This is a genomic window from Cupriavidus sp. IDO, assembly GCF_000812465.1.
Taxonomy (GTDB): domain Bacteria; phylum Pseudomonadota; class Gammaproteobacteria; order Burkholderiales; family Burkholderiaceae; genus Cupriavidus.
The window spans coordinates 1-81,929 of sequence record NZ_JWMA01000071.1; the positions used below are offsets into that span (position 1 = coordinate 1).

Consider the following 81,929-nt stretch of genomic DNA (forward strand, 5'->3'; position numbering starts at 1 on the left):
ATCAGCGATGCCATAGAGCGTCACGTTGGACGACGATTGGGCAATGGCGGCGCCGGACATGGCGCAAGCTGCGACTGCCACTGCGAAGAGAGCTTTTTCATTACACCATGACTCCAGCACCGAACTTCGCTGGACTACGCCGAGGCCCGATACAGCAGGTTTATCAATAACTTAGGCGAGTTCAACATATGCCGGTGCTTTCCGAAACCTGACCCAGCTTCCTATCTCGTGGCTCCCATGTGACCCCTGGAAACCGGATCTTTCCGATGGGTCATCATGGCGAAAATCAAACTCACCAAGTCCGCTGTCGATGCGGCGCAACCCCAGGCGCAGGCCGTCGAACTGCGCGACACCCTGGTCCCCGGCTTCCTGTGCAAGATTACTCCAGCCGGCCGCAAGGTGTTCATGCTCCAGTACCGCACGAACGCAGGCGAGCGCCGCAAGCCTGCCTTGGGCCTTTACGGGGAACTGACCGTCGAACAGGCCCGATCCCTGGCCCAGGCATGGCTGGCCGAAGTTCGCCGGGGCGGCGACCCTGGCGCTGCCAAAGCCGAAGCGCGCAAAGCCCCCACGGTCGCTGAACTGTGCAAGAAGTTCATGGTGGACTACTCGAAGCAGCGCAACAAGCCCAGCACTCAGAAAAGCTACCAGGCCATCATCGATCGCAACGTCATCCCCCTGTTGGGCTGCAAGAAGGTTCATGATGTAAGGCGCCCCGACATCGCGGGGCTCATGGAAAAGCTCTCGTACAAGAAGACGGAAGCCAACAAGGTCTTCGGCGTTCTGCGCAAGATGTTCAACCTGGCCGAGGTATGGGGCTATTGACCGGACGGCACCAACCCCTGCCGGCACGTTCCGATGTACCCCCACGGGAAGGCGACTCACCTCATCAGCGACGAGGACATGGGCAAGCTGTTTCGGCAGCTCGACCGGATCGAGGCCGAGAGCCAGGAGAACTACGTCATCCCCTTGGCGATCCGCCTGCAGTTCGAGTTCGCCGGGCGCTGCTCTGACGCAGATCGAGGAGGCTCTGGAACAAGCGCGCTTTCACTTGGCAACGGCCATCGGCTTCTGGTTGCTGTTGCTCGCGGCCATCCTCACGCTCATGCTGGCATTCAAGCGCAAGGTGATCCAGCCTGTCGCGGAAATCTCCAAGGCATTCGCGTTCGAGGCGCAAGATATGCCAGGCTTTGCCCGACAGAAGGACGACATCGCGAATCTGCGGCAAGGGCCTCGACTGTTGCAAGCCGTCAATGCGGAAAACCTTCTTCTGCAGGACCAGCGTGAGCAGGCACTGGGCTTCATTTCACATGACATGCGGGCGCCGTTGACCTCGATCATCGCGCTTATTGAATCCCGGCAGAACACATCAGCGCCCCACGACGAGCTGACAATGCGTGAACGTGTCTTGCATCAGACCAAGCGGGCGCTGACGCAGGCTGAGTCCGACGCCTGGGGAACGCAGGAGGTCGACCTGCGCGAAATCACTACCGAAGCCATTGATGATGCCTGGGTTTTCATGAATCAACGCCGAGTCCGGATCGTGTACTGTGAAGATGAGGAGCGCGCCTGGGTGCGTGGCAGCTCCTGGCTGCTGCTTCGGGTCATCAGCAATCTGATCAACAACGCAATCAAATTCAGCCATGAACTCGGCGAAGTGCGTGTGGACGTGTTGCGCGAAGATCTCTGCTGGAAGGGTGTCCGTGACGGACTTTGGTACCGGGATCCCGTCACACGTCCTTCCCAAACTGTTTCAGCCATTTCAGCGTAGCCAGGCCCCTAGCCCACATGCTGGATCCGGTATTGGATTGGGACTGGCGTTCGTACGCACAGTTGTCCTTCGTCATGGTGGCACCGTATCGGTGACAAGCACGCCAATGAAGGGCACGACGTTCGTGGTGCCGGCAGCAGGCTCGGCCGGCATCCTAGCCAGCATGGAGTAGCCGGAAGAACATGCGGGCGCGTTCGGCATTCGGAGGGCCATATTCATGCCACGTCACAGCCCGCATATCCTCACGATGACCGATGCTGGCAACGCAGCGTCAACGACTGCCGCGAGGGAGAAGCCTGACGAAGCAGTACACGGCGTCAAGCACTGTCTCCGATTACAGCATTTACACTGCGACCTCGTGCAGAGGCCGGCCAGCCTCCGAGGCAGGGCGCTACGTCCTTCGAAGTCGCGCAAATCGACGTCGCCCCGACTCGGCACATGGGCTTAGTCGGCCATGGCATCGGGCCAATGACGATAGCAGCGCAACTCCTAGAAGGAATCCGTCTCGGAAAAGGCTGGTGTCTCGGCGATGCGCTGAGAGATGACCCTGCAGGTTTCCAGCAAGGGTTGTACATAGGCATGCAAAGGATCGTCCTTCTGACGGAAACGCAACGTGCTGACGCTGATTGCGGCAATGGGCTGCCCTTTGCGTCCAAAGATGGCTGCACCAAAACAACAAATGCCAGCTTCTTGTTCTTCATCGTCAACTGACCAGCCACGCTTGCGTATATTAACCAGTTGGGCGCGCAGGCCAGCTAGTGTGATGATGGTGTTGGGCGTGTAGCGAGTGAAGGGGCTCGGCAACTCCCGTAGCAACGTATCGCAAGCGGTCTCTTCGAGCGCCGCGAGATAGGCCTTCCCTACCGCCGTCGAGTGGAGAGAGACGTTTGTTCCGATACGCGAAGTCATGCGCACGGCACTCGGACTTTCCAGCTTTTCCACATAAACCATGTGGTGACCATTCGGCACAGCCAAATGGACTGTTTCGCCTGTGATGTCGCGCAACTGTTTGAGATCTTCTACCGACGCCAGCCGCAACTCCGACCGCCCCCAACTCCGGTTAGCCAATTGAATCAGACGCGGCCCGAGTGCCAGACGGCCTGTTTGCGGACTTTCCTCCAATAGTCGCTCCGCGACCAGAGCAGCCACGGTGCGATGGACCGTCGGGCGCGGATACCCGCTCAACTTGCTGAGTTCCGCGATGGTCAATGGCCCAGGCGTATCGGCCACAAGCTGCAACAAGTGCATGAACTTGGAAAATGCGGCTGTTCCGGCAATCTGTGAAGATGCCCGTGGCGCGGGCGACGACGATCGGGTCATGGCGAATCTGAGATGGGACAAACTCTTCGGGGAATCATTATCCGCTCGAAGACTGGGCTGCTGCCGGTTTACACCGACCTACATTTCTTAAGCTGTGTCGAATTGTACCGGTCTAACGCAGCTGAGTGCCAAATTGCGCCGTACCGGGTCGTAGAACCGCTCAAATTGGTATGCAACCGCCCCGGGTGTTGCCCTTCACCCGGGGACCTGGTCTGGTGCCATGAGCCAAACCAAGGCGGCCTAAAGTAGGCCTGCGGTAAGGTAGAACCTACGAACTGGGCGGCCCCTACTACGGAGATCCGCCGGCAGAAGTCTGGAGCCAGCCTGCAAACTCAGACGACCACGCTGATCTGCCAAGGCACAAACTCCTGCTGACCATAACCATGGCATTCGCTGCGGGAGCGCTCGCCCGACGCGAGGCCCAGCAGTCGCTGGAATAACTCGGCACCCAGTTCAGGAATAGTGCGCCGGCCCTCCAGAATCTCGCCGCAGTTCAGGTCCATGTCGTCCGACTGGCGCTCCCACAGGGCGGTGTTGGTCGCCAACTTGAAGGAAGGCGATGGCGCACAGCCGTAGGCCGAGCCGCGGCCGGTGGTGAAGCAGATCAGGTTCGCGCCGCCGGCCACCTGGCCAGTGGCCGAGATCGGGTCGTAGCCGGGCGTGTCCATGAACACCAGCCCGTGAGCCCGCACGGGCTGGGCATACTCGTAGACCTCCACCAGGTTGGTCGACCCACCCTTCGCGATGCCGCCAAGCGACTTCTCCAGCACCGTGGTCAGGCCGCCAGCCTTGTTGCCCGACGAAGGGTTGTTGTTCATCGCGGCGCCGTTGCGGGCGCAGTGGGCCTCCCACCAGCGAATGCGCTCAACCAGCTTGCGTCCGACGTCTGGCGTCTGCGCGCGGCGAGTGAGCAGGTGCTCGGCGCCATAGATCTCGGGCGTCTCCGACAGGATGGCAGTGCCACCGTGCTGCACCAGCAAGTCGACCGCCGCACCGAGCACCGGGTTGGCAGAGATACCGGAATAGCCATCGGAGCCACCACACTGCAGGCCCACGATCAGATGGCTTGCCGGTACCGTCTCGCGCCGCACCGCATTGGCAGCCGGCAGCATCTCGCGGATCAACTCAATGCCGCGCGCGATGGTCTTGGTGGTGCCGCCCGTGTCCTGGATCGTGAAAGCGCGCAAGCGTTCATTCTCCTGCAGGCCCTGGGTTGCCAGCAGCCGTGGGATCTGGTTGGTTTCGCAGCCCAAACCGATCACCAACAGGCTCGCGAAGTTGGGATGGCAAGCGTAGCCCCCAAGCGTGCGCTGCAGGAGCGCCAGGCCCTCGCCTTCGGAGTCCATGGCGCAGCCGGTGCCGTGGGTGAGAGCCACGACGCCGTCCACGTTCGGGAAATCTGCCAGCGCCTCCGGGTGGATGTCGCGACGGAAATGGTCGGCGATGGCGCGTGCCACGGTGGCCGAACAGTTGACCGAGGTCAGGATGCCAATGTAATTGCGCGTTGCCACGCGGCCATCGGCGCGGACGATGCCCTGGAAGGTGGCCGGCGTAGGTGCCGGAATGGTGGGGCGCGCCTCCTCGCCGAAAGCGTAGTCGCGGGCGAAATCGCCCATCGCCAGATTATGCGTATGCACGTGCTGGCCAGGCTGGATCGCCTGGCTCGCGAAGCCGATGATCTGCCCGTAGCGCCGAACGGGCGTTCCCGGTGCAATGGCGCGTGTGGCCATTTTGTGGCCGGGCGGAATCAGCCCGACAACGGTGGTCCCTTCCGAAGGGATGGGCGTGCCGGCCACCAGTTGGTCCAGCGAGATGACGACGTCGTCCTGCGGGTGCAGCCGGATGACGCGCGCAACCCCGAGCGTGGAGGAAGAAGGCGTGGAGGATTTTGCGGCGGGAGTCTGCATGGCGGTAGTCAGGGTGTGTAGTCTCTGCGCGGTTTACTGAAGCAATTCCGGCGGCAGCGGCATGCCGAAGTAGCGTTTGTAGATCTCGTTCAAATTGCCGTTCTTGAGGTTGGTCTTGACCCAGCCGTCGAGCCAGGCTTTTAGCTCGGGCTCGTTCTTGCGCAGGCCGATGCCGTACGGGTAGGACTTCACGGCGAACTTGGGGACGATGTCGCGCGACGGGTTGGCCTTCTTCACGGCCGAGATGACGCTGGGCGGGGTTGCAATGTAATCCTGTTGGCCGGTGGCCACGGCGGTGTTGGTGGTGGCATCGTCCTCGTAGCGCACGATGCCGACACCCGGGACCCCCTTGCTGCCGCGGGTCAGTTCCTGGTCGCTCGTGGTGCCGCGGGTGACTGCGATGGTCTTGCCGGACAGGTCAGCGAAGGACGCGACCTTGGCGGCCGCCGGCCCGCCGACCACAATCGGCACCACGCCGTAGGGCTCGGAGAAGTCGATCACCTTCTTGCGGTCCTCGGTGATGGAGAAGGAGGCCATCACCACGTCGGCCTTGCGGCTGAGCAGGAACGGAACGCGGTTCGGGCCGGTTACCGGAACGATCTGCAGCGCCACGCCGAGATCTTTTGCCAGCAGCTTGGCGGCCTCGACGTCGGAACCCACCTGCCGGACTTGGTCATCGATCATGCCGTAGGGCGGTGCGCCAATGTCTACCGCGACCAGGATCGTCTTGCGCTGCTTGATGGTGTCCAGCGCGTTGGTAGCGTGTGCCGCTGTGGCGCCGGCGGCGAGCGAAAGCGCGGCTAGAGCGAGGAAAAGGTGTCGGGTGAGCTTCATGGAAGCGTGTCTCCTGATTATAGTAAAAGTGTAATGGCTGCCAGGCTCACAGGCCGTTGGCCACGAACTGCTGCAGTTCTGGCGTGGAGGGGTTGCTTAGCAACTCGTCGCTGCCGCGCTCCCAGACGATGCCCTGGTGCATGAACATGATCTGGTCGGCCACCGAGCGGGCAAACGCCATCTCGTGTGTGACCAGCACCATCGTCATGCCGTCCTGTGCCAAGCGCTCGATGACGCGCAGCACTTCGCCGGTGAGCTGCGGGTCGAGGGCGGATGTCACTTCGTCGAATAGCATCAGCTTGGGTTCCATGGCCAGCGAGCGAGCGATGGCCGCGCGCTGCTGCTGGCCGCCGGAGAGTTGTTCCGGGTAGTAGTGGGCGCGCTCTTCCAGACCCACCTTCTGCAGCATCTGCATGCCCAGCTCATCGGCTTGCTTGCGCGGCAGGTGTTTGACCTTGCGCGGCGCCAGAGTCACGTTCTGCAGCACCGTCAGGTGCGGGAAAAGGTTGTAGCTCTGGAACACGATGCCGACTTCCTGCCGCAGCGCCAGCAGATCAACCGTTCCCGAGTGCATGGCCCGGCCGCACACATGCAGCTCGCCGCCCTGGATGGTCTCCAGGCCGTTGATGCAGCGCAGCGCTGTGGTCTTGCCCGAGCCGCTGCGGCCAATCAGCGCGACCACCTGGCCGCGTTCGACCGAGAAGTTCACATTTTTGAGGATCTGCACGTCGCCGAACGACTTGCAGACTTTGTGAAAGCGGACGATGTCATCCATGGGATATTTCCTTATTCAGTGCACTGACCGTGGTCAGCGCCGGGCCAGGCGCTTCTCGAGGCGGTACGCCAGCGAAGAGAGTGGGTAGCAGATCGCGAAGTACAGCAGCGCAGCCAGTGTGAAGACCACGAAGGGCTTGAAGGTGGAGTTGTTCACCACCCGTGCGGAGTAGGTCAGGTCGAAGAAGCCGATGACCACGGCATAGGACGAGTTCTTGACGATCTGCACGAGAAATCCCACTGTCGGCGCGATAGCGACGCGCACCGCCTGCGGCAGGATCACGTGGACCACTCGCTGCAGCGGCCGCAGTGCGAGGCATTCAGCGGCCTCCCACTGCGTGCGCGGGACGGCTTGGATGCAGCCCTTCCAGATCTCGCCGAGGTAGGCACTGGCATAGGCCGTCATGGCGAGCCCTGCCGCCACCAGCGAGGGCAGCTCGAAGCCCGCGATACTGATACCGAAGTAGCACAGGAACATGATCACTGGCAGCGGGATGCCCTGGACCAGCTTCACATAGGCACCGGCCACACCGCGCAGCCACCAGCCGCCGCGGCTAAGCGCCAGCGCGATCGGCAGGCCCGCCAGCAGGCCGCCGACGAAGCCCATGAGCGCCAGCACCAGCGTCCAGCCCGCCCCCTGTAAGATAAAGCCGACCTGATCGAACGAGATTCCGAACAGCATTCTGTATTCCTTGTGTGGGCCGCAGACTCAGAGCGGCGTTTTGAGACGACGACGGCGGGCGAACGCAACGTTGGCCAGGCCGGCCATGGTCAGCCGCAGCAGCCAGGACATGGCGAGATAGACGACGGCGATGACGAGGTAGATCTCGAAGCCGCGGAAGGTCTCGGACTGGATGACGTAACCGACCGCCGTCAGCTCTTCCGCGGAGATCTGCGACATGATGGAAGTGGCCAGCATCATCAGAACGAACTGGCTGATGAGCGCGGGGTACATGCGCTCAACCGCCTGCGGCAGAATGACAAGGCGAAGCATCTTCCAGCGCGACATGCCCAGGCAGGATGCCGCTTCCAACTGGCCGCGCGGAACGGACTCCATGCCGGCCCGCACGATCTCGGCGGTGTAGGCCGACACGTTGATCACCAGCGCGATCACCGCCGCCGCAAGCGCCGGTACCCGAACCTGAATCGCAGCGAGGCCGAAGAACAGCCAGAAGGCCTGGACCACCAGCGGCGTGTTGCGAAGCGCCTCCACATAGAAACCCACCGCCTTGCGCAGCAGGGGGCCGCCCTGTGTGCGGGCCACGGCGAGCGCCACGCCGACGACGAAGCCAAGCACAATGGTAGTGAGAGACATGCGTAGAGTCAGCAGCATGCCGTCGACCAATGCGTGCCAGTGCGTCGTGAGAAAGCTGAAGTCGAATTCGTAGTTCATGCGGTTAATCGGTTTAGATAATCGTCCGATATGACAATTGCAGACAAGCGTCATATAACGACCTTTGCCGGCGGTTTGCGCCGACGTCAGTAGGTGGCGCGCCCGTTGGACAGGTCAAATGCCGCTCCCGTGCTGAACGTGCACGATCTTCCGAGGGTTCCCCCGTCGGGCTCTTCGCGATCATGGCCTGCACATGGGCCGGCGCCATTTGATCGAGCAAACTCGTAGCCCATGCCTTTCCCCCATGGGTTCGTGTAGTACATGACCCCAGGCTTGCGGCACAACGAATTCAGGCCGTGCATCCCGGGGATTGGGGAGTTGATATGGCGTAAGCGGTTCCGCATCAGGCGCATCGAGTGATATGTCTGTCCATATTGTGGATACGATGACTATAATATGGATGGAGTTTAGGGGAAGGCTTGGACCGGGAAAAGAAGGGTTTTCCCTCGCGACCCGCTGCACGCTGCGGGCACAGTCGAACCGCGCCAGCGCGGAAGTCGGGGATCGTTATCTCGCCTCCATCCGACAGGTGCTGGTGCGGCGGACGCAGCAGCAACCATCGCAATACCAATGGCCCCGCTAGTCGACGACAGCGCCTCGCCATGGCGCGCCTGCAACGGCCGCCTCAGGCACGGCTTGCTCGATCAGGGCCATGTCGGCCGCGGCCAGCACAGCGTTGCCGTGCACGGCAACGCGCTGACGGAAGAGGTGGTGCAGGTGCACGCTGGCTTCTGGCAGCCCTGAACGAACCCGGGTCGCCCCGCCACACTTCAGGCCAGCGGCGCCGGGGCGGACATGCCGAACTTCTCCAGCCAGGGCTGGAGCTGCGGCAGGATGGCCGGGTTCAGCGCCACGCCATCGCGCAGCTGGCGCGCCTTGCGTTCCAGTGCGCCCTGCCCCGGCAAGCGCACGCGATCCACGCCCGGCCGTGGCGGGTTGTCGCTGCAGGCCCGTGCGATCCAGCCCATCTGTGCCGCAAAGGCCTCCTCGCCGGCAAAGGCCGACGGGTCCAGTATCTGCAGAAACACGGTATTGCCCCAGACCTTGCCCGGATCGTCACGGCCATGGCCGGACAGGCCGGCCGTCAGCGCCTCCACCATCAGGGACAGTGCATAGCCCTTGTGGCCGGCATCCAGGCCGCCCAACGGCAAGATCGACCCCGCATGCGGCGGGAACAGGACGGCAGGGTCGTCGCTGGCATTGCCGTTCTCATCGATCAGCCACTGGTGCGGCAGTCGCTTGCCCTGCTTGTAGAGCCGGGTGGTCATTCCGACCGTGGTGATGGAGGTCGAGACATCGATCAGCACCGGCCCCTGCGGCGTGGGAAAGCCCACCGCCATCGGGCTGGGCGAGAACACCGGGCGGGTGCCGCCGAACGGCGCCACCGTATTGGTCGCCGGCGCCGAGGAGTACAGCAGCATCACGAAGCCAGCCCGCGCGGCCCGCTCCAGGTAAGCCGCCAGGCAGGCGATATGGTGGGCGCGCCGGATGGTAATCGTGCCGGTGCCATAGTCGCGTGCCCGCGCCATCGCGCTTTCCATCGCGCGCAGCGTCAGCCACGGACCGGGCAGGCGCTTGCCGTCCCAGGTCGCCACGGCCGCGCGGTTGGCGAGCACGTCGTAGCCCTCCTTGACCGCCATGCTGCCGCTTTCGATCTCGGCCAGGTAGGCGGGCAGCAGTTGCAGGCCGTGCGTGTCATGGCCCATCAGGTCGCCTTCGACCAGGATGTCCGCCACGTCGGCGGCCCGGTCGGCGGGCATGCCCACGTGCTCGAACATGGCCTGTGCCATAGCGCGCAGCGCGGCGGCGTCATGGCGTGTGGTGGCGGGGGGTTGGCTTGACATAGGAACTCCTCGAGATAGGGCGCGTCCCGCGCGCCCCGGTTTTTTAGGCGACCAGGTAACCACCGTCGACCGGCAGGATGACCCCGGTAATGAAAGCAGATGCTGGAGCGCAGAGGAAGGCCACCGCATCCGCGATGTCCTCGGGTTGGCCCCAGCGGCCCAGCGGCGTGCGCTGCAGAATGGCGCCGCTGCGCCCCTGGTCTTGCTGTAGTGCCTGCGTGAGCGGCGTGGCGATCCATCCCGGCGCGACGGCGTTCACACGAATGCCGTCGGCGGCATAGGCCAATGCAAGCGACTTTGTCAGTTGCGCAACGCCACCCTTGCTGGCGGCATATCCCGGGACCTGCGCGCCTCCGAAGAAGCTTAGCATCGAAGCCGTATTCACGATGACACCGCGCCGTGCGGCCAACAGGGGACGGGCGGCGACGCAGATGCGCATCGTGCCCGTCAGGTTCACCGCGACTACCTGCTCGAACACCGCCACGTCATGCTCCCAGCCACGGCGAATAATGCCGGCACAGTTCACCAGGATGTCCAGCGTGGACAGTTTCCCGAATAGAGCAGCCACATCGGCTTCGCTGCTCACGTCCGCCAGGCGGACGTCGACGCGAGCGTCGAGCGAGCGGTCACCCCGATCGATACCGACCGCTGTCACGTTGGCACCGAGTGCGGCAAGGGCATTGGCCACTGCGGCACCTATGCCCTGGGTCGCACCGGTGACAAGGGCATGCTTGCCCTTGAAGAGGCCAGGCTGGAAAGTCATGGTGATCCGGAGGAATAAGCGGTGGCGGGAGGCGCTCAATCCAGCGTCCCGCCACTGTTGGAGAATTACTGGCGCAGGCCGACCTTGCCGATCAGGGATTTGAAGTAGGCGTTGTCCTTTGCGATCGCAGCCTTGAATTCATCCTGGTCTGCATAGGAGAAACCCAGGTTCTGCTTGTCCATCATGTCCCTGAGCGCCGGCTCGCGGACAGTCTTGGCGATTGCTTCGCGAAGCACGTTCACCACTTCTGGCGGCGTGTTAAGGGGCACGGCAATTCCGCGCCACGTGCCAATGGACAAGTCCACCTTGCTTTCCTTCAATGTCGGCACGGCCTCGAAGCCCTTCACGCGCGTGTCGGACATGACCGCCAGCGTCTTCAGCTTGCCAGCGGCGACATAGGGATAGACTTCGGCGGGGCTCACCGTCACTGCATCGATATGGCCGCCCAGCAAGGCGAGGACCGCAGGATTCCCGCCCGGGTAAGGAATGTGATTGAAGCTGGTGCCGGTCTTGTTTTCCAGCGCCGCCGCGGCAAGGTGCCAGATCGATCCATTGCCTCCATTCCCGACCCGGATTGCGCCCGGGTTCTTGCGGGCAGCATCGAGGAATGCCTGCACGGTTGTGTAGGGCGAATCGCTGCGCACGGTGATAGCGGAAGGGTCGACATTCAACCGCGCAACCGGCGTGAGGTTTTCGTACGTGAGCTTGGTCAGCCCAAGGTGCGGGACGATCGTGATGTCGGCCGTCACCAGGGACAACTTGTAGCCATCGGGCTTTGCATTGGCCACCTCCGCCCAGCCGATCGCACCGCTTGCGCCGGGCTTGTTCACCACGATCACGTTCTGCGGCAGGTGCTTTCGCGCAGAATCCGCGAACGCCCGCGCCAACGCATCCGTTCCGCCCCCCGCCTGGAAGGGCACCACCAGCTCGATGGCGTGCGTGGGATAGGCTGGGCCCTGCGCGTGAGCCAGGGTGCCAGCGGCACCCAGCATCGCCACGCCCAGGTGAAGTCCACAATAGAATCGGAAGGCGACTTTTCTCACGGGACTTGTCTCCATTTTCTCTTTTTGAATGATGTTGGACTACTGCGATATCAGCTTGTGCCGCAGTTGCGCTGCGAATTCCTCGCTAATAAGTCGCGCGCCCGCCGGATAGGTCAAAGACCGCCCCCGTGCTGAATGTGCATGACCCAGAGCACAGCCAGGTTACGAGCTCTGCGACTTCTTCAGATTCACCCAATCGGCGCATGGGGCTTTTGTCGATCATGGTTTGCACGTGCGCCGGCGACATCTGTTCAAGTAAAGTGGTTCGAATCGCCGCAGGTGCCACGGCATTTACAAGAATGTCGGTGTCGGCCAGCTCTTTACCAAGTGACTTCGTCAGAGCCATCACGCCCGCTTTGGCAGCACTGTAGGCTGACGCATTCGGCGTGCCCTCCTTACCTGCCAGCGACGCAACGTTGACGATGCGCCCGGTACCCTTGCGTTGCATGGCGGGAACAATTGCCCGGCAAGTGTTGAAGGTACCGACAAGGTTGACGTGGACGATGCGTTCCCATACGGCGGGGTCGTACGTTTCCAGCGGTTGGGTTGGGCCGGCGTAGCCAGCGCTGTTGACCAATATGTCGATGCGCCCCAATTCCGAAAGCGTTTGCTGACAGGCCTCAAACACACTGTCGGCATCCGTCACGTCCACGCGCCACTGGTTGTCAGTGTCTTGGGGCGCCAAATCCCAGACAGCCACAGTGGCTCCGTGACCGGTCAACTGGCGGGCAATGGCGGCACCGATGCCCTGGCTACCACCGGTGACCACGGCCACGAGTCCGGAAAAATCGTAATTGGCCACACCTGTGGCTTTAGCGGATGAATTGCTTGACATAGTCTTCGCCCAGGCCGACTTCATTAAAGTGCTTCTTGCACATTTCGATCTTCGTGAATACGTCCTCGTAGCCGTTTCCATTGCCCCACGGGTCGGTGTAATACATGATCCCGTTGACCTGGAAATAGGTAATCATTTCCTCAACGTCTGGCGGCACATAGAGGGTGTGGGTCTCACCGGGCGGCTCAAAGACATAGCTGCCTTCGGTCGCTTCCCAATCGTGCTCCAGATAGCGCCAGCGCCCCTTAAGCACGAAGCCATGCACGGCTTGTGGATGCCGGTGGCGGCTCAGTACGCCTGACTTGCGCACACGCAGCAGGTTCATCCAATAGCCCTGGCTTGCGTTCAGGCACAGGGGCCTGAACCACACGTTCTCCGCCTGAGGCACCCACAGCCTCTCGTCGGTCGGAATTGCGTTAGGGATGACGATCTCAGGCGATGCCTCCGCAGGGTTGGGATACTGATAAGGCATCAGCGGCTGTGTATCTGGTTGCTCGATCGGCATATTTAACGTCCATATAGTGGACTAGTTGTTTATGATATGGACTAAGTTTAGCATTGCGCCAGATTTTTCATGCGGGGGTTTTCCCCAAGGCGATGCATTGTCGTATTCTTGGGGGCCGGCATCACGTCAGCATTTCGTGGTGGGACTACCGCGGTGGCTCGCGCACCAGCGGCCACCGTCTCGGCCTCACCTACCGGGGAAAGACGCCAAGTACCATGCGGTCACCGCGTGCCGTGGCTCATCACCATGGCGGCCAATCGCATCCGGTTTGGCCAGCGCGTTGCCTTCAGGCAGCAGCACAGCCTGTTAGCGCGGATGGTCGCAACTCTCCACAAACGAAGGTGGGCGATGAAGGGCATTTGTCTTGCCGGATCACACTTGCTTCCAAATGTGGGCACAAGCGCAAACCCCACCCGCTCCGCACAAGCTCCCGATTGGCTCAGACCAGTCACGTAAGGACGAACAGCCAGCCCTTGCGTCCGACGACGAAGGGCCTGATGGCGTTTTCGACTGGATTGGAATCCATCGGCCAGGTGCCGCTCTCTAGCGAGTAAGCTTGGGCCACTGGCCGTGCAGATAGTGCAGTGCCTTGCCCAGCAAGCTGCCCGGCGACACCACATGCAATTTGGCAAGCAGCAGTTGCTCGATGTTGCGCAGCACGGCTTTGCTGTAGCGCCCCCGTATTCGCTGGCGACGCGAAGACGCCCAGTCCCGTGCCCGGAACTCCGCACGATAGAGCTTGCCGATCAGGCGGATGAAGCGCGTGGCGATCTGGTCTGGCCCGCGCGCTTCCTTGGGGATGGCGTCTTCTGCCTCGATGAAGGGCCTACGGGCGTGCGCCCAGCCTCCCAAGTGCGTGAGCCCATAGGCTGCAGCGAGGCCGTTATAGACCTCGTAGCCGGCGCTCATCAACGCCGCACTCGGCCGGATGCCGGCGTAGAGCTTGTCGGCGTGGGTACCACCCCGCCCTGGGGCATAGGTGAACAGCCGAACTGGTGGCCCGGAGCCGTTCATTTGGGCCCACATGTAGCTCTTGGTCTGTGCACGCCGGCCAGGCTCCTTCAATACCTGAACCGTGGTTTCGTCGCCGAACACCAGATCGGAATCGAGCAGCACGTCGCGCATGAGATTGATGATCGGCTGTACCGCACGGCCGATGCGAACAATGCTGGCGGCCAGCGTGTTGGGCGACAGGTCGCCGCCAAAGCGGCGCAACATCGTCGCCTGGCGATACAGCGGCATGCCATATTGGTACTTGCCAGTGACGATCCACGCCAGGGCCGACTCGGTCAGCAACCCGCGCACGATGATGCGCGGCTGTGCCGGCGTGACCTTGATGCCCAGATCACAGCACGGGCAGGCATACTTGACGCGCTGGTGCTGGATGACGCGGACTTGCTCGGGGATCACGTCGAGCTGCTCGCTGATCTCCACGCCGATCTCGACGAGGGCATGGCCGTCGTGCCCACAGACCAGCTCTGACTCCGGCAGCTCATAGCGGACCACATCACGCGGCAAGGCAGGGTCGAGCGATTTGCGCCCGCACTTCTTGCGCTTGTGGCCCGCGACGTCGATGTCAGGAACCTCTTCCTTGGCCGGCTGCGTGGCAGCCGTTGGCGCCAGCGCCTCGGCTTCATGAATTGCGTGATGAACTCGCTCGCACGAACGGCGAGTTGCGGGTCAAGACGGTCGAATGTGACCTGCTACGATTGACAGCGTGCGTCAACAGCGAATGCAAGAGCCACCCCAGAACGTGCGCCTGGAACGCCTCCCTGCCTCGCGTGCGCTCCACCGGCCTGAGCTCGTGGCTGAAGAGGCACGCGCCCGCGTGGCGCAGGCGGTTGAGCAGACTGGCTATGTGACCAACTCACTGGCTGGCGGTTTGACCTCGCGGCAGACCCGTCTGATTGCGGCCATCGTGCCTTCGGTGGGGCATTCGCTGTTTTCAGACATGCTGGACGCGTTGGTCAGCTCGCTCGCGGCCGAGCGCTACGAAACGACGCTGGGCATATCCCGCTACGGGCCGGAACGCGAGGAAGCCTGGCTCGCCGCAATGCTGAGCCGGCGGCCAGATGGCGTCGTGCTTACAGGCACCGAGCACACCTCGCGCACGCGCCGGCTGTTGCTCAATGCCGACATACCAGTGGTCGAACTCTGGGACTACACGCCGCATCCGATGGACGTTGTGATTGGCTTTTCTCAGGAAGACGTCGGCAGAGCCGCGTTTCGGCACCTGTCTGCCTGCGGGTATCAGCGGCCAGCATTGCTGCGAGCCGATGACAGCCGGGCGAGCCGGCGAGCACTGGGTTTTCTGCGCGCCGCCGCGGAGGCCGGTTGTCCGAAACCAGAGGAGATCGTGTTTCCCGAAAGCAATCCACAGGCTGGCCGTGGCCGTGGCCGCGAGGCGCTGCAGGCGTTGCTAACTCGCGCACCTGAGGCCGACGCGGTGTTCTGCAGTTCAGACGCCCTCGCTCAAGGAGTTCTGGCCCACGCTCATTTTCTTGGTTTGATGGTACCTGCCCGGCTTGGCGTATTGGGCTTCGGGGACCAGGCGCTGGCTGTTGACACAGTACCGGCCCTTTCAACGCTGAGAGTGGATGGCACACGTATTGGCCGACTTGGGGCCGAGGCGCTGCTGGCACGTTTGCGTGGCGAAACGGTCCCCGCAGCGCAGGACGTCGGATTTGAGATCGTCGTGCGCGACAGTACATGCGGCGCCTCGCGTTGAACACCAGCGGAGCTGGTCTCTCAGGCTTTTGTGTGCGGGGCAGATCAAGGCTCGCCGGCATTCTGGTCGGTGAGCAGGCATCATCCGAGCGATGTCTAGATGCTGCAGCACAATGCCGCTCACGCGGCGAGCGTGACGCTTTCATGCGCTCTTGCTCGTGGCCCTTTCCAATCCGAATGGGCTGCTGCTTTGTCTCTGCCTTTCTACCGCAATTCATAGGTGGACGAGCATCTCACCGTGCGTGGCAACCGCAAGCTGATTGCCACGCACGAAATAGACATATACGGCCTTACCGATAAGGCCAACCGGACGCAAGGCGCGGGCCGGACGGTCAATCATGTCGCTGATGATAGTGCACTGATTGGCTTGATTGCCATCGCCAATGCCCCTCGACCAACGTCAGCCCCATCGAATCTGGTCCGCACGAGGCCCTACGCCGGAAGCACAGGCATGGCGCAGCGCTCAGCACAGCGCAAGCCCCGCGTGAGCTAGCAACCGGCGAAACACCGCCAGGCGCGCATCGCCGGTCTTCGCCAGCCGTTCGCAGACATGGAGGTGCTCCGGCATATCACTGTGTCCGCGCAGCGCATCCTTGCACTCCCGCTCGGAGATCTCGAGGTGGACGCCAGTGAGCACCGCGCGGCCCTTGCCAACGCGTGAACTAACGATGGCGGGCGGCGTGTCATCGATACCCGCATAGACGGCCAGGACCTGAGTGTCCGAGCCTATTGCATCGCCAAAGTCAAAGCGGCAACCGCCATGGTAGTGCGTATAGAGCGACATCGGGACATCGGTCAGCTGATCCGTGGTCCGGAGTACCACGGCGGCCGTGGTTCGCGGAGTGCCGTCATAGAGCATGCCGCCGGTAAGTTCTGGCAGCGAGCCCACTGCCACTGCATCGACAAAGCTCAGCTCCCGCGGACCACAGATTGCGCCCCTGGTGCCGGCATGAAACGCCAGTTCCCGACACGCGTAGTACGCGCCTGCGCAAATCCCGAGGTAGGCGCCGCCCTGTTCTACGTAATGCCGAATGCGCGCGTTCGGCCCGCCATTAAGCAATGCGCAATAGGGAAGGTCAGCTCCGCCCGGCATGACAAACAGCGCGGCCCCATCGAACAACGTGGTGTCGTGCCGGATGTCGTCCGCCATTACCGCGCGCATCTCGTAGGTGCCGGCATGGAGCTGGCGCACGATGGTCCGCATCAGGCATGCGGTCCAGTCGGAAGCGCCGGCGTCGACATATGTCAATATCTGCAGCCTCGGCATGCCTGCATCCCATGTGAAAATAAGACGCTTGAAAAGAGTGGTGGCGTAGGCCAAACAAGCGGCCGCACGCACCGGAATGCACTGGACCCAATCAGCCAGTATTGCGCAGGCCTGCGGCTACACCGTTGATGGAAAGGTGAATACCACGCTGCACTCGCTCGTTTGCAGGGGCGCCATCCAGACTGTTCCGATGACGTCGCATCAGCTCCACCTGCAGATGGTTAAGCGGATCGAGGTAGGGGAAGCGGTGCTCGATCGAGCGAGCCAACGTGGGATCATCGGACAGGCGCCGTTCCATACCTGTGATTTGATACAGTGCCCGACCAGTGCGTTCGTACTCGTCCTGGATCAGCCCGAAGATTGTCCGCCCGAGATTCTTGTCCCCCACCAACTCAGCGTAACGGGATGCGATGCCGAGGTCCGTTTTGGCCAGCACCATGTCCAAATTGGAAAGCATAGTGCGGAAGAACGGCCAATCCTCGCGCATGCGCCGAAGCAACGATAGGCGATCGGCATAGCCATCGCTGTCCAGGTCTCCGAGGTAGCCGGCAACCCCGCTCCCAAAGCCATACCAACCCGGTATTGCAACACGGCATTGGCCCCAACTAAAGCCCCAGGGGATGGCACGCAAATCCTCAATCGTCCGACTTGCCTTGCGGGAGGCTGGCCGTGAGCCAATGTTAAGGTCGGAGATCTCCTGGATTGGGGTCGCAGCGAAAAAGTAGTCAGAGAAACCAGGGGTTTCATAGACCAGTTTTCGGTAAGCCATCATGCTGGCATCTGAGATCGTGCTCGCGGCAGCCAGGAATTCCCTCGGGGCGCTCTCCGACGGCGGTAAAAGCGTGGCCTCCAGCGTGGCTGCTACCAGTGTTTCCAGATTGCGTATTCCGATTGCCGGATTCGTGTACTTGGAAGCGATCACTTCACCCTGCTCCGTCAGCCGAATCTGGCCACTTACAGTGCCTGCCGGCTGGGCCAGGATGGCCTGGTACTGTGGCCCACCGCCACGGCCCACCGTACCGCCACGTCCGTGGAAGAGTCGTAGCGTGATCCCGTGCGCCGAGTGGAGGGCTTCGAAATGCTTCACCAATGCCAGTTCTGCCGTGTATAACTCCCAGTTGCTGGTGAAGAAGCCACCGTCTTTGTTGCTGTCGCTGTAGCCGAGCATAATGTCTTGCTCGGCCCCGGAACGCTTCACTAAGTCTGTGATCCCAGGCAACTCAAAGAAGGCACGCATTATCGAAGCAGCATTGCGCAGGTCGCCAATCGTCTCGAACAGGGGCGTTACAATCAGGTCACAGGTTACTGTCTGATTATCGAGTTCCCCGCGCATGAGCCCCGCCTCCTTTTGTAGCAGCAATACCTCCAGCAAGTCGCTCACGTCTTTGGTGTGCGAGATGATGTAGTGCCGAATCGCGGGGCGGCCGTAAAGCTCCAGAATCTCACGGGCGGATTCGAAAACCGCGAGCTCAGATCGAACCGGATCCGTGTACTGTGCACCCAACACGCGTAGCGGCCGAGCCTCATTCAACAGTCGCAGGAGCAATGTGCGGCGGGAGATCTCATCAAGCGCTAAGTAATCGCTCTCCACCTGGGCCACCTTGAGGAGTTCCGAAAGAACGGCCTCATGTTGCGTGGAACTCTGCCGCAGGTCCACAGTGGCTAAGTGGAAACCGAAGACCTGCACAGCGCGCATCAAAGGTGCCAGGCGGGCAGCGATCAATGCCTCGCCCCGATGACTGCGCAGCGAGGACTCAATGATACGAAGGTCAGCCAGGAAATCCTCTGCATCGGCATAAGGGTTCTGGGGTGGCAGTGCGTGGCGAAGTGCCTCAGTGCCGGTACGCTCTTGCAGCGTCGCGGCCAAACGAGAATACATGCCCACCAAAGCGCGCCGGTAGGGTTCATCGTGGCGGTGAGCGCTTCGGTCCGGAGAGCGCTGGGCAAGCACCGCCATTTCCTCCGTCACCCCCACCAGCATTTCCGACATCGAGAGTTCGGCGCCAAGCAAGTGCACCTCGGTCAGGTAGTGGCGCAGCGCTGTCTCGCATTGCCTGGACAGCGCGTGGCGAAGCGTTTCCGCATTGACAAACGGGTTACCATCCCGGTCGCCCCCGATCCAGTTACCCATGCGGAAAAAGGTTGCAATTTCTTGGCCGGGCAGAGCCTTCTCAAGGCTGCGATAAAGTCGCGGAATCTGCCTCAGGAAAGTGAACTGGTAGTAGCTCAGCGCGTTCTCGATCTCATCTGCAACGGTAAGTTTTGAATAGCGCAACATCCGTGTCTGCCAGAGCTGCGTCACGCGCGCCTTCAGGCGTTCCTCATTGTCGACACGTTGGGCCTCGGTGTACAGTTCGTCCCGCTCCCTGATCAACTCGGCGATGGCGCGCCCGGCGTCCAGAATGCTTTTGCGTTGCACCTCGCTTGGGTGGGCGGTAAGCACCGGTGAAATGTAGGCCCGGCTCAACATGCTCGCAATCTCGGCGGCGCTGAGATTGGCTTGGGCAAGGCGCTTAAAGCTCAGAGCGAGGGAACCAATCTGCAGTTCTCCCCGGTGCTCATGCACTTCGCGACGGCGCAGATAATGCTGGTCCTCAGCAATGTTGGCTAGATGCGAGAAGTAGCTGAACGCGCGTATCACGCTCAGCATCTGCTCGTTGGAGAGGCTCATCAACAGTTGGCTGAGCCCTTTTCCGGCATTCTCCTCACGCTTTATCCGATATGCCACCGAGAGCTGGCGCACCTCCTCCACCAGATCGTAGACCGCCTTGCCTTCCTGCTCGCGGAGCACATCACCCAGGATTCGTCCCAGCAAGCGAATGTCCTCAACGAGGGGGCGGTCCTTATCGCTGGCATCGTTAGCCATGGGGATACGCGGGATGAGAGCATCGAAGAAAGCCGCAGAATCAGGAGGCAAGGTCGGATTGATCATGGTTCGCTTACGCTACAGGCCATCGAGCCGCGCATCGCACAAATCGAAGCCAAAGAAAGTGGGACACGGTCGCGACCGTGACGAAGCCCGAAAAGCTGGCTATTCAAAGATGGGATTAAGCAATAGGTGAAAAAGCGCCTGCCCTATTCCTCTGCTATCGCCAGTACCTGCCATCCTAGCGACCACCTGGAATCAACCCAGAAGCCGGGCTTCATCTCCCCTCGATACTCCCGGATCTACCTCAGTACATCGAAACCGGCCCCCGCTAGTCGCCTTCCGGTGAAGGTGGCTCGATGTCTGGCTGGAGAATCGGCGATGGCCAATTGCGAACGGCTCAGTCCAAGCCGACAGCAAGGGCGTCTACCCCATTTTGCCTTGCGATAGATAGTCTTCTCACTGACCGCCGAAATCTCGGCCTGGCGGCGGGGACAGACTCAGCGGTTCGCGTGGACGACCCGCCGAATCCCGGCCCTGCAGCGATGATTGAAGGAGCTTTCAAGGGATGGGCGTGAACTTCAGTTCGCTCAGCGGGACGACCTTGTCTTCGCGGACCATCTTATATTCGGTGTTTGGGCCCAGCCACTTGTTCCAGAGTTGGTTGATCTCGCCAGCCCTGTCCATGGCCAACAACGCCTCGTTGACCTTGGCCAGCAGCACCGGCTCGCCCTTCTTCATACCCACGCCGATCGGCTGGTAAGTCATCGGCTCGGCGATCATCTTCAGTTCGACGCCACCACTCTTCGATTGCTTTACCAGCTTCGTCACCGTCATCGTATTGGACACGATGCCCACGGCCTTGCCCTGCTGCACAGCCATATAGGCGGAGCCCGTATCCTGGAAGGTCACCGCCTCGGATCCGTTCATCTTGATCGACAGCTCGGACGTCGATCCTTTGGCTGCCGCCAAGCGCTTTCCCTTGTAGTCGGCCTTGCTCGTGCCCGGATCGTTAGCCCTCACAGCTAGCATCTCCTTAGCGAGGTAGTAAGGGTCGCTGAACTGAATCTGCTCCGCGCGTCCGAGCGTGTAGGCCAAATTCGCTACTGTCACGTCGACTCGGCCCATTTTGACTTCAGGTACGCGCGCCTCGACCGACAACGGAGTGATCTTGGCTACCACACCCAAGTGCTTTGCCAGCGCTTGGCACATGTCAACATCAAAGCCCACCATCTCCCGGGTTTTCGGATCCGGCGCAGCGAATGGAGGCACATCGGCGAAGGTGCCACAACGCAACTCCTTATTCTTCTGTATCTCCGTCCATTGGTCCGCAAACGCGGCAAAAGGAGCTGTGCCCAAGCAGGCGACGACAGCCAGGCGCACAGCGATGGAATAGATCGACATATCAGACTCCTAAATATTGTGGAACAGGGATGGATTAATGCGAGCGTAGGTCCGACAAGAATCGCTTTGCGCGGGGGTGCTGCGGGTCACGAAAGAAGGTGTTCGGCTCGGCTACCTCAAGGATGGAGCCGGCGTCCATGAACCACACGCGGTCGGCTACCTCTCGGGCGAAGTTCATTTCGTGGGTAACGCACATCATGGTCATGCCATCGTTTGCCAGACTACGCATCACGGCCAACACCTCACCGACCATCTCCGGGTCAAGCGCGCTGGTTGGTTCGTCGAACAGCATGGCCGGTGGCTCCATTGCCAGGGCTCTCGCAATGGCCACGCGCTGCTGCTGACCACCAGAAAGCTGGGTCGGATAAGCGTCGGCCTTATTTGCCAAGCCAACTCGTTCAAGCAGCAGCATCGCCTTGTCCCGAGCCTCACCGCGACGGACCCCGCGTACTCGCATAGGCGACAACACGATGTTCTCGAGTACCGAAAGATGTGGGAAGAGGTTGAAGCTCTGAAACACAAAGCCAATATGGCTGCGCACCTTGTTGAGCGAATAGCTACTCATTGGCGCATGTACGTCACTGCCGTCGAATAGTATCTGGCCGGATTTGATTTCCTCTAACCGATTGACCGTGCGGATCAGGGTTGACTTGCCGGAACCAGAAGGCCCACAGACCACGACGACCTCCCCCTTCTTGACCTCAGCATTGATATTATTCAAGGCACAGTAATCGCCGTACCATTTGTAGACATTAGAGAACTTGATCATGTCGATGACTCAATTGGTGAGCATTCATGGTTCAACGGGCAACGGCTGGGGAGCAATTGATGTCCGAGTACTGCCCTTCCCTGCCCTTTTTGTCGCGATTCGACGCTCTAGTTCGCGTGCAGCGCGCGTCAAGCTCCAGCACACAACAAAGTAAATCACCGCAAGCAGGAAGAAAACGTGGAATGGCTTGGTCAGCAGCGCATTGTTGATCTGATTGGCCGCGAAGGTCAGCTCGGGCACATTGATCACGTAGCCGAGCGTTGTTTCCTTGATGGTCGAGACGAACTGCGCCAGCATGCTCGGCAGCATGTTGTAAAGCGCTTGCGGCAGGATCACCAGGCGCATGGCCCCAAGGTAGCTATGGCCCAGCGCCCGCGCCGCCTCCATCTGGCCTTTCGGCAGTGCCTCGATACCTGCACGCACTACCTCGCAAAGGTAAGCGCCCTCGTAAATGACCAGCGTGCAGAGCATGGTGGTGAAGCCTGAAACATTGCGCCCGATCAGCAATGGCACGAGGAAGTACACCCACAGGATGATCATTAGCAGAGGCACCCCCCGCACCACATACACAAGCGCCGTGGCCGGCGCACGCAGCAAGCGCCAGGGCGACAGTCGCGCCAGCGCCAGCAGCACGCTCAACGGAAACGCGAGCAGAATGCCGAGTACCGACAGAATCAGCGTGCAAGCAATTCCGCCCAATGGTCCATTGGGGTACTGGCCAATCAGCAGCAGCAACCAGTTTTCGCGCAGGATGTCGATCAGTGTCGTCATGGTTCACCTCGCGGCTACGACGCGAAAGCGGCGGGCCAACCAAGCACCGGCGGCCATGATAAGAAGCGAGAAGGCGAGATACATTGCCGTCGCAAGAAGGTAGGATTCGAAAGCCCGGAAACTGGTGTTCTCGATCTCCTTGACCGCATGGGTCATCTCCGACACGCCAATGGCCATCGCCAGGCTACTGTTCTTGAAGAGCGAAACGCTGTGGTTGATGAGTGCAGGCAGCGCATTGCGCACAGCCTGCGGCATCAGCACATAGCGCATGGCACCAAGGAAGCTGTTGCCGAGCGCCCGTGCCGCCTCCTCCTGCCCCGGGGGGATCGCGCGAAGGCCAGAGCGCAGGTCCTCGCTAAAGTAGGCTGCCTGGCACAAGCCTAGTGCGACAATGGAAAACAAGACCTCGGCGTGATGCTTCCCTGCCCACGCCTGCATCGGGTCAGGCAGCAGGCTGGAGATGCCGAAGTACCAGAGCATCAGTTGGACCAGCGTCGGCACGTTGCAGTGGTACGAGACATAGCCCGCAACAAAGCGCTCCGCCAGGCGGTTAGGGATCAGTCGCAGCGTCAGCAACAGGAAGGCCAGCGCCATCGCCAGCGCCCAAGAGCCGCCTGCGATCAACAGCGTCATCTTTACGCCCTCAACCAGCATACGGCTGAACTCGGGGTTCAGCAGGATCGCCATCAGATCGAAGCCATGCATAGTTCGGCCCCGCTTAGTCTTGCAATGGCTCGGGGCGCATCGTAGAGAGGCCACCGGGCACCTGCAGCGTCGGCGTGATCTCCATGTGCCCGATGTTGACGGCGACCGGCGCGGCAATTGCAAAGGCGATTGCATCGGCGATATCGGCGGCCTGCGGCAGCTCAAAGCCCTTGACGAAGCGCTCATAGGTTTCGGCGCTGTCGCCATGCACATGGGCGAAGATGTCGGTAGCGACGCGCCCCGGGCAGATCTCGGTGACACGCACGCGCTTGCCATAGGCATCGATGCGCAATTGCCGGGACAGCATGCTCACCGCAGCCTTGGTGGCGTGATACGTGGAATTGCCGCCGAAGTTATATGCACCGGCAATCGAGCTGATGTTGACAACGTGGCCGCGATCGCGCGCTACCATGCCCGGGAGCACCAAGCGGCACAGGTGCAAGACCGCGCGCAAATTCACGTCTACCAGTAAATCAATGCCGTCGGCATCGGCGTTGAGCAGCGAGCCAGGGCGATCCACGCCAGCGTTGTTGACCAGGACGTCGAAGGTCACTTCCTTCGTTAGCTCTGTAATGCCGGCCAAGTCTGTCACGTCAATCGCATGCGGGATGCAGCCCGTTCGCTGGGCCAGCGCGGCGAGCGAGTCGGCGCTGCGTGCTACCGCATGCACCTGTAGCCCTTCGCGACACAGTCGCTCGACGACGGCGGCACCAATGCCGGAAGAAGCGCCAGTGACCAAGGCAGTTTTGTAGTCTGAGAAGGGCATATGAATCCTGAACGATGGCTTGATGTCAATTTATCGATCGCGGGCCGTTAGCGCCAAGATGGAATGACTTTGGCGAGATAGGGCACTCTTATGTCGGGGTAACCCTAATACGCGGTCCGAATAATGCTGGCGCCAAATGGTGCAAAAAAGACATTGTGACCGGCTGTACCCCACGAAATAGTGCACCATTGCCGTGCGGCGGTGATCGGGGCGAGCCAAAATGGTGAAGGGTTAATGACCGAACGATCAATCTGTCGCTGACGGCCGGGTCGGCACTGCGTCGTGGCTATGTCACAACAGGGTACGATCCCGATGCGGATTCGCCCCGATTATTAATCTTGTTTGAATTATGTTGCGCCGGGAAGGTGCGCGAGTTGCTGTGAGATCGGCACGATGCGGCCGCCGCGAGACTCGACTTCTTCGCGCAATCGCCGTGTGAGCGCCACTGCCCCCGGCGTGTCCCCATGGACGAGGATTGAGCGCGGTCGCATCGGCAACGTGCCACCAGTGTGTGTCATGACCGTGCCTTCGATGAGCAGGCGCCTCACACGGGCGAGAACCTGTTCCTGGTCGTGAATCACCGAACCGGGAAGTTGCCGGCTTACCAGCAAGCCCTGGTCATCGTAAGCGCGGTCTGCAAGGAAGCTGACTGCCACCGGCAACCCGAGTCGGGCGGCAGCACCTTCGATCGCCTGGCTGCTCGAAGTGCTGACGATGAGCTGTGGATCGAAAGCCGCCACCGCCTCCAGGAGCGGTTCGGCCCACGCTGGATCGGCCGCTGCCTTGTTGCCGAGCGCGCCATGGAAACTCATGTGCGTCATCCGATGGCCCAGCGCGCGGGCAATGCCTGCCAACGCCCCAAGCTGGTACGTGACCATCGCTGCAAGTTCAGGCAAATCGATCTGCATAAGTCGCCGCCCGAAACCCTGCCGGTCAGGGAAGCCTACATGGGCGCCCACATCGACGCCACGCTGGAGCGCCAGGCGCACTGTACGGTCCATGATGAGCGGGTCACCGGCGTGGAAACCACACGCGACGTTGGCCGAAGAAATCAGCGACAGCAGTGTCTCGTCGTCGCCCATGCGCCACGGGCCATAGCCCTCGCCGAGATCGGCATTGAGATCAATTTCCATGTCCCCCCCTAGTCAGGAAGCGCCTCTAGTTCCACGAGCGACGTGCCCCAGCCCACCACCGCGCCGTCAGGCGCCGGTATATCCAGCACCACCGCCTCGCGCGGGGCCGTTACCGGCAGTAGCAGCGGCCCAATCTGCAACAGGCCCAGCGCCTGCGACTCGCGCACCGCAGAGCCCACGGCAGCAAGCGGGGCGCTGCGCTGGGGGTGACGATGACGGAACACCCCTACGGAGCCGGCACGGACAATTTCTGACGACGCGGGACTGCCAACCGCTTCCGGCGTCGGCAACGCGACGCTCTCATGCACGGTTGCACCTTCGCGCCGCAGGCAAAGATGGACGCCCGGGCCTCGGAGATCGAGCTCGGCAATATCGGTTGCCGCGAGCCATGCGCAGAGTTGGCGAATGTGTTCGGTCTCCATCTCAGCGCCCCCCTGTTGCGCTATGCAAGGCTACGAGGCGCCGCACATCAGCTAGCCACCCCTCGACTTCGCCCAAGGCCGCGACGGCCTCATCCCACGTGGTTTCGATAAAGCGCACGTGGCTGCCGATCGGCGCCTGCCCCAGCCGCCACAGGTCCGCTTCGATCACCGTGCCCAGCTTGGGGTAACCGCCCGAGGGCTGGGCGTCGCGCATCTGCACGATGGGCTGCCCGCCAGGCGGTACCTGGATGACGCCGGGCACAATGCCATGTGAGCGCATTTCGATTGGTTGGCGCGCCGCCAACGACGGGCCGGCGAGCCGATACCCGTAGCGGTCGCTCTGCGCAGTAATTTTCCAGGGCTCGGACCAGAAGCTGCGCTGCGCTGCTTCGGTGTAGAGTCCATACTCGGCGGCAGGCAGCACGCGCATCGCCGAAACGCCGTCCACCAGCAGCGGCAAGCAGAAGGCAGGCGGCACCAGACCGATGCCGGCGCTGCCGGCCTCCTTGCCAAGCCCTGGCGATACTGCCTGCAGCACGTCGCCACGCTTCAGTGCACGCCCGTCGAGGCCGCCAAAAGCACCACGCAATTGGGTGCTGCGTGATCCTAGAGCTACTGGCACGTCTACACCGCCAGCCAAACAAAGATAGGCCCGGCAGGCGGGGATGGGACCAAGCTGCGGCACGCCCAGACGCAGGGTCTGTCCGGCTCTGGCCTTATGCACCCACCACGGCAGCAGGGGCTGATCGTCGAGCTGCGCGGCACAATCCGCCCCGGTCAGCGCGAAACGGCAATCGTGTGTGAAGCGCACCAGGAATGGGAAGACCGGCACTTCGATGCCTGCCGCGCCCTCGTCATTGCCCAACAGGAGGTTGCCGGCGGCCAGCGCAAGCGGATCCATTGCCCCCGAAGTGCCAACCCCCCAACGGAGCGCACCCAGACGGCCCAGATCCTGAACGGTGGCCAGCGCGCTGGCGGAGAGGATCTCGATCATCGAATCACCTTCTCGACGCGAAAGCGCAGTACATCCCCCGGCTGCAGCAACGCGGGCGGGTTCTTCTGAGGGTCAAAGAAACACATTTCGGAGCTGCCTATTGTGTTCCAGCCACTAGGCCCATCGGAGGCCGAAACGCCTGTTTGCGCCCCCCCGATGGACACCGCGCCGCCGGGAATATTCAAGACAGGCACCTTGCGTCGCGGCGTGGCAATGCGGGGATCCATGCCGCCGAGGTAGCAGTAGCCAGGATGGCTGCCAAGCGCAAAGACGTGATAGAGCGGCGCGCTGTGGCGCTCGACGATTTCGTCCACGGACAAACCCGTGTGGTTCACCACGTCGGCCATATGCGGCCCCGGTGCGCCGCCATAGATCACTGGCAGCTCGATCAGGCGCCCGTCGCGGGACAGGGGCGTGACGGCAAGCCAGGCCTCGCGCAGACGGGTTTCGATTTCCGCCAGCCTTGACGGCGGGCGCGTGAAGATCAACATCAGGTTATTCATGCCGGGCACGGCTTCGCGTACCTCGGGCCATGCTTCGGCCTCCAGCGCCAGCGCCCACAGGCGTTGCTGGGTGGCCAGGCTCAGCTCACCTGGCGCCTCGAACAGCAATGCTGTGGTACCCAGGAGGCTGATGGTTCCCGTCTCGATGGTCATACACAAAATCCTTCAGTGCGTCCCGGCAGGCCGCGCGGCGCGCGCCTGCAGCCAACGTTCCAGGTGGTGGATGTCGACCCCACCCTTCTCGAAATCCTCGTCCCGAACGATTTCTCGGTGCATTGGCAGGTTGGTGGCGATGCCTCCTACCTGCATCTCGTCCAGCGCCAGGCGCATGCGGGCCAGCGCATCCTCGCGGGTGGCGCCATGCACGATGAGCTTTGCAATCATCGAGTCGTAGTGCGCCGGCACGCGATAGCCAGGACCGGCATGACTGTCAACGCGTACCCCATAGCCGCCAGGCAACTGCCAGTCAATGATTCTCCCGGGCGCGGGAGCGAAGCTGTCCGGGTGCTCCGCATTGATGCGGCACTCCAGCGCATGCCCCCGGCAGGCCACTTGGGCCTGTGGCAGTGTGAGGCGCTCGCCGCGTGCCACGCGGATCTGCTGTTGGACGATGTCGATGCCGGTCGTCATTTCCGTGACCGGGTGCTCGACCTGCAGTCGCGTATTCATCTCGATGAAATAGAATGCCCCGTTCTCGTAGAGAAACTCGAAGGTACCGACGCCGCAGTAGCCAATTTGCCGGCAGGCCGCGGCGCAACGCTCACCCACTGCTGCGATCAGCGAAGGATCGATGCCAGGCGCCGGCGCCTCTTCCAGGACTTTCTGGTGACGGCGCTGCAGCGAGCAGTCTCTGCTGCCAAGCCACAGCGCCTGGTTGTGGCGATCGGCTAGCACCTGGATTTCGACGTGGCGCGGGTGGGTCAGGAACTTCTCGATATAGACCTCCGGATTGCCGAAGGCACGGCGCGCCTCTTCGCGCGTGAGCGCCAGCGCATCCAGCAGTCCCGTCTCTTGATGCACGACCCGCATGCCACGTCCACCGCCACCACCGGCTGCCTTGACAATGACGGGGTAACCAATATCGCGCGCGATCGCCAGCACCTCGGCCGGATCATCGGGAAGGGACGTATCGGGACCCGGTACGCAGGGCACACCAGCTTCGCGCATTGCGCGTTTGGCACTTACCTTGTCACCCATCGTGCGGATACAGGCTGCGCTGGGGCCGATGAAGGTGAGACCCGCGTCAGTCACACGTTCGACGAACCCGGCGTTCTCGGACAGGAATCCATAGCCGGGGTGGATGGCCTGGGCGCCACTGACGCGCGCCGCTGCCAGCAGCGCTGCCTGGTTAAGGTAACTATGGGTGGGCGACGCTGGGCCGATGCACAGGGCCTGGTCGGCCTGACGCACGTAGACGGCTTCACGATCAGCCTCCGAATACACGGCCACCGTGCGCAAGCCCAGCCCGCGACAGGCGCGCTGGATACGCAAGGCAATCTCTCCGCGATTTGCAATCAAGACAGTGTCAAACATGACGAACCTCGGCGCTCAGGCGAATCGAATCAAGGGTTGGCCAGCCTCCACTTCCTTGCCGGACTCCACCAGCACGGACTCGACCGCGCCATCACGTTCGGCGACCACGGCGTTGAAAACCTTCATCGCTTCGATGACGCACACGGTCTGGCCGGCCTCCACGGTCTGGCCCGGTTGCACGAACGCCGGCTCGTCGGGCGCTGGCCGCAGGTGCACGATGCCGAAAAGTGGCGCCAGCAATTCACGCCGTTCTGATTTGGGAGGTACGGGTGCAACAGGCTCGGATGGCGGGGAGGACTGGCCCAGTGTCCGGGGCTGCGTACGGGGAAGGGTCGATGGGGGAGCGGGATCACCGCTAGCTCCCCCGGAAATATGCCGCGTAAGGCGCAACGTCCATCCGTGCTGACTGAAGCTCATCTCGGCCATGTCCGAGGACGCCATGACGTCGATGAGCTGTTTGATGTGCGTGAGGTCCATGTGCGTTCACTTCATAGCTGTAGGTGAACACAGTATCGGCCTCTGCCCTTCAGTACCAAGACGGTTTGTCTGTGCCCCGATAGGAGCGTCTTATGACGCCTCCCGGTTCTCCGCCCGGTCGCAGGGAAGCAGGTTACCCCCCAGCCCGGCCACCAATTCCAGCAGAATCTCCTTGATTGCCTGGGCTGGCTCGGACAATGGCTGGTGGCCCGACTGGCACAACGCCAGTGGCGCGTCGATGACCGGATCGATGATGCGGCATTGCCAGGCGTCACAGGACATCGCCACCTCCCGCGCCATCGAGGATGGCAGGATCGTCGCCCCCAACCCGTCCGCGACGATCGCCTTCAGCGTGCTGGCCGACTCGATTTCAGCCAACACGTGCGGCTCCATGCCAATCGCATGGAATGCTTCATCGACCAGCCTGCGCACCACGTTGTACGGTCGCGCCAGGTACAGATCCATCTCCGCGAGCATCGGCAGAGGCACCTCGCCCGGGGGTGCCGGCATACATTCGGGGCCGACCACATAGAGCGGCTCATTCAGAAGCGGCAGGAACGAGAGCCCATGGACGGGCGTCTTGCCGCCGTAAAGCACCGCCATGTCCATGCGTCCGTTCATGATCAGTTCCGACAGCGTGCTGCCGTAACTCTCATTCAGGTAAAGCAGGATCCCGGGGTGGCGGGCCCGGACTGTGCGCAACAACGGCAAAGCCAGCGCTGCTGCAGCGGTTCCGGGCGCCAGACCTACCGAGACTGCCCCCGAGAGGCCTTGGCCCGCCGTCTTCATCTCCACCTTTGCCTGATCAACCTGGCGCAAGATCGCCTGAGCATGCCGGTACAGCACTTTGCCCGCTTCGGTGGGAACCACGCCCTGCTTGGTGCGCAGCAGCAGCTGCTGCCGTACCTCGCCTTCCAGCGTTGCAATTTGCTGGCTCAAGGAGGGTTGAGCGACATGAAGCAAATCGGCTGCCTGCGTGACACTGCCGATGTCGACAATCTTTACGAAATACCTCAATCGCCTGAAGTTCAAGTTACCTCCTATCCGGGGATCTGCAGCCCATTATCTTGCTGCATCGCAAGATGCTGAATACAGGAGATTAGGGCATTAGCACGCCCGCACCTATAGGTGTTTCCTATCTGGACATACTGGAGTCATCTTGGCCTTCCGCGGCCGCCACGGCTACTGTTGCGCTTACCCTCCTTAATCGCAGCAAGGAACCCTCGTGAATACGTCCCGTATCGCCGCACGTGTCAGGCGCATCAAACCCTCACCCAGCACTTCCGCAGCAGACCGTGCCAACGAGCTACGCCGTCAGGGCAAGTCCATCGTGAACCTGGTGGTCGGTGAACCTGACTTCGACACACCGGAATACATCCGCCAAGCCGCAGTGCGGGCGATCGAACAGGGCTCGACCCGCTACACGCTGATGGCGGGCACCGTGGAATTGCGTCAGGCCATCATCGACAAGCTTGCCCGCGAGAATGACCTGCAGTACGCGATGAACGAGATCATCGCCACCAACGGCGCCAAAAGCGCGATCTACAGTGCTTTGGCGGTCACCCTGGAAGCGGGAGACGAGGTGCTTATCCCCGCCCCGTACTGGGTCTCCTATCCCGATATGGTGCTTGCCTGCGACGGCATCCCGGTCACGCTGTCCTGCTCGGAAAGCCAAGAGTTCAAGCTTACCCCAGCCCAACTGGAAGCTGCCATTACCGAACGCACTCGCTGGCTCATCCTCAATTCGCCGAGCAACCCGACGGGCGCAAGCTACACCGTGGCTGAGTATCGCGCACTGGCCGAAGTACTGGCCCGCCACCCGGACGTGCTGGTGATGACAGATGACATCTACGAGCATATTCGCTTTAACTCGGTTCCCACGCCCCACCTGTTGAATGCAGCGCCTGAATTGCGCGACCGCACGCTAGCCATCAATGGGGTTTCCAAGACCTACGCGATGACGGGCTGGCGCTTGGGCTGGGTGGCAGGTCCACGCGACCTGATCCAGGCGCTCGACACGTTCTTGTCGCAATCGGCTGGAAACTGCTGCTCAATCAGCCAGGCTGCCGCTGCAGCAGCCCTGAACGGCGACCAGCGCTTTGTCGCCGAGAGTGTGGCTGTCTATAAACAGCGTCGTGACCAGACCCTCGTCCGCATCAACGCAATCCCCGGGCTGAGCTGCCGCATGCCCGACGGGGCGTTCTACCTCTACGTCAACTGCGGCGGATTGATTGGCAAGACCACACCGGAAGGCAAGCGGCTGGATGCGGATGCCGACGTCGTCATGTACCTGCTCGAGCGCGAAGGGGTGGCACTCGTCGCCGGGACAGCTTATGGCCTTTCGCCTTACTTCCGCCTGTCAATCGCGACCTCGCTGGAGACGCTTGAAGAAGGCTGTCGCCGCATAGAGCGCGCAGTCCTGGCCCTGTCCTGACATAAAAGAGAATGCTATGAGCACTTATAAAGCCATCCGCAAGAACCCCTCCGCCCCTCAGGCTGACGCCGCCCTGGTCTCCGCCTTGCGCGAACTGCCGGTCGCTGCGCTCAGCGACAGTATGCATCGCAACACCGGCACAGTCGGCCTTCAGCCCTTCCACAGACCGGTAGCGACCACGATGGTCGGCACTGCGGTGACCGCGCGATCGCGCGGTGGCGACAATCTCACCTACCTGCGGGCGCTTGAGTTCTGCCGGCCTGGCGACGTGCTGGTGATCGATGCCGGTGGCGACCTGCAGAACGCCGTCGTCGGCGGCATCCTCTCCCACTATGCGGCCAGCATCGGCGTAGTTGGATTGGTGGTCGATGGCGCGGTACGGGACGTCGCCGAACTGCGAAAGCGCGAGTTCCCGGTCTACGCGCGCGGTGTCACCCATCGCGGCCCTTACAAGGACGGCCCAGGCGAGATCAACGTGCCGGTATCGGTCGGCGGCATGGTTGTCCGCCCCGGGGACGTACTGGTGGGCGATCAGGATGGCCTGCTTGCCATACCGCCCGAGGATGTGCCACTGCTGATTGAAAAAGCGCGCGCCGTACTCGCCGCCGAAGCCGAAACCATACGCGCTATGAAGGAAGGCCGCTGGGACCGATCCTTCATCGATGCGTTGGAAGCCCGGTGCAACAACTGACCGCTGCCTTCTTTCCCGCCCGAACAACCATAGAGCAAGGAGACCCGCATGCGTCCTTCCGTCCTCGTCACCCGAGCGACCTTTCCGGACATCGCTGACCGGCTGCGCGAACATTTCGACGTCACCGACAACCCGGGGGACACGGTCTGGAGCCCGGCCGAATTGATTGATCGGCTACAAGGCAAAGAAGGTGTGATGAGCACGGGGAGCGAGCGCATCGACTCGGCGCTGCTTGACGCCTGCCCTGAACTCAAGGCGGTCTGCAATGTGGGCGTAGGCTATAACAATGTCGACGTGGCCGCCTGCACGGCGCGCGGCGTGCTGGTGACCAATACGCCCGATGTGCTCACGGAAACCACTGCGGACTTTGGCTTTGCGCTGATGCTCGCCACCGCCCGGCGCATCACCGAGTCCGAGCGCCTCGTGCGGCGGGGCGAATGGAACAAGACGGGAATCTACGACCAGATGGTCGGCAACGACGTTCACGGGGCCACTCTGGGCATTCTCGGCATGGGGCGGATTGGCCAGGCCATCGCCAGGCGCGCTGCGTTGGGCTTTGGGATGCAAGTGATCTATCACAACCGCTCGCCGCTTGCTCCCGAGACGGAGGCCAGCGTACATGCCCGCTACGTAGACAAGGCCACCCTGCTGAAGGAAGCCGACCATCTCATCCTGGTGCTTCCCTACTCCCCCGCGGCACACCACGCGATCGGCGCAGCCGAACTTGCTCAGATGAAGCCTACCGCAACGCTGACGAATATCGCCCGCGGCGGTATCGTCGACGACGAAGCCCTGGCACAGGCACTGTGTCGGGGCACTATCGCAGCGGCGGGGCTCGATGTTTTCGAGGGAGAGCCGCAGATTCATCCCGGCCTGCTGGCCGTGCCCAATGTCGTGCTGACCCCGCACATTGGCAGCGCCTCGGTCAGCACGCGACGGGCCATGGCTGCACTGACCGCGGACAACCTGATCGCTGCCCTCGGCTGCGGGCCTCGGGCCGGACAGCCGCCGACACCAGTGAACCCGCAGGTTCTGCAGCAGTAGAGGTCACCATGCCTATCAATAAGCTACTGGTGATGGGGGTCGCAGGCTGTGGCAAGTCCACGCTCGCTGCGCTATTGGCCAAGGCAATGGACGCTGAATGGATCGAAGGCGACGACCACCATTCCGAGCACAACAAGGCGAAGATGCGCCAAGGCACAGCCTTGCAGGATGCAGACCGTGAACCCTGGCTGGACAAGCTGGCAGTCTTGCTGGCCGCAGCGCCCGGCAATGCCATCCTCACCTGCTCCGCCCTTAAGCGCAGCTACCGCGAACGGCTGCGAGAAGCGGTGCCGCACCTTCGCATCGTGCACGTCGACATCACCCTCTCGGAAGCAATTGCGCGGGTGTCCGCTCGCAAAGGGCATATGTTTCAGCCGAGTTCGGTGGTGAGCCAGTTCGCCATTCTGGAAGCGCCGGCAGGCGAACCTGGCACGCTTCAGATTTCGGCCGACCAGCCGGTCGATGTACAGGTCAGCCTGGTCCTGAACTGGATCGCCGAAGAACCCTCAAGGCACGACAAATGATGAACCCAGATCTCAAGATGTTTGACCTGAGCGGTCGCACTGCCCTGGTTACTGGCGCAAGCAGCGGCATTGGCCTGGCGCTGGCCGGGGGCCTGGCTCGCGCCGGCGCACAGGTAGTACTCAATGCTCGCCGGAAAGACAAGCTGGAACAGGCAGCCGAAAGCCTGCGAGCGCAGGGTGCCGACGTCCGCACCGCCTCATTCGACGTCACGCAAAGCACAGCAGTGGCTGAGGGCATCGCGTCGGTAGAAGCCGATGTGGGACCCATCGACATCCTCGTCAACAATGCTGGCATGCAGCGCCGCGCACCGTTGGAGCAGTTTGAAGAAGCCCAATGGCACGAGTTGATGAAGACCAACGTCGACAGCGTTTTTCTCGTCGGACAGGCTGTGGCTCGCCATATGATCCCGCGCGGGCGCGGCAAGATCATCAACATCTGCTCAGTGCAGAGCGAACTGGGGCGCCCCGGGATCGCGCCCTACACCGCCAGCAAGGGCGCTGTGAAAATGCTAACAAAAGGCATGGCGATTGACTGGGGTCCTCACGGGATCCAGGTCAACGGTTTGGGCCCTGGCTACTTTAAGACCGAGCTGACGCAGGCCTTGGTGGATAACGCGGAGTTTACCGCCTGGCTCGTTGGGCGCACGCCGTCGCGCCGGTGGGGCGATGTTGTAGACCTCATTGGCGCGGCCGTATTCCTGGCGAGCAATGCCTCCGATTTTGTCAACGGCCATATTCTCTACGTCGATGGCGGCGTGACCGCCACTCTGTAACTCACTGGAATTCTCCATGGACGCTCTTGTCATCCACGGCGCCAACGATCTGCGCATCGAAGACGTTGACACCCCCGACGTGCAGCCGCACCAGATGCGCGTACATGTCCGCTTTGGCGGCATCTGCGGCTCTGACCTGCACTATTACAACCACGGTGGCTTTGGTACCGTGCGTGTTAGTGAGCCGATGGTGCTCGGCCATGAGGTAGCTGGCCGCATTGAGGAGGTCGGGCAAAATGTGCGCAGCCACGCCAAGGGTGATCGCGTCGCGATCAGCCCAAGCCGCCCCTGCGGCCTGTGCCAATATTGCCAACAAGGCCTGCAGAATCATTGCCTGGATATGCGCTACTACGGCAGTGCCATGCGCACACCGCATGTACAAGGTGCATTCCGCCGCGAGATCGTCATCGAGGAATCCCAGGCCCATCGCCTTGCCGATTCGCTGAGCGACCAGGAAGGTGCAATGGCCGAGCCCCTGTCGGTGGCACTGCACGCCGTTCGCCGCGCCGGTCCGTTGCTGGGCAAGCGCGTGCTTGTGACCGGCTGCGGCCCCATTGGAGCATTGATCGTGGTGGCGGCAAGGCGTGCTGGCGCGGCAGAGATCATCGTCACGGACATGGGTGCCTACCCCCTGCGGGCCGCCCTCGCGGTGGGCGCGGATGTGACGCTCAACGTCGCCGAACAGCCCGAGGCACTCAAGCCATACACGGTCGACAAGGGTCAAATCGACGTACTGTTCGAGGCCAGTGGCAATGAACGGGCGTTACGTGGAGCCATCGACGCCATGCGTCCCCGAGGCATCATCGTGCAAGTGGGCTTGGGCGGCGAGATGACTTTGCCCATCAATGCCATCGTCGCAAAGGAATTGGAGCTGCGAGGCGCCTTCCGATTCCATGAAGAGTTTGCGATGGCCGTCGAACTGCTGAACAAGAGACTGGTCGACGTGAAGCCACTGATCTCCGCCACCGTGCCTTACCGGGATGCGGGTCATGCGTTCGCGTTGGCGGCCGACCGCACGCAGGCAATGAAAGTCCTGCTGGACTTCCAATGACATCACACCAGACGCGCCGGCAGCGGCGCCGATTCTGAGTAGCTTTCCTGGAGACCTGGATGTTAATAGGCATTCCGCTGCAAACCGCGGAGGGCGAGACCCGTGTCGCCCTTACGCCGGAGACAGCAAAGAAACTGAAGGCTCATGGCCACGTGCTGCGTGTGCAGACTGGCGCGGGCTGCAGGTCGTCGATCCCCGATCAGGCCTACGAGTCCGTTGGCTGTGAAATCACCGACGCGGCCGGTGCATTCGGCTCCGACCTGGTGCTCACCGTTCGCTCCCCCGCGCCGGAAGACCTGTCCCTGATGAGGCCAAGCGCCGTACTGGTGGGCATGCTCGATCCCTTCAACAGGGACAACCTTGCTCGCCTGGCGGGGGCTGGCCTCACCGGCTTCGCGCTGGAAGCCGCCCCGCGCACCACCCGGGCACAGAGCATGGACGTGCTCTCGTCGCAGGCCAACATCGCCGGATACAAGGCGGTCATGATGGCTGCCGATCGCTACCAGCGCTTCTTTCCGATGCTGATGACGGCTGCCGGCACTGTGAAGGCAGCCCGGGTGGTGGTTCTTGGCGTCGGCGTGGCCGGCCTGCAGGCCATCGCCACAGCCAAGCGCCTTGGCGCGGTGGTCGAAGCGTCGGATGTCCGGCCCTCGGTCAAGGAACAGGTTGAGTCGCTGGGTGCCAAGTTCATCGAAGTACCCTACGAGACAGCCGAGGAGAGGGAGGCCGCCGAAGGCGCAGGCGGCTATGCCCGTCCCATGCCAGCTTCATGGCTCGAGCGCCAGAGGGTAGAGGTCGCCAAACGGGTGACCCAGGCCGACGTGGTGATCTCCACTGCGCTCATCCCAGGGCGAGCCGCGCCGATACTGATCACCGAGGAGATGGTGCAAGGGATGAAACAGGGCTCGCTGATTGTAGACATTGCCGCCGGCAAAGGTACGGATGGAGTGAGCGGAAACTGCCCACTCACCGAAGCGGGCAAGACGGTGGCCAAACATGGCGTGACCATTGTAGGCGAGACGAACCTGCCCGCACTCGTAGCTGCCGATGCCTCAGCCTTGTACGCCCGCAACGTGCTCGACTTCCTGAAACTGATTCTTCCCAAAGACGGGGTGCTCACGATCGATGAAAGCGACGACATCGTCGCCGCCTGCCTGGTCACCAAGGGCGGAACGGTACTGAGAACCTGAGGAGCAACATTATGGAAGCGGTCTCGCACACCATCATCAATCTCACCACGTTCGTGTTGGCCGTCTATGTTGGCTACCACGTGGTATGGAACGTTACGCCGGCCTTGCACACACCGCTGATGGCTGTGACCAACGCCATTTCGGCCATCGTGATTGTCGGCGCCATGCTGGCAGCAGCACTCACCGAGACGACGCTGGGCAAGGTCGTGGGGGTACTTGCCGTCGCCTTAGCCGCCGTCAATGTCTTCGGTGGCTTCCTGGTAACGCGCCGGATGCTGGAGATGTTCAAAAAGAAGGACAAGAAGCCTGCGGCTTATAGAGAGGGGGCCAAGTGAACTTGGATTTCATCAGTCTGAACGTGGTTACCCTGCTTTACCTGGTGGCCAGCGTCTTCTTTATTCAAGCCTTGAAGGGCTTGAGCCATCCCACCACTTCGATTCGCGGAAACCGCTTCGGCATGACCGGGATGGCCATTGCCGTGCTTACGACTGGCACATTGATCCTCAAGCTTGCCGGGGGGAGTCCGCTAGGCCTCGGCTATGTTCTGCTTGGACTGGTGATCGGGGGCGGCGCCGGCGCCTTCATGGCGCAGCGCGTAGAGATGACCAGGATGCCAGAGCTGGTGGCCTTCATGCATAGCATGATCGGCCTCGCGGCTGTGTTCATCGCGGTGGCGGCCGTTGCGGAACCGTACGCCTTCGGCATCTCGCCCAAAGGTCAAGCGATTCCCACCGGCAACCGGCTGGAACTCTTTCTTGGGGCTGCGATTGGCGCGATCACCTTCTCCGGGTCGGTCATCGCCTTCGGCAAGCTTTCCGGCAAGTACAAGTTCCGCCTGTTCCAGGGCGCCCCGGTGCAGTTCGCTGGGCAGCACATGCTGAACCTGCTGCTGGGCCTGACCACCATCGGCCTGGGGGTCGCATTCATTGCCTCCGAGAGCTGGCCGGCGTTCATCGCAATGCTGGCACTGGCCTTCCTCATGGGCGTGCTGATCATTATTCCCATCGGCGGCGCCGACATGCCGGTAGTGGTATCAATGCTCAACAGCTATTCTGGCTGGGCGGCCGCAGGCATCGGCTTCAGCCTGAACAACAGCATGCTGATTGTCGCCGGTTCGCTAGTGGGCAGTTCCGGCGCGATCCTGAGCTACATCATGTGCAAGGCGATGAATCGCTCCTTCTTCAACGTGATCCTGGGCGGCTTCGGCGGTGAAACAGGCAGCGCACAAGCAGGCGCCATCCAGCAGCGTAGCGTCAAGAGTGGCAGCGCCGACGATGCGGCCTTTATCCTGGGCAATGCCGAGACTGTGGTGATCGTGCCTGGCTATGGACTGGCTGTAGCCCGCGCCCAGCATGCGGTCAAGGAACTGGCCGAGAAGCTCACGCACAAAGGTATCACCGTGAAGTACGCCATCCACCCCGTTGCAGGGCGTATGCCGGGCCACATGAATGTGCTGCTGGCTGAAGCCGAGGTGCCTTACGATCAGGTATTCGAGATGGAGGACATCAACAGCGAATTTGGCCAAGCCGATGTGGCGATCATCCTGGGCGCCAACGACGTGGTGAACCCCGCAGCGCAGCAGAAGGGCAGCTCGATTTATGGCATGCCCATTCTGGAAGCCTACAAGGCGAAGACCATTATCGTGAACAAGCGATCAATGGCCGCTGGCTACGCAGGCCTGGATAACGAACTGTTCTATCTGGATAAAACCATGATGGTTTTCGGCGACGCCAAGAAGGTAGTCGAGGACATGGGCAAAGCCGTGGAGTAAGGACGACTCGCCCTGCCCCGGCGGCCACTGCGGAAACGGCCCGGCGACTTTGCCCAGGCCTTCACAGCTTCTGAGTGGTGAGTGTATCGACCTGCCACAGAATACCCCGCTCTACAGTCTAGTTGCGCGGCTATGTCGGCGCATGTCGGGGTTCGTTTCTCCTACGCTGAGATCGCGCGACGGACCGAGGAGCGGGCTTCGACCAAGCATAAGCTGACACTATTTCCCCATAGACAAGTCGTCTTTGTCGGCAGAGTTAGCACGGCGTTTAATTCAGCCTTAACCACTATTTGATATTTCCAGAAGGAGAACGTTGTGACCTCTTCTACGACTCGAGCCACCTTCGCCTTCGCTGGAATCGTCATTCTGACGAATGCTTCTATCGGCACTGTGTCGCGCGCTTCGAACTGACGAGCTGCGCCGCCAGAGGGAAACGAGGCAAGTCGCCCTGTTTCTCATGTCAGCCGTCACCACCGCAGGAATTATCAAGGAAGCAGCGCTCGCCTCGCTAACACCGTCGCTGCGCTGAAGTAGCGCGAACGCCGACAGCCTCGAGCACGCACTGCGACCGGCAGGCTTCCGACCCAATTGGCCAGACACTCCGTCATTCAACCGCCCTTGCGCGCAAGGCGGCTGAAAGGGGATTCGTGCGTCCGGCAACCGAGCATCACAACAATGGCATGTAGCCCACTGAAAGGGAGGGAAAATGAAGAAATCGCTTATGACGGTTGCTGTTCTCGGGACCATTTCCGGCGCGGTGCACTCGCAAAGCAGCGTGTCGCTATACGGCGTCATCGACGTCGGCATACGCTACAACACGCATCAGAACGCTGCCGGCGACAGCAAGATCGGTATGGGCAATGGCGGTCCGCTGTCGGGCAGCCGATGGGGCATGATCGGCACTGAAGACCTGGGCGGCGGCAATAAGGCACTCTTCCAGCTCGAGTCCGGATTCACCCCCGGCACCGGAGCAACCCAGCAATCGACACCGTCCGGCAATGCGCGCCTGTTCGGCCGAACCGCGCTCGTCGGCCTCTCCTCGCCAACCTACGGCGACATCACGCTGGGCCGTCAATACACGCTGGTCCACGAGATGGCGTTCCTCCATGACGTGTACTCCCTGTCAAACTATGTCGGCACGCTCGGCTTTCAGGGCGCAGGACTTACCGGCGGCGGTCGTCTGGACAACACCGTACGCTATACGTCTCCCACCTTCGGTGGCTTTAGTTTCAAGGGCGCTTACACCTTCGGCGAAGTCGCCGGTGACGCCAAGCGGTTTTCCTCTCCCGCGGTGGCCGCCTCCTACGACAGCGGTCCGTTGAGCGTCGGCGCGGCGTTCCAGATCGTCAACAATATCGGTGGGCTTACGCCAGCTACAACAGCCTATGGCAGCACGTACTTCGGCATCCTGATCCCGGACAGCACCCAGAAGGTGTTCACCGTAGGCGCGACCTACAAGATCGGCGCGGCCAAGCTATACGGGTCCTACATCTATAGCAACGTCTACCCGGCGGGCTACCGGAACGACTCGTTCTCAGCGGCGGTGAGCTACGCACTGTCGCCCGCGCTTGAACTGAAACTGCCCGTCTACGTGGATTTTCTCAAGCACGGTGGGCAGAATGGCACGCGCATCACCGGTGGCCCGCTGCTGGACTACAGTTTGAGCAAGCGCACCGATGTCTACGTAGGCGTCGACTATACAAAATTCACAGGAGCATGGCGAACACTGGCGGGCACACCGGGATTCACCCTGCCCGTCAGCGGACGCGATTCCGTGTTCGAGGCCACGGTCGGCATGCGGCATAAGTTCTGACCAAACGATGCGCTGGGATCGGCGCGGCGTTCTCGCCGGTACCAAGTCCCAGGCGGGAAGCAAGAGGGCCTGCACAGTGCAGGCCCTCTTGCTTGGATGGCGCAGCCGCTAAGAGCCCTCCTGCCTATCCCCCTTGGATTAGCGGCGACACATCAACTCGCGCTGCAGGTTTCGATACTCATTGAAATGCCGAATCGCCCGCATCCCGTTCCCGAGTGTCTCCAAGATGCGGGCCGCGTTGAAGTGTGGTGGTGCACGAAGAACTCCGCCGGCACGATATCCGGGTTCTCGCTGACTTCCTCGCCCACGCGCACCATGTCCCGTCCACAGCCTGGTGCTGAGGGTCTGCCGAGTGCACCCGAGCATAGCCATGCCGTGGTGTACGCTTCAGTCGAACTCGGCGAGCATCGCCTTGGCTTCCTGCAGGTCCAGTGTGTCGAATCCCTCAGTGAACCCCTTGTAGACCTCGCTCAGCATCTCGCGCGCCTCGGCCGACCTGCCCTGCCGCCGCCACAGCCGGCTCAAAGCCATCACCCCGCGCAACTCCATCGACCGGGCGCCCTGGCGGCGGGCGATTGCGATCGCCTGCAGGAAGCAGGCCTCGGCCTCGTCCCGGCGGCTGGCCTCCTCCCCCTCGCGGACATGCAGCAGCGTCAGTTCCCCCTTGAGCCGGTACAGCTCCGCTTCGTACAGGTGCTCCTGCGTCCGCTCCACCAGGCGCAGCGCCTCAGCCAGCGTCTTGAGCCCTGCCTCCGCCTGCCCCGCTCTCGCATAGGCCTCGGCCAGCAGCGCCAGGAAATGAGGTAGCCAAAGCTCCGCCCCAGTGCCCCGGTAACCGCTCAAACCCTGCAGCATCCTTTCGATGCCCTCTGCTGCGCGTCCCTGCGCGGCTAGCGCCCAGCCCGAGAGGATGGTTCCCCAAGTCAACCAGAACGGGAAGCCCTGCTCATTCGCGAGCGCGAGAAGTGCCTCCGCCATCTCGCGGGTCGGCTGCGCCTCGCGGCGGTGCAGATGAAGCTCGGCGGCGAATTGCAAGGCAGCGGCCGAAGCAAGAGGCTGAGACCGGCTCTGGGCCAGGGCGAGCATTTCCTGGGTGCGCGCCAGAGCTTGATCCGGATAGCCGAGAAGCCACAGGTCCAAGGCGACGAAGGCCAGCCCGAGCACGCCGGGCTCCAGGAAAAAGTCAGGCGAGTGGCGCTGCCGAGGGTCATAGAGGGCCAGAGCCTGCTCCAACTGCGCGCGGGCAGGCTCCAGCTCGCCGAGACTCAATAAGCTGGCCCCCAACGCCCGATGGGCTTCTACGAGCAACGCAGGGTCTTGCGCCTTCTCGGCCAGCGCAAGGAGTTGCTCCCCCAGCTCGCGTGCGGTCCGCAGCTCGCCACGGACTATATAAAACAGGCGCAGCCCTAGCACGGAGGGGAAGAGCTGGGTCGTATCCCCGAGCTGTCGACACAGCATTAACGCACGGGTGTAGGTCGCCTCCACTTCCGGGGCACCGTGCCCCTTGGCGGCCATCCAGGCCGGGCCGAGGGTGATCTGCAGCGCGAGCTCCTGCCGCGCGCGCTCGGGCGTGTCGGGCTGGGTCTCGAGCAAGGCCAGGGCCCTGGTGAGGTGGGCGACCGCTTCGGCATCGGCGGAGCGCTGCACTGCCTGGCGCCCGGCGCAATGCAGGTATTCCACCGCCTTGGCCGCGTTGCCGCTGCAGCTGAAATGATGGGCCAGCTCGCTGCAGTGCTCTTCGAGCTGGTCATTGTGCAGGGCCTCGATTGCTTGGCCCGTGCGCTCGTGCAGCGCACGGCGCCGCTTGATCAGCAGCGAGCCGTAGCTGACCTCCTGGGTCAGCCCATGCTTGAAGCTGAACTCCACCTCCGGAAACGCCTGCTGCTCGTAGATGAACTCCCCGGCCTGCAGCCGGCTCAGCAGGCTCTTGAGCGCGTCTTCGGGCTGCTCGACGACGCGCGCAAGCAGGCTCCAGGCAAATGCCTTGCCGATCACCGCCAGGGTCTGCAGCAGCGCCTTCTCGGCCGGCTCCAGGCGGTCGATGCGGGCGGCGAGCACCCCCTGCACGGTGGTCGGGATGTGCAGGGCGGTCGGGATCTGCTCGAGCCGGTAATGCCCGCGCTCGCCGCGCAGCACCTGCTTCTCGATCAGCGTCTGCACCACTTCCTCGATGAAGAAGGGGTTGCCTTCGGTCTGCTCTAGGATCAGGCGTTCGAGCGGCGCGACCCCGGCGCCCTCGCCCAGCAGATCTCGCAGCAGTTCCCGGGCTTCGGCGCCGCCCAGGGGATCGAGCCGCAGCTGGGTGTAGTAGCCCTTGCGGCTCCAGTCGTGCCGGTATTCGGGCCGGTAGTTGACCAGCAGCAGGATGCGGGCGTTGGCCACGTTCTCGCCGAGAAAGCCGAGGAAGGCCTCGGTCTCGCTGTCGAGCCACTGCAGGTCCTCGACGATCAGCTCCAGGGGTTGGGCCAGGCTCTCGCGCACTAAGAGCCCCTTGATGGCCTCGAAAGTGCGCTGCCGGCGGATCTGAGGGTTCATCTGCGCCAGCGCCGAGCTCGGCTCGGTGCCCCCCAGCAGGTGCAACAGATAGGGCAGGCTGTCGTCCAGCGCGCGGTCCAGGGTCAGTAGCTTGCCGGTGAGCTTCTCGCGCCGCCGGCGCTCATCGTCCTGCCCCGTGATCTGGCAGTAGTTCCTCAGCAGCTCGATCAGCGGCAGGTAAGGATAGGCCTTGCCGTGCGAGACCGAGAAGGTCTCCAGCACGAGGCAATCTCGCGGCGCGAGCAGCTTGAACTCGTGGAACAGCCGCGACTTGCCGACCCCCGGCTGGCCAACCACGCCGACGATCTGTCCGTGCCCGGCATGCGCCTGCGCCCGCGCCTCGCGCAGCTGCTCGAGCTCGCGGGCCCGGCCGACAAAGCGCGCCAGCCCGCGGCTGGCCGACATCTGCAGCCGGGTGCGCAGCGGGCCCAGGCCCAGTACTTCGAAGATAGGCAGCGGCTCGCTGAGCCCCTTTATCGGCGTCGCGCCGAGCGCCTTGAATGCGAAATAGCCCTCGGCCAGCTTGTGCGTGTCTTCGCTCGCAATGATCGAGCCGGGCACTGCGATGCCCTCCATGCGCGATGCGATGTGGATAGAGTTGCCTACCGGATCGTAGTCGGTATGCAAGTCCTCGGTGCGGATCGCGCGCACCACGACCTCGCCCGAATTGACGCCCACGCGGATCTGCAGTGCGATACCCTGGGCTTGGCGCACGCGGTCGGCGTAGCGGCGCATGTCCTCCTGCATGCGCAGCGCTGCCAGCAGGGCGCGCTGCGCATGGTCCTCGTGCGCGATCGGCGCGCCGAACAACGCCAGTATGCCGTCGCCCATCGACCTGGCCACATAGCCTTCGTAGTGGTGCACGGCCTCCATCATCAGCGCCAGCACCGGGTCGATCAGGCAGCGCGCGTCTTCGGGGTCGAGATTCTGGATCAGCGCGGTTGAGCCCGCCATATCGGCGAACAGCGCCGTGATGGTCTTGCGCTCGCCCTCGGTCGCGCCCCGCGCGTCCATCGCGGCCTGGGCGGCCCGGATGCGCTCAGCCAGATGGGGAGGGGTGTAGTCTATGGGGGCGCCGGCCGCTGACGCGTTACCGCGACCTGCCCCTCTCAATGGCGCGCCGCATTCGCTGCAGAACTTGGCGCTTGCCGGATTCTCGAACCCACAGCTTCTACAGCGCATCGGGACCACCTTCGCCTTCGGCGGCTTGCGAACTTACGATTTCATCAAGGCCTGCGGTTCCGCGCCCGTGCCAGCGTGGTCGGCACGACCCCGTTCCAGCCGCGGACCGCGGACCCGCCGCGCGATCTGGCGAACGTTGACCGGGAACACGAATGCGTCACTTGGATGATGAACCGGCGGCCCAAGGGATCCCGCGGGCCGGCCATCGACGATAGCCAGTGGTGGTTCCGACTTGACTGCGCACAACTGGTTCTGACCGGGACCCGCGCCGGCATGACATCGGATACGCAGCGCGAACTGCGTGAGAGGCTTGGGCGTCGCGCAACCGCGCCTAGTGTTGCACCATGATAGCCCTAAATCCAGAAATCGCCGTGACCCATATTGGGTGCGCCGGCGCGCTCGGCGCTGGGATCGCCGGCGGAAGCGTTCGCAGCATCGGCGCCGCTCTAGACGCGATCGCGTCTTGGCACAGTTCGTAAAGTGGGTCAGAGACCAATCTTTTGATCTACATCAGCCCTGTTTGGAGATTGGAGACTACTGTTTCAATCAAGGCATCTGTAGTCAAGATGGCTTCAAACCCGATTTGTACTTGAGCCGTTTCCTTGGAGCGCCGCCATGGCCAACCCACTTGCTGTATGGCATGCCGACCACATCAATTTCGCTGGACTTCTCGACATTCTGGAAGAGCAGGTGATTGCTTTTCATCGGGGCGAGCGGCCAAATTACAATTTGATGGGTACGATCCTCTATTACCTGCGGAACTTTGGCGATCGCGTTCACCATCCTCGCGAGGATGGTGCATATGCGCGGCTCGTTGAGCGAGATCCCGGCATGAACATCGTGGTTAGCCGGCTTTTGCAAGAGCATCGTGTGATTGCCACGGTGGGCGAAGAACTCCTAAACCGCCTGAATGAAGCCGAACGAGATGTGATAACTTCGCGCGCGGCTCTAGAAGCAGCCGCAGCCATGTACCTTGTGTACTATCGAAACCATCTCTCCGCTGAGGAAAGACACGTAATACCGCGCGCAGCACAACTGCTGACTCAAGAAGACTGGGCAGCCGTCGCGGCCACTGTTCCGGCTAGCTCCGATCCGCTATTCGGGGATAACGTCCAGGAGCGTTTCGCAACGCTGCGCCAGCAGATCGAGGCTGAGGCGAGAGTCTCCAGACAGGGCTCGATACATTGACACTTGGGGCCTCCGCTGATCTCAGCCAACCGGCGGGCTTTGGCGCTTGTCCCTTGCACGCAAGTTCGAGGGCTTGATAAAAGCGAAGCAGCACTCGTCGAAGCGCAGGTCAATCAGGCAAGGATGCCGACCTGCACAGCCGATCTGCTCGCAGTCGGAGATAGCTTGCGCAGCCCGTTGTCCGGATCACCCGTGGTGCGCTCAACAAACCGTCCTCGGCTTCGGGGTCTGCTATTCAGCTTATTGCGGAGCCACGCGAAGCACGCCCCCGGGCGGCGAAAAATCTGACAGCAAACATGATGGCCGCGTAGACCACATACCGCCAGGAAAACGGCAGGTCGATCTGAAGCCGCCGGAGCGCAAGTCCGTGGAAGCGGCCGTGCATAAAGTCCATGAACGGCTCAGGGAGCGCCAGCCGCACCAAGGTGCAAAGGACATCGAACCGTACAACCACGACGGAAGGCGGGAAGTGCAGCGAAGGAAATGGAGAAACAATGGGATGACGCGGCATTGACCGCCGCCTTGCAGCAGCCGGACGCCTACCCTCGCCCGGCGCCGGCAGTACAGGTCATCGAGACGCATATCTCCCGAGTCTTTCTCGCCGGGGACTTTGCCTACAAAGTGCGCAAGCCGGTGCGGTTCGACTTTGTGGACTTCTCCACCGCGCAGGCACGCCGCGACGACTGTGAGACCGAGCTGCGCCTGAACCGCCGGTTCGCACCCACCCTGTACCTGGACGTGGTGCCGGTCGTGGCAGGCCCCACGCCCGGCTCGGTGCGCGTCGGGGGCAGCGGCATGCCGATCGAGCATGCGGTCAGGATGCGTCGCTTCGACCAGCAGGACCTGCTCAGCGCAAGGCTCGCTGCGGCCCGGCTGCAGCCGGGCCATATCGATGCGCTGGCGCGGAGCATTGCGGCCTTTCACCAGGAGCAGCCACCTGCGGCCGTGGCCGATGGCTTTGGCACGCCGGCCCGCATCGACGCGATCCTTGCGGAGTGCCTGGGCGGCATCGGGCGGCTGGCGCAGGCCTCCCACCTGGCCAGCCGCGTGGCCATGCGGGTGCGCTGCGAGGCCGCCCGGCTCGCGGGCGCTTTCGGGGCACGCCTGCGCAACGGCCATGTGCGCGAGTGCCATGGCGACCTGCACCTGGGCAACATCGTGCTGCTGGACGGCGTGCCGACGCCGTTCGACTGCCTGGAATTCGACGCCGCGCTGCGCTGGACCGACACCATCAGCGACCTGGCTTTCCCGATCATGGACCTGCTGCACCATGGCCGACGGGCGCTGGCCTACCGGCTGCTCAACGGCTACCTGGAGCAATCGGGCGACTACGGCGCGCTGGCCGTGTTGCCCTTCTATCTTTCCATGCGAGCCCTGGTGCGCGCGCGTGTGCTGCTGGAGCACGCCTGGCAACAGCACGCTGCGGGCGCCTCCATGGCGCTGACGCAGGTCGAGGCAGGCAGACTGCTGGCGCTGGCATGGCGGTGCCTCACCCGCCGTCGCGGGCCGATGGTGCTGATGCATGGGCTGTCTGGCAGCGGCAAGTCTACGGTAGCTGCACAGCTGAGCGAGGCCGCAGCCATGATACGGGTACGCTCGGACGTCGAACGCAAGCGCCTGCGCCAGGGCATGCCACCGGCTGACGGCTGGTACAGCGACCGCGAGACGGAGCGGACCTACAATCGGCTCCTTGCCATCTGCCGGCTTGGTTGCATGGCGGGCTTCCCCATGATTGCCGACGCCGCATTCCTGTCGCGCAACCAGCGCGAGCGCTTCGCAGCGCAGGCACGTCGTCTCGGCGCGCCACTTTTTATTGTCTCCTGCGCAGCCCCGCTGGAAATCCTGCGTAGCCGTATCGAGACGCGTGCACGGGAGGGGCACGATCCGTCAGACGCCGATATCGCCGTCCTGGAGCGCCAGTTGCGCGCCCAGCAGCCGCTGACGGCGGCAGAACGCACTCACGTCGTACCAGCGAGCGACTTCATCTCGTGACGAATGGGCGCCCGCTTGATGCACGTCAAGCGCTCCGGCGCCCTGGCATCTAGGCTACAGAATGGGACATTGTCGACGATGGCTGTCCGGCTCTCCGGACCGCAGCAACGGGGCAGCTGCCTCAGTCAGGCATGAGGCGTCATCTGCATCCTGGAATGATGGGTAGGCTACACATGAAGCGTCTGCTTATTGCCATGCCCTGCATGGGCACTCTGCTAGTTGTCTGCGCGGCGGCCATCGCCCGGGAACCGGAGGCTGTGCGTCCGGCATCGGGGTTCGTACTGAGCGCCCAGACAGGCAGTACGCGACCGTGGGATGTCGAGCATGGCGGTCGACCGGCAGGCGCGCGCCAGGGTATTGCCTCGCATCAGCGCAGCATGATCGACCTGGGAGCCTGCGGCGGCATCTGGCAACAGCGCACGGGGCAGTCACTGGTCCCTCACGGCGGCCCCGTGGTGCCCGTCACACCTGTGGTCAAATATGCCAACGGCATCTCTTACCTCAGCGCCGGCACGGATCTGCAGGAAACCGCGACCTTGCGCGATGCGGCGAGGTTCTACAACCTCTGCCTGGCGTTCGCCGGCCGTGAGAGAGCACGGCTTGCGGGGGTAAATGCACGGATCTACCGCCCCAATGGCACTCTGGTTTTCAATACGTACGCCGATGGACCACTTATGCTGGTCAGGCTGACCCCAGGCCGCTATCGAGTCGTCGCTGTCTATGATGGCAAGACCATCATAGAGGGCGTCACTGTTCCTAAACACGGAACGGCCGCGCGAAGGCTTTGGTGGCCAGATGCACCTCGCCTGCTGGTCTGATTGGCTCTGATCGCCTCGGAACCGCTCCGCGCGCTCACCACCTGCCAGCGTCTGCTTGTTCCCGATCAACCAGCATGCAAAGGACGGCCGCGAGCACCGTCCTTTGCTGCACTTCCCATGGCGCGAATCAGCGGCTCATCATGCCGCCTCCCGTCACCTTGCCCATGCCATGCCCCATTCCGCCGCCCATGGCCTGGCTCTCCATCATCGCTTGCATCATTTCCTGCATCAGGGCCATGTGCTGCTCCGTCGCGCGATAGCAATTGCCAGCCTGGGCGGCCGCCACTCTGCCCCCCATACCCGCGCGTCCCGCGCCCTGATACGGCCCGGGCATTCCGGCAGTCTTGTGCATGGTTGCCATGGCCTCCTGCATAACCTTTGCCCGTTCGGCCATGAGCGCCTGACGTTCTTCCGGGCTATTGGCCCGTGAGAGTCGTTCCCGAATTGCACGCAAATGGGCAATCTGTGCGTCCAGCTCCGGGCTTCCTGGGGATACTGCCGGCTCGTCCGGCCGTTCCGGAGCATGGCTGCTCCTGGTGGCAGGGCCATTGGCCGGCTGTGCCGAAAGCGCCAGCGGTGTCCAGACGATGGCGGCGAGCGCCACAAATAGGGATGGGTAGCGATTCTTCAGCATGATGTCATTCCCCTTGCCATTGGGCTGAGTCGCCCGTTATTCACAGGCTAGACGATGCCCTCTAAAGGGAATTGATCTGCCTCAACGAGCCTGAGGCTTTGCCGCGCGTGGATTGTCCGCAGGATAGGCTGCGCATTGGCTTGCCCCGCAGCGAAATTCCGCTCCCGCGTCGTGTCGATTCCCAGGCGAACTGCAGGGAAAACTGGGCCATTGACACCTTCCGCGGCGTGAGCTCAGTGTGCCAGCCCACCATCAGGGTAATCGCAACTGAAATGCTACGCGAGTATGATTTTCGCTAGAGGTCGCAGTGGCTTGCATCAGGCCAGTCCGGACGCGACGGCCACGCTCGCCATTGGCGTATTGTTGCGTGACGTATCACCGGCGTTGGCGAACGGTCTCATTGCTGACCATCGTTCCGGACCACATTCTGCTTCGCAGTGGGCAGCCAGGGCAGAGAGCACTGTGTTGATATCCGCTGCGGCTGTATGATGCGACGGTTGGCTTTGAGAAGTCTGTCCTATCATGCAATGTCCCGTGGAAAACGAAACCTACCTGCAGTTTGACGCCCTGCAAGCTCTCGCCCGCCGCACCGATGCCGTAACTGTCGACTGTGCGTGTAGCGCCCCTGAGCTTGATGGTTGGACTTCTTTGCCCGTCTCCTTCCCAGAGCGACAGCTTAGCGTCATTGGCACCCTGGTTCGCGACGTCTACACCGAGGCGACCTTTGAGGAGTATCACCCTCAGGGCACGAGTCTCTGGTCAGCCGAAGCACCGATTGCCGCCCTCTACTATCCGTACAACCGCTGCACCGTCTCGGAGTGCAACGTATGCAAACGCGCGTATTTGCGCTACGTGGAGGGTGGAGGGTACTTTGTCGACCCGCGCATCCGTCGACTGAGGACCGGTGTTCTTGTGGACGCCCCACTCTCTGAGTAGGCCGGAACCTCCGGTCCTGTCCAAGCTGCGCTACTCGGCGTAGACGCCTGCCGCCTTAATGACCGGGGTCAACGTGCGATTTCTGCCTTGGTGCGCCCCGAGCGTCGGTGCATCTTGCCGCTCGGCGGTCGGAACTGTGACCCCTATCTGGGCAAACCGCCGCAATACGGCCTGGTCAGAAAGCGCGAATCGCAAGGGTTGGTTCAATCTTTCAATGACTGCCGGCGGCGTACCCTTCGGCGCGTAGAGACCGTGCCAAACCTCGAGCTCGAAGTTTGACAACCCGCCTCGGCGAACGTGGGGACATCTGGCAGGCTCGGTAGACGCGAGGCTGCCGCCAGGGCATAGGGCTTCAACATTCCGCTCTTGATGTAGGGGCCGGTCGCCACTGGTTGGTCACATAGCAGGTCGACTTGTCCAGCAAGCAGGTCCTGTAGCGCCGGTCCGGTACCGCGATACGGCACCATGGTCACCTCCCCCTTCTATTTCCAATAGCGTTTGAAGCGCGAAAAAAACCCCAGCGAGGTAGGCCATATGTAGGTCAATTCCGCGCGCAGTGAGGGGACACGACTGCTCGCATTCCATACCGCCTAATGGGGCGTTCCAGAATACCAGTTTGACCGTGCATGGTTGCGATGGCATCTTACTGATATGGCACTGACGATAAAGTTGCCTCCGGAGACGCCTGTCGCGCTTACGCTGTCGACAGGTAGTTTTCTTCCCGACTAGGAACGAATATGAATGCTTTCATCCCCACAACCCTGCGCTCGCTCCTCTTCGTTCCTTCAGATAGCAAAAGGAAGCTCGCGGCCTCATTGCGGTCCGGCGCGGACGCACTCATCTTCGACCTTGAGGATGCTGTCCCGGAAGTAGGCAAGGCTGACGCAAGAAAGCTACTCGTTCAATTCCTGGAAGCTCACCGGGAGGCAATGTCGCCATTAGTCTGTGTCCGTATCAATGGACTCTCTACGACGCACCTATTGGACGACCTTGCGGCCATAGTGCCACACCGACCGGATGCAATTGTCCTGCCAAAGTGCCGTAACGCCGACGACGTGCATCGGCTGAGTGATTTTTTATCCGCTTACGAACACGCCCTGCTTGGTAGTACGCAGCAAACTGGAATTATCGCCATGGCAACAGAGACATCGGAGGGAGTATTCGGCCTCGCGTCCTACCGAAATGCACCGATGCGTTTGCGTGCGCTGATGTGGGGTGTTGATGACCTCGCTGCTGACCTTGGCGCATTCTCCGCGCACGCTGGACGCGAGTTAACCTCCCCCTTCTCGGTGGCGCGCACTATGTGCCTGCTTGCAGCCGCGCAGGCTGGCGTCGACGCGATTGACGCTGTGAGCACGAAGCTTGGCGATGAAGTACAGATTGAAGAAGAGGCAGCGCGAGCGCGGCGCGACGGCTTTGCTGCTAAAGCGGCGGGGCACCCATCGCACATCGCGGCAATCAACCGTGCATTTGTCCCTAGAGAGGAAGAAGTGGCCTGGGCACGTAAAGTGGTGGAGGCATTCTCCCGTGTGGGGGCCTCAGGCGTTGTACGCCTGGGCGACACGATGATTGACCGTCCTCACCTGCGTTTGGCACACAGGATACTTTGCCAGGTCGACGGCGAGGATTGATTCCTCAAACCTGATGAGGAGCACGGCCGACTCGCTCCTCCTAGGTGGCCCCCGCCCATACAGCAGTTCCGCGAGCCCTGTGAGTTCGCCCAACGCCAACGGCCAACCGGCGAAGTTGGCCGTATGGCTTGAGCGATGGGTAAGAACCGCTCATACCATCACTCCGACCAATTCCCGGAAGGTGGCATTCTCCAGACCACACCAGCTTCCCTGCTCGGCGAGGCGTAGGCACGGGGCATTCGAACTCGCCCGTGGTGTAACGACGGGTTTCCGAGGTCGCGTATTGCGAAGAAAAAAGGGGAGGTCTCACGAGCCCCCATAGTCCACCAAACTCCCGAAACGTCTACGCCTGGTGGGGAGACACCAACTCTCTGCGGCTAGACCCTTCTTAGCCCAGTGTTCGCTTCAACCTCTCCTGTCCCATCGAGGTAGCCATACTTCGCGAGGTCCGGCATCAACGCCGAGGCGAGGAATGTGATTGCGGACAGCACCGCAACATAGTAGAAGAAGTACGACTCCATGTGTGCGGCGCGCATTGCGAGGGCAGCGTACTCCGCTGTACCGCCAAACAATGCATTGGCAAGAGCGTAAGGCAGGCCGACACCAAGCGCACGAACAGTGGCCGGGAACAGGTCAGCCTTCACCAGCCCCGCAATCGGCGTGTAGAAGGATGCGATGAGCAAGCCCGACACAACAAATCCGAACGCTGCGTACGGGCTCGTCACTGACTTCAGTGCGAATAGAATCGGCACCACCAGCAATGCGGCCAGCCCAGAGAAAAGCAGCATGTGAGTCTTGATTCCGAGCTTGTCCGCCACCAGACCGAAGATTGGTTGGCACAACATGAAGCAGATGAGCGATGCGGTCATGACTACGCTTACCACCTCAGGGCTCATTCCGACCGACACAACCAGAAACTTCTGCATGTACGTAGTGAACGTATAGAAGTAGAGCGAACCGCCGGCAGTGAAAGCGAGAACGAGAAGGACCGCCCGCTTGTGATGGAGCAGGCCGGAGATGGAGCCGGCTTCTTTCCTTTTCATATCATGCTTCGAAAGGGTCTCTACCATCGCCCTACGCAAATACACAACGACGACGGAGCTGACTGCACCAATGAAGAAGGGAATGCGCCACCCCCATTCCTTTAGTTCGGCGTTGGACAGCGTGTGCTGCAGAATCACGACCGTGAGTAGGGCAAGCAACTGGCCGGCAATGATGGTGAAGTACTGAAAAGAGCCGAACAGGCCCCGGCGTCCCGCAATCGCGGCTTCACTCAGGTAAGTCGCACCGGTACCATACTCTGCACCCACGGACAGACCTTGGATAAGCCGTGCAACCACGAGGAGAACTGGCGCTGCGACACCGATAGCTCCGTAGCTCGGTAGGACTGCAATCATCAATGAGCCGAAGCACATCATGAAGACCGAAATAATCATGGAGACCTTGCGGCCGCGTGTGTCCGCAATCCAGCCGAAAATCCAGCCGCCAAGCGGCCGCATAAAGAAACCTACAGCGAAAACGCCTGCAGTCGCCAGAAGCTGACTCAACTGACTCCCCGAGGGGAAGAATGACGACGCGAAGTAAATCGACGTGTAGGCGTAAATGAAAAAATCGAACCACTCCACGAGATTGCCAGAGCAGGCGCCAATGATTCCTTTGACTCGGCTTGAAAGTGAAGTGTAAGGGGAAAGCGGGGCCCCGACGGCCGTCGTTTGGCCGACCTCTTTATGCAACATCCTTGTCTCCTGGAATGCGTGGCTGGGATGCCATCGCATCTTTGCTCTATAGCGTTCTGTACCTGAGTAGCACTTTTCTTCTTCGACGCTAGAGCGTTTGCGTATCACTTCAATGCTACTCGCTCGACTAGCTCGCGATGAAATAGCATTTTCTGATGCTCGTATCGAGGAATTGCATACCACCCGGCGAATTGCGTACGAGGCCCGGAGTGCGGCGAATGACCTCGCGACACCAACCATTCGGCTGGAAATTTTCTCCTATGGTCTTCCGGAATCCACGCCGCCCAACCAAAATCGCATTAACAATGCGATAAATGGCTGTGCTCGCAGCGGTCCGAGCTGAGAAAGTCGACCCGCCCTACTGCGGGTCGGAAAGGGTCATAGACACGCTTTGGATTAGAACGAGCGCGGCATGCCCAGGATGTGCTCGCCAACGTAGGAGAGAATCAGGTTCGTCGAAATCGGTGCCACCTGGTAAAGACGGGTTTCACGGAACTTGCGCTCGACGTCGTACTCCGCTGCGAAGCCAAAACCACCGTGGTATTGCAGGCACGCGTTCGCCGCTTCCCAGGACGCGTCAGCAGCCAGCAGCTTCGCCATGTTGGCTTCGGCGCCGCAAGGCTGATGTGCGTCGAACAGCTTGGCGGCCTTGAAACGCATGAGGCTTGCAGCCTCCACATTCACGAAGGCCTTGGCAATGGGGAACTGCACGCCCTGGTTTTGACCGATAGGCCGGCCGAACACAATGCGCTCGTTGACGTACTTGGTCACCTTATCGATGAACCAGTAGCCGTCGCCAATGCACTCGGCGGCAATCAGGGTGCGCTCGGCATTGAGCCCGTCGAGAATGTACTTGAATCCCTTGCCTTCCTCGCCGATGAGGTTCTCCGCCGGAATCTCCAGGTTGTCGAAGAACAGTTCATTGGTCTCATGATTGACCATGTTGATGATGGGCTGGACCGTCAGGCCCTTCCCAATGGCTTCGCGCAGGTCGACCAGGAAGATGGACATGCCTTCCGACTTCTTCTGACACTCGGCCAGGGGCGTGGTCCGTGCCAGGAGAATCATCAGGTCCGAGTGCTGGACACGCGAAATCCAGACCTTCTGGCCATTGACGACATACTTGTCGCCCTTGCGCACCGCGGTGGTCTTGATTTTTGTCGTGTCAGTGCCGGTCGTCGGCTCCGTGACAGCCATGGATTGCAGGCGCAGTTCCCCGCTTGCAATCTTCGGCAGATACTGCTTCTTCTGCTCGGCCGACCCGTGACGCAGCAGCGTCCCCATGTTGTACATCTGGCCATGGCAGGCACCCGAATTGCCGCCGGCACGGTTGATTTCCTCCATGATGACCGACGCTTGCGTCAGGCCCAGGCCGGAGCCGCCGTACTCCTCAGGAATCAGGGCAGCCAGCCAACCGGCTGCCGTCAGCGCATTGACGAACTCCTCCGGGTAACCACGCACTTCGTCAATCTTTCGAAAGTACTCCGATGAGAACTGACCGCACAAATCGCGGATGGCTTCACGGATTTCCTGATGTTCGTCAATTCTGTTCAGCACAGCATGTCTCCAAAATCTTGGGGTTAGTTCAGCTCAGCTGACGCGCTCATCGCAAGGGCACCGTCTTCATGACGAATCCACAGCTCGACGGACTTGCCGTCCTCACTGCGCTTGCCGCAGACAAAGAGGCGCTGGGGCACGAATGTCGGCCGGACTCCCCGGAACGAGAAGCTCTTGACCACCGCATCGGGCAAGTTCTTGCGCACCAGCTCCAGCAGAAGCACCGCCTGCAGCGGGCCGTGAACAATCAGGTCCGGGTAATGCTCGACCGCGGTCACGTACTGCTTGTCGTAGTGGATGCGATGGCCATTGAAGGTCAGCGCGGAGAAGCGGAACAACATGACGGGGTCGGGTACCACCTCGTGAGCCCACTCTTCGTCCTGGGGCGCCGGAACCAGCTCCGGTGCAGGCGCGTTGGGAGAAGCGCTCTCCCGGTAGACGATGTCGTGCTCTTCGGTAACCGCCAGCCCGTCCGAGCCGTAGTACTTGTGCTCGACCGTCACAAAGGCGAGCGTGCCGCTGCGACCGGTCTTTGCGTTGACATCCAGGATGGTCGACACCTTGGAGGCAGCATCGCCCATGCGCAGCGGCTGATGGAACCAAAGACGGCCGCCAGCCCACATGCGGCGAGGCAGTGGCACCGGGGGAAGAAAGCCACCGCGGCTCGCATGGCCATCCGCACCGAGCTCGGATTGTCGGTGCAGCGGCAGGAAATAGAGCCAGTGCCAGAGCGGCGCGATGGCGTCGCCGAGAACAGGCGCCGGGTCTTCATAGTCCAGGGTTGCTGCGAGCGCCTTGACGGGATATGCGGTGATCTCGTCCTGGCTTTCGGTCGTCTTCCCAATCCATTCTTTCAACTTCCCAACATCCATCATGTCTCTCTGGTCTGATTGCCTGGCCTCCACTATGCACGGAGCATGAGCAGCTTCCAATTCGAAAGTTCGGAACGAGCCATTCGCCTGGACGGAAAGCACGTGCCCTTCCCGGATACCCGAACGCAGCGTTCGGAAGAAACGGATTTACGGTGGACAAAAGTGCGGCCAGCATGCCGACATGACAGAGCGTTGAGCTGCTTCCATGCAAGTCCAGATTCGTTGCCGCACCCGAGTGTCCCTTTATCGGCTCATCCCAGCCTTCCCCATGCGGATTGCCTCATTCCGGGGACAGCACACACTGACCAGGCGCGGCTTTGCACGCAAACTGCACGAAGGTCACACCATCAGCATTCCTGCTTTCGAGTCCATCGACCTGCAGCTGACAGGTGGCCTCTTCTGCCCCGGCGCCTGCTATCTCGAACTCGACGATGCCGCCATTGACGTCCGCGACCCACGCTCCGTCGTGAAGGTCGTTGGGGGAACGGCATCCAGGGTCCAATACCTGCGCGAGCTCATTTCGGGGACAGTGTTCCACCACCCGCAGGAGGCGTGGAACGCAAGGCTGATGGCAGACGCCCTTGATACGACGCCGGACAGAATCCGCACCGCCCTGTTCAAGCAGGGGGCTGCCTTTACCCAGATATGCCGGACGCAACGATTGATGAGGGCGCTGTTCGAGTCAATGCAGTGCAGTCTCTCAGTGGCTGACCTGAAGGCGCGCGTGGGTTGGGCGGACGGGCGAGACCTGGAAGCATCGTTCTACGACTGGTTTGGCGTCTCCCTCCAGACGGTTTCGCGTCTGCGGGAAGACAGCTTTTAGAACCCATCTCACCATGAAGGAGGGGAGCCCTTCCTCATGGTGAGATGGGTTCCAGGCTATCCGGAAACGCTCGTGCGCATGTCACGAGGACATCCGGCCCGCCTGCCTCAGCAGGTCGGCAGCACGTGCAATCACCGGAGCGTCTACCATCTCGCCATCCAGCTGGAACGCTCCGGCGCCCGGCCTTGCGGCCTCAATGACCCTCTCCGCCCACGCAAGCTGAGCGTCGGACGGGCGATACGCCTTGTTTACCTCCTCCACCTGTGCAGGATGGATGCAGAGCTTTGCGCCGAATCCCAGCCGACGGCCACGCGCGCTGGCTTTGCGCAGTTCGTCAAGATCGGAAATGGAAACCGTCACCCCGTCTACGGGCGAAGCAATGCCCGCGGTCCGGGAGGCGAGCACGAGCATGGAGCGAAAGAAAAGCAACTCCTGGTCGTCGCCCTCGATGCCGAGCTCCGTGCGGAAATCCACAGTGCCGAAAATCAGGCGTTCGACGCCGGGCGCTGTTGCAATCTCCGAAACGTTTGTCATGCCCACGGCCGTCTCAATCAGCGGTAGCACCTTGCCCCCTGGTGGCAGGTGCCGGGCAACCTGCGCGATTTGTGCCGCACTCTCCGCCTTCGGCAGCACGACGCCCTGCACGCCCGGCCTGAGGCATGAGCGCACGTCATCCTCGAACCAGCGCGTCTGCGTTGCGTTGATGCGTACCAGTCCGGTGCCGCCGGCAGCCAGGTAGTCCACCAGCAGATGCCTGGCTCGGTCCTTGTCGCTTTCAGAGACAGCGTCCTCCAGGTCCAGAATGACGTGGTCAGCGCCGGACGCGTGTGCCTTGGCGAAGCGCTCTGGTCGATTTGCCGGCACGAAGAGGTAGGAGCGAGTGATAGCAGTGGTTGTCATGGGCGTTCTTGAAATGGAACGGCGTCGTTCAGCCGGCGGATCAAATAGCGCCTTCCGTGCGTAGCCGCGAGACATCGTCGCCGGTGTAGCCCAGCTCGTGCAGGATGCTTTCGCTGTGTTCACCGAGGGCCGGGATGGGGTCCATGCGCGGCTCACAGGCATTCGGCATGCCTGGTGGCAGCAGTGCCGGAATTTCGCCAACGGGAGACCGGACCGAGGTCCACCGCTCACGTGCCTTGAGTTGCGGGTGATTCCAGACATCCTGCATATCGTTCATGCGGGCATTGGCAATCTGGGCGCGCTCCAGACGCGCGACCACTTCGTCAATGGTCAGGGAGGAGAAGACGTCCCTGATGATTTGCGTCAGCTCCACGCGGCTCCTGGCCCGCAAGGAGTTCGTGACGAAGCGCTCGTCCCTCGAGAGTTGGGGCCGCTCCAGGACGACCCTGCAGAAGGCGTCCCACTCGCGTTCGTTTTGCAGTCCGAGGATGATGGTCTTGCCGTCACCGGCCGTGAACGGACCGTAGGGAAAGATGGTCGCGTGAGAGGCTCCCGCTCGCGCCGGCGGCGTTGCGCCCTCAAAGGCGTAGTAGAGGGGATAGCTCATCCACTCGACCATGCTTTCCAGCATCGATACATCGATGTGGGCACCCTTGCCCGTTTTCCCGCGCTGCAACAGCGCCGCCAGAATGTTGGTGTACGCGTACATCCCGGCCGCGATATCCGCAATCGAGCATCCTGCCTTGGACGGGCTCTCCGGCGTGCCCGTGATGGAGACGAATCCGGACTCAGCCTGTATGAGCAGGTCATAGGCCTTCTTGTCCCGGTACGGCCCGTCGTTGCCGTATCCGGAGATGTCACAGACAATGACGCCGGGATAGCGCTGTGAGAGCGCTTCGTAGGACAGGCCGAGCCGCTCGGCGGCGCCCGGCGCAAGGTTCTGTACCAGCACGTCAGCCTTGTCCAGAATCTTCTGGAGAATGGCCGGCGCCTCCTGGTGTTTCAGGTCCAGGGCGAGGCTCTCCTTCGAGCGGTTGGTCCACGCGAAGTGCGAGGAGAGGCCGTCCACTCTTTCGTCATAGCCGCGAGCGAAGTCGCCGACCCTGGGCCGCTCGATCTTGATGACTCGCGCGCCCAGGTCCGCCAGTTGGCGGGTACAGAACGGCGCAGCGATTGCATGCTCCAGGGAAACTACGGTAATGCCATCGAGGGGACGCATAGCAGCCTTTTCGAGAGGGATTGCGTTCGAACTGCCAATGCAGAAACAAACGACTGTGGTTCTGTCGGCAACGCCGTGCGGGATCGGCTGTTGCCGCGACACGCAAGGCATCGGTTGCAGGTCATAAGTACATCATCGCAATCCGGGGCGATTGGCCCGCCTGGCAGAAAGTCTCTCAGCGCCGGAGTCGTTGGTAAATCTCGTTTTCTCGAAACGGCCATTCGTCTGCATCGAAAGCATTAATTGCGGGGCCAGCTTTGCGTGGCCCCGTTTGCGGCATATGTGATGCCTTGATACAGTTGGAGGGAAGGAGCGCATATGCATTTTGACTTTGGCGACCTCAGGCTTTTTGCACGCATAGCCGAGGAAGAGAACCTGTCCCGCGGGGCGAGAAAGGCATTTTTGTCGCCTGCCGCGGCCAGCGCACGGCTCAAAGCCCTTGAGGACCAACTGGGTACCCGCCTCTTCTATCGGGAAAGCAAGGGCCTCGCCCTCACACCTGCCGGGGAGCGCCTCTTGCGGCATACACGCGTCATCGAACGGCAGTTCGAGCACGTGCGCAGTGATTTCGAGGAGTTTTCCAAGGACACGGTTGGCCATATCCGCATCTTCGCGAACACGACCGCCGTCACGGAGTTCATGCCGGAGGTTCTGGCCCGCTTCATGTCGGAACGTCCTGCGGTTACCGTGGACCTTCAGGAGCGTCTGACACGGGACATCATCCGCGGGGTATTGGATGGCAGCGCTGACCTCGGCATCATCTCTGGCCCGTTGAATTCGGAAGGGCTGGAGGTCATACATTTCAGCACGGATAAGCTCGTATTGGCGACACCGGTCGGCCATCCCCTGACCCAAAAGAAAGAGGTCTCCTTCGCTGACACCCTCGACTATGAGCATGTGAGCCTGCACGAAGGCAGCACACTGCATGCCTTTCTTACCGAACTCGTACGTGACCAGAGGCGCAAGCTCCAGATTCGCATCCAGATTCGGAGCTTTGAAGCCATGTGCCGGATGATTGAAGCCGGCGTCGGCATCGGCGTTGTTCCGCTGTCCGCCGCACTGCGTCACCGCCAGACAATGAAGATTGAAATCATTGAATTGCGCGAACCCTGGGCAATACGCGAGCGTGTGGTGATAGTGCGAGAGCTGGAAGGCCTTCCTGGCTGCGCGAAGGCACTCATCGACGAACTCATCGACGTTGCGCAAGCAGCGGGCGGTAGCCCGAACAACGCGCTTTCAGAAGGTCGCGCCTGACCGGGAGAGCTTGCTCGTTTCCCGGCCTAGAACTGTGCAGCTGCCACCGGGTCCGGCAGATGGTCCAGGTAGGCTCCGACCACACGCTCCAGGGCGCTAAGCTTTCCTGTGAAGACATGTCATATGCAGCGACTGCCGTATCAACGAATGGTGAATGGATTGCCAGTCGCGGCACCGGTGTTAATCCACACACTCTTCGTCTGCAAATACGACTCTATGGCGGCGATGCCATTCTCCCGGCCAAGGCCAGAATCCTTGTAACCACCAAAAGGCGACATGAAGCTGACGGCGCGATAGGTGTTCACCCAGACCGTGCCCGCCTGAATCCTTTCCGACATCCGGAAAGCTCGACCGATGTCGGAGGTCCACACGCCGGCGCCAAGCCCATAGCAACTGTCATTGGCAATCGCAATGGCTTCGTCTTCGTCCTTGAACTTCAGGATGGACAGGACCGGCCCGAAGACCTCCTCTTGCGCGATGCGCATCTTCGGCGAGACATTTGAGAAAATGGTCGGCTCGACAAACCATCCCTTGCCGCAAGCCGCCGGCTTGCCGCCCAGCAGCAGCTGCGCCCCTTCATCCTGGGCAATCTTGATGTAGGACAGCACTTTCTCGTACTGCGCGGGAGTCGTGATAGGTCCCACCTGGGTAGAAGCGTTCATCGGGTCGCCAAGCTTTGCGGTGCCGGCCAGTGCCAGCAGCTTCTCGACGAAGACATCGTGGATGTCCTCCTGCAGCAACAGCCGGGAGCCGGCGATACAGGTCTGCCCGCTGGCGGCGAAGATGCCCGAGACAGCACCATTGACGGCATCATCCAGCTTCGCGTCATTGAAGACGATGTTCGGCGACTTGCCACCCAACTCCAGGCTCACGTGCTTGAACTGCGCCGCGCACTGCTGGTTGATGATGCGCCCGGTGGCATCGGAACCCGTGAAGGTCACCTTCTTGACCAAGGGATGCGTCACGAGCGGCGAGCCTACCTCTGCGCCATACCCCGTCACCACATTAAAGACGCCTGCGGGAAAACCCGCTTCCTCGAACAGAAGCGCAAGCTCCAGTGCCGACACTGACGTGAATTCGGACGGCTTCACAACGACGGTGCAACCCGTTGCCAGGGCCGGCGCGATTTTCCACGCCAGCAGCATCAGCGGCGAGTTCCACGGCGTGATAGCCGCCACCACTCCCAATGGCTCGCGTCGCGTGTAGTTGAAGTAGCCCTTCTTGTCCAGGGGAATGACCGAACCTTCAATCTTGTCGGCCAGGCCACCGAAGTAATAGAACCACTGCGGCAGGTACCTCAGCTGCGCGCCCATTTCCGCCAGAAGCTTGCCGTTGTCATGCACCTCGAACTCGGCCAGCCGCTCGGCGTCCCTGGCAATCAGGTCGCCGAGCTTGCGCAGCAGTGCGCCGCGCTGCGTAGCAGTCATCTCCGCCCACGGGCCGGAACGGAACGCCTTGTCGGCCGCCTGGACGGCGCGGTCAACATCCGCCTCGGTGCCGCGAGCCACTTCGGCCCAGGCCTGCCCTGTATAGGGGTTCTGGGTTTCAAACCAGCGACCCTCGCTCGCATTCACGAAGGTCCCGTTGATGAACATTTGATACTGCTTCATGGCGCAATGCTGTCCGAGTTCGTTGGCAGACTAGAAGGGTGCGAAGCCGAGATGCTGGCGGAAACGGCTCTTGACGAACGTGCCATCACGCGGCGGCAACGCGCGTTGCGGCTCCTCGGTCGAGGTATAGACTTGCGCCACGGTCATGCCCTCAGCCTTCTTGATTTCTTGCGTGAGCTTGCCCAGCTCATCGATGTCCGAAATCTCCAGCGTCGTCGGCACGCCGACGGCCTTTGCCACCTGGGCGAGATTGGTGCCCAGACTGGTGTGGCTTTGCTGCATGCCGGTCTCACCAAAGTGGCCGTTATCGAGAATCACGATGTTCAGGTTCTTCGGCTTCTGCGCCGCCGCGGTCGCCAGGCTTCCGATGCCCATCAACTGCTCGCCGTCACCAGTAATGGCGATAACAGTCTTCTCGGGCTGAGCGATGGCGAGGCCAAGCGCCAGCGAGGTGGAGCCGCCCATCGCGCCCCACAGGTAGAAATTGCTGGGGCGGTCGCCAGCAGCGAAGACGTCGTACGAGGGCGAGCCAAGGCCCGTCACGACGAGTGCGTCAGGAAACTGCTTGAGCAGTTCAGCAACAAACTTGCGGCGGTCGATGCCTGCCTTGGTGGTCGAGGTAGTCATGTTCAGCGCATCCATTTTTTGCGGCCGATGAGGCTCTGGGACAGGAGAACGGCAACGCGGTTGCCTGCGTCAAAAGCGGAAACCAAGCCGGCGTCGACCAGTTCAGCGGCCTCGTCCGGCGAATTCACGCGATAGGCCGTGATGCCCATCAACTCCAGTGCCTGCTGAGTGGCCAGACCCATTGGGTTCTGCCAAGGATTGAACTCGGCGTACTCGCCGCGCATGGTCACCAGCGTGAAGAACGGGAACTTGCAGCTCTCCAGCAGCGAGAACATGTTCACGCAGTTGCCGACACCGCTGCTCTGCATCAGCAGCACGGCGCGTTGGCCGCCCAGCCAAGCACCGCTGACAACGCCCACGCCTTCCTCTTCCGTGGTCAGCACCACGTCGCGGATTTCCGGGTCGGCCTTCGCCCGCTTGATGACGTGAGAATGGCCGGCGTCGGGCACATAGGCGACCTGTTGAACGCCGTTTTGTTTGAGGGCCAGGAAGATGTCCTCTTGCCAGGCAAGAGGCTCAGAGTTGTTTGTCGTCATAGTCGCAAGTTAGGAAAGGGGGGACAACGTTTGCTATCATAGATTTGTTTAGGAAGCATGCTGAAATACAATTAATTGATGCCCGCAATCACAAAGTTGAATACCAATAAAGCGCCTCTGGAGTCATATGGATATCAAGCAGCTTCGCGCCCTTCTGGCTATCGCCGAGACGGGGAGCGCCACCAAAGCCGCCGAGCTTTTGCGAATCGTGCAGCCGGCCGTTTCGAGACACGTGCGACTTCTCGAGGAAGAACTCGGGGTCGAGCTCTTCGAGCGTGAGCGCCACGGCATGGTCCTCACCGAGGCCGGGCGAACGCTTGTCGACTACGGCAGACGAGCCCTCCAGGAAATTGACCGTGCGAAGGCTGAGATTCAGCCCGCAACGGGTCAAATTTCAGGTACCGCTGTTATCGGACTCCTCCCGAGTACGTGCGAACTGTTGGCAGCAGAGCTCGTTGCCACGGTGAAAGCCAAGCACCCACAATTGGTGGTCCGCATCAATGTCGGCTATGCAGGAAACCTGCTGCAATGGCTCGAGGCAGGCGACGTGGAAGTCGCACTGCTCTACGACACCAAGGGCTCAGCGGCCCTGCAGGTTCAAGCATTGCTCGATGAGCAGCTTTATCTGGTTGGCCCACCTGGCAGCCTCTCGCAAGGCGCGCCACAAACTGTGGAAAGTTTCCGGGACCTGCCACTCGTTTTACCGAATGCACCGCATGGACTTCGCAGCGTGGTTGAGCATGCTTGTGCTGTCGCAGGCATCACCCCTACGATTGCAGTGGAAACCAATTCCCTAAATGTCCAGAAGAACCTGGTCGCCAAAGGCTTTGGCTACACCGTGCTACCAAGCTCCGCGGTCTCCGAGGAGATGGAGAGTGGCATCCTTGCGGGCGCGCCAGTCGTCTCGCCCAACCTCTCCCGCCGCATCGTGCTCGCGCGCTCCACTACTCGCCGGCAGACGCCCGCGGCAAGCTTCGCTTCTGCAGAGCTGGTAGCGCTGATGCAGCGACTCGTACTTGATGGGGCGTGGCCAGGTGCGTCATGGGTGAGTGCCTGACAACTCGGCGGTGACAGGTCAGTCAAGCTCGATGTTCGCAGCCTTGATGACCTCGGCCCACCGACGCGTCTCCGCCTGAACAAACTTGGCCGCCTTGTCCGCATTGGAATCTACAATCGGCTGCACGCCTATCCTCTCCATGCGCTGACGTACCTCAGGGTCCTTGACGGCCGACTGCAAGGCAGCGCTCAACTTCTCCACAACTGGAGCTGGCGTGCCTCGCGGCACCATCGCCATGTTCCAGAGGGAAGTTTCATAGTTCGGGTAGCCCGCTTCTTTCATCGTAGGCACGTTCGGCAGCGCGCTGGACCGCGTGGAAGTCGTCACGGCAAGCGCCTTCAAGCGACCAGACTGAACCATCGGCGCAGCCGTTGACACAGCGTCGGTTATGAGCTGGATGTCGCCCGAAATCACGGACTGAATCGCCTGACTAGCGCCACGGAACGGTACATGGGTAATACTCAAATGCTCCTGGTATTCCAGCAGCTCTACGGCCATGTGTAGGGCGCTCCCCTTCCCCGCGGAGCCGTAGCTGTACTTACCGGGATTCTTCCTGATGTCATCAACGAGTTCCTTCGCCGTGTTCGCCTTGACCGAAGGATTGACTGCAAGCACCATTGGGACCGCCGCGACAATGGAAACGGGCACGAGTGCATTGACGGGGTCATACGGCAGCCTCTTGTACAGCGTGGCGTTGATGGCATGGGAGCTGGTCCCGAGCAATAGAGTGTAGCCGTCTGCTGGGCTCTTCGCGACCACATCCGTCGCGATGGTGCCACCCGCACCCGCTTTGTTCTCCACCACTACCGGCTGTCCGAGCAAGGCCCCAAGCTTGTTCGCCACAATGCGCGCAACCAAGTCGGTGCTCCCGCCGGCGGCGAAGCCAACAACCAGGCGGACGGGGTGGTCAGGATAGGCAGCAGCCTGGGCTTGCGCGCTGAGCGAAATGAGCGCACCAATTCCCACTTGAGCGAGCAAGCGTTTCATGTCTCTTCCAGATAGTTATGTTTGGGTGGAGCATTGCGCATCGACACCCTTTGAGACGATGGTAGCCAGCAAACGTAGGAACGGTGAAATAGAAAATTACGCTGCTGCCATCAAGAGGTGGCATGCCTGGGACTGGTACCGAAGTGCTAACCCGAGGAAGGCCAGCGCAAGGACTGTCGTGCGCATGCCCGGAATAGCCAGCGCACCGGCTCAAGCAGAAGCATGCCGAACAGCACCCCGACGAGTCTCGTGAGACCCACCGCCAAGTCCGGATTCGCGTAACTATCCGGCACGAGGACCACCAGGAACGCAAGCGCGAACTGCGTTCCTACGTACCCGATGCCCAGATTGCCGTTCTCGACATGGCGGCCGACTATCACCCCTGTACAGATTCCCAACACCATCACGATTGGCAGTTGATGACTGGCAACGAGGATTCCTGATGCCAGCAGACCTCCAGCCGCGCATCCGGCGAATCGGTGCGCGAGCTTTCTCGTAGTCTGATTGGCGCGCGATGTCAGGCTTGCCAGCGGCACCATCATTACCGCCATGATGGTTACACCAGACTGGCTGAGCCCCTCAATATGCAAGTACTGCCATGCAAGGGGAATTAGAGCAAGTGCGAGACCGCCCTGCACTGCATGGACAATGGCGTCCGCATGCCACCAGCCTCCTCTCGGGACGATGGCAGCCTTGCCAGCCTTGGACTGCGTCGCCGCAAGGGCACGCCTGACAGTTGCGGTGGATATCGCGCTAACGAACACACAAGCCGCAGTTCCAATGAAGACCTCGATGAAGCGCGACCACGCCAAGGCAGTCAGCGACTCGCCCGGATGCTCCATGCCGTCCACAAGGACCATGACAAAAGTGAGGCCGGTGAAGAGCCAGGCGTAGCTGCGCCGGCTAACTAGCGCCAGATAGAGCGTCACCGCTCCAACGCAGGCCAGCGCCACGGACAGCCGGAACATTGAGCCAAGCACTCCAGCACTAGCCCAGGCAGCAGCGGCTCCTGCAGATGTCCCGATGACACGCAGCACTCCCCGCCGAAAGCTTTCCCGAGCATGGGACCGCATTACCACGTATCCGCTGAAAGCCGCCCACCCAATGTTCCTCGCCTCCGCGACATGTGCACAGAATATTGCGAGCAGAACCGAGATGACGCACTCGAACTCGTCGACTAGTCGGGGCCCTTGGGTCGGCCAAGATGCAAAGTCCCGCAGTACATCGGACAGAAGCTGCTTTGAGGCCCGTATCGGCTGCCGAAGGCGCCCGGTGGAAGTCACGCTGTGACTCCGGTTGTTCGCCCCAACCCCAGAGCTATGACACGCGGGGTCAAATGCGACGCAGCGCTTGCGAACGTAAAGCCACGCACGCCGCGCTGCAGCGGCAGGGCAGCGTGTGTGTAGCGACTGAAGGCCGGGCTACCACATGCGAGAACATCCAACTGCTCCCACGCCGGAGGTTCCGCAAACCTTAGTCCGCTTCCACCTTCATCGTCTTCAGCAACGGTTGCCATTTATCGCTTTCCGTTTTGAGCCAAGTCTTCAGCCCTTCCGGCGTCTGCTTGTCTACTGGCACAATCTCCGCGCCCAGTTCGTCCAGCCGCTTGGCGACCATCGGGTCCTTCAAAGCCTGTTGCAGAGCCTTGGTCAGGCGAGCGGTCACTGCGGGCGGCGTACCTTTCGGTGCATACACCCCGTGCCATACCTTCATCTCAAAACCTTTCAGGCCGCCCTCCTGAAGCGTTGGCGCATTAGGAAGCGCCTTGATTCGCTTCGGCGTGGTGACGCCATAGAGTTTCACGCGATTCGCATTGATATGCGGCAGAGTCGATGTAGTCTGGTCACACAGCAGGTCCACCTGACCGCCGAGCAATGCGGTCAGAGCGGGCCCCGTTCCCTGATAGGGAATGGAGTTCATCTTGACATGCACCGCCTCTTCGAACAGCAAGCCGCACAATTGGGACACCGCGCCCAAGCCGGCATTTGCCAAGGAAACCTTGTCCTTGTTTTGCGATACGTACTTGACCAAGTCCGATGCCGTCGCAGCAGGCAGGTCCTTGCGACCGAGCAGCGTCATGGGCACGTCGGCGACTTGGCCGATGTACTCGAAGTCTTTCAACGGGTTGTAGGAAAGCTTCTTGTACAAAGCCGGCGCAGTCGCCATTCCATTGTGGTGAATCAGGATGGTATAGCCGTCCGGCTGCGCCCGAGCCACATAGGCTGCCGCGACGGTCCCGCCGGCACCGAGGCGGTTCTCCACAATGACGCTCTGCCCAAGGTCCTTAGACATGGCCTGCGCAAGTGCTCGCGAGACCACATCCGTCGGGCCGCCTGCCGAGAACGGGACAACCAGCGTGACGGACTTCGACGGAAACACGTCCGCAGCCATCGCCCCCGCTGAAAGTGCCAGGCCTATCGCCCCGCACGTCATCCACTTCATACCCGCAGTAATAGCCTTCCGAGCCTGCATGCGCTTCATCACCGTCTCCCTGTCGCCGCGTGCGTATCACGCCGGTCTGTTTTTCACTCGGGAGCTAGAGTGCGGGATAACGGCCCCGGGCCGCAATCTGGATTTCTCGAATGGGCCATACGGCCAGACCGAACGCACGACGGTGGTCAGGCGCTGGAACATGGTGTGGGAGCAGCAGAACGGCTCTGTAGGGTGTGACAGAGAAGAACTGAGGCCTGAGCCAATGACGCTATGAACCGATAGGGCACGGCTGCGCTGGAGAATAAACCCTGTTCGCTTCCAGAAGATAAAGACTTCCTCTTGCACTGCACTTATTCAAGATTCTAGGTTTGCTTCGGCGTTTGGTGGGGGTCCGTTATAGATGCCAGGGCAGGCCTCCATACAGGCAAGCGGAGAGCGGAGCCTCAAGGGCGGACAGAGCGCCCAAACTACGGCAGGGCCCCTGAATTCGAGAAGGCGTGGCTGGAAGCTGGCTTTCCGACGGACGGCACTTTGCCATAGGAGTTTGGAGGCGCTAAGCCTTACCGCTTCGAAGCTCTGGTTGTTGCAGAAGCCCCTACTGGTTCAGGGATGGGAAGCGCCACCAAGTCGAGGTGCGGCCGGTGGACGTGAGCATCAGTAATTGGGACCCCGCCCTGGAGGCCAAGGAATCTGAACAGGCGGCGGTGAGGCTGGGGCTCTCGCCGCTTCGCAGAATGCGGCATGAATCTGCACTGCGGATTGAGGAGGCCCGGGCAGTACGTCCGTTTCATAGTGTGCCGGACCTGGCTCGACGGGCGTCGCTTGACCGGCATGACGTCCAGGTCCTCGCGGCTGGGAATGCTCTGGCATCCCTAGCCGGAAACCGGCGCGGAGCACTATGGCACGCCATCGGAGCCGTTCCGGACAAGGACTTATTGCGTCCGGCAGGCCTTGCGGAAGACGCGCCGCGACTCAAGGCACCGTCCGAGGGGGGAGGAAGTTGTTGGGGATTACCGGTCGATGGGGCTGACCCTGAACCGTCACCCACTTGCGCTGCTGCGTCCGCAACTGGCGGCAAAGCGATTTGTCCCTGCAACTACGTTGGCGACATATAAAAATGGGCAGCTGGCGCGAGGCTGCGGCATCGTTACGGTTCGCCAACGCCCCGGCACGGCCAAGGGCGTCGTCTTCATGACGCTGGGGGACGAGACGGGGCCAATCAACGTCATCGTGTGGCCATCGGTCCTGGAGAGGCAGCGCCGCGAAGTACTGGGCGCGACACTGGTCGGCGTCTATCGGAAATGGCAGTGCGAGGGCGAGGTTCGGCATCTCATCGCCCAACACTTGGTCGACCTCTCCCCTCTGCTTGGAAGGCTCTCTACAAGGAGCAGGGACTTCTACTGAGTCCTCGGCTCGCATTTGAGCTATAACGCTTATACGCCTTGCCCAGGCGCCGCACCTGCAATTGCGCGCAACGCCGCCGCTGCTTGGTCACGCAAGGCATCGATACATTGCTGACGCTGTTCACAGCACCGCACTCCCGCCAGAGCCACTTTGCGGTGCCGGTTGGTTCGTAGACATGGAAGCCGCGATAGTTTGGCGCATATCGCAGCGCGGCATTGTTGCCGCTCTCTCTGCCTTAGTAGTTCTCACCGTGGTGTCGATGGTGTCCGTAGTATCCGTACGGACCGTAGTATCCACCATCATAGTACCCGCCACCATACGGCACCACGACGCAACCGCCGAGCAGCGTAGATGCGGCAATTAGCAATGCGACAAAGGCTTTCATGGCGCTTCCCTCATCTTGAACAAACGCGGAGAGGCCAGGCTGGCTTTCCAGCTAACCTGCGCTCTCCGCAAAGCTCCTGCACTCAGGCTACGTTGCAGCGGCCTTCGCCCTGGCAACGCCCCCTCGGTTCGCCCAATGGGAGCAGCTTATTGCTTCTTCGTCTTGTCCACGCTGGCTGCGGCCTTCGCGGCTTCGGGCTGCGCCTCGGGCTTCGCCACATCCGCCTTGGCCTTCGCCTTGTCGGAATCATTCTTTGCTTCAGACTTCGCCATACCAGCCCCCGTATGGTTGGCCTTCGTCTTGCTCGCCTTGTGGTGGGTGCCCTTGGCGGCTGACTTACTGGCATCAGCCTTTATGTCAGCCTTCTCCTTATTGGCGGTGGCTTGAGCCTTTACTTCATCGCCCTGCGCGCCGCCACTCTTCTTCATATCGGCCTTTTCCTGCGAGGCGCTCTTTTCCTTGACGACCTTTACCTGGTCTTTCGTGGCCCCTGATTGCGGCTGAGTCGCGGAAGCTGGCACACCAGCCTGCGCGAAAACGGTACCGACGAGGGCGGCGGAGGCGAGAGCAGCGAACAGCTTCTTCATGACGTGAACTCCTGGGAGATATCTAGCAGCTCGGCAATGCGCCTTGCTTACCGGAAGAAACGGTACTGTCGACATCCGAGTTGACCCACGAGTCGTGACAATCCGTAAGTTCTGCAACTGGCAAACATGAATCACGAGATCACCGGACTCGCCTCTACCCTCTTCGTCCTTTTGAACGTTATCCGCCGCGCGGACGATGTTCGCCTGCGTTCATGCCCGCCCCCTCTAAGCTGGGACAGCCAGCGCCCTGCATCGCATTACAGAAAGTAACACTCGAGCGATTTGACTAATGCCCCATCGAGCCGGACCGGCCTAGACTGCACATAGAAAGAGAAGGAGCAAGCCATGCGAAAAGTTGCAGCACTTATGCTTCTGACCGGGGCTATCGGGCTCACTCCCTACGTAGCTGAGGCACGCGTGGACGTGGATATCGGCATCGGAATTCCCGGGCCAGCGGTTGTCGTCCCGCCACAGCCCTACTACGAGCCGGCCCCGGTATTCGTCGAACCACCGCCGGTGGTAGTTGCCCCTGGCTATTATTACGACGACTGGCGGCATCGTGCGTGGCGGGAGCGTGCGTGGCGTGAGCAACGCTGGCGCGAACGAGAATGGCGCGAGCATCGACGCGAATGGCGACGCTGGCATGACAACTACGATGACTAGAATTGGCCAGCGCTAGGCTTGTGGGTAACAGTCGGAACGCCGAGGCGCTCGTCATCTACCATTGGATTTACAGGTAACCCTATCAGGCCGCGTCATGCGACCAAGACCTTCGTGATGTGGAAGCATTGCTTCGGTCGTGTTCACTGCCCGTTGGCGGAATACATAGCGAAGCGGTGCAATTTCATGTCAGCCGGGACCGGACTGGCCTCCTTGGGTGCGCCGGTATCGAAGAACTTGGCGGCAAGGTTGGCCTGCTACAAGGGGTCGCCGTGGCGGAACGGGCAAGACGGGCAGGCCTGGGCGCTCTATTGTTTTCCGCGCTGGTGGCCGACGTACGTTTGCGTGGCATCGAATTCCTGGTCCTCAGAACTGAATCTGCCGCTGCCTATTTCTCTCGCCTTGGCTTCACGCCGGTCGACCGTGCGGCCATACCTCGCGAGCTGCTGGCTTCTCGTGAATTTTCCGATACCGGTGCCCGAACGGCGGCAATCATGGAAGATGAGCTCTAGCGCCTGCTTCCACAGGTACCCGGTTCACGGAGCTTAAGCATGCGGACCGGAACTAGGGGGCCTTCCGCGCAATGTGCTGACTCACCCGGCATCGCAGAGTGCATCGACCAAAGGGCATGAGGCCTGGTCAGGATTTGCGCGGCACTGACCTGTGAGCTTTCGCAATTCGGTTCGCAGTATCCGCAAATCCCTTAATCGCTCCTCGCCCCCCCCCGGAGCTTGTGTTCGGCCTGCGTGCGGACCTCGTCCAAGGTGAACCCGAGCGCCTGGGCTCAGCGGATGAAATGCAGCCGCTGCAAGCTCTGTGGAGAATAGCGGCGAAGCCAGTCGCTTAACCTGTTGAAGGTATAAGCGGCTCCGTCCATGCGAATGCGCCTGCTAACGCCGAGGTTGCCGGGCGCCGAACTCCGATCGCAACTCATCGACTGCTACAAAATCAAGCTGCGGGGTATCGGGTAGTCGAGCTTGCCCAGCTGGCAGTATCCGATGGGCTTGAGCGCATTCTTCAAGAGGTGGGAGCACCTATCGCCAAGCCGGCAGACAAGCGGCGGAAATGGAGTGACCTGAAGGGCTTCGACCGAAGCTCGTTCGACTACGATGCGTATCAGAGAGCTGAAACAGACCACGCAGCAAATGCGGCGTCTACACACAATTCCGCGCGGGACCTGGCATCAGCACTTCGTACGCGATGCGAGTTGCGATAGTGCAGACGCTGCTCTGAGGCCGTCGGCGCGCGCCTTTTCACATGACGCCCAAGCGGCGAACATACTAACGTCGAGCAGCGCGGTCGCGCTCATCGTCGGCCTATCGACTGCAGGCGGAAACACACACCAGCAGCCGTCATCGTGCCGAAAGAAGAACAGCGCGCGCAAACCGGCCGGTTGCGTGGTCTCGACGCATGCGTAGCCCATCAAGGCTAACCCGCAACTCCTTCGATATCAGCCTTTTGGTGCACTTGCTTGACACCAAATCGACATGTGTGGATTGCGTTCAATGCGTAGGCGCCATCTGCTACGCCCTCTCCGGGCAACCGGAAATCATGCGAGAAACAGTTGACATCCGAGTAATCGCCCCTAGAATGATTTTTGCCGCAACGCAGCAAAGACGTTCACCTTGGCGGCGCACTATTCGTCTCCTGATTCAGAGTTCCCTCGAACACTCGCAGCCTCACCCTATGGAGCAGTGATGAGCACTCCTATCCCCGAACAATCCATCTCCGCGCAGAAAGCAGGTGTGGAAAGGCTCCTTGGTCTGGCGACCATAGCCTTCGAAGGCATCGAAAAGCTGGCTGAGCTAAATCTGCAAGCAGTCAAATCAACCTTCGCCGAAAATCAGGAAATCCTGAGCAAGACGCTTTCCGCCAACAACCAGCAAGAGTGGGTTGCCCTGCCTATGCACCTGACGCAGCCCATAGCAGAAAAGGCGGCGTCGTACAGCCGGCAGGTCTCCGAAATCCTGTCGAGCATTCAAGGCGAATTCTCGTCGGCCGCCCAAGCGCACCTCCAGCAATGTCAACGCGATGCGCAGGAGTTATTCGAAAACCTCGCGAAGAACGCGCCCACAGGAAGCGATTCTGTTCTAGCAACATGGCAATCGGCCTTTTCGACGCCCGCCAGCGCGTCCGACGAAACGGCCAAGAAAACCACAAAGCAATTGCCCCACGACAAAGGTGCTGGCGCTGCCCTATAGCATTTGCTAGCGCGCACGCGCAGTCGGAATTTTCTTGTGCGAACTTCGGTTCGCTTTTTTCCGCCGAGGTACAATTATTTATAGACAGCGATGGTCCAGATGGTCCATATGCCGAGCCAATGAGCTTTTCTGCCGTTCTCCGTTTGCCTTGGGCCGTACACGCTGCAGCGTCGTGCTGTGTGCCAAGGCAGAGTTCATCCGGAAGAATGTGAATAGCGAAGTCGACTTCAATGCTGGGGTAATGCGCATCGCGGCGCAGGTACAGGAACGCGACTTGATGATTGCGTTCGTGAACCGCTTAGCGATGGTCCGCGCAACCGAGACACTGTCGTTCCCGCCACCATCGGCGCGCTCAGTTCCGAGCGGCAAGATAGTCTGTAAGTGTGGGAACTTCAGCATTGCCAGTGTGCTTAAGTTCCCCCTTGCTAGCCTGCCCATATCCTAGCGGTTTCTGGATTCAGATAAGCTCCGACTGTTAAAACTATACCTTCGATAGCTGCATCTGCTGCGGCATGTCATCCACTGCAGTGAGCGTAAGCGCGAAACGGGAAAAGAATGCTGGATACTCAGGCGTGAGCACTGTGGCCCTGGTGCGGCCATTGGCACGGGCGCGCATCAAAACCGCCAACAACAAGACGGGGGCAACATGGCGACCCCGGTACTCGCCTAGAACCGCAGCGGTCTGAATTTTGACCGTTTCGCCATGCATCGCGCCGCAACCGCAGCCAATTACCCTCTCACCCAGAACAGCCAAGTTGTAGAGGCGGGACGATGGGTCCCTCAGCAACGTGGTAACGATTTCTTTAATAGCTGCACTAGCCTTCACTGATGCTTCTTGCTTGTAGCCGCTCAGTTCGGGACACAGGAGTGTCGTTATTCGCCGACCGACCGGACGGCATGGGTTAGCGCGATAGTCGGAGTCCGCAAATGGCCGTCGGCGGCGTTACGAATCCCTATGCCAACATAGCGTACAGGCACGGCTAAAGCCGGTACGCTTACGTTGATGTGAGGAAGGAGGCCATGGGATTGCAATCCGTCAAATGTTGGCCTATGTTGTACCAAGAATTAAATAGAAGTACTGCCCACCTCATCGTGGGCCTGCATTGTGTCCGGGGCGGCAGGTAGTTAACTAAGAAGAAGCGGCGCCTATGGACAATTGCTTCCACCTTACACCCTCGATACCCCGTCAGTAGCGCCTTACAGCGCGCCATCTCCGGCGTACGCACGTGCTTGTCTCTGCGACTTCCTAAGCCCGGTCGCACCGCGCTCGTGCGCGCTTGCTCATCCTTTGGTGCCTCTGGACATGGACGTTACGCGGAATGCCTAGCGAGGCTGGTTACTTCACCGCAGAAACTTGCCCGACCACCGTCGATGACGGTGTCGACGCGCCGTCATAGAGAAGCGAAAGAATCAATGACAAATGAAACAATTTCTCAGCGGCCTCGAGAAGGGCGCTGGGCGCAGACCTTTCTTGGCAGGAGATATCCCATTGAGCAGAACAAGAACAACTTTGCTTTAGTACTGCTCGGTCGCTGTGCGAGCCACTCGACGGGCATCCGGTGCGGATTTTCCACGACGAATGTGGACCAGTACCAGCCGAGGGCAACGTCTCGCGCATATGCCGAGTGCCCCAAGGCGCCTGGAAAAGACATCCAACTGACCGAACACCCCGGGGCCCAAGATATGTTTGATGCGCAGGCGGTTCAAACAGCCGCTGAAGCTCGCGCGAGGCTCCGCCCACACACTGTTGCCGCCCCGGTGGCGTCGCTATGGCAGCCGATTGATGCATGCCGTGTCGCCATCCCAACCAGGAGAAACTGATGAAAGCTTATCGTGACGTTTTACGCTCCTTATTGTTGTCTGCAGCGCTGGGGTTGAGCGCGCTGTCGATTAGCCCATCCTCAATGGCGCAGGAACTATTCGTTGGGGACGTCGGAGACAACTCAGTCAAGGGATTCGATGTCGCCAGTGGGTCGTATCTTGGTGCCTTCGTCCCTTCTGGGACCGCCGGACTGAAGGGACCAATGGGGATGATTTTTACGGATAAACAACTCGTGGTCGTCAACCAAAACCTGGGCACCGGCCAATCTGGCGAGGTTCTGAAGTTCGACGGCGCGACCGGCACGTTTGCTGGCAAACTGGTCGCCTCGACCGACCGGAACGCTCCCTTCGCGCCGCGCGGCATCGTGCGCGGAGGGCCGGACCAAGGCTTCTACGTGGCCGATATTGGTGACCAGGCTGGCAAGTGTGCCAATCAAGGCAATATCAAGGAATATGACGCTGCGGGCGCCTTTCTGGGCAATCTGGACCGGCAAGCGTTTGCTGGCGAGTTCCATCCGCGAGGTGTGGTATTCGGACCGGACGGTCTTCTCTATGTCTCGGCGGTGGGGTGCCTAGACCCGAAGGACCCGCTCTTCAATCCGATTACCGGATACATCCTGCGTTTCAATGCCACCACCAAGGAATTTGTCGACGTGTTCGCATCGAATACCAGTGTGCCGGACTTACACCGACCTGAGGGCTTGGTTTTTGACAGCGCTGGCCACCTCTGGGTCACGAGCTTTCGCGCCAGTTCCAGCGACAGCGATAAAGTCCTCAGGCTCAATAGCCAAACTGGCGGCTTAATCAACAAGATTGTGTTATCAACGCCCCCTGCCCCTAGGGCCTTCGCGCAGGCAATCATATTCGGGCCGGGCGGCGACCTGTTTATTGCCATCTCAGGCGGCGCGGCTCAAACAGCAGGCCAGGTGAGACGTTGTAATCCCACATCCGGGCAATGCGACATTATCGTCCCAGCCAACTCCACGGGTGGCGCGCTTCAGCAGCCTTTCTACTTAATCTTCAGGAACACCAATCCAACGACGCTAAGCTACGGACAGTAAGAACTCGCGTGGGGTACAGGCAGGATTGGCCTGGCAAGGTGTCGTACCCGCTGGGCCATTTCAATTAAGGTTTCACCCCCCTCTTTAGTAGGTCTCATTTTCTGGCTTCCTTCGTTGCTGCTCGCTTGGCAGAGAGCTATGCTGGGCTTTAAAACTCTCGCCACACGCATCCGGTAGAGGCTCCTTGTAGTTCAGGCCGCATGCAGAGATGGCGTTTCCGTATCGGGGGTCAAATGAACGACGAGGGCTACAAGCCTTGGCGGCATCGCTGGTTGCGCTTGCACTCGCGGTCTCTGCTGGCTAACGCGCTGATGCTCGCGGAATTCGAGCTGGACATGTATCTAAAAGAAAAGCGTACTACGTACCGCGACTATGGCGATTTCACCGAGAATGAGATTGACTTCATTTTTCGGCGAGTCTGTCGTGGCATCCAACGGCTGCCGGCGCCTCACAGCTCGCCCGAAGAGTGCGCGCGCCGGGCGCGTAGACGTATCCAGGCACTCGGGCAGCGTTTAATGAAAGAAGCAGCCTGGCTCAACGGCCACCTGTAGGGACGATTCCCAAACTCGTGTCACGCTGGCCATGTCCCAGAAGGGAGCGGAACCAGTTACATGTGGGCGCGCGCTCAGGCGCGAGCGGCGCCGATGTGACCGCCCTAGGTAGCCCCCCAATTGCGCTACCCCAATTGAGGTAGTCCATATGACCGGGGGGGTGCGACCATGGAATTGAGGGGTGAGTTCATACTCACCTACTGTCCCCGAGATGAGCCCAGTCGCAAGCACGACGGAAAGCGGCCATCATATTCCCTGGCGGAGATATCCCCGAGGTGCTCACAAGCCTCGGCAGGGAGGGCGACGCTTAATCCTTTGCGCCATAGCACCACACCAGTAAGGCGAAGGACCTGGGCGCGCACCTCCCTAGGCTCAGGGTACTCCGAAACATGCAAGGGGAGCACCTCCATATAAACACGCCTCCGCACCTCGTAGCTGAGCGCCCCTTTTTTGTCGCGGCGAATCAACTCTGCGTGCGCGACCTGCAGATGCAAGTACAGCGCACGAAGGGCTCAGGCAAGAACCAGCGCCGTTGCTATCACCAGCATCACGATGCTCGTTAGTCGCTATGGACATCAGTCGAGACGACGGCACATGTAATGCGTCCTCGCACCAAAGCGCCGAAGGAATTCCTTCGATAGCTGCATCTCCTGCGCCATGTCGTCCAACGCGGTGAGCGTGAACCCGAAGCGGGCAAAGAACGCGGGATGGTCGGCCGTGACCACTGCAGCCCTGCTGCAGCCGCTGGCGCGGGCGCGCATCAGGATGGCCCTCACCAGATGCGTGGCGACCTGGTGGCCCCGGTACTCATCGAGAACCGCAGCGGCATGGACGACGACCGTCTCGCCATGCATTTCGCCGCTGGCGCAGCCGATTACCTTTTCACGTAGGACGGCCAAGCCGTAGAGGCGGGACGAGGGGTCTATATTGCTGCCGGGCAAACCACAGGAACGGAGCACCTGCGAGATTGCCTCCACGTCTGCCGACCCGGCTGCGCGAATTCGCACCTCTTTTATCATTCTTTTTTATCCTGCACATGCAACACTTTGAGGCAGTATGTCGCAAGTGTACGAGGCATGCCATCGGCTAACTGAATGAGTGGCATCACTTCAACCGTAATCTCCGCCTACGCTACGCTTCGCCTCGTGCCTAACGCCAGCCAAAATCCAATCCACTTAATTCTGATATGAGAGATATTTAATTCATCCATGCAAAGTCCTGGGCCCTGCGCCGGCATAGGGGAATTCGACGGGTGTGTCGGGCTGCTCCGAGGGCTCGCCGTGGCTGTGCATGAAAAATGGGGGGACTACCGAACGAAACTGCTCAATCGTCTACCCCTTCCACGTACGGGCAAGACTTACGCTACCCCTCTTTGGTGCGGGCTTTATTCTTGCTGGCGTAATATATATCTCACATTATGATGATTTTCATGGCGCGCTACACACGCTTCGGCATTCAAAGTCCTTCATGACTTCAAGCGTGGAGCTTGGCGCGGTCTGCGGGGAGCAATTGGTGGATGAGAACTACAAGCCGTGGAGACAGCGCTGGCTGCAATGGCACGCCCGGTCCCTGCTGGCTAGCGTCGTTGCGCTAGCCGAGGCCGAACGGGAATCCTACCTGGATAGAATGCGAGCGGCATACTGCGAACTTGGCGACTTTCCCGAAAGCGAGATTGATTTCATATTTCGGCGCGTATCGCGGGGCCTAAGAAAGCTAGGCCCATGTCCAGGTGTTTTCGAAGTTTCGCCGCTCACTCAGCTGCGCATCCGGGCACAGGGGCTGCGGTTGATGGCAGACGCATACAGGCTCATCCCCGAGGAGCTTCTCATCGCAGAAGGTAAACCCTAGCGAGGGAGCGCTTGGCGGTAGGGCGATGGCACGATATGCTAAGGACACAAAAAGCTGCCGGCAGCGAAGCCTGCGCCGGAGCTTCAGCGTCTTGACTACTTTCCTTGCATGCAGGTTTGCATGCTTTTGGCTTCGAGGATGAGATGGCAACAGGTACCGTGAAGTGGTTTAACAGCGAGAAGGGCTATGGCTTCATCACGCCGGATGACGGCGGCAAAGACCTGTTCGCGCATCACTCGGAAATCCAAGGTAACGGATTCAAGTCGCTCGATGAAGGCGCGAAAGTGGAGTTCGAAGTCACGCAAGGCCAGAAAGGCCCACAAGCATCAAAGATTCGCAAGCTATAGGCGCTCGCGCCCAACGGTACAAATATAAAAGCCCTTCGTGGCTGCGAAGGGCTTTGTCGTTTCCGGCTCTCCTCTTCCGCCGCTTCCCACTAGACCTTGGGAACAGCCGGCGGCTCTGTCCAGCGTTCTTTCTAGTCAAGAATTTGCGGCGATTCTTTCCGGGCCACGCTGCAGCGCGACCGCGACCCCAAACAGGATTGGGCCGCACTGTCTGGGTACGGGCAATCCAGCTTACTGAAGATGCTGGCCACCGTTGATAGCAATGTTCCCGCCGGTCAGGAAAGCGGCTTCCTTGGAACAAGGGTAGATGACCAGCGCCGCGACTTCCTCCGGCTCTGCGAGACGGCCATCAGGAATATTCGGAATGCTTTGGTGTCCAGAATCCCAGATACATTTCGTCGCAAATTTGCGGCGGCGAAGTAGCTGCACACTGTTGCCAGGACCGACCCCAAACGGTAGCATGCGGCCCCACGCGATTGCACGGAGAGCTTCGCCGTGATTGTGAGCAACAGATAAGATGTGTCGCGGGCTTCTTGGAGCCACGCCGAGCACTAGCAGAGACCGTATCATGCCGCGCTCCCCCCACCTCCGTTTGGCCTCCAGAGCTGATTTGCCTCAGATAGCCGCATTGCTAGAACAATGCCGTCTAAGCACCGAAGACGTAGCGGAGGCTATTGACAGCTTCCACGTTGCACACTGCGATGGTCGCGTCATCGGCTGTGCAGCGGCAGAGCGTCATGGGGATTCCATCGTCATCCGCTCGGTAGCCGTTGAGCCCACCTCTCGGGATAGAGGTGTTGCTACTCGCCTGGTCAACGCCCTCCTGATGCGTGCACGCGGCACCGAAGTACGACATGCAGTATTGCTGTCGGCGTCGGCTCCCGCCTATTTCGCGCGGTGGGGTTTTTCGCTCATTCCTGCCGACAAGGCGCCCACGGACGCTAGAGCCTCATCGGAGTTTCAAGGCGCCACACTAACCTCAGCACTGTGCATGCATTGCGAATTGAAATAGCCCGGACACTGTTCACACATGCCGACGCTACCAGCGCGCCAGGGGAACATTCTGGGCCAGCAGCCAGAGCGTGCGTGAGATTAATGGCCACGTGCGCCTCTGGCATGCACTTTGCGTCGGCGAATGGCCGAGAAAGGACTAATCTAAAAAAGCCCAATTCAGCGCGGCAACTTGCCCTAGGTAGTACCGATGAAACCCATAGTTCACTATTTTCATTCGCACCCGCCCCACCATGGGGCCCGCTATTACTGGGCTCTGGCAGCCGGCCTTCTAGCGGTGGGCCTCCTGTACCTCGCGTGGGCGGTGCTTTTGGTAGAGCGTTAGGGTGATGCTGACGCCCTAAGCGAATGGGAAAATTGCGCGTCGCGGGCGTATGACTGCCACAGGGCCAACTTTGTACCGGTGGCATTGGCCCCAAGCATCAAACGACACAATGTCGGGCGCCCAACTGAGAGCCAGCAGGCGCCGTATCTCCACGCCTTCAACGACGAGGCCACCGGGTGCGACCGTCACACTGTCGCAATCCAGACGATACTCGGTCCTACCCCGAGGGCCGCACGTTGATTCGAGAAGGATTGTTGCCGGATGGTGCGTCATTGTGAGGCGACAATTCTTTGCGGGAGCAAATGGTACCTGCGTAACCGTCCGTTGATGGCCGTGTAGACGCGAGCGTCGAACCTATCCAGAGTAGTTCCCATCAGAAATCTGGCGGGGACTGCTTTGGAGACTGTGGCAAAGCGTGGTGGCCGTGTGCGCGGCACCCGCAATCATCCGATCGAACTTAAGCAAAGGCTTGCAGAAGCTGCGTGCGTGCCAGGCGTCTCGGTTTCAAAGCTGGCGCTGGAACACGGTCTAAACGTGAACATGGTCTTTCGGTGGCGTCGCATGCTTCGAGCAGGCCAACTAGGCGTCCCCCATGTTGGTGACACCCCAGTGCTGTTCCCCGTTGTGGTCAAAGGCCCCGGAGTCGAGAAACCGTCCGCCGCATCGTTCCCAGGAAAGCCATGCGAGCGACCGGAAGCGTTGCCAGCAGGAGTCATCCGATTGCACCTGGCCAAGGGCCAGGTGAGCATTGAAGGCCGAGTCGATCCGGAAGTCCTGCGTATGGTGGTGCAGTGCCTGAGCTGATGATGGAGCCGCCGGCAAACACCCGGATCTGGGTTGCCGCAGGATTTACGGACATGCGATGTGGCTTCGATGGCCTGGCTGCCAAAGTGCAGACGGTCCTGCAGAAAGACCCATTCTCAGGCCACGCGTTCCTCTTCAGAGGGAAACGTGGCGATCTCCTCAAGTGCCTGTATTGGCGCGACGGTGGAATGTGCCTGTTTGCCAAGCGGTTGGAACGAGGTCGGTTTGCCTGGCCGCGCGCGGAAGGTGGCGTGGTGGCCCTGACGAACGCGCAACTTGGACTTCTGTTGGAGGGATTCGACTGGCGGCAGCCCATCGATGCAGCCCGTCCGTGCAGTGCTTTGTAAACGTCTGTGACAACACACGTGGGGAGTGATGCTGGCGCCTAGACTGCCTGCATGACCTCCAGTAACGCTTCGCTTCCCGACGACATCGACGCCTTGAAGGCCCTGCTTCTGGCGCGGGAAACGGCGCTTCGTGAGCGCGACAGCGACTTAGAGAATCTACGCGACACGGTCGCGACGCTGCAGAAGACGCTCTCAGATCGGGCGCTGGAAATCGAGAGCCTGAAGCTGTGGATCGCAAAGCTCCAACGAATGCAGTTCGGGCGAAAATCCGAGAAGATTGATCGCCAGATCGAACAACTGGAATTACGTCTGGAGGATCTGCAGGCCGACGAAGGCGCGGGGGTGCTCGATCCAAGCAAGCAGCGCCCAAAGGACGCGACCAAGCCGACTGGACGCAGAGCCCTCCCTGATCATTTACCGCGCGAAGATATCGTCCATCAACCTGACGATGTGTGCTGTCCGCAGTGCGGCGGAACGCTCAACGAGCTTGGCGAAGACATCGCCGAGCAGCTCGAGTACGTGCCCGGGCACTGGCGAGTGATTCGCCATCGTCGACCAAAGAAGGCCTGCGTTCGCTGTGACTGCATCGTCCAAGCAGCCGCGCCCAGCCGGCCCATTGATCGCGGTATGCCGGGGCCTGGCCTGCTCGCCCATGTCCTGGTTGGAAAGTTCTGCGACCATCTTCCCCTGTACCGGCAGTCGGCGATATACGCGCGGGATGGCGTCGAGTTGAGCCGCTCGACACTTGCCGACTGGGTCGGACAAGCCAGCGCACTATTGCGCCCGCTGGTCGATGCAATTCGGCAGTACGTGATGGCGGCATCTAAGATACACGCTGACGATACGCCGGTACCCGTACTTGAACCCGGAAACGGCAGGACCAAGACAGGCCGACTCTGGACCTATGTACGTGATGACAGGCCCGCTGGTTCGGTGGACGCACCAGCCGTCTGGTTTGCGTACAGTCCGAGTCGGTCAGGCGAATATCCGCAGGCTCACCTGAAAGGCTTCAAGGGAATCCTGCAAGCCGACGCGTTTGCAGGATACAACTCCATTTATAGAGACGGCGATGTGCAAGAGGCTGGATGTGTTGCACACGCGAGACGAAAATTCCACGATCTGTACTTGGCACGCAAGAGCGACGTCAACACCGAGGCGCTGCGCCGGATCGGTGAACTTTATGCAATTGAGGCTGATATCCGCGGGAAACCGCCCGACGAACGATGGCGCGTCAGACAAGAGCTGGCGCGTCCATTGCTGGATGCCTTCGAGATCTGGTTACGCTCGACGCTGAGCAAGGTGTCGTCCAAGAGCGATACCGCGAAGGCCATTGGCTACTCGTTGAATCAGTGGAGGGCACTAACGCTGTATGCCAGCGATGGTCGCATTGAGATCGACAACAATGCAGCGGAGCGTGCGCTGCGAGCCGTTGC

76 protein-coding genes and 4 pseudogenes are annotated in these 81,929 nt (G+C 61.2%); 34 read left to right on the plus strand and 46 right to left on the minus strand.

The window, feature by feature from the left end; translation table 11 throughout:
• Positions 1-276 precede the first annotated feature (276 nt).
• The 3 genes and pseudogenes from RM96_RS20735 to RM96_RS40895 form a co-directional block, all read left to right on the plus strand.
• Positions 277-1,014, plus strand: a pseudogene (locus tag RM96_RS20735) (integrase arm-type DNA-binding domain-containing protein); the annotation flags it as partial.
• Between the two features lie 37 nt (positions 1,015-1,051).
• A complete protein-coding gene (locus RM96_RS39430; protein WP_193752495.1) occupies positions 1,052-1,771 on the plus strand; it encodes a sensor histidine kinase in 720 nt (239 codons plus the stop codon).
• Positions 1,704-1,943 carry a sensor histidine kinase gene (locus RM96_RS40895; protein ID WP_193752493.1) on the plus strand — a complete coding sequence of 80 codons (240 nt, stop codon included), beginning with the start codon at positions 1,704-1,706 and terminating at the stop codon, positions 1,941-1,943. Before RM96_RS39430 ends, RM96_RS40895 begins: the two co-directional genes overlap by 68 nt.
• 317 nt (positions 1,944-2,260) lie before the next feature.
• On the opposite strand, the gene RM96_RS20745 is transcribed toward RM96_RS40895, so the two are convergent.
• From RM96_RS20745 to RM96_RS20770, 6 genes are all read right to left on the minus strand, one after another.
• On the minus strand, positions 2,261-3,091 hold the full coding sequence (locus RM96_RS20745; protein ID WP_039013330.1) for an IclR family transcriptional regulator: 831 nt from the start codon (positions 3,089-3,091) through the stop codon (positions 2,261-2,263).
• 332 nt (positions 3,092-3,423) lie between these two features.
• The gene (locus tag RM96_RS20750; protein ID WP_052279621.1) at positions 3,424-4,998 is read right to left on the minus strand and encodes a UxaA family hydrolase; all 1,575 of its coding nucleotides are present in this window, start codon (positions 4,996-4,998) and stop codon (positions 3,424-3,426) included.
• A gap of 33 nt (positions 4,999-5,031) precedes the next feature.
• Positions 5,032-5,832 (minus strand): transporter substrate-binding domain-containing protein, encoded by an 801-nt coding sequence (locus RM96_RS20755; RefSeq protein WP_039013332.1) that lies wholly within the window; start codon positions 5,830-5,832, stop codon positions 5,032-5,034.
• 46 nt (positions 5,833-5,878) lie between these two features.
• Positions 5,879-6,607 carry an amino acid ABC transporter ATP-binding protein gene (locus tag RM96_RS20760; protein WP_039013333.1) on the minus strand — a complete coding sequence of 243 codons (729 nt, stop codon included), beginning with the start codon at positions 6,605-6,607 and terminating at the stop codon, positions 5,879-5,881.
• A 33-nt stretch (positions 6,608-6,640) separates the two neighbouring features.
• Positions 6,641-7,288: an amino acid ABC transporter permease gene (locus RM96_RS20765; protein ID WP_039013334.1), complete on the minus strand. Its 648-nt coding sequence runs from the start codon at positions 7,286-7,288 to the stop codon at positions 6,641-6,643.
• A 27-nt stretch (positions 7,289-7,315) separates the two neighbouring features.
• Positions 7,316-7,999 (minus strand): amino acid ABC transporter permease, encoded by a 684-nt coding sequence (locus RM96_RS20770; RefSeq protein ID WP_039013335.1) that lies wholly within the window; start codon positions 7,997-7,999, stop codon positions 7,316-7,318.
• Between the two features lie 570 nt (positions 8,000-8,569).
• Here RM96_RS20770 and RM96_RS39435 point away from each other — a divergent pair.
• Positions 8,570-8,743 (plus strand): hypothetical protein, encoded by a 174-nt coding sequence (locus RM96_RS39435; RefSeq protein WP_193752494.1) that lies wholly within the window; start codon positions 8,570-8,572, stop codon positions 8,741-8,743.
• A gap of 26 nt (positions 8,744-8,769) precedes the next feature.
• Here the strand turns inward: RM96_RS39435 and RM96_RS20775 are convergent, their stop codons facing one another.
• The 6 genes and pseudogenes from RM96_RS20775 to tnpC (RM96_RS20800) all read right to left on the minus strand — a co-directional run.
• Entirely contained in the window at positions 8,770-9,843 is a 1,074-nt protein-coding gene (locus tag RM96_RS20775; RefSeq protein ID WP_052279622.1) for an Ldh family oxidoreductase, read from the minus strand.
• A 43-nt stretch (positions 9,844-9,886) separates the two neighbouring features.
• Entirely contained in the window at positions 9,887-10,606 is a 720-nt protein-coding gene (locus tag RM96_RS20780; protein WP_039013336.1) for an SDR family NAD(P)-dependent oxidoreductase, read from the minus strand.
• 65 nt (positions 10,607-10,671) lie between these two features.
• Entirely contained in the window at positions 10,672-11,598 is a 927-nt protein-coding gene (locus RM96_RS20785; protein ID WP_082016630.1) for a tripartite tricarboxylate transporter substrate binding protein, read from the minus strand.
• Positions 11,599-11,734: 136 nt separating this feature from the next.
• Complete coding sequence (locus tag RM96_RS20790; protein WP_052279624.1) at positions 11,735-12,484, minus strand: SDR family NAD(P)-dependent oxidoreductase; 750 nt, start codon at positions 12,482-12,484, stop codon at positions 11,735-11,737.
• Positions 12,462-12,989 (minus strand): 2,4'-dihydroxyacetophenone dioxygenase family protein, encoded by a 528-nt coding sequence (locus RM96_RS20795; protein WP_039013341.1) that lies wholly within the window; start codon positions 12,987-12,989, stop codon positions 12,462-12,464. The genes RM96_RS20790 and RM96_RS20795 overlap by 23 nt, the downstream gene beginning before the upstream one ends.
• Positions 12,990-13,449: 460 nt before the next feature.
• A pseudogene (gene tnpC / locus RM96_RS20800) lies at positions 13,450-14,627 on the minus strand (IS66 family transposase); the annotation flags it as partial.
• Positions 14,628-14,847: 220 nt separating this feature from the next.
• On the opposite strand from tnpC (RM96_RS20800), the gene RM96_RS20805 reads away from it, so the two are divergent.
• On the plus strand, positions 14,848-15,717 hold the full coding sequence (locus tag RM96_RS20805; RefSeq protein ID WP_338011427.1) for a substrate-binding domain-containing protein: 870 nt from the start codon (positions 14,848-14,850) through the stop codon (positions 15,715-15,717).
• Positions 15,718-16,179: 462 nt separating this feature from the next.
• On the opposite strand, the gene RM96_RS20810 is transcribed toward RM96_RS20805, so the two are convergent.
• From RM96_RS20810 to nac, 14 genes are all read right to left on the minus strand, one after another.
• Positions 16,180-16,983, minus strand: a complete 804-nt coding sequence (locus tag RM96_RS20810; RefSeq protein WP_039013343.1) for a BPL-N domain-containing protein — start codon at positions 16,981-16,983, stop codon at positions 16,180-16,182.
• 91 nt (positions 16,984-17,074) lie between these two features.
• The gene (gene ppc, locus RM96_RS20815) at positions 17,075-19,849 is read right to left on the minus strand and encodes a phosphoenolpyruvate carboxylase (RefSeq protein ID WP_052279633.1); all 2,775 of its coding nucleotides are present in this window, start codon (positions 19,847-19,849) and stop codon (positions 17,075-17,077) included.
• Between the two features lie 561 nt (positions 19,850-20,410).
• Positions 20,411-21,253 carry an ABC transporter substrate-binding protein gene (locus RM96_RS20820; RefSeq protein WP_039013344.1) on the minus strand — a complete coding sequence of 281 codons (843 nt, stop codon included), beginning with the start codon at positions 21,251-21,253 and terminating at the stop codon, positions 20,411-20,413.
• A 34-nt stretch (positions 21,254-21,287) separates the two neighbouring features.
• Positions 21,288-22,022 carry an amino acid ABC transporter ATP-binding protein gene (locus RM96_RS20825; protein WP_039013345.1) on the minus strand — a complete coding sequence of 245 codons (735 nt, stop codon included), beginning with the start codon at positions 22,020-22,022 and terminating at the stop codon, positions 21,288-21,290.
• Positions 22,023-22,046: 24 nt separating this feature from the next.
• Entirely contained in the window at positions 22,047-22,793 is a 747-nt protein-coding gene (locus RM96_RS20830; protein WP_039013347.1) for an amino acid ABC transporter permease, read from the minus strand.
• A 3-nt stretch (positions 22,794-22,796) separates the two neighbouring features.
• Positions 22,797-23,498, minus strand: a complete 702-nt coding sequence (locus RM96_RS20835) for an amino acid ABC transporter permease (protein WP_039013350.1) — start codon at positions 23,496-23,498, stop codon at positions 22,797-22,799.
• A 13-nt stretch (positions 23,499-23,511) separates the two neighbouring features.
• Positions 23,512-24,264, minus strand: a complete 753-nt coding sequence (locus RM96_RS20840) for an SDR family oxidoreductase (RefSeq protein WP_039013351.1) — start codon at positions 24,262-24,264, stop codon at positions 23,512-23,514.
• 347 nt (positions 24,265-24,611) lie between these two features.
• Positions 24,612-25,397 carry a LamB/YcsF family protein gene (locus RM96_RS20845; RefSeq protein WP_039013352.1) on the minus strand — a complete coding sequence of 262 codons (786 nt, stop codon included), beginning with the start codon at positions 25,395-25,397 and terminating at the stop codon, positions 24,612-24,614.
• Positions 25,398-25,405: 8 nt separating this feature from the next.
• Entirely contained in the window at positions 25,406-25,819 is a 414-nt protein-coding gene (locus RM96_RS20850) for an acetyl-CoA carboxylase biotin carboxyl carrier protein (RefSeq protein ID WP_039013355.1), read from the minus strand.
• 1 nt (position 25,820) lies between these two features.
• Positions 25,821-26,813: a biotin-dependent carboxyltransferase family protein gene (locus tag RM96_RS20855; protein WP_039013357.1), complete on the minus strand. Its 993-nt coding sequence runs from the start codon at positions 26,811-26,813 to the stop codon at positions 25,821-25,823.
• Positions 26,810-27,469: a 5-oxoprolinase subunit PxpB gene (gene pxpB / locus RM96_RS20860; protein ID WP_039013358.1), complete on the minus strand. Its 660-nt coding sequence runs from the start codon at positions 27,467-27,469 to the stop codon at positions 26,810-26,812. Before pxpB ends, RM96_RS20855 begins: the two co-directional genes overlap by 4 nt.
• 12 nt (positions 27,470-27,481) lie before the next feature.
• A complete protein-coding gene (gene accC / locus RM96_RS20865; RefSeq protein WP_039013360.1) occupies positions 27,482-28,849 on the minus strand; it encodes an acetyl-CoA carboxylase biotin carboxylase subunit in 1,368 nt (455 codons plus the stop codon).
• Positions 28,850-28,864: 15 nt separating this feature from the next.
• A complete protein-coding gene (locus tag RM96_RS20870) occupies positions 28,865-29,326 on the minus strand; it encodes an acetyl-CoA carboxylase biotin carboxyl carrier protein (protein ID WP_039013362.1) in 462 nt (153 codons plus the stop codon).
• A gap of 90 nt (positions 29,327-29,416) precedes the next feature.
• Positions 29,417-30,358: a nitrogen assimilation transcriptional regulator NAC gene (gene nac / locus RM96_RS20875; protein ID WP_039013364.1), complete on the minus strand. Its 942-nt coding sequence runs from the start codon at positions 30,356-30,358 to the stop codon at positions 29,417-29,419.
• A 193-nt stretch (positions 30,359-30,551) separates the two neighbouring features.
• Between nac and RM96_RS20880 the strand changes: the two genes are divergently transcribed.
• The 10 genes from RM96_RS20880 to RM96_RS20925 all read left to right on the plus strand — a co-directional run bounded on the left by RM96_RS20880 (position 30,552) and on the right by RM96_RS20925 (position 40,617).
• Entirely contained in the window at positions 30,552-31,760 is a 1,209-nt protein-coding gene (locus tag RM96_RS20880; RefSeq protein ID WP_039013365.1) for an aspartate transaminase, read from the plus strand.
• Between the two features lie 16 nt (positions 31,761-31,776).
• Positions 31,777-32,451 (plus strand): RraA family protein, encoded by a 675-nt coding sequence (locus tag RM96_RS20885; protein ID WP_039013366.1) that lies wholly within the window; start codon positions 31,777-31,779, stop codon positions 32,449-32,451.
• A 48-nt stretch (positions 32,452-32,499) separates the two neighbouring features.
• Positions 32,500-33,495, plus strand: coding sequence for a 2-hydroxyacid dehydrogenase (locus RM96_RS20890; protein ID WP_039013368.1), 996 nt, complete (start codon positions 32,500-32,502; stop codon positions 33,493-33,495).
• Positions 33,496-33,503: 8 nt separating this feature from the next.
• Positions 33,504-34,019, plus strand: a complete 516-nt coding sequence (locus RM96_RS20895; protein ID WP_039013370.1) for a gluconokinase — start codon at positions 33,504-33,506, stop codon at positions 34,017-34,019.
• A complete protein-coding gene (locus tag RM96_RS20900) occupies positions 34,019-34,792 on the plus strand; it encodes a glucose 1-dehydrogenase (protein WP_052279635.1) in 774 nt (257 codons plus the stop codon). The genes RM96_RS20895 and RM96_RS20900 overlap by 1 nt, the downstream gene beginning before the upstream one ends.
• A gap of 16 nt (positions 34,793-34,808) precedes the next feature.
• Positions 34,809-35,843, plus strand: a complete 1,035-nt coding sequence (locus RM96_RS20905) for an L-idonate 5-dehydrogenase (RefSeq protein WP_039013372.1) — start codon at positions 34,809-34,811, stop codon at positions 35,841-35,843.
• Positions 35,844-35,902: 59 nt separating this feature from the next.
• A complete protein-coding gene (locus RM96_RS20910; RefSeq protein WP_039013373.1) occupies positions 35,903-37,033 on the plus strand; it encodes an NAD(P) transhydrogenase subunit alpha in 1,131 nt (376 codons plus the stop codon).
• 11 nt (positions 37,034-37,044) lie between these two features.
• Positions 37,045-37,368 carry an NAD(P) transhydrogenase subunit alpha gene (locus RM96_RS20915; protein ID WP_039013374.1) on the plus strand — a complete coding sequence of 108 codons (324 nt, stop codon included), beginning with the start codon at positions 37,045-37,047 and terminating at the stop codon, positions 37,366-37,368.
• A gap of 11 nt (positions 37,369-37,379) precedes the next feature.
• Positions 37,380-38,804, plus strand: coding sequence for an NAD(P)(+) transhydrogenase (Re/Si-specific) subunit beta (locus RM96_RS20920; RefSeq protein ID WP_039013408.1), 1,425 nt, complete (start codon positions 37,380-37,382; stop codon positions 38,802-38,804).
• A 706-nt stretch (positions 38,805-39,510) separates the two neighbouring features.
• On the plus strand, positions 39,511-40,617 hold the full coding sequence (locus tag RM96_RS20925) for a porin (protein ID WP_039013375.1): 1,107 nt from the start codon (positions 39,511-39,513) through the stop codon (positions 40,615-40,617).
• A gap of 152 nt (positions 40,618-40,769) precedes the next feature.
• Here RM96_RS20925 and RM96_RS40900 read toward each other — a convergent pair whose 3' ends face one another.
• Positions 40,770-40,934, minus strand: a complete 165-nt coding sequence (locus RM96_RS40900; RefSeq protein WP_443112267.1) for a hypothetical protein — start codon at positions 40,932-40,934, stop codon at positions 40,770-40,772.
• Between the two features lie 70 nt (positions 40,935-41,004).
• Positions 41,005-44,334 carry an adenylate/guanylate cyclase domain-containing protein gene (locus RM96_RS20930; RefSeq protein WP_039013376.1) on the minus strand — a complete coding sequence of 1,110 codons (3,330 nt, stop codon included), beginning with the start codon at positions 44,332-44,334 and terminating at the stop codon, positions 41,005-41,007.
• A gap of 615 nt (positions 44,335-44,949) precedes the next feature.
• Between RM96_RS20930 and RM96_RS20935 the strand changes: the two genes are divergently transcribed.
• From RM96_RS20935 to RM96_RS36395, 3 genes are all read left to right on the plus strand, one after another.
• A complete protein-coding gene (locus tag RM96_RS20935; RefSeq protein ID WP_039013377.1) occupies positions 44,950-45,522 on the plus strand; it encodes a hemerythrin domain-containing protein in 573 nt (190 codons plus the stop codon).
• A gap of 483 nt (positions 45,523-46,005) precedes the next feature.
• Entirely contained in the window at positions 46,006-47,514 is a 1,509-nt protein-coding gene (locus RM96_RS20945) for a bifunctional aminoglycoside phosphotransferase/ATP-binding protein (RefSeq protein WP_039013378.1), read from the plus strand.
• Positions 47,515-47,687: 173 nt separating this feature from the next.
• Positions 47,688-48,332 (plus strand): hypothetical protein, encoded by a 645-nt coding sequence (locus RM96_RS36395; RefSeq protein WP_152624168.1) that lies wholly within the window; start codon positions 47,688-47,690, stop codon positions 48,330-48,332.
• A gap of 127 nt (positions 48,333-48,459) precedes the next feature.
• On the opposite strand, the gene RM96_RS36570 is transcribed toward RM96_RS36395, so the two are convergent.
• On the minus strand, positions 48,460-48,966 hold the full coding sequence (locus tag RM96_RS36570; RefSeq protein ID WP_039013381.1) for a hypothetical protein: 507 nt from the start codon (positions 48,964-48,966) through the stop codon (positions 48,460-48,462).
• 534 nt (positions 48,967-49,500) lie between these two features.
• On the opposite strand from RM96_RS36570, the gene RM96_RS20960 reads away from it, so the two are divergent.
• Positions 49,501-49,902 carry a hypothetical protein gene (locus tag RM96_RS20960; RefSeq protein ID WP_238587344.1) on the plus strand — a complete coding sequence of 134 codons (402 nt, stop codon included), beginning with the start codon at positions 49,501-49,503 and terminating at the stop codon, positions 49,900-49,902.
• 30 nt (positions 49,903-49,932) lie between these two features.
• On the opposite strand, the gene RM96_RS40095 is transcribed toward RM96_RS20960, so the two are convergent.
• Both RM96_RS40095 and RM96_RS40100 read right to left on the minus strand, forming a co-directional pair.
• Positions 49,933-50,184 (minus strand): tripartite tricarboxylate transporter substrate-binding protein, encoded by a 252-nt coding sequence (locus RM96_RS40095; RefSeq protein ID WP_238587345.1) that lies wholly within the window; start codon positions 50,182-50,184, stop codon positions 49,933-49,935.
• The gene (locus tag RM96_RS40100; protein WP_238587346.1) at positions 50,106-50,369 is read right to left on the minus strand and encodes a tripartite tricarboxylate transporter substrate-binding protein; all 264 of its coding nucleotides are present in this window, start codon (positions 50,367-50,369) and stop codon (positions 50,106-50,108) included. The genes RM96_RS40095 and RM96_RS40100 overlap by 79 nt, the downstream gene beginning before the upstream one ends.
• Positions 50,370-50,639: 270 nt before the next feature.
• Between RM96_RS40100 and RM96_RS20965 the strand changes: the two genes are divergently transcribed.
• Complete coding sequence (locus RM96_RS20965; protein WP_052279627.1) at positions 50,640-51,533, plus strand: HpcH/HpaI aldolase/citrate lyase family protein; 894 nt, start codon at positions 50,640-50,642, stop codon at positions 51,531-51,533.
• Positions 51,534-51,910: 377 nt separating this feature from the next.
• Here RM96_RS20965 and RM96_RS20970 read toward each other — a convergent pair whose 3' ends face one another.
• From RM96_RS20970 to RM96_RS20980, 3 genes are all read right to left on the minus strand, one after another.
• Positions 51,911-53,269: an MFS family transporter gene (locus tag RM96_RS20970; RefSeq protein WP_082016631.1), complete on the minus strand. Its 1,359-nt coding sequence runs from the start codon at positions 53,267-53,269 to the stop codon at positions 51,911-51,913.
• 396 nt (positions 53,270-53,665) lie between these two features.
• A complete protein-coding gene (locus RM96_RS20975) occupies positions 53,666-54,826 on the minus strand; it encodes an acyl-CoA dehydrogenase family protein (RefSeq protein WP_443112268.1) in 1,161 nt (386 codons plus the stop codon).
• A 23-nt stretch (positions 54,827-54,849) separates the two neighbouring features.
• Positions 54,850-55,698: an FAS1-like dehydratase domain-containing protein gene (locus tag RM96_RS20980; protein WP_039013413.1), complete on the minus strand. Its 849-nt coding sequence runs from the start codon at positions 55,696-55,698 to the stop codon at positions 54,850-54,852.
• A 205-nt stretch (positions 55,699-55,903) separates the two neighbouring features.
• On the opposite strand from RM96_RS20980, the gene RM96_RS36405 reads away from it, so the two are divergent.
• The gene (locus RM96_RS36405) at positions 55,904-56,521 is read left to right on the plus strand and encodes a hypothetical protein (protein WP_052279628.1); all 618 of its coding nucleotides are present in this window, start codon (positions 55,904-55,906) and stop codon (positions 56,519-56,521) included.
• Between the two features lie 81 nt (positions 56,522-56,602).
• Here the strand turns inward: RM96_RS36405 and RM96_RS20990 are convergent, their stop codons facing one another.
• Together RM96_RS20990 and RM96_RS20995 are read right to left on the minus strand one after the other, a co-directional pair.
• Positions 56,603-57,421, minus strand: coding sequence for an HpcH/HpaI aldolase/citrate lyase family protein (locus RM96_RS20990; protein WP_039013384.1), 819 nt, complete (start codon positions 57,419-57,421; stop codon positions 56,603-56,605).
• A gap of 40 nt (positions 57,422-57,461) precedes the next feature.
• Complete coding sequence (locus tag RM96_RS20995) at positions 57,462-58,640, minus strand: CaiB/BaiF CoA transferase family protein (RefSeq protein WP_039013387.1); 1,179 nt, start codon at positions 58,638-58,640, stop codon at positions 57,462-57,464.
• 318 nt (positions 58,641-58,958) lie between these two features.
• Here RM96_RS20995 and RM96_RS21000 point away from each other — a divergent pair, with 318 nt between their 5' ends.
• On the plus strand, positions 58,959-59,894 hold the full coding sequence (locus RM96_RS21000) for a LysR family transcriptional regulator (RefSeq protein ID WP_039013388.1): 936 nt from the start codon (positions 58,959-58,961) through the stop codon (positions 59,892-59,894).
• A gap of 140 nt (positions 59,895-60,034) precedes the next feature.
• Here the strand turns inward: RM96_RS21000 and RM96_RS21005 are convergent, their stop codons facing one another.
• The 3 genes from RM96_RS21005 to RM96_RS21015 are packed head-to-tail and all read right to left on the minus strand — an operon-like array spanning position 60,035 to position 62,667.
• Positions 60,035-61,504 (minus strand): aldehyde dehydrogenase, encoded by a 1,470-nt coding sequence (locus RM96_RS21005; RefSeq protein WP_039013389.1) that lies wholly within the window; start codon positions 61,502-61,504, stop codon positions 60,035-60,037.
• A gap of 30 nt (positions 61,505-61,534) precedes the next feature.
• Entirely contained in the window at positions 61,535-62,131 is a 597-nt protein-coding gene (locus tag RM96_RS21010) for a thiamine pyrophosphate-dependent enzyme (RefSeq protein ID WP_039013416.1), read from the minus strand.
• A gap of 2 nt (positions 62,132-62,133) precedes the next feature.
• Positions 62,134-62,667, minus strand: a complete 534-nt coding sequence (locus tag RM96_RS21015) for a thiamine pyrophosphate-binding protein (protein WP_039013391.1) — start codon at positions 62,665-62,667, stop codon at positions 62,134-62,136.
• A 127-nt stretch (positions 62,668-62,794) separates the two neighbouring features.
• Between RM96_RS21015 and RM96_RS21020 the strand changes: the two genes are divergently transcribed.
• Positions 62,795-63,724 carry a LysR family transcriptional regulator gene (locus tag RM96_RS21020; RefSeq protein ID WP_039013394.1) on the plus strand — a complete coding sequence of 310 codons (930 nt, stop codon included), beginning with the start codon at positions 62,795-62,797 and terminating at the stop codon, positions 63,722-63,724.
• 18 nt (positions 63,725-63,742) lie between these two features.
• On the opposite strand, the gene RM96_RS21025 is transcribed toward RM96_RS21020, so the two are convergent.
• The 3 genes from RM96_RS21025 to RM96_RS21035 form a co-directional block, all read right to left on the minus strand.
• Positions 63,743-64,711 (minus strand): Bug family tripartite tricarboxylate transporter substrate binding protein, encoded by a 969-nt coding sequence (locus RM96_RS21025; protein WP_039013395.1) that lies wholly within the window; start codon positions 64,709-64,711, stop codon positions 63,743-63,745.
• Positions 64,712-64,857: 146 nt separating this feature from the next.
• Entirely contained in the window at positions 64,858-65,994 is a 1,137-nt protein-coding gene (locus RM96_RS21030) for an FUSC family protein (RefSeq protein ID WP_202966750.1), read from the minus strand.
• Positions 65,995-66,184: 190 nt separating this feature from the next.
• A complete protein-coding gene (locus RM96_RS21035; RefSeq protein ID WP_039013418.1) occupies positions 66,185-67,183 on the minus strand; it encodes a tripartite tricarboxylate transporter substrate-binding protein in 999 nt (332 codons plus the stop codon).
• A gap of 566 nt (positions 67,184-67,749) precedes the next feature.
• On the opposite strand from RM96_RS21035, the pseudogene RM96_RS37370 reads away from it, so the two are divergent.
• A pseudogene (locus RM96_RS37370) lies at positions 67,750-68,548 on the plus strand (helix-hairpin-helix domain-containing protein); the annotation flags it as partial.
• A gap of 531 nt (positions 68,549-69,079) precedes the next feature.
• Here the strand turns inward: RM96_RS37370 and RM96_RS21045 are convergent.
• Positions 69,080-69,520 carry a hypothetical protein gene (locus RM96_RS21045; protein WP_039013397.1) on the minus strand — a complete coding sequence of 147 codons (441 nt, stop codon included), beginning with the start codon at positions 69,518-69,520 and terminating at the stop codon, positions 69,080-69,082.
• A gap of 345 nt (positions 69,521-69,865) precedes the next feature.
• Here RM96_RS21045 and RM96_RS37375 point away from each other — a divergent pair, with 345 nt between their 5' ends.
• From RM96_RS37375 to phaP, 3 genes are all read left to right on the plus strand, one after another.
• A complete protein-coding gene (locus RM96_RS37375) occupies positions 69,866-70,183 on the plus strand; it encodes a hypothetical protein (RefSeq protein WP_082016632.1) in 318 nt (105 codons plus the stop codon).
• Positions 70,184-70,356: 173 nt separating this feature from the next.
• Positions 70,357-70,692 (plus strand): GNAT family N-acetyltransferase, encoded by a 336-nt coding sequence (locus tag RM96_RS21050; protein WP_238587348.1) that lies wholly within the window; start codon positions 70,357-70,359, stop codon positions 70,690-70,692.
• A 1,185-nt stretch (positions 70,693-71,877) separates the two neighbouring features.
• Positions 71,878-72,381 carry a TIGR01841 family phasin gene (phaP, locus tag RM96_RS21055; RefSeq protein ID WP_052279630.1) on the plus strand — a complete coding sequence of 168 codons (504 nt, stop codon included), beginning with the start codon at positions 71,878-71,880 and terminating at the stop codon, positions 72,379-72,381.
• Between the two features lie 481 nt (positions 72,382-72,862).
• Here the strand turns inward: phaP and RM96_RS36410 are convergent, their stop codons facing one another.
• Positions 72,863-73,207: a GNAT family N-acetyltransferase gene (locus RM96_RS36410; protein WP_238587349.1), complete on the minus strand. Its 345-nt coding sequence runs from the start codon at positions 73,205-73,207 to the stop codon at positions 72,863-72,865.
• Positions 73,208-74,201: 994 nt separating this feature from the next.
• On the opposite strand from RM96_RS36410, the gene RM96_RS21070 reads away from it, so the two are divergent.
• Both RM96_RS21070 and RM96_RS21075 read left to right on the plus strand, forming a co-directional pair.
• Complete coding sequence (locus RM96_RS21070; protein WP_052279632.1) at positions 74,202-75,263, plus strand: hypothetical protein; 1,062 nt, start codon at positions 74,202-74,204, stop codon at positions 75,261-75,263.
• Positions 75,264-75,496: 233 nt separating this feature from the next.
• Positions 75,497-75,814, plus strand: coding sequence for a hypothetical protein (locus tag RM96_RS21075; protein ID WP_039013399.1), 318 nt, complete (start codon positions 75,497-75,499; stop codon positions 75,812-75,814).
• Positions 75,815-76,389: 575 nt separating this feature from the next.
• On the opposite strand, the gene RM96_RS21080 is transcribed toward RM96_RS21075, so the two are convergent.
• Positions 76,390-76,833 carry a GNAT family N-acetyltransferase gene (locus tag RM96_RS21080; protein ID WP_039013400.1) on the minus strand — a complete coding sequence of 148 codons (444 nt, stop codon included), beginning with the start codon at positions 76,831-76,833 and terminating at the stop codon, positions 76,390-76,392.
• 972 nt (positions 76,834-77,805) lie between these two features.
• On the opposite strand from RM96_RS21080, the gene RM96_RS21090 reads away from it, so the two are divergent.
• Entirely contained in the window at positions 77,806-78,009 is a 204-nt protein-coding gene (locus RM96_RS21090) for a cold-shock protein (RefSeq protein ID WP_039013425.1), read from the plus strand.
• Positions 78,010-78,240: 231 nt separating this feature from the next.
• Here RM96_RS21090 and RM96_RS40105 read toward each other — a convergent pair.
• A pseudogene (locus tag RM96_RS40105) lies at positions 78,241-78,392 on the minus strand (SDR family oxidoreductase); the annotation flags it as partial.
• A gap of 185 nt (positions 78,393-78,577) precedes the next feature.
• Here RM96_RS40105 and RM96_RS37395 point away from each other — a divergent pair.
• The 4 genes from RM96_RS37395 to tnpC (RM96_RS21105) form a co-directional block, all read left to right on the plus strand.
• Positions 78,578-79,021 (plus strand): GNAT family N-acetyltransferase, encoded by a 444-nt coding sequence (locus tag RM96_RS37395; protein ID WP_082016634.1) that lies wholly within the window; start codon positions 78,578-78,580, stop codon positions 79,019-79,021.
• An 810-nt stretch (positions 79,022-79,831) separates the two neighbouring features.
• A complete protein-coding gene (locus tag RM96_RS37400) occupies positions 79,832-80,149 on the plus strand; it encodes a transposase (RefSeq protein ID WP_238587350.1) in 318 nt (105 codons plus the stop codon).
• Positions 80,137-80,496 carry an IS66 family insertion sequence element accessory protein TnpB gene (gene tnpB, locus RM96_RS21100; protein WP_420872225.1) on the plus strand — a complete coding sequence of 120 codons (360 nt, stop codon included), beginning with the start codon at positions 80,137-80,139 and terminating at the stop codon, positions 80,494-80,496. The genes RM96_RS37400 and tnpB overlap by 13 nt, the downstream gene beginning before the upstream one ends.
• 51 nt (positions 80,497-80,547) lie before the next feature.
• Positions 80,548-81,929: IS66 family transposase (gene tnpC, locus RM96_RS21105; protein WP_039013404.1), on the plus strand; the 1,382-nt coding region annotated here is incomplete at its 3' end.

Excerpts from the sequence above, each read along its gene's own strand:
- RM96_RS20980 (WP_039013413.1), bottom strand. The coding sequence starts at position 55,698 with ATGGATGTTGGGAAGTTGAAAGAATGGATTGGGAAGACGACCGAAAGC.
- RM96_RS21045 (WP_039013397.1), bottom strand. The coding sequence starts at position 69,520 with ATGAAGAAGCTGTTCGCTGCTCTCGCCTCCGCCGCCCTCGTCGGTACC.
- RM96_RS21070 (WP_052279632.1), top strand. The coding sequence starts at position 74,202 with ATGAAAGCTTATCGTGACGTTTTACGCTCCTTATTGTTGTCTGCAGCG.
- RM96_RS20870 (WP_039013362.1), bottom strand. The coding sequence starts at position 29,326 with ATGGACCTCACGCACATCAAACAGCTCATCGACGTCATGGCGTCCTCG.
- RM96_RS20755 (WP_039013332.1), bottom strand. The coding sequence starts at position 5,832 with ATGAAGCTCACCCGACACCTTTTCCTCGCTCTAGCCGCGCTTTCGCTC.
- RM96_RS21025 (WP_039013395.1), bottom strand. The coding sequence starts at position 64,711 with ATGAAACGCTTGCTCGCTCAAGTGGGAATTGGTGCGCTCATTTCGCTC.
- RM96_RS20745 (WP_039013330.1), bottom strand. The coding sequence starts at position 3,091 with ATGACCCGATCGTCGTCGCCCGCGCCACGGGCATCTTCACAGATTGCC.
- RM96_RS20930 (WP_039013376.1), bottom strand. The coding sequence starts at position 44,334 with ATGCGCTGTAGAAGCTGTGGGTTCGAGAATCCGGCAAGCGCCAAGTTC.
- RM96_RS20840 (WP_039013351.1), bottom strand. The coding sequence starts at position 24,264 with ATGCCCTTCTCAGACTACAAAACTGCCTTGGTCACTGGCGCTTCTTCC.
- RM96_RS20885 (WP_039013366.1), top strand. The coding sequence starts at position 31,777 with ATGAGCACTTATAAAGCCATCCGCAAGAACCCCTCCGCCCCTCAGGCT.
- RM96_RS20995 (WP_039013387.1), bottom strand. The coding sequence starts at position 58,640 with ATGCGTCCCCTCGATGGCATTACCGTAGTTTCCCTGGAGCATGCAATC.
- RM96_RS20850 (WP_039013355.1), bottom strand. The coding sequence starts at position 25,819 with ATGGAGACCGAACACATTCGCCAACTCTGCGCATGGCTCGCGGCAACC.
- RM96_RS20765 (WP_039013334.1), bottom strand. The coding sequence starts at position 7,288 with ATGCTGTTCGGAATCTCGTTCGATCAGGTCGGCTTTATCTTACAGGGG.
- RM96_RS21080 (WP_039013400.1), bottom strand. The coding sequence starts at position 76,833 with ATGATAAAAGAGGTGCGAATTCGCGCAGCCGGGTCGGCAGACGTGGAG.
- RM96_RS20905 (WP_039013372.1), top strand. The coding sequence starts at position 34,809 with ATGGACGCTCTTGTCATCCACGGCGCCAACGATCTGCGCATCGAAGAC.
- accC (WP_039013360.1), bottom strand. The coding sequence starts at position 28,849 with ATGTTTGACACTGTCTTGATTGCAAATCGCGGAGAGATTGCCTTGCGT.
- RM96_RS20990 (WP_039013384.1), bottom strand. The coding sequence starts at position 57,421 with ATGACAACCACTGCTATCACTCGCTCCTACCTCTTCGTGCCGGCAAAT.
- RM96_RS20925 (WP_039013375.1), top strand. The coding sequence starts at position 39,511 with ATGAAGAAATCGCTTATGACGGTTGCTGTTCTCGGGACCATTTCCGGC.
- RM96_RS21005 (WP_039013389.1), bottom strand. The coding sequence starts at position 61,504 with ATGAAGCAGTATCAAATGTTCATCAACGGGACCTTCGTGAATGCGAGC.
- RM96_RS20970 (WP_082016631.1), bottom strand. The coding sequence starts at position 53,269 with ATGTTGCATAAAGAGGTCGGCCAAACGACGGCCGTCGGGGCCCCGCTT.
- RM96_RS21020 (WP_039013394.1), top strand. The coding sequence starts at position 62,795 with ATGGATATCAAGCAGCTTCGCGCCCTTCTGGCTATCGCCGAGACGGGG.
- RM96_RS20895 (WP_039013370.1), top strand. The coding sequence starts at position 33,504 with ATGCCTATCAATAAGCTACTGGTGATGGGGGTCGCAGGCTGTGGCAAG.
- RM96_RS21015 (WP_039013391.1), bottom strand. The coding sequence starts at position 62,667 with ATGACGACAAACAACTCTGAGCCTCTTGCCTGGCAAGAGGACATCTTC.
- RM96_RS39435 (WP_193752494.1), top strand. The coding sequence starts at position 8,570 with ATGGCCCCGCTAGTCGACGACAGCGCCTCGCCATGGCGCGCCTGCAAC.
- RM96_RS20750 (WP_052279621.1), bottom strand. The coding sequence starts at position 4,998 with ATGCAGACTCCCGCCGCAAAATCCTCCACGCCTTCTTCCTCCACGCTC.
- RM96_RS20915 (WP_039013374.1), top strand. The coding sequence starts at position 37,045 with ATGGAAGCGGTCTCGCACACCATCATCAATCTCACCACGTTCGTGTTG.
- RM96_RS20855 (WP_039013357.1), bottom strand. The coding sequence starts at position 26,813 with ATGATCGAGATCCTCTCCGCCAGCGCGCTGGCCACCGTTCAGGATCTG.
- RM96_RS20890 (WP_039013368.1), top strand. The coding sequence starts at position 32,500 with ATGCGTCCTTCCGTCCTCGTCACCCGAGCGACCTTTCCGGACATCGCT.
- RM96_RS20835 (WP_039013350.1), bottom strand. The coding sequence starts at position 23,498 with ATGCATGGCTTCGATCTGATGGCGATCCTGCTGAACCCCGAGTTCAGC.
- pxpB (WP_039013358.1), bottom strand. The coding sequence starts at position 27,469 with ATGACCATCGAGACGGGAACCATCAGCCTCCTGGGTACCACAGCATTG.
- RM96_RS40100 (WP_238587346.1), bottom strand. The coding sequence starts at position 50,369 with ATGGTGCCGTATCGCGGTACCGGACCGGCGCTACAGGACCTGCTTGCT.
- RM96_RS21035 (WP_039013418.1), bottom strand. The coding sequence starts at position 67,183 with ATGCAGGCTCGGAAGGCTATTACTGCGGGTATGAAGTGGATGACGTGC.
- RM96_RS20780 (WP_039013336.1), bottom strand. The coding sequence starts at position 10,606 with ATGACTTTCCAGCCTGGCCTCTTCAAGGGCAAGCATGCCCTTGTCACC.
- RM96_RS21010 (WP_039013416.1), bottom strand. The coding sequence starts at position 62,131 with ATGACTACCTCGACCACCAAGGCAGGCATCGACCGCCGCAAGTTTGTT.
- RM96_RS20845 (WP_039013352.1), bottom strand. The coding sequence starts at position 25,397 with ATGGAAATTGATCTCAATGCCGATCTCGGCGAGGGCTATGGCCCGTGG.
- RM96_RS20820 (WP_039013344.1), bottom strand. The coding sequence starts at position 21,253 with ATGTCGATCTATTCCATCGCTGTGCGCCTGGCTGTCGTCGCCTGCTTG.
- RM96_RS20935 (WP_039013377.1), top strand. The coding sequence starts at position 44,950 with ATGGCCAACCCACTTGCTGTATGGCATGCCGACCACATCAATTTCGCT.
- RM96_RS20790 (WP_052279624.1), bottom strand. The coding sequence starts at position 12,484 with ATGTCAAGCAATTCATCCGCTAAAGCCACAGGTGTGGCCAATTACGAT.
- RM96_RS36405 (WP_052279628.1), top strand. The coding sequence starts at position 55,904 with ATGCAAGTCCAGATTCGTTGCCGCACCCGAGTGTCCCTTTATCGGCTC.
- RM96_RS20760 (WP_039013333.1), bottom strand. The coding sequence starts at position 6,607 with ATGGATGACATCGTCCGCTTTCACAAAGTCTGCAAGTCGTTCGGCGAC.
- RM96_RS20965 (WP_052279627.1), top strand. The coding sequence starts at position 50,640 with ATGAATGCTTTCATCCCCACAACCCTGCGCTCGCTCCTCTTCGTTCCT.
- RM96_RS37395 (WP_082016634.1), top strand. The coding sequence starts at position 78,578 with ATGCCGCGCTCCCCCCACCTCCGTTTGGCCTCCAGAGCTGATTTGCCT.
- RM96_RS20775 (WP_052279622.1), bottom strand. The coding sequence starts at position 9,843 with ATGTCAAGCCAACCCCCCGCCACCACACGCCATGACGCCGCCGCGCTG.
- RM96_RS36570 (WP_039013381.1), bottom strand. The coding sequence starts at position 48,966 with ATGCTGAAGAATCGCTACCCATCCCTATTTGTGGCGCTCGCCGCCATC.
- RM96_RS20770 (WP_039013335.1), bottom strand. The coding sequence starts at position 7,999 with ATGAACTACGAATTCGACTTCAGCTTTCTCACGACGCACTGGCACGCA.
- RM96_RS20810 (WP_039013343.1), bottom strand. The coding sequence starts at position 16,983 with ATGCCGAGGCTGCAGATATTGACATATGTCGACGCCGGCGCTTCCGAC.
- RM96_RS37375 (WP_082016632.1), top strand. The coding sequence starts at position 69,866 with ATGCGAAAAGTTGCAGCACTTATGCTTCTGACCGGGGCTATCGGGCTC.
- RM96_RS20830 (WP_039013347.1), bottom strand. The coding sequence starts at position 22,793 with ATGACGACACTGATCGACATCCTGCGCGAAAACTGGTTGCTGCTGCTG.
- RM96_RS21000 (WP_039013388.1), top strand. The coding sequence starts at position 58,959 with ATGCATTTTGACTTTGGCGACCTCAGGCTTTTTGCACGCATAGCCGAG.
- RM96_RS40900 (WP_443112267.1), bottom strand. The coding sequence starts at position 40,934 with ATGGTGCGCGTGGGCGAGGAAGTCAGCGAGAACCCGGATATCGTGCCG.
- RM96_RS20910 (WP_039013373.1), top strand. The coding sequence starts at position 35,903 with ATGTTAATAGGCATTCCGCTGCAAACCGCGGAGGGCGAGACCCGTGTC.
- RM96_RS21090 (WP_039013425.1), top strand. The coding sequence starts at position 77,806 with ATGGCAACAGGTACCGTGAAGTGGTTTAACAGCGAGAAGGGCTATGGC.
- RM96_RS20945 (WP_039013378.1), top strand. The coding sequence starts at position 46,006 with ATGGAGAAACAATGGGATGACGCGGCATTGACCGCCGCCTTGCAGCAG.
- phaP (WP_052279630.1), top strand. The coding sequence starts at position 71,878 with ATGAGCACTCCTATCCCCGAACAATCCATCTCCGCGCAGAAAGCAGGT.
- ppc (WP_052279633.1), bottom strand. The coding sequence starts at position 19,849 with ATGGCTAACGATGCCAGCGATAAGGACCGCCCCCTCGTTGAGGACATT.
- RM96_RS20795 (WP_039013341.1), bottom strand. The coding sequence starts at position 12,989 with ATGCCGATCGAGCAACCAGATACACAGCCGCTGATGCCTTATCAGTAT.
- RM96_RS21075 (WP_039013399.1), top strand. The coding sequence starts at position 75,497 with ATGAACGACGAGGGCTACAAGCCTTGGCGGCATCGCTGGTTGCGCTTG.
- RM96_RS20785 (WP_082016630.1), bottom strand. The coding sequence starts at position 11,598 with ATGCTGGGTGCCGCTGGCACCCTGGCTCACGCGCAGGGCCCAGCCTAT.
- RM96_RS20825 (WP_039013345.1), bottom strand. The coding sequence starts at position 22,022 with ATGATCAAGTTCTCTAATGTCTACAAATGGTACGGCGATTACTGTGCC.
- RM96_RS20900 (WP_052279635.1), top strand. The coding sequence starts at position 34,019 with ATGAACCCAGATCTCAAGATGTTTGACCTGAGCGGTCGCACTGCCCTG.
- RM96_RS36395 (WP_152624168.1), top strand. The coding sequence starts at position 47,688 with ATGAAGCGTCTGCTTATTGCCATGCCCTGCATGGGCACTCTGCTAGTT.